At 45.3% G+C, this 92,695-nt stretch carries 93 protein-coding genes, 1 pseudogene, 1 riboswitch and 1 other annotated feature; of the genes and pseudogenes, 23 read left to right on the plus strand and 71 right to left on the minus strand.

Translation table 11 applies throughout. The annotated features are described in order from the left end of the window. Positions 1-183: 183 nt before the first annotated feature. The 5 genes from BMW43_RS13670 to BMW43_RS13690 form a co-directional block, all read right to left on the minus strand. Positions 184-1,935, minus strand: coding sequence for an ABC transporter ATP-binding protein (locus BMW43_RS13670; RefSeq protein WP_091748618.1), 1,752 nt, complete (start codon positions 1,933-1,935; stop codon positions 184-186). Between the two features lie 291 nt (positions 1,936-2,226). Next, entirely contained in the window at positions 2,227-2,895 is a 669-nt protein-coding gene (locus BMW43_RS13675) for an energy-coupling factor transporter transmembrane component T family protein (protein ID WP_091748621.1), read from the minus strand. Further along, positions 2,888-3,706 (minus strand): energy-coupling factor ABC transporter ATP-binding protein, encoded by an 819-nt coding sequence (locus tag BMW43_RS13680; RefSeq protein ID WP_245732470.1) that lies wholly within the window; start codon positions 3,704-3,706, stop codon positions 2,888-2,890. Before BMW43_RS13680 ends, BMW43_RS13675 begins: the two co-directional genes overlap by 8 nt. After that, positions 3,693-4,565 (minus strand): energy-coupling factor ABC transporter ATP-binding protein, encoded by an 873-nt coding sequence (locus BMW43_RS13685; RefSeq protein ID WP_091748627.1) that lies wholly within the window; start codon positions 4,563-4,565, stop codon positions 3,693-3,695. Before BMW43_RS13685 ends, BMW43_RS13680 begins: the two co-directional genes overlap by 14 nt. Continuing rightward, entirely contained in the window at positions 4,550-5,122 is a 573-nt protein-coding gene (locus tag BMW43_RS13690; RefSeq protein ID WP_091748629.1) for a tryptophan transporter, read from the minus strand. Before BMW43_RS13690 ends, BMW43_RS13685 begins: the two co-directional genes overlap by 16 nt. A gap of 94 nt (positions 5,123-5,216) precedes the next feature. After that, positions 5,217-5,488, minus strand: a binding site (T-box leader). A 149-nt stretch (positions 5,489-5,637) separates the two neighbouring features. Beyond that, positions 5,638-5,820: riboswitch (cobalamin riboswitch) on the plus strand. A gap of 150 nt (positions 5,821-5,970) precedes the next feature. Here BMW43_RS13690 and BMW43_RS13695 point away from each other — a divergent pair. Together BMW43_RS13695 and BMW43_RS13700 are read left to right on the plus strand one after the other, a co-directional pair. Next, a complete protein-coding gene (locus BMW43_RS13695; protein WP_091748632.1) occupies positions 5,971-8,205 on the plus strand; it encodes a TonB-dependent receptor in 2,235 nt (744 codons plus the stop codon). Between the two features lie 21 nt (positions 8,206-8,226). Beyond that, a complete protein-coding gene (locus BMW43_RS13700) occupies positions 8,227-9,564 on the plus strand; it encodes a PepSY-associated TM helix domain-containing protein (RefSeq protein ID WP_091748635.1) in 1,338 nt (445 codons plus the stop codon). Between the two features lie 124 nt (positions 9,565-9,688). Here the strand turns inward: BMW43_RS13700 and BMW43_RS13705 are convergent, their stop codons facing one another. The 4 genes from BMW43_RS13705 to BMW43_RS13720 all read right to left on the minus strand — a co-directional run bounded on the left by BMW43_RS13705 (position 9,689) and on the right by BMW43_RS13720 (position 11,379). After that, a complete protein-coding gene (locus tag BMW43_RS13705; RefSeq protein ID WP_091748638.1) occupies positions 9,689-10,267 on the minus strand; it encodes a hypothetical protein in 579 nt (192 codons plus the stop codon). A gap of 116 nt (positions 10,268-10,383) precedes the next feature. Continuing rightward, positions 10,384-10,698, minus strand: a complete 315-nt coding sequence (locus BMW43_RS13710) for a spore coat protein (protein WP_091748641.1) — start codon at positions 10,696-10,698, stop codon at positions 10,384-10,386. 11 nt (positions 10,699-10,709) lie between these two features. Then, positions 10,710-10,937, minus strand: a complete 228-nt coding sequence (locus BMW43_RS13715; protein WP_091748644.1) for a hypothetical protein — start codon at positions 10,935-10,937, stop codon at positions 10,710-10,712. Between the two features lie 106 nt (positions 10,938-11,043). Further along, complete coding sequence (locus tag BMW43_RS13720) at positions 11,044-11,379, minus strand: STIV orfB116 family protein (RefSeq protein ID WP_091748647.1); 336 nt, start codon at positions 11,377-11,379, stop codon at positions 11,044-11,046. A gap of 364 nt (positions 11,380-11,743) precedes the next feature. On the opposite strand from BMW43_RS13720, the gene BMW43_RS13725 reads away from it, so the two are divergent. Both BMW43_RS13725 and BMW43_RS13730 read left to right on the plus strand, forming a co-directional pair. After that, positions 11,744-12,898, plus strand: coding sequence for an acyltransferase family protein (locus BMW43_RS13725; protein WP_091748650.1), 1,155 nt, complete (start codon positions 11,744-11,746; stop codon positions 12,896-12,898). A gap of 233 nt (positions 12,899-13,131) precedes the next feature. After that, on the plus strand, positions 13,132-14,865 hold the full coding sequence (locus tag BMW43_RS13730; RefSeq protein WP_091748652.1) for a tetratricopeptide repeat-containing glycosyltransferase family protein: 1,734 nt from the start codon (positions 13,132-13,134) through the stop codon (positions 14,863-14,865). A 65-nt stretch (positions 14,866-14,930) separates the two neighbouring features. On the opposite strand, the gene BMW43_RS13735 is transcribed toward BMW43_RS13730, so the two are convergent. Beyond that, positions 14,931-17,420, minus strand: a complete 2,490-nt coding sequence (locus BMW43_RS13735; protein WP_245732477.1) for a sigma-54-dependent transcriptional regulator — start codon at positions 17,418-17,420, stop codon at positions 14,931-14,933. Between the two features lie 479 nt (positions 17,421-17,899). Between BMW43_RS13735 and BMW43_RS13740 the strand changes: the two genes are divergently transcribed. The 5 genes from BMW43_RS13740 (at position 17,900) to BMW43_RS13760 (ending at position 21,283) form a co-directional block, all read left to right on the plus strand. Beyond that, positions 17,900-18,322 (plus strand): PTS sugar transporter subunit IIA, encoded by a 423-nt coding sequence (locus BMW43_RS13740; protein WP_091748657.1) that lies wholly within the window; start codon positions 17,900-17,902, stop codon positions 18,320-18,322. 20 nt (positions 18,323-18,342) lie between these two features. Continuing rightward, positions 18,343-18,819 carry a PTS sugar transporter subunit IIB gene (locus BMW43_RS13745; protein ID WP_091748660.1) on the plus strand — a complete coding sequence of 159 codons (477 nt, stop codon included), beginning with the start codon at positions 18,343-18,345 and terminating at the stop codon, positions 18,817-18,819. Between the two features lie 24 nt (positions 18,820-18,843). Then, entirely contained in the window at positions 18,844-19,623 is a 780-nt protein-coding gene (locus BMW43_RS13750) for an SDR family NAD(P)-dependent oxidoreductase (protein WP_091748663.1), read from the plus strand. Between the two features lie 64 nt (positions 19,624-19,687). Next, positions 19,688-20,449 carry a PTS sugar transporter subunit IIC gene (locus tag BMW43_RS13755; RefSeq protein WP_091748667.1) on the plus strand — a complete coding sequence of 254 codons (762 nt, stop codon included), beginning with the start codon at positions 19,688-19,690 and terminating at the stop codon, positions 20,447-20,449. Then, positions 20,450-21,283, plus strand: coding sequence for a PTS system mannose/fructose/sorbose family transporter subunit IID (locus BMW43_RS13760; protein ID WP_091748670.1), 834 nt, complete (start codon positions 20,450-20,452; stop codon positions 21,281-21,283). Positions 21,284-21,428: 145 nt separating this feature from the next. Here BMW43_RS13760 and BMW43_RS13765 read toward each other — a convergent pair whose 3' ends face one another. Genes BMW43_RS13765 through BMW43_RS13780 form a run of 4 tightly spaced genes read right to left on the minus strand, consistent with a single transcriptional unit; the run spans position 21,429 to position 25,550 of the window. Next, on the minus strand, positions 21,429-22,247 hold the full coding sequence (locus tag BMW43_RS13765) for an ABC transporter ATP-binding protein (protein ID WP_218140687.1): 819 nt from the start codon (positions 22,245-22,247) through the stop codon (positions 21,429-21,431). 27 nt (positions 22,248-22,274) lie between these two features. Beyond that, complete coding sequence (locus BMW43_RS13770; RefSeq protein ID WP_091748673.1) at positions 22,275-23,321, minus strand: taurine ABC transporter substrate-binding protein; 1,047 nt, start codon at positions 23,319-23,321, stop codon at positions 22,275-22,277. A gap of 21 nt (positions 23,322-23,342) precedes the next feature. After that, positions 23,343-24,137 (minus strand): ABC transporter permease, encoded by a 795-nt coding sequence (locus BMW43_RS13775; RefSeq protein ID WP_091748676.1) that lies wholly within the window; start codon positions 24,135-24,137, stop codon positions 23,343-23,345. 30 nt (positions 24,138-24,167) lie between these two features. Further along, entirely contained in the window at positions 24,168-25,550 is a 1,383-nt protein-coding gene (locus tag BMW43_RS13780; protein ID WP_091748679.1) for an aminotransferase family protein, read from the minus strand. Positions 25,551-26,006: 456 nt separating this feature from the next. Here BMW43_RS13780 and BMW43_RS13785 point away from each other — a divergent pair, with 456 nt between their 5' ends. Then, positions 26,007-26,732, plus strand: a complete 726-nt coding sequence (locus BMW43_RS13785) for a GntR family transcriptional regulator (protein ID WP_218140688.1) — start codon at positions 26,007-26,009, stop codon at positions 26,730-26,732. A gap of 158 nt (positions 26,733-26,890) precedes the next feature. On the opposite strand, the gene BMW43_RS13790 is transcribed toward BMW43_RS13785, so the two are convergent. Both BMW43_RS13790 and BMW43_RS13795 read right to left on the minus strand, forming a co-directional pair. Continuing rightward, positions 26,891-27,436 (minus strand): glutathione peroxidase, encoded by a 546-nt coding sequence (locus tag BMW43_RS13790; protein ID WP_091748691.1) that lies wholly within the window; start codon positions 27,434-27,436, stop codon positions 26,891-26,893. Positions 27,437-27,581: 145 nt separating this feature from the next. Continuing rightward, positions 27,582-27,932: a hypothetical protein gene (locus BMW43_RS13795; RefSeq protein ID WP_091748694.1), complete on the minus strand. Its 351-nt coding sequence runs from the start codon at positions 27,930-27,932 to the stop codon at positions 27,582-27,584. 275 nt (positions 27,933-28,207) lie between these two features. Between BMW43_RS13795 and BMW43_RS13800 the strand changes: the two genes are divergently transcribed. From BMW43_RS13800 to BMW43_RS13805, 3 genes are all read left to right on the plus strand, one after another. Beyond that, positions 28,208-28,828, plus strand: a complete 621-nt coding sequence (locus BMW43_RS13800) for a TetR/AcrR family transcriptional regulator (RefSeq protein ID WP_091748697.1) — start codon at positions 28,208-28,210, stop codon at positions 28,826-28,828. A gap of 208 nt (positions 28,829-29,036) precedes the next feature. Beyond that, positions 29,037-29,195: a hypothetical protein gene (locus BMW43_RS21200; protein WP_177173602.1), complete on the plus strand. Its 159-nt coding sequence runs from the start codon at positions 29,037-29,039 to the stop codon at positions 29,193-29,195. Between the two features lie 109 nt (positions 29,196-29,304). Further along, positions 29,305-31,695, plus strand: coding sequence for a glycogen/starch/alpha-glucan phosphorylase (locus BMW43_RS13805; protein ID WP_091748700.1), 2,391 nt, complete (start codon positions 29,305-29,307; stop codon positions 31,693-31,695). 115 nt (positions 31,696-31,810) lie between these two features. Here the strand turns inward: BMW43_RS13805 and BMW43_RS13810 are convergent, their stop codons facing one another. Then, positions 31,811-35,152, minus strand: a complete 3,342-nt coding sequence (locus tag BMW43_RS13810; protein ID WP_091748703.1) for a DUF5107 domain-containing protein — start codon at positions 35,150-35,152, stop codon at positions 31,811-31,813. 243 nt (positions 35,153-35,395) lie between these two features. Here BMW43_RS13810 and BMW43_RS13815 point away from each other — a divergent pair, with 243 nt between their 5' ends. After that, positions 35,396-36,241 carry an AraC family transcriptional regulator gene (locus tag BMW43_RS13815; protein WP_091748706.1) on the plus strand — a complete coding sequence of 282 codons (846 nt, stop codon included), beginning with the start codon at positions 35,396-35,398 and terminating at the stop codon, positions 36,239-36,241. Positions 36,242-36,415: 174 nt separating this feature from the next. Here BMW43_RS13815 and BMW43_RS13820 read toward each other — a convergent pair whose 3' ends face one another. The 5 genes from BMW43_RS13820 to BMW43_RS21745 all read right to left on the minus strand — a co-directional run bounded on the left by BMW43_RS13820 (position 36,416) and on the right by BMW43_RS21745 (position 43,355). Next, complete coding sequence (locus tag BMW43_RS13820; protein ID WP_091748709.1) at positions 36,416-37,348, minus strand: aldose epimerase family protein; 933 nt, start codon at positions 37,346-37,348, stop codon at positions 36,416-36,418. 94 nt (positions 37,349-37,442) lie between these two features. Beyond that, on the minus strand, positions 37,443-38,465 hold the full coding sequence (locus tag BMW43_RS13825; protein WP_091748712.1) for an arabinose ABC transporter substrate-binding protein: 1,023 nt from the start codon (positions 38,463-38,465) through the stop codon (positions 37,443-37,445). Positions 38,466-38,563: 98 nt separating this feature from the next. Continuing rightward, on the minus strand, positions 38,564-39,586 hold the full coding sequence (locus BMW43_RS13830) for an ABC transporter permease (RefSeq protein WP_091748715.1): 1,023 nt from the start codon (positions 39,584-39,586) through the stop codon (positions 38,564-38,566). Then, on the minus strand, positions 39,579-41,090 hold the full coding sequence (locus tag BMW43_RS13835) for a sugar ABC transporter ATP-binding protein (RefSeq protein ID WP_091748718.1): 1,512 nt from the start codon (positions 41,088-41,090) through the stop codon (positions 39,579-39,581). The genes BMW43_RS13830 and BMW43_RS13835 overlap by 8 nt, the downstream gene beginning before the upstream one ends. A gap of 201 nt (positions 41,091-41,291) precedes the next feature. Beyond that, complete coding sequence (locus BMW43_RS21745) at positions 41,292-43,355, minus strand: methyl-accepting chemotaxis protein (protein WP_091748721.1); 2,064 nt, start codon at positions 43,353-43,355, stop codon at positions 41,292-41,294. Between the two features lie 375 nt (positions 43,356-43,730). On the opposite strand from BMW43_RS21745, the gene BMW43_RS13845 reads away from it, so the two are divergent. Further along, positions 43,731-44,009: a hypothetical protein gene (locus BMW43_RS13845; RefSeq protein WP_091748724.1), complete on the plus strand. Its 279-nt coding sequence runs from the start codon at positions 43,731-43,733 to the stop codon at positions 44,007-44,009. Positions 44,010-44,211: 202 nt separating this feature from the next. On the opposite strand, the gene BMW43_RS13850 is transcribed toward BMW43_RS13845, so the two are convergent. Both BMW43_RS13850 and BMW43_RS13855 read right to left on the minus strand, forming a co-directional pair. Further along, complete coding sequence (locus BMW43_RS13850) at positions 44,212-44,592, minus strand: VOC family protein (RefSeq protein WP_091748727.1); 381 nt, start codon at positions 44,590-44,592, stop codon at positions 44,212-44,214. 122 nt (positions 44,593-44,714) lie between these two features. Beyond that, positions 44,715-45,341 (minus strand): GyrI-like domain-containing protein, encoded by a 627-nt coding sequence (locus BMW43_RS13855; protein WP_091748730.1) that lies wholly within the window; start codon positions 45,339-45,341, stop codon positions 44,715-44,717. 220 nt (positions 45,342-45,561) lie between these two features. Between BMW43_RS13855 and BMW43_RS13860 the strand changes: the two genes are divergently transcribed. Together BMW43_RS13860 and BMW43_RS13865 are read left to right on the plus strand one after the other, a co-directional pair. After that, positions 45,562-46,155 (plus strand): Crp/Fnr family transcriptional regulator, encoded by a 594-nt coding sequence (locus BMW43_RS13860; protein WP_091748733.1) that lies wholly within the window; start codon positions 45,562-45,564, stop codon positions 46,153-46,155. A gap of 34 nt (positions 46,156-46,189) precedes the next feature. Continuing rightward, positions 46,190-47,173: an oxidoreductase gene (locus tag BMW43_RS13865; protein WP_091748736.1), complete on the plus strand. Its 984-nt coding sequence runs from the start codon at positions 46,190-46,192 to the stop codon at positions 47,171-47,173. Between the two features lie 234 nt (positions 47,174-47,407). Here the strand turns inward: BMW43_RS13865 and BMW43_RS13870 are convergent, their stop codons facing one another. The 9 genes from BMW43_RS13870 to srlA form a co-directional block, all read right to left on the minus strand. Further along, positions 47,408-47,797: a hypothetical protein gene (locus BMW43_RS13870; protein WP_091748739.1), complete on the minus strand. Its 390-nt coding sequence runs from the start codon at positions 47,795-47,797 to the stop codon at positions 47,408-47,410. 47 nt (positions 47,798-47,844) lie between these two features. After that, complete coding sequence (locus tag BMW43_RS13875; RefSeq protein WP_177173603.1) at positions 47,845-48,327, minus strand: DUF3887 domain-containing protein; 483 nt, start codon at positions 48,325-48,327, stop codon at positions 47,845-47,847. 430 nt (positions 48,328-48,757) lie between these two features. After that, a complete protein-coding gene (locus BMW43_RS13880) occupies positions 48,758-49,504 on the minus strand; it encodes a glucosamine-6-phosphate deaminase (protein ID WP_091748745.1) in 747 nt (248 codons plus the stop codon). Between the two features lie 81 nt (positions 49,505-49,585). Further along, entirely contained in the window at positions 49,586-50,605 is a 1,020-nt protein-coding gene (locus BMW43_RS13885) for an iron-containing alcohol dehydrogenase (RefSeq protein ID WP_091748748.1), read from the minus strand. Between the two features lie 31 nt (positions 50,606-50,636). Next, positions 50,637-51,044: a transcriptional regulator GutM gene (locus BMW43_RS13890; protein ID WP_091748751.1), complete on the minus strand. Its 408-nt coding sequence runs from the start codon at positions 51,042-51,044 to the stop codon at positions 50,637-50,639. Between the two features lie 19 nt (positions 51,045-51,063). Then, positions 51,064-51,429 carry a PTS glucitol/sorbitol transporter subunit IIA gene (locus tag BMW43_RS13895; protein WP_091748754.1) on the minus strand — a complete coding sequence of 122 codons (366 nt, stop codon included), beginning with the start codon at positions 51,427-51,429 and terminating at the stop codon, positions 51,064-51,066. A 13-nt stretch (positions 51,430-51,442) separates the two neighbouring features. Next, positions 51,443-51,976, minus strand: coding sequence for a PTS glucitol/sorbitol transporter subunit IIB (locus BMW43_RS21975; protein WP_342725646.1), 534 nt, complete (start codon positions 51,974-51,976; stop codon positions 51,443-51,445). Next, positions 51,973-52,356, minus strand: a complete 384-nt coding sequence (locus tag BMW43_RS21980; RefSeq protein WP_342725648.1) for a hypothetical protein — start codon at positions 52,354-52,356, stop codon at positions 51,973-51,975. The genes BMW43_RS21975 and BMW43_RS21980 overlap by 4 nt, the downstream gene beginning before the upstream one ends. Positions 52,357-52,389: 33 nt before the next feature. After that, positions 52,390-52,974 (minus strand): PTS glucitol/sorbitol transporter subunit IIC, encoded by a 585-nt coding sequence (gene srlA, locus BMW43_RS13905; protein ID WP_091748757.1) that lies wholly within the window; start codon positions 52,972-52,974, stop codon positions 52,390-52,392. Positions 52,975-53,303: 329 nt separating this feature from the next. On the opposite strand from srlA, the gene BMW43_RS13910 reads away from it, so the two are divergent. From BMW43_RS13910 to BMW43_RS13920, 3 genes are all read left to right on the plus strand, one after another. Beyond that, positions 53,304-53,534 carry a helix-turn-helix transcriptional regulator gene (locus tag BMW43_RS13910; protein WP_091748760.1) on the plus strand — a complete coding sequence of 77 codons (231 nt, stop codon included), beginning with the start codon at positions 53,304-53,306 and terminating at the stop codon, positions 53,532-53,534. Between the two features lie 357 nt (positions 53,535-53,891). After that, complete coding sequence (locus tag BMW43_RS13915; protein WP_091748763.1) at positions 53,892-54,719, plus strand: hypothetical protein; 828 nt, start codon at positions 53,892-53,894, stop codon at positions 54,717-54,719. A 284-nt stretch (positions 54,720-55,003) separates the two neighbouring features. Beyond that, on the plus strand, positions 55,004-56,188 hold the full coding sequence (locus BMW43_RS13920) for a tetratricopeptide repeat protein (RefSeq protein WP_091748765.1): 1,185 nt from the start codon (positions 55,004-55,006) through the stop codon (positions 56,186-56,188). Between the two features lie 408 nt (positions 56,189-56,596). Here the strand turns inward: BMW43_RS13920 and BMW43_RS13925 are convergent, their stop codons facing one another. The 33 genes and pseudogenes from BMW43_RS13925 to BMW43_RS14075 form a co-directional block, all read right to left on the minus strand. Then, positions 56,597-56,902, minus strand: coding sequence for a DUF1153 domain-containing protein (locus BMW43_RS13925; RefSeq protein ID WP_218140689.1), 306 nt, complete (start codon positions 56,900-56,902; stop codon positions 56,597-56,599). A gap of 172 nt (positions 56,903-57,074) precedes the next feature. Next, the gene (locus tag BMW43_RS13930; protein WP_091748767.1) at positions 57,075-57,656 is read right to left on the minus strand and encodes an HNH endonuclease; all 582 of its coding nucleotides are present in this window, start codon (positions 57,654-57,656) and stop codon (positions 57,075-57,077) included. Positions 57,657-57,663: 7 nt separating this feature from the next. Further along, positions 57,664-58,287 (minus strand): DNA-binding transcriptional response regulator, encoded by a 624-nt coding sequence (locus BMW43_RS13935; protein ID WP_091748770.1) that lies wholly within the window; start codon positions 58,285-58,287, stop codon positions 57,664-57,666. 11 nt (positions 58,288-58,298) lie between these two features. Further along, positions 58,299-60,560: a sensor histidine kinase gene (locus tag BMW43_RS13940; RefSeq protein ID WP_091748773.1), complete on the minus strand. Its 2,262-nt coding sequence runs from the start codon at positions 60,558-60,560 to the stop codon at positions 58,299-58,301. A gap of 25 nt (positions 60,561-60,585) precedes the next feature. Beyond that, the gene (locus BMW43_RS13945) at positions 60,586-62,031 is read right to left on the minus strand and encodes an Eco57I restriction-modification methylase domain-containing protein (RefSeq protein WP_091748776.1); all 1,446 of its coding nucleotides are present in this window, start codon (positions 62,029-62,031) and stop codon (positions 60,586-60,588) included. Positions 62,032-62,043: 12 nt separating this feature from the next. Next, complete coding sequence (locus tag BMW43_RS13950; protein WP_091748779.1) at positions 62,044-62,340, minus strand: helix-turn-helix domain-containing protein; 297 nt, start codon at positions 62,338-62,340, stop codon at positions 62,044-62,046. 275 nt (positions 62,341-62,615) lie between these two features. Continuing rightward, positions 62,616-62,989 (minus strand): annotated as a pseudogene (locus BMW43_RS21985) (transposase); the annotation flags it as partial. Between the two features lie 318 nt (positions 62,990-63,307). Continuing rightward, complete coding sequence (locus BMW43_RS13960; protein ID WP_091748782.1) at positions 63,308-64,318, minus strand: hypothetical protein; 1,011 nt, start codon at positions 64,316-64,318, stop codon at positions 63,308-63,310. A gap of 316 nt (positions 64,319-64,634) precedes the next feature. Continuing rightward, on the minus strand, positions 64,635-65,708 hold the full coding sequence (locus BMW43_RS13965; RefSeq protein WP_091748785.1) for a Fic family protein: 1,074 nt from the start codon (positions 65,706-65,708) through the stop codon (positions 64,635-64,637). A gap of 252 nt (positions 65,709-65,960) precedes the next feature. Next, positions 65,961-66,530 (minus strand): hypothetical protein, encoded by a 570-nt coding sequence (locus BMW43_RS13970; RefSeq protein ID WP_091748788.1) that lies wholly within the window; start codon positions 66,528-66,530, stop codon positions 65,961-65,963. A 127-nt stretch (positions 66,531-66,657) separates the two neighbouring features. Beyond that, the gene (locus BMW43_RS13975) at positions 66,658-67,857 is read right to left on the minus strand and encodes a DUF3800 domain-containing protein (RefSeq protein ID WP_091748791.1); all 1,200 of its coding nucleotides are present in this window, start codon (positions 67,855-67,857) and stop codon (positions 66,658-66,660) included. A gap of 320 nt (positions 67,858-68,177) precedes the next feature. After that, positions 68,178-68,360 (minus strand): 4-oxalocrotonate tautomerase DmpI, encoded by a 183-nt coding sequence (gene dmpI, locus BMW43_RS13980; RefSeq protein WP_091748794.1) that lies wholly within the window; start codon positions 68,358-68,360, stop codon positions 68,178-68,180. Positions 68,361-68,381: 21 nt separating this feature from the next. Continuing rightward, positions 68,382-69,254, minus strand: coding sequence for an NAD(P)-dependent oxidoreductase (locus BMW43_RS13985; RefSeq protein ID WP_091748795.1), 873 nt, complete (start codon positions 69,252-69,254; stop codon positions 68,382-68,384). Continuing rightward, a complete protein-coding gene (locus BMW43_RS13990) occupies positions 69,247-69,807 on the minus strand; it encodes a flavin reductase family protein (protein ID WP_091748797.1) in 561 nt (186 codons plus the stop codon). The genes BMW43_RS13985 and BMW43_RS13990 overlap by 8 nt, the downstream gene beginning before the upstream one ends. Before the next feature lie 480 nt (positions 69,808-70,287). Then, a complete protein-coding gene (locus BMW43_RS13995) occupies positions 70,288-70,611 on the minus strand; it encodes a type II toxin-antitoxin system PemK/MazF family toxin (RefSeq protein WP_091748799.1) in 324 nt (107 codons plus the stop codon). Then, complete coding sequence (locus BMW43_RS14000) at positions 70,604-70,855, minus strand: AbrB/MazE/SpoVT family DNA-binding domain-containing protein (protein ID WP_091748802.1); 252 nt, start codon at positions 70,853-70,855, stop codon at positions 70,604-70,606. The genes BMW43_RS13995 and BMW43_RS14000 overlap by 8 nt, the downstream gene beginning before the upstream one ends. A gap of 199 nt (positions 70,856-71,054) precedes the next feature. Further along, positions 71,055-71,798: a GDSL-type esterase/lipase family protein gene (locus tag BMW43_RS14005; protein ID WP_091748804.1), complete on the minus strand. Its 744-nt coding sequence runs from the start codon at positions 71,796-71,798 to the stop codon at positions 71,055-71,057. A gap of 326 nt (positions 71,799-72,124) precedes the next feature. Then, complete coding sequence (locus BMW43_RS14010) at positions 72,125-73,318, minus strand: MFS transporter (protein WP_245732483.1); 1,194 nt, start codon at positions 73,316-73,318, stop codon at positions 72,125-72,127. 56 nt (positions 73,319-73,374) lie between these two features. Next, entirely contained in the window at positions 73,375-74,403 is a 1,029-nt protein-coding gene (locus tag BMW43_RS14015; RefSeq protein WP_091748807.1) for an ROK family protein, read from the minus strand. A gap of 208 nt (positions 74,404-74,611) precedes the next feature. Continuing rightward, a complete protein-coding gene (locus tag BMW43_RS21205) occupies positions 74,612-74,764 on the minus strand; it encodes a hypothetical protein (RefSeq protein ID WP_177173604.1) in 153 nt (50 codons plus the stop codon). Positions 74,765-74,783: 19 nt separating this feature from the next. After that, entirely contained in the window at positions 74,784-75,500 is a 717-nt protein-coding gene (locus BMW43_RS14025; protein WP_091748811.1) for a metallophosphoesterase, read from the minus strand. Positions 75,501-75,618: 118 nt separating this feature from the next. Then, positions 75,619-76,290 (minus strand): ATPase, encoded by a 672-nt coding sequence (locus BMW43_RS14030; RefSeq protein WP_177173605.1) that lies wholly within the window; start codon positions 76,288-76,290, stop codon positions 75,619-75,621. Continuing rightward, positions 76,280-76,474, minus strand: a complete 195-nt coding sequence (locus BMW43_RS21210; protein WP_177173606.1) for a hypothetical protein — start codon at positions 76,472-76,474, stop codon at positions 76,280-76,282. Before BMW43_RS21210 ends, BMW43_RS14030 begins: the two co-directional genes overlap by 11 nt. Positions 76,475-76,512: 38 nt before the next feature. Beyond that, positions 76,513-77,484 (minus strand): ankyrin repeat domain-containing protein, encoded by a 972-nt coding sequence (locus BMW43_RS14035; RefSeq protein ID WP_091748814.1) that lies wholly within the window; start codon positions 77,482-77,484, stop codon positions 76,513-76,515. A 738-nt stretch (positions 77,485-78,222) separates the two neighbouring features. Continuing rightward, positions 78,223-78,780 (minus strand): 6-phospho-3-hexuloisomerase, encoded by a 558-nt coding sequence (gene hxlB, locus BMW43_RS14040; protein ID WP_091748817.1) that lies wholly within the window; start codon positions 78,778-78,780, stop codon positions 78,223-78,225. Continuing rightward, positions 78,777-79,520, minus strand: a complete 744-nt coding sequence (locus BMW43_RS14045) for a ribulose-phosphate 3-epimerase (protein WP_091748819.1) — start codon at positions 79,518-79,520, stop codon at positions 78,777-78,779. Before BMW43_RS14045 ends, hxlB begins: the two co-directional genes overlap by 4 nt. A gap of 57 nt (positions 79,521-79,577) precedes the next feature. Next, a complete protein-coding gene (locus BMW43_RS14050; protein WP_091748821.1) occupies positions 79,578-80,240 on the minus strand; it encodes an HAD family hydrolase in 663 nt (220 codons plus the stop codon). A gap of 83 nt (positions 80,241-80,323) precedes the next feature. Further along, positions 80,324-81,490 carry a mannitol dehydrogenase family protein gene (locus BMW43_RS14055; RefSeq protein WP_091748823.1) on the minus strand — a complete coding sequence of 389 codons (1,167 nt, stop codon included), beginning with the start codon at positions 81,488-81,490 and terminating at the stop codon, positions 80,324-80,326. 39 nt (positions 81,491-81,529) lie between these two features. Further along, a complete protein-coding gene (locus BMW43_RS14060) occupies positions 81,530-82,240 on the minus strand; it encodes a DeoR/GlpR family DNA-binding transcription regulator (RefSeq protein WP_218140691.1) in 711 nt (236 codons plus the stop codon). Between the two features lie 275 nt (positions 82,241-82,515). Further along, entirely contained in the window at positions 82,516-82,947 is a 432-nt protein-coding gene (locus tag BMW43_RS21380; protein ID WP_218140692.1) for a PTS mannitol transporter subunit IIA, read from the minus strand. A gap of 58 nt (positions 82,948-83,005) precedes the next feature. Continuing rightward, positions 83,006-84,424 carry a PTS transporter subunit EIIC gene (locus BMW43_RS14065; protein WP_218140693.1) on the minus strand — a complete coding sequence of 473 codons (1,419 nt, stop codon included), beginning with the start codon at positions 84,422-84,424 and terminating at the stop codon, positions 83,006-83,008. 62 nt (positions 84,425-84,486) lie between these two features. Next, positions 84,487-85,293 carry a sorbitol-6-phosphate dehydrogenase subunit gene (locus BMW43_RS14070; RefSeq protein WP_091748825.1) on the minus strand — a complete coding sequence of 269 codons (807 nt, stop codon included), beginning with the start codon at positions 85,291-85,293 and terminating at the stop codon, positions 84,487-84,489. Between the two features lie 254 nt (positions 85,294-85,547). Beyond that, entirely contained in the window at positions 85,548-85,793 is a 246-nt protein-coding gene (locus tag BMW43_RS14075; RefSeq protein WP_091748828.1) for a YciI family protein, read from the minus strand. Here BMW43_RS14075 and BMW43_RS21215 point away from each other — a divergent pair. Beyond that, positions 85,771-86,001: a hypothetical protein gene (locus tag BMW43_RS21215; protein ID WP_091748831.1), complete on the plus strand. Its 231-nt coding sequence runs from the start codon at positions 85,771-85,773 to the stop codon at positions 85,999-86,001. The two genes, BMW43_RS14075 and BMW43_RS21215, sit on opposite strands and share 23 nt — an antisense overlap. 262 nt (positions 86,002-86,263) lie before the next feature. Here BMW43_RS21215 and BMW43_RS14085 read toward each other — a convergent pair whose 3' ends face one another. Beyond that, positions 86,264-86,977 (minus strand): SDR family oxidoreductase, encoded by a 714-nt coding sequence (locus BMW43_RS14085; RefSeq protein ID WP_091748834.1) that lies wholly within the window; start codon positions 86,975-86,977, stop codon positions 86,264-86,266. A gap of 262 nt (positions 86,978-87,239) precedes the next feature. Next, positions 87,240-87,578 (minus strand): winged helix-turn-helix transcriptional regulator, encoded by a 339-nt coding sequence (locus BMW43_RS14090; protein ID WP_091748836.1) that lies wholly within the window; start codon positions 87,576-87,578, stop codon positions 87,240-87,242. A 159-nt stretch (positions 87,579-87,737) separates the two neighbouring features. On the opposite strand from BMW43_RS14090, the gene BMW43_RS14095 reads away from it, so the two are divergent. Beyond that, on the plus strand, positions 87,738-88,943 hold the full coding sequence (locus tag BMW43_RS14095) for an MFS transporter (RefSeq protein ID WP_091748839.1): 1,206 nt from the start codon (positions 87,738-87,740) through the stop codon (positions 88,941-88,943). A gap of 272 nt (positions 88,944-89,215) precedes the next feature. Here the strand turns inward: BMW43_RS14095 and BMW43_RS14100 are convergent, their stop codons facing one another. After that, positions 89,216-89,767: a macro domain-containing protein gene (locus tag BMW43_RS14100; RefSeq protein WP_091748841.1), complete on the minus strand. Its 552-nt coding sequence runs from the start codon at positions 89,765-89,767 to the stop codon at positions 89,216-89,218. A 256-nt stretch (positions 89,768-90,023) separates the two neighbouring features. Here BMW43_RS14100 and BMW43_RS14105 point away from each other — a divergent pair, with 256 nt between their 5' ends. Then, a complete protein-coding gene (locus BMW43_RS14105; protein WP_091748843.1) occupies positions 90,024-91,457 on the plus strand; it encodes a Na+/H+ antiporter NhaC family protein in 1,434 nt (477 codons plus the stop codon). A gap of 150 nt (positions 91,458-91,607) precedes the next feature. Here the strand turns inward: BMW43_RS14105 and BMW43_RS14110 are convergent, their stop codons facing one another. Then, positions 91,608-92,219 (minus strand): DNA-3-methyladenine glycosylase, encoded by a 612-nt coding sequence (locus BMW43_RS14110; RefSeq protein ID WP_091748845.1) that lies wholly within the window; start codon positions 92,217-92,219, stop codon positions 91,608-91,610. A 256-nt stretch (positions 92,220-92,475) separates the two neighbouring features. Next, the coding region (locus BMW43_RS21385; RefSeq protein WP_439331453.1) for a hypothetical protein at positions 92,476-92,695 on the minus strand (220 nt) is incomplete at its 5' end.

Genomic DNA, 92,695 nt, shown 5'->3' on the forward strand with positions numbered 1-92,695 from the left:
TGTCTATTATTACGTTTTTTCAATATTTTCTTTGTTACATAGAAAACCCATGGCTCTCGGTTTCTAAAAAGCCATGGGTTCTTCGACAGCCTGAGGACTGTTTCAATCTATATTGAAACAGTCCTCCTTTTTCCATCTTTCATTTCTTTACTTCCGTTCCGGCCTGCCAATTCCCCGGCCGTATCAATCCGGCTGCAGCTCATCCAACCCTTCAAACTGCATATTGTAATACTTGGCGTACAGTCCGTTTCTCGCCAGCAACTCCTCGTGATTGCCCCTCTCCTGAATCCCGTTCTGATTGATAACGATGATCTCGTCGGCATTGCGGATGGTGCTTAGGCGATGGGCTACCACAATCGTCGTCCGGCCCTTGGACAGTTTTTCCAACGAAGCCTGAATATAGCGCTCGCTTTCATTATCCAGGGCCGAAGTAGCTTCATCGAGAATAAGGATGGATGGATTTTTCAAAAATACCCGGGCGATCGCCAACCTTTGTTTCTGTCCACCCGACAGACGGGTGCCCCGTTCGCCCACATAGCTGTCATAGCCGTCAGGCAGGCTGATGATAAAATCGTGAATGTTGGCATGCCTGGCCGCCTCCATGATTTCCGCTTCCGTCGCCTCGGGCCGGCCATAGGCAATGTTCTCCCGGATGGAACCGGCAAACATATAGACATCCTGCTGCACGATGCCGATGGCGCTACGCAGCGATTTCAGCGTAACGTCCCGCACATCCTTGCCGTCAATCAACACGGCGCCGCCGCTGACATCGTAAAAACGCGGCAGAATGGAACAAAGCGTCGTCTTGCCGCCGCCTGACGGTCCCACCAATGCGACTGTTTTGCCGGCTTCAATGGAAATATTCACATCGTCAAGCACTTGTGAGTTTTGATTATAGTGAAACGATACGTTCTTATACTCAATATTTCCTTTCACTTCACCCAGCGGCATGGCCTGAGGCTTTTCCAAAATCTCCGGCGTGGTATGGATGACTTCCAAAAATCGTTTGAACCCGGAATAGCCCCGCTGAAACTGCTCGGTAAAGTTGATCAGCACATCAATGGGATTCATAAAAATTCCGATATATAAGGCGTACACCGCCAGGTCGGAACCCCGCAGCGCTCCTTCGGCCACAAAGAAGCCACCGCTGACTAAAACCGCCGTATACAGCAGCCCCTGAAACAGTCCGTTGCCGGCTTGAAAGGTTCCCATAATCTGATAGCTGTTGATTTTCGAATCCAGAAACTGTTCATTGCTGTCGCAGAACTTCTCCCGCTCCAAATCCTCGTTAGCAAAGGATTTAACCACCCGGATGCCGGCCAGGCTGTCCTGGACCCGTGCATTGACACCGGCAATCTTTTTCCGGTTATCCATAAACACGGCCTTCATCCGGCGATTTTTATAGATGCTGAAAACAATCATCAAACCGGTGACAACAGCCAGAATCAAAGTCATCTTGACATTGAGAAAGAGCAGCAGGGCAAAGGAACCGACAATTTTCAGACTGCAGATAAACAGGTTCTCCGGTCCATGATGGGCCAGCTCGGAAATATCAAACAGGTCGGATACCAGCTTGGACATCATCTCCCCGGTATTATTGCGGTCATAGTAGGAAAAGGACAGCCGCTGGTAGTGGTCGAATAAATCCTGCCGCATGTCGCTTTCCATATGGGCGCCCATAATATGGCCCCAGGTGGTGATATAATACTGGCAGACATACCGGATGCCATACAGAAAAAACATGACGGCAGCAATCCAGCCCAGGATCGGCAAAATTTCTGCCGCGCTGCGGACAAACACATAATGAGTCAGATAATACAAAATCTGGGGAAAGGAAATATCCACCAGCGCCACTCCAGACGCGCAAGCCAGATCGATGAAAAAAATTCGCCGGTATGGCTTATAATACTGAATAAAACTGGACCAAATCGACATAGTTACCTCCATTGTACACAAACTAAGCAGCGCCGGAAACCGGTAATGGGTTCCGCAATAAAGCGCCTTCAGGCAACATTCCGGATAGTTGAAAACACGCCCTTCCTCCATCTTACCATATTCCGCTAGGCAAGCGCAAAAAGAGACAGGATTCCCCCTCAAAACAAATAAAAACCGCCCGTCTTCCGACGAACGGTTCCTTTCCTTTATTTCCCTTGCCAACTTCGCTAAAACACTATCTTGGAGTGGCAGAAGCCGTGGGGTCCGGCATTTGGTTTTATCCGCACTGGCTTATAGCTTATAAAAAACACCGGCCGTAACAACCAGCATCACACCTAAGGCCGCATAATCGGCCGTCCTTAGCGCAACCCTCGCACTAACACTGCGCCGGCAGCTGCCAAAGCCTCTCAGTTCCATACTGAGCGCCATCGTTTCCGACCGGCTAATAGCCCGCAGCACCAACGGTTTAACGATGGCCAGATAATTGATCAACCGCTTGACCGGATTTCCCCTGGTGCTGTACCCCCGGCAAGCCTGCGCCTCTTGAATGGTCTGGCTTTCGCTGAGAAAATCCGGCACAAACCGCAAGGCCGAGGTAAACATGAACGCGTATTCATAGGGAATGCGGCACTGAGCGACCAGCGCGGCCGTAAGATCCTGTACCCGGGTCGTAGCCAGCACCAAAATAAACACCATGGCCATGGCCTGCATTTTAAGCCCGGTGACGATAGCCAGCCGCACATCCCGGACAAACACATACTGTAAGATAAACAAGAAGACGGCAAACAGCCCCAACAGGGCAACCGCCTTGTAGGTTTTGGCTTCCACCCTACCGGCCAGCAGCAATGCCAGTTGTACGGCCACCAACAGCAGTAAGGCAAACGGTGAAGCCAGCGCTACCGCCCAGACGGATACCAGCATAGTAAAAATAATTTTGGTCAAAGGCGCCAGGTTACCCATCCAAGCCACCTCTTTCCCGCATTTTTAAAGCGTTCACCAACTCATCCGTTGCCGTAGCCAAACCGATTCCGTACGGTGCAAGCTGCCGGGAAATATACACCGGCGCCGGCGGCGTCAGTCCCCACTCCGCCACCATAGGCTGCTGAAACAGCTCCGCCGTCGCGCCGTCATACACCTTGCCGCCGGCCATGACAATGGTTCTGGGCACCCGCTCCGCCAAAAGGTTCATATCATGGGTAATCAGCAAGATAGCCAGGCCTGCCTGCTGAAGTTGCTCCAGCATATCCATAAAAGCCGCCTTATCCCGCGCGTCCTGTCCGCTGGTCGGCTCATCGAGAATCAAAAGCCGCGGCTCCATAGCCAGCGCCGAAGCCACCGCCAGGCATTGTTTCTGCCCTTTGGAAAGCGCCGCCGGATAGGCTTTTTCCTGACCAGCAAGCCCTACCCGCAGCAGCGCCGCCCCGGCCCGGCCCAGTGCTTCCTGTCCGGAGAAGCCCAGTTGCAAAGGTCCATAGGCCGCTTCCGCCAACACCGTATCATGGAACATTTGCCGCGCCGGATTTTGAAACACATATCCCGCATGACGGGCCATGTCGGCAGGTGTATAAGGCCTTGTACTGCTGCCGTCAAAAGTAATCTCCCCCTGGCTTGGTTTGATCAGCGACATAATCAGGCGGGTCAGCGTGGTTTTGCCGCTGCCGTTCCGGCCGACTACCGCGACATATTCACCGGCACCGATAGTCAGCGACACATCGTCCACGGCCGGGCTCTGTTTGGGATAGGCAAAACTGACACGATTACATACAAGCACGTTTCCCGGCCTCCTGACTGTCCAGATTGTCGCGCAGTTCCCGCACGGCATCCTCGTCTGTTTTCCAATCGCTCCAGCAGACATATTTGGTTTCCAAACTCAGTTTTATCTGCCATAACGGCGGCAGACAGCAGGCGTACCGGCTGTGGCTGCCTATATAACGCAGCACCTCAGCCGGTTTCCCCTCCTGTTCGACTTTGCCGTTACCCAGCAAAATAAACTGGGATGCATACGGCAATACCTGCGCCAGGTCATGCTCCACCACCAGAATAGTCAGCCCTTGTTCCCGGTTCAGCCGGTGCAAGAGCCGGTATAAACCGGCCGTTCCTTCCGGGTCCAGCGCGGAAGCCGGTTCATCCAGCACCAGAATTTGCGGTTTAGTGGCCAGCACCGAGGCAATGGCCAGCCGCTGCTTTTGTCCGCCGGATAAATCCGCTGTCCGCCGGCTTTCCTGCCCGGTCAGCCCTACCAGAACCAGTGCCTCTTTCACCCTTACGGCAATATCCGCCTGTTTCATCCCGCGGTTCTCCAGAGCAAAGGCGACTTCCTCCTCGACCGTCAAGGCCACCAGCTGGCTTTCATAATCCTGCATAACCAGCCCCACCTTTTCGGCAATCTCGCAAATCCCCAAATCGGTGGTCTTATCCTGTCCGAGCCTTACCTGTCCCGCCATAGCGCCCCCATAGTAGAGCGGTACGGCTCCGGCCACTGCCAGGCACAGCGTCGTTTTGCCGCTGCCGTTAAAGCCGGTCAGTACCGCAAAATCCCCCGGGGCAATACGGAGCGACACATTCTCCAAGGATTGTTTAGCAGCCTTGGGATACAGATAACTCAGACCGTCAATTACGATTTCGGACATGACGCGCCTCCCTTGGCCTCGAACAGCCGTTGCGCCGGGAAATACAGCAGTTGTGTGATTAACGTATTGATGGCGGCCGTCACAAATACCACCGGCAGCATACCATACAGATAGGCCTCCAGCGGCAGCGACAGCACCACCTTCAAAATGCCGGTAAACACCAGCCCGCTCGTTACGGTGCTCAAGAAGCCGGTTACAGCCGGCCGGATGTTTAACGAACCAAGTTTGCGTTCAGCCAAGGCACTGACCAGCAGGGTGCAAACGACGGCTCCCGCCAGTTCGCTGACCAGATTTCCGTAAGGAAAGGCCGACTTGGAAAAAGGAATATTAACCGCACCGGCTACCAGCCCGATGCCGATCGCCTGCCCCAGGTTAGGGCGGATCAGGTTTATCGCAATGCAGTACATGGCAATGGTCCAGTTGGGAGTCACCCCGGCAATACCCGGTGTAACCATCTTCAAAATGGCGCCAATAGCCAATAGCAGTGAAGTGACAGCCACCCAGCGATACTTTCCTCCCTTGGCCTCATAATGGATAAGTTCCGGTTTCTGTTCCATTTCCCATTCCCCCTTCGATGTATTGTCCGGCCCGGCCGGTTAACAGTAACAGTTTGCCATAAAGAAAAAACAAAAAACCCCTCATCACTACGACTGTAGGGACGAGAGGTTGTGCTAACTCACGCGGTACCACCCTGATTGGCCATATAACTATAGCCCGCTCACGCTAAGATACGAGACAACACTGTCTGATATCCTCTTTCCTGCTATAACGGCGAAAGACTCCGGCAGCGCCTACCCCAGCCTGGCTGGATCGGGCTGCACCTCACAGGTCCATTCGACATACCGAACAGTGCCAAACTCTCACTACCATTGGCTCGCTGCAACCTTCGCATTATGTGTACTCTTCCTGATCATAGGCGATCAACATATGTGTTTTCATACAGTATACGCTGTTTACAAGAGAAATGTCAATAGCCGTTGCCCTCCCTTAGAGTATGCATTTTTTGTCGAACCAGGCATTGACAACAGGAAAAACAACTGATACGATAACCCATAGTGAATAGCCAAAAATTTCATATCGTATTGAAACAGGTGTCCGAAAGGACTTAATAGGGAAGTCTGATGTAAAGTCAGCGCGGTCCCGCCACTGTATCAGGGAGCAAATTCGCAATTATGTCACTGGGGCGACAGCCTTGGGAAGGCGCGAAGGAGCAATGAACTGGAGCCAGGAGAACTGCCTGTTTAGCAATCACCGTTTGACCTGCGAGCGATGGGAAGGGGATTTACTTATTGTGAATATGAACAATGAGCTTTTCTTTGCGTGGGAAAAGCTCATTTTTATTTGCTTCCGGTCAAAGGTATGTTTGCTTTTATTTCAAAATTAACAGAGGAATGGGAGAGAACAGATGAATTTTACTACAAAAAGATTCGGAATTATGCTGCTGACCTGTATGACAATAGCCACATCGGTGCAAGCAGCTCCTTCGGAGGCAACTTCGGCGGAACCGGTGGCAACCGAAAGCAGCCAGGAGGCGGCAGAACAAACGGCAACAACAGCATCAGACCAAGTTCCGGAATATACCTTTGACGACTTTATCGTTACAGCAACCAGAGTCGCCGAAAGACTCAAAAATGTGCCGGCCAATGTGACGGTCATCACTGCGGAAGATTTAAAGAAGCGCAATGTTTTTAGTTTACGGGAAGCTTTGCAAAATGAAGTCGGCCTGTATGTAAAACCTACGGCAGAAACAAAGGATGCCTTGTCGATACGCGGCTTCAGCAGCGGCAATATTCTTGTCCTGTACAACGGCCAACAGATAAATACCTCTTTTGACAGCAGTGTAGCCTGGGATTCTTTCCCCATCAGCGACGTGGAAAGAATTGAAATTGTCCGGGGAGCCGGCTCCTCGCTCTACGGCGGCCATGCGGTTGCCGGCGTTATCAATATTATCACCAAAAAACCGAATCCGGCCACTGGTGAAGTAAAGACCGATCTGACCCTGTCAACAGGCAGCAACAATACCTGGCAGCGGGGAATTAGAATTGGCGGCAGCGCCAACGATAAGCTTTCCTTCAGCACCGGTTATGAAAAACGCTCCACCGACGGCTATGCCGGCTATTATTCCACGGCCAGCGGCAGCGCCTCAGGTACGGCTTCTGCAAGCGTAACACTGCCCAAGCTTAGTAACGGCAGCTACATAATTGGCGGCCGCGGCGAAAAAAGCAAACTCAGTGAGAATTACTTTATCGACCTGAATTACATACTGGATACAAGTAAAACAATCTCCTACTCATATATGCATAATAACTACCAGTATTCCTACAACAATCCCTTCACCTACGCTTATGATAGCAACGGCAATCCCATCTTCGGCGGCACCGTCTTAACCCAGGACAATACATATGTGACCTTGAAACCTTCCGCTTATCTGGGATATGTTGGTGAAAGAGATCAGGATCTTCACAGACTCAAATACGAAGATACAGAAAATAAGATCACTGTCGGGCTGGGTCTGTCCGATGTGACAAAAGAAGGTTACAGTTCTGCCAGTTCTTCCGCCAACTCAATCAACTGGACAGGCAGCGGCACCCTGGCGCTGTATCCCAGCAAAAATTATAATCTGGATGCCCAAAAAACCTGGGATTTCAGCCGCCATACCATCGTCTCCGGCTTTAGTTGGATAAAGGAAAAAATGACTTACAGTTCCTACGAGCTGAGTCACTGGCGCGACTGGAGCACAACGGGGGCTTTAACCACCCAAAGCGAAGGTTCCACCAACTCCTGGGCTATTTTCACCCAGGATGAATATGCCGTATCCGACCGCTGGACCATGTATACCGGGCTTCGCCTGGATCAGTACAATAAAGAAGGCGGCTACTGCATAGTCAGCAGTACCAGACAGGATTATCCCTCCGCCGAATTTACCGAACTGAGCCCAAAAATAGCTTTTTCATATGCTCAAAATGATCGGACCAAATATTACGCCAGTTACGGTCACTCCTTCAATCCCCCGACAATCTATAAGTTATACCGCCGAGCCGGAACTTCCATGAGTTCCATACAAGCCAATCCCGATCTAAAGCCGGAGACCTCAAACACCTTTGAAATCGGCATGAAGCAACAAATGGACCAGAAAACCTCACTGGGCGTTACTGTGTTCCGGGTTAAAACTGAAGACAAAATTGCTAAGGCAACCAAAAATTCGGTTACCGCTTACTACAATATGGACAGCGGTATGGCTAAAGGCATTGAATTTGAACTGAAGAGCAAGATGACCCCAACCTGGTCCTCCTATCTTAACTATACCTTTGAAAGCGGTGAAAATACATCCAGCGGCCAAACAACCCGCAACTGGGATATTCCCAAGCATTTACTGCATGCCGGTGTGGAATATAGCAAAAACAAAATAAACTGGTTAACCGATGTACAATATGTCAGTGAACGGCAAAGCCCGGATCTGTCTACCGGCGAATATACTTCCGAAGATGCTTTCTTTGTGGTAAATACCTCGCTGAATTACAAAGTGAATGACCAGTCTACCCTGCAATTTGGTATTCAGAATCTGTTCAACCGCAAATTTTACGCTTCGGAAGCAACCAGCGGCAGAACCTATAGTCTAAGCATGAATTATTCGCTCTAACCGCATCGGAGATATGAGTTTATGAAATATGTTTACAGCATCCACCGCTGGGGCAGTCTGCTCTGCGCCTTCTTTTTCCTAATGCTTTGTCTGACAGGGCTGCCACTTTTATTCAAGGAAGAAATTAGCGAGTGGAATCAACTGCAGCCACCGGAAAAGCCGCAGTCCCTAAGCTATGGCACACTTTGGCAAGGACTGGAGCAAGGCATTCAGACAATACACTCAGCGTACCCGGAAAAAAGAATCAAGGCTGTTTCCGCTAAGGCAGACAGGGGTGATCTTCTCTTTCGTCTGCAAGACTTGAATAATAACTCGCACCTGTCGGCCTCCGGAGCAGAAACGGAACAGCAGGTTGCCTACCAGGTAGGGACACAGATGCTAACCGATCAAAGCGGCATCGCGCTTAAATATCCTGCCCTTCAGGCTTTCCTGCAGTTTATGAGCACATTACACGTACGCCTGGGCTTAGGTAAAGGAGGTATGCTATTTTTAGGCTGCTTCTGCCTCTTAAGCTGTCTTTCCCTGATATCAGGATTTTGGCTTTATGCCCCGCTGATAAAAAAACTTCCGGCGGGAATGATCAGACGCCATTCCCGCCGCACGCTCTGGTCCGACTGGCATAAATTCACAGGGCTAGCCGCCGGGATGTGGGCTCTGGTATTATGCCTGAGCGGGGTGATGATCGTCCTATTTTCCCTGGGGTACAGCTCCTACCTCATGGCGGCACGCAGTGAAGCAGCACAGCAGCTGCCGGCTTACCGTCAAAACCAGATAACAGTGCCACCCTGGACAGCACTGCAGACAGCCAACCAGGCCTTAGACAATGAAGTCGTTATCTTTCTCAAAATGCCGGAACCAAAGAGCAATCTATATACCCTCTATATCAAGCCGCTAGCGGCAGGGCCTGACGACTTTATGGGACAACCCCTGTTTGTTGCTGCGTCTGCCGGCGAAAAAAGCGGCCCTGCGGCCTGTTTTCGCAAGCCGCTTCCCTGGTATTTGCCGGTTACCGCCGTGTTTGTCAATTTGCATACTCACAATCACGCTTTACTAGTGACGAAAATCATTTGGTCAGTTTATATTCTCATTACCATGGCTATGATTATCTCCGGCATCTATGTCTGGCTGACCCGTTGGAAAAATACCGTCTATCGGCAGGAAAACCCCACCGCACCACCTAACCTGCTAAAATCCGGTTGGGTTCTCCTGTCCATGTTCGGCCTTCTCCCTTTGGGAGGACTCGTTATATCGCTATACGGCGGCTATTTTGAAATGGCCGGCACCCTGGCTCTGTTTCTGCCACTGTTACTTTTTGCCATGGTGTGGTATAAGAACAAAATCAATGCTGACTCTCCATAAGTTTATTACAAACAAATTGCTGCCTTACTGCGGCATAACAAAACTCTCATCCCTACGGAATGAGAGTCTTTGTTATGCCTGCCTGTTAATCGAGACCGCAAGCAGGCCTTTTAATTGTCATTGTCTACAAATAGGTCATAACTTTTTGGTTGGCATCATCCATTGCCTGATTCAGCGCCTTGGTGATCGGATCTTTAAAACCGGTATAACCAAGCACCGCTTTATTTTCAGACAACCCAGTCACCTGGAAGGAAGTAACTTTATCTTGCCCGGCATTATAGAATTTATAGCGCAGCTTTGTCTTGGTCACCACTTTATTCTGAAAGTAACTGAGATGTCTGGTCGTAATCAGTTCCGAAATCTCCATGGCAATGACATAATCGGCATTTGTCTGCTTAGCCACTGCCGCTAGAACGTCCTTGTCAGGCAGTTCCATGTTGGAGACATCATAGCCTGCCTCATTTAACACCTTTTGTACTTCCACTGAAGGAATCCGGTGAAAATTTTGATTGGAGTATTGTTCAGTATATTTGCCGTTAACGATTTCCTCTACATACCCCGCCTTCTCCTCGGTTGAATTAAAGTACGGCACAATCGCGATATTGTATACCTTTTGCGAATCGGGAGTTTCCTGGGCCAATACGGTGTTTCCCATAACAAGAGCGAGTAAACAAAAAACTGTTAGAAGAACGATTTTTTTCATCATAACACTCCATTCAAGATTAAAATTTGATTATATCTTGAATTTCCAGGCATATTTTGTCGAAATAGGTACCTACCATAACAAAACCTGTCCAATAGTTGGACAGGTTTTGTTGGTTATATTCTATGCTGATGCTCGGATGGCAGTACTTGCATCGAATGAGTTACTACGGTTTGCAATTGCTGATTGGTTTCATCATAAGGATTTATCCAGCCTTTATGCAGCATCAGGTTAAGCAGCTGCCCGTGTCCCGTTAACATTTCAGAACCAAACTCGCTAAATAACTGTCTGACCTCAGGAGTTATAGCCACTACAGCAGCCGAAAAATAAGCATTGGCCGTCCCGGCTGCACTTACCGCCGCCATATAGGCCATAGTCTGGTCTGATGCCGTGTCACCTACGGAAAATATCGACCCTATTAACGATGCCATGGTATTCACCTCTACTGAACAGTATTTTGTTGGATATTGGGAACCATATTGTTTTCGGCAATAAACTCCTGCAGCCTGGCTATTCGTATCTCGGTTGCCTTAATTCCTACCTGGGTTACACTTTTCAGGTCCTCATCCTTCATGTTTATTAAACTGGTTTTAGCCATGGACAGGGCATGCATTTCGCCTTCCAGACTTTTAGTTAACGCCAGGACTTCAATAGCAGCAAGTTGTCTCATCGGGCAATCTCCCTCCTTTATGGATATCCTTCCCCAAAATATAAAAATCATCCTTTAAGGTAATTTGGCAGCGGGCAATAAAAAGCCGTCTTACGACGGCCATGTACTAAGAAATGCGCGATAGCAGTTGAAATTGATAACCGATTTTTTCAATCTCAGCCTTGGTAAGGACTACGCCTTCCGGCGATCGGCGGTTCAGCTTAAACACCAGGGCATCCTGCCCCGCTGCTTGCTGAAAATTAATCCGGTTAAAACAAATCTTTCGATTAAATAATTCGGTCAATAGCTCTGCCGTAGCCTCATGTCCTACGGCCGAAACAATCTCCGGCGCATCTTGCACCAGATCCCGGGCTTCCTGCAAACTGATCGTCCGGCAGGAATATTCACCGTCTGCCGTCACGATAGCGCCATTCAAGATAGCGAGCGGTTGACAATTTTTCATGGTCATTCTCCTTACACGTTCTCCTAACCGGCCCAAATGTTCTGTCTACTTTAAAAGTATAAAAGAATTCGCAGGAATTTTTTCGCAAGGCAAGGCAACGGAAGCACACATATCGGACATGTGTAAGTCAACAACAAGGAAGCATTGTGGAAAAGTCCCGTAAAGCAATTATGATTTTAGAGTAGACAGACCATTAGAAACCGGGCATTATCATTAGTATACCATAAAAGGTCCACCAGGTATCACATGATCCAACCAGCTATTACCAGCTTAATTTTTGAATATTTCTACAATTTCAAGAAGGGTTTACCCATTAGCTGTGGAAGAAATACAGCGCAAGCAAATTTGCTCAAGGAGGAATAGCATGAAACTGCAAGCAATCAGCCGCAATCGTTTATATTTTTTTGATAATCTGAAAGCATTTATCATTTTGCTTATGGTCATCTTCCACATCGGCATGGGCTATACCACCTGGGACCTCAAATGGTGGACAGTAAATGACATTCAAAAAAGTAAATTCTTTGATTACTTTATTCTGGAAACCGATGTGTATATTATGCCGATCATGTTCTTAGCGGCTGGTTATTTTGCGCCTATGGTGCTGGTCAAAAAGGGGCTTGGCGCCTTCTGGCAGGATAAACTGCGGCGCATCGTTATTCCCTGGATCGGTGGGGTCTTGTTCATTGCCCCCTTGATAGCTTACAGCACTTTTTTCAGCCGTATGCCGGTACCACCCAACTTTTTCGATTTCTGGAGTAACGGCTTCTGGGGCCCTTTTTATCAGCAGGGGCACTTCTGGTTTCTTGGTATCCTGACTCTGTTTTTCCTGCTGCTCACCGTTTTCCATCTGGTTAAGCCGTCTTACCTGAACACACCGCGGCAAAAGGGTATGCCGCCAGTCTGGTTTTTTCCTTTTTTCGCCTTGCTTACCGCCGCCTGCTTCTTCAGTGCCAACTTATTTTATTGGAATGATACCTGGCTGAATGTAAAATATATTTTTATGATCCAGCCGGTCAGGCTCCTGCTCCATCTTTGCTACTTCAGCCTGGGCGTATATGCCTGGAAACAGTCCTGGTTCACTCCCGGCGATTACAGTCCCCGCCTTATCCCCTGGAGCGCCAGTGCCATCATTATGCTGATCGTATTTTTGCTGTACCGCGTAACCTTTACGCTCATGCCTGAAGTCCCCCTGCCGTTTAAGATTGGCCATGCTCTCACGCACGCCACCTTCGCCATGACAGCAACCTTTGGTCTGATCGCCGTATTCCAGAATTTCTTTGACAGCAGCGCTTACCTGTGGCGCCGGCTTGCTGCCAATTCCTATATTATCTATTTTATTCACCAATGTGTCGTTATTCCCATCGGCTGTCTGGTTCAAAAACTGGACATTAATATTTGGCTGAAATATACCGGCGTTTCCATCGTCACACTGCTTTTATGTTTCCTGCTGGCGGAATACATCATTCAACCGGTTTTATCATTGGGGAAAAATAAAAAGTCTCCCCCAGTCCACTCTTAAGACAGCTATAAAACTCAAAGATCGAGACGCCTTAGCCCGGTACAGCCGAGCTAAGGCGTCTTGATTTTCCTGTCCATCGCCAGACCCAAAGAGATGATCCCTTTGATTTTTTTCGTTTTTCTTTCATGAACCGACGTTCTTCACCTTGAACAACAAAATTTATAATACAATTCATAGACAACCTTTCGATCATGTAAGCATGTCTGGAACCACTAATCAGAAGGTGATATTGTATGCAACCTGAATTACGGAAAAAACTTGAAACTGCCCTGCTGGGAACCAGTGTCAGACAGCTTAAAGAGGCAAGAAAAATGTGTTTTACCACCCTGCAAACAAACCCCAAGGATGTCCTTCATCTGAGTCTGATAGGAATTATCGACTATCGCCTGGGGCATGCCACTCAGGCCTCGGAATGGTTTGAAAAAGCGCTGGTACTTAATCCTAATTCCGCCAGGCTATATTACGACTATGGTAAGGCGCTGAACCAACAGGGAAAGCAGCACGAAGCCTTTCTTGCCTTTCAACATTGTATCGAAATAAAGCCCGATTTTGCCGAGGCACATTACCGGATTGGGAGCATTTTTTTAACCTGCGGCGACAACGTGCAGGCAATCCAGGCCTTTTCTCATGCGCTTTCTTTAAAACCGAAATATACGGAGGCTTTGAATAGTCTGGGCGTAGCACTCATTCGCCAGGGAGATTTAACAGCAGCAGCCCATTGTTATGCCCAAGCGCTTGCCCTCGACCCGGCTGATCCCAAAACAGTGAATAATTATGGCATGCTGCTTTATTATCAGGGAGATTTTAACGAAAGTATCCGGCTGTTTGAAAGGGCTCTGTCTCTCAAGCCTAACTATCCGGAAGCTATCAATAATATCGGTGTCGCCTTCCGTTCCACCGGTCAGCTAAAAAAAGCCCTTCCATTTCTGGAACGCTCTATCCCGCTAGACAGAAACAATGCGGACTTCCATAAGAACTTAGCCATCGCCCTGTTATCCGACGGACAATTAAAAAGAGGCTGGCGCGAATTTGAATGGCGCTTGCAAACGCCGCAAATGGCTCATCTGCATCGGGGCACGGACAAACCACTCTGGAATGGGAAAATCGTCAAGGACGCGGTCTTGTTAATCCGGGCTGAGCAGGGCTTGGGCGATACCCTACAATTCTGCCGTTACGCCCCCCGCGCCGCATCACTCGGACTGCGTGTCATTATGGAAGTACAGCCCGGACTGGCCCGACTGATCGGCTCCCTACCCGGCATAGAGCAGACTATCACCGTCGGCGATCCTTTACCAAAGCATGATTTCTATTGTCCGATGATGAGTCTGCCTAACGCGTTTAATACATCGTTAACCACCATTCCCGCTGAAATTCCTTATCTTTCGGTAAGCGACGAAACGGTAGCCTACTGGCGAGACCGCCTGCCTAACGGCAACAGCCAGTTTCTAAAGGTTGGGTTGGTCTGGTCCGGCAATCCCCGGCTGTATTCCACCGCCTTGGCTGCCGCCAACCAGCGACGTTCCATTGCCCCCGACTTACTATTGCCACTAAAAGAAGTCGCCGGTGTCCAATTTTACAGTCTGCAAAAAGACGGCCCGTTCCCACCTCAGGAATTAGACCTGATTACGCTCATCGACGAATGTCAGGACTTTGCGGACACGGCAGGGCTGGCTGCCAATCTGGATTTAATCATTAGCGTCGACACTTCGGTGGTCCATATGGCAGGAGCACTTGGTATACCGGTCTGGGTTCTCAATCGGGTGGACAGTTGCTGGCGTTGGTTACAGCATCGCGACGACAGTCCCTGGTATCCGACGTTGCGCCTGTTTCATCAAACCACACCGGGAAACTGGGAGGATGTAGTATTGCGAATTAAGCAAGCTCTTGAGCTGATGGCTATTAATAATCAAACTACCTCCCCGCAGCTTACAAAGCTAAATGCAACGGATCCACCCTACAGCGGATAATACTTAACATGATCAGAGTCCCGAATGTCCCATCCTTTCCCCTTCAAAGACCCCCTGCCCCCATCTTACGTCAAATAAATACTTATCATTTCCACAATATACGCAAACTCACTGTCGGGAATCTTAATTCCGAATGCGTTTTCAACCACTTTATACTCCGTTTTTACAGTAAGGAATACTGCTTTCTTTTCTTTTTTCAAATCCTTTAATTTTACATAATCAAAAACTTCTTTAGAAATGATTCGCTCAATCATACTCATATTGTGAAACATAAACTTAATTTTCAAGCCTCGATCAGGAGCAATATCTAATTGCGCCAAAAGTGAAGTATACACCTGATTGAGCAATTCATAAGCTTTTACGGGATTCAAAAAAGTCAGCACCCGTCCTAATAGCATCATCATTTTTTCATGATCATGATCAAAATAATCTCCTTGAACAATTTCCGATACATTTTTCTTATCATCCGCTGACTTTCCTTCATTCACAGAAGGCACACCTGCGCCTTCCCCTATGAAAACGCTTGTATTCTTAACCTCCTCGACCAGTAATTCCAGTGTCATATTCGGCATCATCGACTTTCTGGCTGCCTCAATGACCATGGGTGTACTGACCATTTTAAGCGAACCGGTCGGAACCCCGGTTTGCTTAGTAACTGCTTCGGCAAACGCCGCCAGCGATCCCATATCTACTAAGAGGAATACCCCCTTAGAAGTCTGCAGTTCACGCACCAGTTCCACGGTCCTACGCAATGTATCATGTACCGTTTCCGTGAGGGGCATATCAATAGCTTTTACATGCTCAGTCCCTAAAAGCTTATTGGCCACACTGGCCATGCTGCTTGCCGTCGTGTCCCCATGTGTGATAACAACCACATCAATATAGTGTTGTTTATCATTATTTTGCAATGCATAGAGAAACATGGCGATAAAAGCAGCTTCTTCCCCGGGTATTTCTATATTGAGTTTCTGTTCTAGCTTTTCTCTGATACTCACAGCCATCGCATATTCATCTTTTAGATTCACTTCGTCAATGGGCCGGAACGATCTATATACATACACGCCGGCCTTTATACGTTCGATAAGCGTTTCTATATGAAGTGCCAGGCTGTAAACAATCTTGGAATCAATAAAAATATGCAGTGTTTCTGCAACTTCAATTAATATTTCCTTTACAGCACTTACTACCCGCTCTTGTACAATCTTAAATAATACAGAATTATTTTCATGATTCTTCTTATTAATATTTGCACATGGATATTTTGAGAAATATTCTTCAACCTGCTGATTGATACTCTTTTTTATATCAGTAATTGTTCTTCCTTCCTCAAAATACTTCCGTGAATTGTCCAAAATACTTTCGTAAAAATCCTCTTCCGTCTTATAATCATCATGAAACAAAATTTTTCGGATTTGATTTTCTCCTTCCGGAGTTTCATCGTTAAAAGTCAGCTCTACCACCGCATTTAGATCAAAGTTCTGGACAAGTTCTTCCCGCTTTTGTTCCATAATGAAAACACCTTCAGCAAACCGGCTGGCCATGTGCGAAAGTTTGATATAAAACTTGTTTTTGTTTTCCGTAAGATAATCTACATAAGCATTGGCGCAAGTAATTTGAATATCATTTCTCAATTGCCCGATACTGCCTTTGCAATCATATAACAAAAATAACTTTAAAACTTCTGTCGATACAGTAACCGGAAGTTTTATTTTTTTTGACTCTTCAGTGAAAAACGAACAAATAAGCTGCATCCGCTCTTTCATCGGACGTTCTGCCAGGCCGGGCAATTTAATTACACAGGGGATTCTGCGCAAAAAGGTTGTCAATATTGACTTCTCCGGGCTTTCTGTTGTGGCCAGAATGAACAGGACATTCGCCTGATGCAAATTGTCAGACTCTCCCAATCTTCGGAATCGTCCCCGGTCCATTAGTGAAAATAACATTTCCTGCCCTTCCGGTGGCAGGCGATGAACCTCATCCAAAAATAAAATACCACCATTAGCTGCATCAATTAAGCCGCTTTTTTCTCTCTCGGCGCCGGTAAAAGCTCCTTTAACATGTCCAAATAAGTATGACAGTAACAATTGAGAATTACCGGTATAATCGGCACAATTAAAAATAATGTAAGGAGCGTTTTCCTTCAATTTACCTATTTCAACAGCATAACGATACATAAGTTCGGCAAATGTGGTTTTACCAACGCCGGTAGGTCCTATCAGAAAAGTATGCAGCCCGTTAGGAGGATAAATAATGGCTCCAATTGCTTGCTTTATTTGGTTCTTAAGGCTTGAATCCGCGCCAATCATCGTATTAAAAATCCGCTTGGCGGCTTCTGCCCTGCTTTCGCCATTGGAAAAAAACGGATCGACAGCAACACTTGGCTGAACGCATCGCTCATCCGTTCTTTTCAGACAGGACTCCATCAGTTCAAAAAAACTTGTTCTGTCTTCAAAGACAGCTTGTGTAAAGCTCATACCAAAGCGATGTTCCAGGACATGCTTAGCAAAATACACGACCGGTTTACCGGCTACTTTAATTACAGCCTGTTCGCCCACTAGACGGTTCAACTCCCTGCTAACATTAGCCCGGTCAATATGAAGCTCACCGGAAATACCAACAGTATGCATGCCATAATCAAAAATATCTGCAGTCTCTATATTTTTCTCAGAATGTCTCTTCAGCAACTGATAAATGCGTTCTTTCCGGCTTGAACTCTTGTCCATATTTACATCCTCTCTCAATGACACAATTCATCTTCTATTATACTGCAAACAACACACTTCCGACACACATAAGACACAGTTCCTCTTGCAAAAAACTAAGCAGCACAAACTGCTTAACCCCCCCCTCCTATTCTGACACACATAGCTGCAATTATTAATAACAATCCCTGTTTTTTCCCACATTATCGGCATTTTGCTTGACACACATATCCAAATTTCAATTTGGCATGCTACTTGCAATAAGAATAAGCAGCAACGTAATGAAATAACAAGAAATGATCATTGCGAGTGTCGATTCAGGAGGTGGAAAAATGGTTGGAATATTAATTGCAACACACGGAAAACTTGCCGAAGGGCTTTTAGATGCCGCAGAGTTAATCATTGGAAAACAAAAAAAATGCAATATCTTAAGTGTATTGCACGGAGATGATATCAATGCCTTTGGTAAATCCATTTGCCAAAATGTCTTGGAATTGGATGACGGCGATGGAGTCCTGCTATTTACCGATTTGTTCTCTGCCAGCCCGGCTAATCAAGTGGCATTAAATTATCCGCAAATGAAAACCCACAAAATTAAAGCCATTACCGGCGTGAACTTGCCAATGCTATTAGAAGCTATCGGCAAAAGAATACTAAACGAAGATTTGGACAGCATGACGGAAGCCGCCATACTGGCAGCACATGGCGGCATCAAAGACTTGCTTGCTGAACTCAGCAAAAATAAAGCCGTGTAGGCAAAAGGAGAAAATTTGAAATGGCAAAAATCGTTCTAGCCCGTATTGATGACCGACTAATTCACGGACAGGTGATGACAGCCTGGCTGCAATTTGTCGGCGCTAACCATATTGTTATCATTGATGACGAAACAGCAGCCGATGAATTTCTCAAATCAGTTATTGCCATGGCTGTTCCCCGGGAAATTAAACTGGATATTTATCATTGTACGGAAGCCGCAGCAGCCATTCAGAAAATGAAGGATACTGAAAGAATTATGCTGCTTGCCAAAGTCCCGGAAAGTTTTTTAACGCTGTTAGAAACAGGACTGTCACTGCCCAAAATAGTCATTGGCGGTATGGGCGCCAATCCGGAACGCACGAAATTCTACAAAAACATTTCTGCCTCGCCGCAGGAAAGAAAAACCTTTAAACAAATCATCACCCATGGCACGGAGCTGGTGATTCATATTATTCCTGACCAGCAGGCAGTTGGTGTGGAAGAATATTTAAAATAAAACTTAAAAGAAAGGAGACTCAGAATGTTATTAGAAGGAAAATCGGTGGTCATAACCGGGGCCGGCAGCGGTCTTGGCGCAGCTGCAGCAAAAGCGTTTGCGCAAGAGGGAGCAGCTATTGCTGTGCTTGACCTTAATGAATCAGCCGCCGAACGTACCGCGGCAGAAATCATTGCCTGCGGAGGCAAAGCGATATATCAAAAAGTAGACGTTACCAGTAAAACCTCTGTTTGGGCTGCCGGCGATACCGCAGCAAATGAATTTGGCTGCATCGATATATGGCTGAACTGCGCTGGCATATCCAAAATACTGCCGTTTCTTGACTGCACAGAAGAAATTTGGGATTCAACATTAGCTGTTAATCTTAAAGGTGCATTTTTATGTTGCCAAAATGCCGTAACACACATGCTTCAAAACAAGAATGGCGGAGTCATTATCAATCTATCTTCCCAATCCGGAAAAAAGGCAGGAGCTCAATATCAGGCCTATTGTGCAAGCAAATTTGGCGTTATTGGCTTAACACAATCCATTGCTTTGGAATTTGCCCGCAAGGGAATCCGTGCCAACGCTATTTGTCCGGGCGTAGTGCCAACCCCTATGTGGGATAAACAAGTCACCGACTATGCACGCAAACGTAATATGACTCCTGAGGAAGTCATGCCTTATTTCTGCAAGACTATTCCGCTCGGCCGTGTTTGCAGTTATAAAAATTTTACTGATATGGCATTATTTCTAGCCAGTGAGCAATCAGAATATATGACCGGCCAAGCCTTAAATCTGACTGGCGGCAGTCTGCTATCTTAATAAACTGCAACTGTCTCCTAAGTAAGCTTTCACCTGCAAATTTTTAACGGGAGGATTATATAACATGTCGATAGATATTGTTCAGGCCATATTGATTGGTGTCGTTTACTACCTGGGATTTAACGGAACCCCCTGGCTGACCAACCTGGGAGCCACTATTGCCAACAGACCTTTGATTGCCGGTACGTTAGTAGGATTTATACTTGGTGATCCGGTAACCGGCTGCATTATCGGCGCAGCCATCAATTTACCCTATCTGGCTTATATCTCGGCAGGCGGTACTGTTCCGATGGATCCCGGCTTAGCCGGCACGATGGGAACCGCTTTAGCCATGGCCGCCGGCGCAACACCACAGGTAGCCGTGTCTTTAGCCGTTCCCATTGGACTACTGGGCACAATGTTGTTCACGCTGAGAATGACGGTGGATATCGCCTTTGTCCATATGGCTGATAAAGCCGCCGCCGAAGGAGATTATCGAAAAGTAAACTTTTTTAATGTCGTCCCGCCTCAATTATTTCTTGCCTTTATCACCATCGTGCCCGTAGCCCTAGGTGTATATTTTGGCGCAGATATCATGACCCGGATGATTCAGTCGCTCAGCGGAACACCGCTTCATGTTCTTACAGTGATTGGCGGTGTATTGCCGGCTTTGGGCATTGCCATGAATTTGCGGGCAATCGTCAACAAATATATCCTGCTGTTCTTCCTGATCGGCTTCATTCTTCAGGTGTATTTCCATGTTCCCATTATCACTATCTCCATTATTGGCTTCATCATTGCCATACTTTACACAGAACTTTCCATGAAAGATCAGGAGGCGAGATAAATGACCGGACAAGAAAAACCAGACCAAGCTTTGCTTAAAAAAAGTGATGTGGTAAAATCCTTCTGGTTATGGATGTTTTTCTATGTATCCAACTATAATTACGAACGGCTGATGGCTAATGGTTTTGTCCACGCTTTATCTCCCATTCTCAAAAAACTGTATGGTCATAACAAAGAAGAGTCAACGCTGGCCCTACAACGCCATCTGGCATTCTTCAATACCGAACCTCATTTTGGCAGCATTATTGGTGGAATTACCATTGCGCTGGAGGAACAACGGGCAAAAGGCAAACCAATCAGCGATCAAATGATAAATGGTCTAAAGACCGGCTTAATGGGACCGCTTGCCGGCATAGGCGACACCCTATGGCAAGGCACCTTAACACCGATCCTCCTTTCCTTTGCGCTCAGCATCTCCTCGCAGGGAAATTTACTCGGAGTCGGCCTGTATATTATCCTGATGCCGTTGATTATGTTCACAATCGCCTATAACCTGTGGATGAAAGGTTATTTTCTCGGCCGTGAGGGTCTTCAGAAAATCATGGCCGGCAATATGATCCAAAAAGTAATGACCGTAGCACAAACCATGGGTGGCATCGTATTAGGAGGTCTTAGCGCCAGCTTCGTCACTCTGTCCACTCCGGTTTCTTTCCAACTCGGAGAATCAGTGCTAAAATTACAGGCCGATGTATTGGATAAATTGTTATTAGGCTTTTTACCCTTAGTAACGACATTATTCACTTTATATCTATTGAACAAAAAAATGAAATCCACAACCGTTTTATGCATTATCACTATTCTGTCAGGGGTCGGAGCAGCATTCGGTATATTTTAAGATCTAACGCACTCTGGGCACACCCCAAAGTAAAGCGCTTCAGTAGGCATCTCCCTACTGAAGCGCTTTATTGCATGTATCTGTCGATTTCACTTAAAACCTAAAGTTGTTTTCACCAAAGCAGAACTCTTTTCCCTTGGAAAAGTTACACCTGATACGTTAACTCCTGCCGGTTAATTAGATTAAGGACTTCCTCGCGCAGCTCAAGGAACTGGTCCGAATACCGGGTGCGGTTGGAATTATCGCCGCTAATCTTATAGGTAAATTCCGTTTTAAGCTCCCGGAGGATTCGACCGGGCCGTTTGGACATGACGATGACTCTGGTGCCCAAGGATAGCGCTTCGTCCACATCATGAGTAATAAACAAGATGGTGCATTTGGAATCCCACCAGATATTTCGTACCAATATCTGCATTTGTTCCCGGGTTAAGGCGTCCAAAGCGCCAAAGGGCTCATCCATCAATAGCACCCGTGGCTTGTTGACCAACGACCTGGCAATGGCAACGCGCTGTTTCATGCCGCCGGACAACTCATAGGGCTTGCAATGGCGAAACTCCCTTAGTCCCACCTTATCTATATATTCCTCCGCCAGTCTGCGGCTCTCATGGACCGGGATGTTTCTCATTTTCAGGCCAAACATGACGTTTTCCATTACATTGAGCCATGGATACAGAGGGGGCTGCTGAAAAACCACCCCACGATGCCAGTCGGCTCCATTGATCGGTTCGCCATCCATAACGGCCGTACCGGCAGTGGGCGATATAAAGCCGGCTATAATCTTCAAGAGAGTGCTTTTGCCGCAACCGGAAGGGCCCAGCAGGCAGACAAACTCTCCCTCCGTCAACGTAAGATCAATATGTTCCAGAGCATTGTCATCCTTATTCGAGTTATAGCTCAGTGACACATCTTTTAAAGCGACTACTGCAGTTTTCTCTAGCCTGCCCTGACCGTCTACAGCCATCATGTTGCCGTCAACCTCCTGTTTGCCCGCCTATTTTAAAGCGCCTTCAATATATGTAGCATTAATTCCCTGATCAAACGTCTCTTGTCCCGGCGCACTTTCAATGGCTTTTTGCTCAACCAGGAAATCAGCGGTTGCTTTTAAGATTTTAGCCAAATCGCCTTTCTTGGCACTGGTCCCGAAATACTTATCGGAAAGCTGATCTTTCGCCGACAGCCAGATTAATTCCTTAGTCTGATTCAAGGCATCAGCCTTGTCAATATTGAGACCCTTAGCCAGGGCTTCGGCAGCCTCATCGGGATTGCTTTGATACAGGTCATGCGCTTTTTGCTGTACCTTGATGTATTTTGCCACAATATCAGGATACTTTTGAGCAAACTCTTTGCTTACCACACCGACATCGGCTGTTACGATGCCTTTTTCGGCCAGCTTGCCGCTATCAGTCAGCGTTTTTCCATCGGCCAGCAATTTGCCCAATACCGGGTTCCAGACATAAGCGGCGTCAATATCGCCCCGCTGCCAGGCAGCAAAGATATCAGGCGGCTGCATATCAAGAATTTTCACTTCCGAAGGATTGACGCCTTCCAGCTTCAACGCATTAAGCAAACTGTAATGAGCCGTCGAACTAAACGGTACCGCTACCTTCTTGCCTTTTAAATCCTTAATGGAATTGATATTGGCACTATTTTTTACCGCCAGCGACTCGGCCGCACCAATGACATCATGAATCCAGAAAACCTCGTAGCCAACTCCTTTGGCAATCCCTACCGCTGCAGGCGTTGTGCCCACCAGGGCAATGTCGATGCTCTTCGACGCAAAGGCATTATTGACATCGCGACCGGAATCAAACTTTTTGAAGTTTACCTTCACACCCAGTTCACTTTCATACCAATTCTTCACTTTAGCGACAATTTCATCATTAGGAATATCCTGAAAGCCGATATTCACAACTTCCGGTTTCGCCGCCTCAGTGGCAGCCGTTTTGGTGTCCGGGCTCTTGCCGCAGCCGGTTAACTGCACTGCTAAAGCAAGAATAAGTCCGCTGGCCAGTAACAGCCTCTTTAATTTTTGTTTCATACATAAATCCCCTCTTTTGTTTTATTCTTTACCTTTCCAAGGTATGACCTTGCTCTCAATAGTCCGGATCATTCCATCCAAAATAATACCGGTAATACCCATAATAAAAATGCCGACAAAAATGATATCGCTTCGCAAAAATTTGCTGGCATCAAGCACCATCCAGCCTATACCGGTCACCGCCGCCACCATTTCCGCTGCCACCAGCGTGGTATAGGCAACCCCGATGGTTGTTCTCAGGCCGATGAATATATCCGGCAGGCACGCGGGAAAAACCACATGAAAGAAAATCTGCCTGCTGCTTGCACCAAGTGTATAGGCCCCGTCAATATAGTCTTTCTTTATCTTTTGCACGCCGGCCACGCAGGAAAGATAGACCGGGGCAAAACCAGCCAGGTATAACAGTGCTATTTTAGAGGAGTTCTCAATCCCCATCCATAGCACTAGCAGCGTATAATAGGCCAGCGGTGGCAACGGCCGGTAAAACTCAATCAGAGGATCGACAATGGCCCGCGCTTTGGAGTTATAGCCGCAAATCAGCCCCAGGGGGATCGCGGTAATAACGACTAATAAGAAGGAAGTGATTAAACGTACCAGACTATCACCCAAATGAACGAGCAAACTATTATCTTTATAACCACTCCGGGCAATTTCAAAGAAACTGGCCACCACTTTATAAGGTGAAGGAACAACAATATCGGAAACAAGCTTTAACTCGGTAAGAATATACCACAGCAGTAAAAGCAAAATCACCGTACTCGCTGTCAGCAGCCGTTCTATCGTCACCTGCTTCCTGATAAAATAGGCAATATTCATAGTAACCTCCTTCCCCTACGGCAGCAGAACTCATAGCTTAACATGAGCCAGCGCTTGGGCAAACGCCCCGACAATTCGATCAATCCCCTCTTTCGTCACAATCAGCGGCGGTGCCGTGTATAACACGTTATTGTAATCGGGAACACTGCGCACCATCCTGCCAATAATCACGCCCGCCTGCTTGGCTTCCGCCACAATCCGGGCCAGGTGTGTTTCATGGAGCGGCTTCTTGGATTTCTTATCCTCAACCAGTTCGATACCGGCCAGCAAGCCTTTGCCGCGGACTTCACCCACTACAGGATATTTCTCCAGCTCTTTAAGGCCCTCCAGCAGATACGCTCCCATCTGCGCACTGTTCTCCGCCAGTTTTTCGTCTTCAATAATCCGGATGTTCTCCAGGGCTGCCGCTGAAGCGCCGGCACAGCCGCCGAAGGTGCTGATATCCCTGAAATACCCGGTCGGATCTTCCAGCTCGGTTAAGAACTGATCAAAGATACTCTTGCGGGCAACCGTTGCCGATATGGGCATATAACCGCTGGCCAGTCCCTTAGCCAGGGTGATCATATCCGGCTCAACTGCGTAATGCTGATGCCCGAACATGCGGCCAGTGCGGCCAAAACCGGTAACGACCTCATCCATAATGAGCAGCACTTCGTATTTCCGGCAAATCTCCTGGAGGACCGGATAATACTCGGCAACCGGCGGAATGATCCCGCCACCCGCGGTAACCGGCTCGACAATCACCGCCGCCACACTGTCCTCGCCTTCCCTTTGTATCACCGTCTCCAGAGCACGGGCACAGTCGATGTTGCAGGCAGGATAGCACTTGCCCAATTCGCACCGGTAACAGAGAGCATGGGGAATTGCGGCAAAGCCTTCCGGTAAGGGCCCGAATTTCACCTTTCTCTCCTGCTGACCGCTGCTGGCCAGCGCACCTAGTGTAGTGCCATGATAGTCCCGGTTGCGGTAAATAATTTTATATTTTTTCTTATCCGGATATTTCTCGCTAAAATACTGTCTGGCAATTTTATAGGACTTTTCATTCGCCTCGGAACCACTGTTGGATATATACACTTTAGGCAAGTCCGGCAACAACGAGGCCAGTTTTTGCGCCAATAAAATATAAGGAGGCGTTGCCATCGATCCGGCATAGTAAGGCAGCTTTTTCAATTGCCCGGCAATAGCCTGTATGATGGAATCCCTGCCGTAGCCGACATTGACTGCCCAGACCCCGCCTGATAAGCCGTCTACATATTCCCTGCCGTAAATGTCTTTAAGAATAAAACCGTTTCCTTCCGCCATAATCGGCGGTTCCTGACTTTCAAAGGCCCTGTGATTGGTAAGATGGAGCCATAAATGATCCCGGTGGAGTTTTACCAATTCATCGACCTCTAAACTGCCTGCTGCACTCATCCAAAAGCCTCCCTGCCTATCGCATATCCATATAATCATCATCAGGATGTCCGAACAACTAAAATTTGAAAATAAAACTACCTAGCAGAGCCATATGACTAAACCGGTGATTACAGGAATTTTTTAACTGATCGCCGCTTCCTCTTGTCTATGTATGGCCTGGAATATTCCCTTTGCGCCTTGCTCTTCAGCAAGAAATGGCATTCCAAAATAAAAAGGCTAAGAGCATACCCAAAATGGGAATGACCTTAGCCTTCAGTTTGTCTGATCAGCCTGCTAAGCATTATGTTATATCATTTATACCGTAAAAGAAGTTGTCCTGTCAATAGTTTATTTTACGAACAACTTGCTCATTTGCGGTTGTCCGTACATCCGTATGCTGTTATAATAAAACAAAAATTGATTTTACGCAACTGTTTTTTTCAATACTTTTTGCGAGGAAAGGATGTCCTCATTTTGCTGGATAAAACAAATTCGATTCCCCTGCATTTGCAGGTGCGGAATTTTTTACGCAATGAAATATTAAAAGGCACTTATACGGAAAAAATCCCTCCCGAATTTGATCTGATGGATAAATTCGGCGTAAGCCGCGCAACCATCCGCCGGGCGATTCAAACCCTGATCGAAGATGGGGTTTTGGAAACGCGCCACGGCCTGGGTACCTTCGTCGCCGTAAGACCGATCGAAGAATGGCTGGGCAACTTAAGCAGCTTCTTTGATATTGTGGAAGAAATGGGCATGAAGCCTAATATTCGAATGCTAAGCCAGGGCATTGTTCCCGCGCCGCAGGACGCCGCCAAAATATTTAAACAGGCCGAAGTTTACGAAACCAACAGGCTGCGGCTGGCCAATGCCACCCCTGTTGTACTGGAAAAACAGTACTACCCCTTAGAATACGGACTCAAATTAGCCGAATTCGATTTAAACAACGTTTCCACCTACGATATATTCGAAACCAAGCTCGGCATCAACCTTTGGGAGGCCAAGCAATCCATCGCGGCGATCATTCCCACGGCCGCCGAGAAAAAATTGCTGGGTCTCACTTCCGAACCCTGCTGCGCCCTCCTGTCCAAACGGTTGGTCACCGATGCCGACGGCAACCCCGTCGAGTATGAGAAAAGCATCTACCGGGCCGATATGTACGCGTTCCGCATTAACTTGACCCGGAAAAGAAAACTGTAAAGGTTACACATATCCACAGATTTCTGTTTTGTGTTTGAAATGAATTCCCCGGCAGCTATATCTATGCCTTCTGCGAGTCATGTTCAATAGTCTTCCCCAAAATAGACAAGACACCCTCCCCGCCTATATGTGGCGGTTCGAGAGTGTCTTGCCTGTTCTTACAGCAGTTTTTCAATATCCGGTTTCATAGCCGACGGGGAGGTCGTAGGTTCGTAGCGCCCTACGACCTTTCCTTCCCGGTTAACGAGAAACTTGGTAAAATTCCATTTGATGCCGTCGCCTTCCAACAATTCCGGAAAACGCTCCTTTAGTACCTCTTCCAGTTTACCGGCGATCGGATGCCCCGAATCAAATCCCCGGAAGGGGGCCTGCTCCGTCAGATAGACAAACAAGGGATGGGCATTTTTGCCGCGGACTTCTGTTTTCTCAAACAGGGGGAAGCTAACTCCATAAGTAAGCTGGCAGAATTGCCGTACCTCCTCATTGCTGCCCGGTTCCTGCTCCGCGAATTGGTTGCTGGGAAAACCAAGAATCTCCAGGCCCTGACCAGCATAGTCATTATAGAGTGCTTGCAGTTCCTCGTACTGAGGAGTAAAACCGCACTTGCTGGCAGTATTCACAATCAGCAGCACTTTGCCTTTAAAATCTGCCAACGAAACGGTTTTGCCATCCATGTTCTTGACTTGAAAATCATAAATATTCATGATCGTTTGCCTCCTTTAGTCCTGTCTTTTCGCCGGATTGCGCCTTCCTAACACGGTCAGGCGTTTCGGTCCTTGTCAAAAGAAATCGGCATAATACTAGGATGGCCGGTTAACAACGGGCTAATACCGCTTCCTACCGCCTCCGCTATTTCACTGCAGCCGGATACTGGTCATAGTCAATCATCGTGCCAACACCGAAGTGAACATAAATATCAGGATATCCATCCACCGGTATCCAATAGCCAATGATGGATTTACCACCTGATTCACCCTTGCAAAAAGCGGCCTGCTGAGAGGCCAGTGCCCGGTTCGCCTGGCAGCCTTTGTGCCGTTCCGGACCGCCAATGGTAGAACACTTGATGCCCGGCACGCCCCCCGCCTTGCTACAGGCCGCATTCACAGCCAGAATCTCCCGGCTTTTATGTACCAGCATAACCGGTTCAGGAAAATTCCCCCACATCATTTGAAACGCTTCAATGACTTTCGCATCGGTCATAACAATCATTCCTCCTCGATTATTTCTATCGTACTTTGTCTTTATACTTGCTGTGCTTCCTTTTGCCTCCTTTATTGTACTGCTTTCTACTCTATATAACGGCAATAGCTCCATTTTATTGCAGATGCTGCTCTACTTTTTTGCCCGGTAGCGGCGACCGATACGCCGGGATGAAGATTACTAATCCATTCCACCAGAAAAAGGAATTTATCATTGACAAAAATCCCCAGTCGGATTTATAATTTGACCAGTTCAAACTTTTTGAGGTGAAATGCATGCCCCGAACTCCCCAGGACCCCAAAATCCGGGTCGATGAAATTTTAGATACGGCCGAACCTTTATTTGCGGCAAATGGCTACCGCCAAACAACAGTCCAGGATATCACCAACAAAATGGGCGTTGCCAAGGGAATGATCTATTATTACTTTAAATCGAAGGAAGAAATACTGGAAGCAGTGATCAACCGTCAAATCTCCATCCTGCTGACAGATATGCAGAATATGGCCTGCTCCAATCTTATCCCGCCGCCCCAAAAGCTTGAATTGATGATAAATTCCATGTATCATACAGCGCAATACAAAGATGGCTTGCTCCTGGATTTTTTATATGATGAGAAACATTTGCATATCAAAAATAAAATTATCCGCCAAAGTGCGCTCTTACTTAAACCATGGCTTTTAAAAGTAATTGAAGATGGAGTTGAAAAGGGCTGTTTCCAGGCTTCTCACCCCCCTATCGCCCTCAATTTTATCATGTCGACCCTGCACTGTATTACGGACGCATTATGCGAGAAAACACCGGACGAACAAATGGCCTGCCATCTAAAAATAGCGGGATCTCTCATTGAAAAAATATTGGCATTGCCCGAAGCAACTTTGCACTTGTCGCTTAAATAAATAAACCAACAAATCATTCCAATAGAACTTTATTGGATATTTTTTTAATTATTAATTGACCCGGTCAAATTATGTCATGTTGAAAATACGCACAAATGAGGTCCAAAGTGCGGGAATAGCATCCATCTGCTCACCGGCATATCCATGATTCTTATCTATTACTAACCAGCAAAATGGGATCGGGAAAAATAAGGGGGTGTCGGTCAATATGGAATGGCTTCAAAAGCTATCGCTGTGGTGGGTTGCAGGCATAGTATTAATCGCTGGCGCACTGTTTATGACGAGGATATTTGCCCTTTTTTCCAAATGGTTTTTCCTTCCTTTTGACGATAAAGAGGAATCGGCGCGACATCATCACCATAAATAGCTGACCATGGAGAAGAGGAACTGACAGCGATCGCTAACCCTGCGGAGATCAGCCGCTTACAGGTATAAAAACAGGAATTAAGCATTATTTATTAAGGGAGGCGAATGAAGTGTTAACCAAAGAGGAGTGCAAGGCTGCCCTGCAAAAAAGAATATTAGCGCTGGCAGGTACGAGTCTGGATGAGGCCTCGGCCGCTGACAAATACGCCGCGCTGGCCAGCCTGATCCGCGATTACATCGGTCAGCGCTGGGTGGATACCACCCGTTACTATGACGACCAAAAGCAAAAACAGGTGTACTATTTCTCCATTGAATTTTTACCGGGTCGCTTACTGGACACCAATCTGCGCAATCTCGGCCTTAGGGAGGTTTGGTGCGAGGCCCTTGCCGAACTCGGCATCGACTACACCGAACTGGCAAACGCCGAACGGGACGCCGGTCTCGGTAACGGCGGACTGGGACGGCTGGCAGCCTGCTTTCTGGATTCCCTGGCATCGCTCGGCCTGCCCGGTCACGGTTGCGGTATCCGCTATACCTACGGCCTGTTTGAACAGTCCATTATCGACGGCGTACAAGTGGAAAAACCGGACACCTGGCTAAGCGATCTGGATATCTGGGAATACCGCAAAGCCGGCAAAGCCGTTACGGTAGAATTCGGGCCGCCGCTGGGCACAGTTAAGGCCGTACCCTACGATATCCCGGTTATCGGCTTTGACAACCGGACTGTCAACACCCTGCGTCTGTGGAGCGCCGAACTGCGTGACGGCTTAAATGTCAATTATTCCAGCCTCACACCGGGTGACATCCGCAAACTGTTGGAATATAAGAACTGGGTGGAGGCTATTTCACAAATTCTGTATCCTGACGACCGTTATGAAGAAGGCCGCCATTTGCGCCTCGTCCAGGAGTACTTCCTGGTTTCGGCCGGACTCAAAAGCATTATCCGCCATATTAAGCGCAAGCAGGGTTCCAATCTGTCCTATCTGGCCAACCAGATTGCCATCCATATCAATGACACCCATCCGGCGCTTGCTATTCCCGAACTCATGCGCATTCTCATGGATGAGGAAGGCATGGGCTGGGACGAAGCGTGGGACATCACCACCCATACCATCTCCTACACCAATCACACCGTCCTGCCGGAAGCACTGGAAAAATGGCCGGTCGATCAGTTGCGGAGCCTGCTGCCCCGTATCTATGAAATCATTCACGAAATAAATGAACGGTTCTGCGCCGAACTGTGGAAGCGCTATCCCGGCGAATGGGACCGCATTGCCGCCATGGCCGTCATTGCCGACGGTTTTGTCAAGATGGCCCATCTGGCAGTAGCCGGCAGTCACAGCGTCAACGGCGTGGCCGAGCTGCACAGCCGGATTCTCCAGGACGATCTCCTGCACCTGTTTTATCAGCATACGCCGCAAAAATTCAACAACAAAACCAACGGCATTACCCATCGCCGCTGGCTGCTTTCCGCCAATCCCGGCTTAGCCGGCTTAATTACCGATACCATCGGCCCCGCCTGGCTGCAGCGGCCCACTGAGTTGGAAAGGCTGCTGCCCTTTGCCGCCAGTACGGCTTTCCAGCAAAAGCTGACGGCCGTAAAACAGGACCGGAAAGAAGCCCTGGCCAAATTTATTTTTGACAACTATCACATTACCCTTGATACCCATTCACTGTTCGATGTACAGGTCAAGCGCATTCATGCCTATAAACGCCAGCTCCTGAACGCGCTGCGGATCATGGAGCTTTATCAGCGGCTAAAAGCCGATCCCGGGCTGGACATTCTGCCCCGTACCTTTATCTTCGCCGGCAAAGCGGCGCCCGGCTATTACCTGGCGAAAAAAGTAATCCAGCTTATTGTCACTCTGTCCAAACAAATCAACAACGATCCCGCCATCCAGGATAAGCTCAAAATCGTATTTTTAGAAAACTATAATGTATCGTTAGCGGAACTAATTATTCCCGCCGCCGATATCAGTGAGCAGATTTCCACTGCCGGCAAAGAAGCCTCCGGCACCAGCAATATGAAATTCATGATGAACGGCGCCATCACGATCGGTACTTTAGACGGCGCCAATGTGGAAATCCGCGAGGCTGTAGGCGATGAGAATATTGTCATTTTCGGCCTCACGGCCGAAGAAGCAACCGCCTGCTACCAGACCGGCCAGTGCGACCCAATGATCATCTACAATCAGGATGAACGGGTAAGAAATTGCGTCAACCAATTGATCGACGGCAGCCTCCCCGTTATCGGCGATGAATTCAAACCGCTTTATGAGTATTTGCTGCATCCCAACGGTGCTTTTCTGGAGCTGCAGGACTTTGCCGCCTACCTGGACGCCCAGGCCAAAATCGACCGGTTGTTCCGGAACAAACACGCCCGCTGGCAAATGGCCATCAAGAATATTGCTCATTCCGGCCGCTTTTCCAGCGACCGTACCGTCAAAGAATATGCCGATGCCATCTGGCATATCCGGCCGGCTGAAATCCCGCAACGGTAGCGGGCACCGGGCCGCAACCTATTCAATCCTCTTGTTGTCCCTCCAACAAAACAACAAAGCCAAAAATCCTGCCATCCACAGGGATCGCAGGATTTTCTTTTTCATATAGCTGTTTTTATTGGGCAAGCAGCGCCAGCATCTTCAAATGTGTGTGCACGCCCTGATGACTGACTTCCAGTGCCCGGGCCATAGTCAACTGCTCCTTGGCCGGCGCGGCCTGCCCCAGCCCCAGGTAGCCCAATCCCAGCAAATAACGGCAGTGTATTTGGTTCTTCTTATTCAGATCTTCATCAAAGATCAGAAAATCCGGTAAAGACACGGCAAAATAGTCAATCGCCACTTCATCATACAAATGGGCTTCACCATAGTTAATCAGCTTGTTGAACCGGCTTTTGGCCTGTTTATCGTTCCCCAGTGCCAGCAAGGCCAGCCCCTGATAAAAAATGGTCTCCGGTGGCTGATCGTTGTAGAACATGGCGCTGGCCGGTTCCTCCAAGCCCCAGGAGGCCTGTTGATAACAGGCTTCGGCCTTGGCGTCAAGCCCCATCGCCCGGTAGGCGAACCCCAGATAGTAATAAATATCGTTTTCCTGCGCTCCGGCCAGCTTGCCTTCACCCAGGTTTTCCGTATAGGCAAGCGCTTGTTCCAGATGCTTGACCGCTTCGGCAAACTCCTGCCGGCCGATGCTGCTCTTGGCTATTTCCACCTGGGCATACACATACTGCCGGGTCACCTTGCCCTCGCCGCCCTCCCAGGGGTGGAACTGCCTGACGCCTAATAACTGCTGCGCTTCTTCAAAGTCACCGGATAAATTGAGCAGCGTAACATATTCAATATACAGATCATCCCGCTGTTGGAGCAAATCCTGATGCTCCCGGTATAGAGCCAGCCGCGCCTGCCAGGGTCTGTTGAGCTTTTTGTACAGTTGGTCAAGCTCCAGAAACACCCGGGCATCAGCGGGATTAAGCGAAAACGCCGTTTCCAGCGCCGCCTGAGCCCGGGCCGCATCGTGCCGTTTATTATAATAGGCCAGCGCCAGGTTCCGGTGAACCGTGGCAAAGGACGACTCGCTCGCTGCAGACTCCTCCCAGCAGGCAATCGCCTGATCCGGTTGTCTTTTGTCGTACCACAGATTGCCCAGATAATAGGCCGCTCTGGCAGCCGCCGGCAGAGCTTTACCGGCGGCCTGCAGCACGGCAATATCCTCCAGACGGTTAGGGAAACAATAATCGGGACTGGCGTTTTCTGCCAGCTTATAGTAATCTGCCGCCTGCGGTGACTGCAATTGCTCATAATAATATCCCAAATAGTAATATATCATCGGTGAAATTTCACGTTCATCCCGCTCTTGCCCGGTCAGACGCACCAGTACCTGCACCGCTTCTGTCAGGAAACCTGCCGCCGCGTAATCCGCCGCCAGAGCCAGATAGTTATGCTCGCGGTCCCCCAGTATAGCTGTCAGCTTTCCATCCAGAGCGGCGGCTTTTTTTTCATCCCCGCTGCCGCCGGCCAGTAAATAGCTCTCATAATAGGCGCCAAAATCCAGCGGATCAAGCTCTATCGTCTCCTGGGCCAACCTCTCCGCCGCTTCCCGGCGGTTTAAGATCCGCAACACCGCGGTTTTCAACAGGCGGGCCCGGCAACTGTGGTAATTGCGCACCAGCGAACGCTCCACATGGGCCAGCGCGGTTTCATAGTCCCCGTTGATACAATCAAGCTGTGCCAGCGCATAATACCCTGCATCCTGCCAGGCGGCATTCCATGCCGACTTATAAAAGGCGGCATAGGCTTCCTTCAGCTTGCCCTGATACCGTAAAGCCAGGCCCAGATGATAGTAAGGCTCACCGTCATAGGGATTGGGGTTATGCCGCGTAGCCGTTTTAACAGCCGCCCGGAAATACTTCTCACTTGCCGCGAACTGGCCCCGGCGCAGCAATAAAGCGCCATAGGCATTGTTAAGCCGCAGGTCCTCCGGGTCACGCGACAAGCCTTCCCGGTAATACCTGTCCGGTTCATACGTGGCATGCCGGTATTGTTCCAGATGCAAGCCGGCAAGGTATAAGGCTTCCGTGTTCGGCAAACTCCGGGGATTGGCCGGTATGGCCCTGGCCGCAGCCGGCGGTGGCTGTAAACCTTCCTGCTCCGGGCGATAGGCGATCAGTTCCGTATGCTCGCCGGCCATGACGCGCAGCCGCAGTCCCTGTTCCGTTTCTCCCGCTATGTCGACCACTGCCGTAAAGGCTTGGGCCGGCGACAAATCGGCCCGGCAGGACAAATATAGCTTCGCCCCGCTCAGTTCAATCAGTGCAGCCGGATAACAGGCCGTGGCATATACTCCCACAAAAGCCTTACCGTCCTTTAACTCCAGACTGACAGCCGCCCGGGTATTGGCGTTTTTGACAACCCCAATTTCCTTGTAAGGCATAAAGTACTGTGTAAACGTTTTTTCTTCGTTAGGCTGCAGCCAGCTAAAATCAGGCTGATTGTCGGTGAACACCCCGGTCATCAATTCCACATACGGGCCATCCCCATCTGTCAGGTTGCGGTCCCAGGCTTTGCCGAAATCACCGCAGCCCCAGGTCCACTGCTTCTTGCCCGGTGAAATATGATGGTTGGCCACATGTAGAATGCCCGCTTTTGCCGAATGGTCATAGCCTCCGATAAAATCATAGTCCGAATGCTGTGCCATATAGGAGGTGGGGACCGGAATATTTTTGTACCAGGAGATATCCACGCCGGCCGAATAATCCATTTTGTAATACACGCCGGTGGCAATCGGAAATTTGGAAACATCCCGTTTTCCGTGATCAAAAACAGCGTGCACATCGGGTGGAAAAACCGACTGAGTATGCTCGTTGACCGCCACCGCCGGGTTCGCCCACCAGAGGAAGGTCTGCGGCTGATTCGTGCGGTTGTACAACTGGCCGGTAATCTCCAGGAATGCCTTGCCGGGATAAAGGGTAAAACCGGCCATCCCCTTGGTACCGTACATCCGGTCGATTTCACTGACCCACAGCGTCTTGCTGCCGTCATTATTCTCCCTGATCTCATATTCTACCGGTCCAAACGTATTGGGCCGGTGATGCTGCGGCCAATTAAATTCAATACCACCGGAAATCCAGGGGCCGGCCAGCCCCACCAGTGCCGGCTTAATCACCCGGTTGTAGTAGACAAAATCGTAACCGTTGGTTTTATCCAGCGCCCGTTGTATCCTACCGCCCAGTTCCGGCAGCACCATAATCTGCAAATACTGGTTTTCCAAAAAAACTGCCTTGTACCGCTTAGTCGTTATTTCGTCATATATTTTATCAATCACCGGATAAGGATACACTTTTCCCGAACTGCCCTGGTATACCCGTTTTTCCAGAAACATCGGATTCTTATCCGGTTTCCCCACCGGATAGGTAGGAATCTCCACCCATTCCTCCCGGATCTCTACGTTGCAATCCTTTTGCATGATCGCGCCTCCCGCAGCCAATTATTTTACTATTTTGCTTTCATTATAAATGCATAAAGTCCAGTAATCATTACTAATAATTGCCCATTAGTTTATAAATATTGCCCTTTATTATTTTCTTTTTTCACCAGATAAGCGCGTACAAATCCATTCAATTCACTGTCGATTTATCGTATAATAGGATTAGCTTATGATCAGTTATTTTACAGTCATCGCTGCCTCAATTACAGGAAGGGTGATACCATGCACGTCATTGAAAAGGGAGTATTAGACCACTCCCAAGCCTATTTTTACACTCCCAGCCAATTGGCCAAGTCCATTCTTTTCTATGTGATTTGCGCCGGACACTTTTATTGCGACAGTAATTATCACCTCAAGCGCCAGTCTTACAACAGCTTTTTACTTATGTATATCCGTGCCGGCGAGGGGACGGTCTGGTTTGATGATAAAGTGGTCACCGCCAGAGCGGGCGATATCGTGCTGCTCAACTGCTACCGCCCGCACGCCTATAGCACTGACGGCTGGGAAACCCTGTGGTGCCACATCGACGGCAATATCTGCACCGAATATTTTAACCTGATCTATAATCGCTCGGGCTGCGTCCTGCCGCTGCACGGTTCGCCGCTGATCCCGGACTATCTGGAGGATATTTTCAAGCTGCTGCAAAGCGGCCAGATATTAAATGAACATCTGGTTTCCTGTCAGATTCAGCGCCTGCTGGCCGAACTCTACGGTGTAGCCTCCCAATATCCTACCGGCAGCACCGATCAGGACCACCCGATGATCAAGGCAATCACCTATATCAAAGCCAATTATTCTTCGAAAATTTCCCTGAACGATTTAGCCGACCATCTTTGCATAAGCGTCTACTATTTTAGCCGGCTATTCAAAAAAACCACCGGCTATTCACCCTACGAATATGTCACCATGGTCCGCCTTAACCGCGCCAAGGATCTCTTAAAAACCACCGGTTTGTCCGTTAAGGAAATCGCCTTTACCACCGGCTTCAACAGCGAGGCTAACTTTATTACCTGCTTCAAACAGCACACCAAAAATACTCCGACCGAATTTCGCAAGGTCCCCTTTTAGCCTTGGGAACCACTGATTAATTCACACTGCACATCCTGGCGGATCTTTTTCCGTCTGGCTGCGTCAGCAAAACCTTGAAATAGGGACCGTTATTCCTGCGGTTTTACTTCCTTGCCAGCCGAAAAAATCTCTCGCCAGGCCGGCAGGCTCATTTAATCAGCGGTTCCCTTGCAGTCAGTCCAATTTCATGGCCAGTTCAAACGACAGGGTTTCGCCCGGCGCCAGGCAATACAACGCCTGATTCCGTTTGGCGATGTCAATGGCGTCGTAATACCCGTTAGCCGGTTCCAGCGCACAATTATAATCACCGCGAAAGCCTCCCTCGGTTACCCAGAAACCGACATAAGGGAGTTTTTCTTTATCAAATACAACCTGATACCGCACCTGCTGCGACGGATAGTACACCCCGCACCGCCCTTCGGCGACCCGTCCGCAGGTATAGTATTTTTTCGTGGTGCCGCTCGTTGCGGGCAATACCCGGTCCAGCCGGTATTGCCTGCCGTCACGGTTCCGTGTGACCGGATAGGAATGAAGCTGCCCGGCAGGACCTAAGCTCGCACTGTCCTGGACATTCAGCACCGTTTGCGTTCCCGGCGGAAACTCAAGCTCCATATCCTCTTCACAGCGCAGCAGGCAATGCATCGCCCAAATACAGGGAAACATCGCTTCCCCGTGATTGGTGATATGATAGTGAAGCCGCAGTGTCTTATCCTGTAAAGTCAGTTGCTTCTGATACCGGTAACCAAAAGCCGGGCTTTGATAGGTCAGGCTTACGCGATCATCGCCTTCGATAACATACGAAAAATCGGCGGTCCATATTTCACCGTGATCCGGATACTCCAGTTCCTGCTGCCCTACCCATACTTTGCCTGCGTCAATCGAAGGAAAGGCATCGTCAAAGCCGGCGGCGTCATACTCGGCAAACGCCGCGTACTTGCCGGGCTTTTGGTAAGCCTCCTCCTTATGCTGAAAAAGCAGTTCAAACTGTTTATCTTTTTTATACATCGACGCTACTTTACCGCCTAAGGCCGGGATGACAACAACCCGCAGCCATTCATTTTCCAGCCGCAGCGCGTCCATCTGCTTAAACCGTATTTTGTCGATCATAACCGCCAGCCTCCCTGTGTATCTCTTAAAAGATCACTTAAAAACCGGCGCCCATGCACTCTGGGCGCCGGTTCTCCTTTACCTGTATGTATGACTATTCCGCGTTTTTCCCCATAATCTGCTTATAATTATCCTTAGTCACAATGGCTGCATCCACAGCGGTTTCCATCGGCATTTCCTCTTTTTTCAGTATGTAATTCATCAGCACTTTTACCGAAGTGCCGCCCACCGCATCGGATGAGAAATAGGTAGCCGCTTTCATCGCCGAATATTCCTTCTTAAACTCGTCTTTCGCCAGATAGCCACCCAAGCCGATTACACAGGAGCTCTTGTCCAGGCCGGCCTGTTCGAGCGCCCGAACCGCTCCAACCGCGCCTTCTTCATTGGCCGTCATAACCATCCATTTCTTGATTTCCGGATGAGCGGTAAAGATAGCCGCCGCCCCGTTGAAGCCTTTATCCGTTTCCCCGTTATAGTCCGCTTTAAAGATCCGGTCACCGCTAAACCCGGGCAACAGTTCTTTAAACTTCTCCTCTTCCCCCTGCGTCCGCGGCACGCAACTGGACACTGTATCCATCGTCAGGATTAACAGACCTGCCTGATTGTCTTTGTCAAAACCATTGGTTTTCGCATAATTGGCCATCCATTCCCCGTTGACCTGACCAATCTTGTAAGCGTTGATGCCCACCCAGGGCGCCAGCTTCTTGCCACTTTCATCCTGCAGCGCATCATCGGCCGCTACAACAGGAATGCCGGCTTGTTTTAATTTTTCCACCGTCACTTTGGAAAGCTTCTGATCCGGAATACAGGTAACCACCCCATCCACCTTCTGAGCGATTACATTATCAATCGCTTGCAAATAGGTATCGGGATTCATCTTGGCATCAATGAACAGAAAATCGGAAGCTCCCATTTCTTTTGCCGCTTTTTCCGCCGCTTTGCCTTCATCGATAAACCAGACCTGATCACCGGCTTTATAAATACCGGCAATCACCAGCTTCTTCTTGTCGCCGCCGGCACTTTTCCCCTGATCACTCGTGCCTGAGCCGCACCCCCACAGCAAAGTACTCACCAGTAAAGTTCCCAGCAATACAGCCATCTGTTTTTTAAATTTCATCCAGCACGCTCCCCCTCTATCGCATATTCGTCCTCTCGGTTTAATACTTGCCCTATCTCCCCCTCCCTACTAAAAACCAACTATCCACCAGACTCTCCTTAGGCCGGAGTTGTTTTCACCGGCGGTTCCTTCTGCTCCAGCAGGGCCATACTCTGCTCCAGCAGCTTCTTTTCCCGGTTTTTCTTACGCAGGAAGTCAAAGGCCAGCGCAATGAACAGCAGCATGCCCCGGGCGACAAATTGCCAAAAGACAGGAACGTTCAACATAATCAGCCCGGTATTAAAGCCCTGAAGGATCAACACCCCGAGCACGGTGCCGAAGATAGTCCCCACACCACCGGTGAAGGCCGTGCCGCCCAGAACGGCAGCCGTAATTGCGTCAAACTCCAGCCCCACACTGGCCGCAGGCTGTCCCGAACTCATTCTGGCTCCCAGAATAATCCCGCCAAGGGCCGACAAGGCGCCTGTCAGCATAAACAGCACATTGGTAATCCGCTCCGGGTCCAAACCTGCCAGGCGGGCCGCGTTTTTGCTGCCGCCCACCACATAGACACTGCGCCCGAACCGGGTTTTGGCCAGAATAATACCAAATAACAGAAAGGCCAGCAAAAGGATAATGACCGGAATCGGCAGGCCCAGCATGCGCTCCTTGCCAAAATCAATGAAAGTGCTGTCCATGATATAAACCGGTTTGCCGTCGCAAATAATGTAAGCAAAGCCCCGGAAGATCGACATGGTGGCCAGGGTGGCAATAAAGGACTCCAGCTTGATCTTATTAACAGCCCAGGCATTGATATAGCCAACCAGGATACCTGCGCCAATGACCACCAGCAGCATGGGAAAGAAGCTCAGTCCCTTCTGCATCAATACCGCCGCCAGCACACTGGCAAACGCCGCCACCGACCCGGTAGACAAATCACATAAACCGGCAATAATCAGATAGGTTTCCCCGATGGCCACCAGCCCCGGCAGCGAAGCGGCTACTAAGATATTGATCAGATTAGCGCTGCTGAGATAATTGCTGTTGAAGAATGAAAATATAATGACAAGGGCCACTAAAGCAACGATCAGGCCAAGTTTGTCTGTTTCGATTTTTTGCGTGATATGGTCCCATTTAAGCATACTGTTTTTCCCCCTCGTCCAGCATGGCATAGGCCAGAAGCTTATCCTCAGCCGCTTCTTCCCGGCTTACCTCACCGGTAGTTCTGCCGTTTTTCATGATAATAATCCGGTCGCTAAGGCCGATAATTTCCGGCAACTCCGAAGAAATCAACAGCACCCCTACTCCCTGCCGGGCAATATCACAGATCAATTTATAAAATTCCGATTTAGCACCCACATCGATCCCTTTGGTTGGCTCATCCAGAATCAGGACCTTAGGTTCGGTTATCAGCCAGCGGGCTAAAATAGCCTTTTGTTGATTCCCGCCGCTTAATTCCACGATGTTCTTGCCTGCATTGGGGGTTTTTATATTCAGCAGCCTGATATTTTCCTCAATAATAAGGGCTTCCTTTTCTTCCTGAATCAGATGAAAGGAATTTAAGATATTGCCTAAAATAGAGATGCTGATGTTTGCCCCTACCGTCATGTTCGGCAGAATGCCCTGTGTCTTCCGGTCCTCCGGCACCATCACAATCCCTTTTTGAATGGCTTCGCCGGGAGACTGACTGAAAGCAGGCCTGCCTTCCAGCAGCACTTCCCCCGCTTTTATCCGGTCGGCACCGATAATGGCCCGCATGACTTCGGTCCGCCCGGCTCCCACCAGACCGGAAAACCCCAGTATTTCGCCTTTATGCAATTGAAAAGATATTTGCCTCACCCGGTCGGAGCAGAGGTTCTTCACTTCCAGCAGGACCTCGCCAATCTCCGTATTGCGGTTAAGCTCCTTAAACACATCGCCCAGATCACGGCCCACCATCAGCCGGATCATCTCCTGTTCGCTTACCTCCTGCTGCCGGACAAGCTTGACAAACCGGCCGTCTTTAAAGATAGCCACCTTATCGGCAATCTGGCGCAGTTCCTTCATCCGGTGGGATACATAAATAATGACTTTCCCTTCCTGCTTTAGCTTCTCAATGATCTTAAACAAAATATCAATTTCACTGTCACACAAACTGGCCGTAGGCTCGTCAAAGGCGATGACCTTTAATTCCCGGCTATAGGCTTTCATAATTTCAACCATCTGCTGATGGGCCACGCTGAGCTCCTTCACTTTTTTGTCCGGGGCAATGGGCAGACCAAATTCATCGATAATTTTTTTTGCGGCCTGATTCAGCCGTTTCCTGTCAACCAGTCCGAATTTCCCCACCGGCAGCCGGCCGACAAATATATTTTCGGCAACGCTTACTTCCATCAAAATTTGCCGTTCCTGATAAATCACACTGATGCCGGCTTCAATGGCCTCCTTGGGATTGGAAAAATGCCGGACTTCCCCATTTAGCAGATATTCTCCGGAAGTCGGCTGATAGTCCCCGTTCAACACCTTAAGCAAGGTCGATTTGCCGGCGCCGTTTTCACCAAGAAAAGCCAGTACCTCGCCGCCTTCCACCGAAAAACTAATGTCATCCAGCGCTTTGACTCCGGGAAAGTATTTGGTAATGGCCTTAAATTCTAAAACGTTTTTCATTCCGACCTCCTTGAGTCCTTATGGCAATTGTTTTAATATTCTAATTTATTTTATTATAGAATTATTTTCTCCGGTTTACATTACTAATCCTTGCCTACTTATTTATAAATCTTGCTCTTACCTCAACCGGGTCCCCTAAACGCAAACAAGTCTCCCGGACTTGATCTGGCAGTCAAAACCGGGAGACTTGTTTATGTACTTTTATTTGCTTTTATCCATAAACCGGACTAGCTCAACCAACTGGTTCAGCTTCCCCTGACTGGCATCGGCTATGGCGCTTAATTCATTTAACTGCTCCATCGAAAGTGCGATCAGTGATACGGTGTTCTGAATGTTGCCCGTAATCCCCTGCAACGAGCTTGTAAACGTCTCAATATCCCTGGCAAACGCCGTCTTACAGGTCTCGCTCTTTTGCATAATGCTTTTTATTTCGTCAACATCCTGCACCAACGTATTAACCGAATGATTGGAGTCTTTCAGGCTATGCTGTGTATTCTCGGCCAGCTTCCTCACCTCATCGGCCACTACGGCAAACCCTCTGCCGTGTTCGCCGGAACGGGCCGCTTCAATGGCTGCGTTCAGAGCAAGCAAGTTAGTCTGGGACGCAATATTCATAATAACCGCCAGGACCGACCCGATCTCCGCGCTGCTGTGAACCAACGCATTAAATTTTGGCGGAAGCTGCTTGTCAAATTCCGACACCTCAGCCAGCCCCTTGATATGCGAAGCGAATATCCGGGATAAATCGTCATTGTTTTTTCCGATTTCCTGGAACACTTCTTCGATTTCACGCACCTTGGCAATCAAGGAAGGAACAGCCTCCTGGGAATGCTCCAATAGCTGAATCGTCTGACTGTGCAGATGATTGATAATCTCCATCTGATTCAAACGCCGTTTTAAGAAATATTGCTCGAAACTGCTGTAATGAATCGGAAACTTATTCAAATAATCGTCGTAGAAATCATCCGCCTGGCCATCCTCGAGAGAATAAAAAAACAGGGCGGTCAGCGTTTCATTAATATTAATCCCCAAAAGCTCGCCAAAGCAGGAAAACCCGATGACCGGAATCCCCGCAAACGGATTAGTTCCGTTAAATTCCGGCATATTGACCAGCCGGCGAACCACGCAGTCATTTAAGATCCCGCCAATAGGTCTCGGTTTCTGCCGGCAAAACGTCTCCCAGTCCGCCGCAAGCGACGCCTGAGCCGATACCCGTTTAACCAGGTGTAATTTCTCCCCGGCCGACAAATCGCAAAAATAATAAACCCGGTCCTGCGCTTCATCGATATGATTGATCGTCCGGATAAAAATCTCATTGCCAACCTCGATGGCAAAGCCGAAGGGTTCCAGCGACTTAGTCAGTTCCTCGACCGTATGGCACTGAAACCGTTGTTTCAACAGATCAATAAAACTGACACTTTCCGAAGCTTCATTGATCACCTTGCTTACATAGCGCAGTGCCGAATTGGCCTCGGAAATAGTGAAATATTCCTCACGGTCTTTGATAAACGCCTGTGATTTTAGAACACCAAACCGGTAGGACGGCGCCAGCTTCATCAGGCAAATAACCGCATGATCCTGCCGGACCGTACTGCCGTCATAAATATAGGTAGCTTTAAAATCCAGCTTGCCGCCGGCCGACCCGCCTATAAACAGGCAGGGAAACTTACGGCTCTCATACACCGCCTGCATAAAAAAAGTTTCGCTATTGGACAAACCGTCGATAAACGTCAGCGCCAGCGTATCATGGCTGTTAATCTGAGTGGAAACCTTCACCCGGTCCAGCTCCCGGCCAATACGGTCAATTCTTTCCTCCACACTGCCAGACGCCTGACCGGTTTTTATATCGTCGCTGCCTAAAGAAATCGACAGGATTTCCATATGACTGACCATTCTTTTGGAGAAAGCCTGGAGCACTACTGTACTCCGGTGATCGGCGGCCGTCTGATATAAATCGCCCGTACCGGAAGGATGACTGTACAGTTCTCCCGCCGTGGAAACTAACACCAATGGAGTGCCTGGCGGCAGCAACTGTTGGAGCTTCCGTGCCACTTCGCCCACCGGATTATCCGGTGAAATAAAGCCCAGCACAAAAGCAGCCCCCTGCGCTACCTGGCATAATTCATCAATACGGTCCTGAGTCATTTCGCTAATGGCTACGTGAAAATTCTGAATGTCTGCAAGCTCCGGCTTATTTCCGGCCGGAATGACCGTCGGCGCTGTCGTCGCGCCATGTTCTTTTTTCGAGTTGAACCAAGATAACAAGTTAATCGTCTCCCTTATCAAATACGCCAGATTTTAGAAATAAGTTGCATATTATGTTGATAATACCGATATGTTTACTTACCATTCGACATAGTGCTGCCCAATCCTCCATGTCCCCGGCTGTTTAAAATAAGAAAGCGGCAAGTGATTGCCGCGCAAAACTTATCTGTGCGCCTATCACAAAACAGATTCAACCTAACTGTTTCAAACAACGAAGCCAATACACAAACACTATACCTGCCAGGGAAAACACTAGAAAACCACGGAAGTGCTTGTTGCTCAGGAACAGCGAGACAGCAGCCCATATAGTATGTTGGCATGGATTTTGCTTAATATTTATAGCAAGCAAACCAAAACTACTTCTGGAGGATGGAAATGAAACTTTATAAACTTATCATTACCGGGAACCATACCGACTTTGTTATCCAATACACAGTCTCTACCAATTTTATTGCCTACAATGATTGTCAGTTTACCGGAACAGAACAAGAAAAATACGATCAATTTTTAACCGAATTACAAAAGGTCATGGGCGAACTAACCATTAATATAAAAGTAAAAATGACCAATAAAACAGTCGACCGGGCATTTACCAAGAGTGTAATCCTGAGTATCAAGGATGTTGGAGATTTTATTCAAAAACTAAGTGCCTAAGAAATATTTGCTGTAGCAAGCACCTCTCCCTAAACAGTATTCAGTCTTATCCATTGTGAGAAAAACCAAAAGCACAAAAACCAGCGATCAAGGGTATGACTCTTGATCGCTGGTTTTTTCTAAAGTAAGCTACGAAAGTTTTTTTCGTCTAAACCGTAAAGTTCTTTATGGATCAATTACAGACTACCCTGTTGTCGGCGGATTAAGCCATATTATCTTTGGCGCAAAGGCAAAACGGGTGTCCGGCAGAATCTATCATCGTAACAAACTCACTACCGCCAAATTGGGATGTTGCCTCAATCGCGCCGAGGGATTTAGCATATTCAATTGCTGCGGCAACATCGGGCACCTGAAAATCGAAATGCATTTGTTTTTGCTGCTTCTCTTTTTCTTCCGGCCAGACAGGTGGCACATAATCCGCTTCTTCCATAAACAGAAATACAATCCCAGTTCCACTACATAATGCAGGCCGGCCAAACATCTTTCGCTTTTCCCAGCCAAGTAATTGATGGTAGAATTCGCATAGCTTTATTTCATCATCGCAGTCAACCATAATATTACCTAGGCATATCCCCTGAATCATGGAACTCCCTCCCGGCATCTCTTTTTAATTGTACTAAGCACACAACCCTCTCATCATCCCCTCGAATCCAGAGGGACGGTTCATTCGATTTGTTTGTTATTTATTTTACAGCTTTCCCTGTATCACACTATGGGCTTAACTCTATACCTTAAAACGGTTTTTAATTTAGCTGGTTCAACTTTTCGCGCGTCGGTAAGATAAATTTCTCGGTGCTTTAAAGATGCTATTTCAAGATTATTTTTTCCTATAAAGTCCCTCATCAGGCTAAAACTTTGAGGCTCATTATCGTATGAACCCAGGTGAAGCATTTGCACCGATACGCCATCCTCCATCGTATCAAATACCACATGCTCCAGTAATGGATGTGGTTTCTTTTTTCTTACAAGCTCAAAGGCCTTGCCGGCAACATCCTGGGTCACAAAATCGGGCTGTCGAATCATGATGGTGTATAGAAACTCGTCCTTGTCTAACGTTGCGGACTTTCTTCCTTCTTCCGTTAAATCCCATAATCCCTCTAATGGATAGACTGTATATTCAAAATATCCTTCGGGAGTATAGCCTTGTTTGGGCATCATTCTAACAGCATATGCCAATGAATAAAGAACACCTACTTCTTCAGCAAAGGAATCCCGATTCGGATTCCCCTTCCCTTTTAACATAAAGAATTTTTGTTTGGGAACTGTAATTAATTCCGGAAGGGTCTTAGGCAGGTATAATTGTTTTTCTTCTTTTTTCCATTCGTATTTCATTTGCCATACTCCTTTTTTTCTTAGCCCAAGAGTACCCATGCAGGCTCTCGCTATGCCTGGTCATTCTACGTAATATGCTCTTTCTCCTTTCAACTTCACCTTACCGCAAAACCTTCCCCGTGGAAAATTGAAAAAAATAATGATTTTTATGAAATCTTATCCTATGATAAGGAAAAGTACGGCGATATATATACAATAAGAGTAGGAGGATAGAGCAGCTATGAAAGAAACAGACCTTCCATATTTAAAAAACACTGTATCAGATTTGCCGCTAATGACTGATGATGCCATTAAAGATCAATTTTTATCCACAGGTCAAATAAGGAAGCATAAAAAGGGAGACCTAATTATAGTAGCGGGACAAGATAGCTATGAGCCAAGTATCTTATTGTCCGGGTTAATACGGGTTTTCTTTTTAAACGTTGAAGGTGTGGACGTAACTAATTTATTCATCTTTGAAAACACCTATTATGGTTCTGACTTTTTAACAATGAAAAAGGCCAGTGTATGCAGTTTTGAAGCATTAGAGGACTGTGTTTCCCTGGTACTCGACCGCCAAGTGTTGAACGAAACCTTGCAAAATAATATTCATGTTCTCTTGGATTACACAAGAATACTGGAACAGTCCTTAAACAATAAAATACTAAGAGAAAATGCGTTGATTACCAAAAGCGCTACCGAGCGATATCTCGATTTAAAAAAGACCTATCCCCATATCGAAAAACGGGTTAGCCAAACCCATATTGCTTCCTATTTAGGCATTACGCCAGTATCGCTCAGCCGGATACGGCGCGTTATCCGGGAAGAAAATTGATTTGCTAAATGCGAAATTAAAGGAGTAGATAACATTGAAATATACGAAACAAGCGCCGATAAACTCCGGCTTTGGCCCCCAGACAACCGCCCAAGAAATCCTCAAGGGTTGTGACCTTACAGGGAAGATAGCTATTGTGACAGGAGGGTATTCCGGTATAGGCCTCGAAACAACCCGTGCCCTGGCCAACGCAGGCGCCACCGTGATTGTGCCCGCCCGCTCGCCGGCAAAGTCCCTTAGAGCCTTAGAGGGAATCCCTCATATAGAACTTGAAAAAATTGATTTGATGGATTCTACATCCATTGATGATTTTGCTGCACGTTTTTTAGCTACCAACCGCCCGCTGCACATGCTTATTAATAGCGCCGGGGTGATGTTTACCCCGCTTAGGCGTGATTCACGCGGTTTTGAATCACAATTTTCAACAAATCATTTAGGACATTTTCAACTAACCGCAAGGCTTTGGCCAGCATTAGTAAGGGCACATGGCGCGAGAGTCGTTGCGCTTTCATCGCGCGGACACCGTCTCGGCAGTGTTGATTTTGCTGACCCCAATTTTGAAAACAAGGAATATAACAAATTCACCGCCTATGCACAGTCCAAATCAGCAAACAGCTTGTTCGCACTCGAACTCGACAAACGCGGCAGAGACTACGCTGTTCGGGCTTTTGCCGTGCATCCGGGCTTAGTGCCCGATACCGATTTAGGGCGCGATTTAGACCCCTCAGAGCTTAAACCGCAACCGGTGAAAAACTCGCAAGGACTTATCATCTCTGATGAAACTAACGCTCAATATAAGTCGGTGGAACAAGGGGCTGCGACCAGTGTCTGGTGTGCAACAAGTACGCAATTAAATGACATGGGTGGCGTCTATTGTGAGGATTGTGACATAGCCATGGCGGTTGCCGCTGACAGTACCAGCCCGGTTGGCGTACGTCCATGGGCAATTGACTCTCAACTGGCTCAACGACTATGGGCTTTGAGCGAAAAGCTCATAGGAATAAAATTTGAAATATGAGATTATAAAGAGTCTTCGCACACAACAACTTTACAGCTAACCTGTAAAGTCTCCATTGATTTATGGTTAGTCCCTTGATCAAACTCATCTAGGATTGCCAACTTTTCTTTACCTCGATATTGACTCTTTCGGGGCATGAAAATACTCCCCTTTCGGCAACAGGTTTTATATTTCTCCTGTCTACCTATCGGGGAGTCTAGGGAAGCACTGAGTGGGGATTTGATTATAGTATAGTTAATCTTTATTGGGATATATGACTGAATTATTATGGGAATCACACCATATCTGCTCTTCACTAAGACTGGTTTCAATAAGCTCGACAGGCGCTCCCTCTACTTCAATGATGGCTACCCTATAGTTATCAAAAGGATAGTACGGTTCTAACAGTACAACTTTGCCTTCTATTGCCTTTTCAATACTATCCACCTTAAACGCAATATGAGGTACACTCTGTACCAGCGGATGTAACGGGCAGCCTTCTTCAAAACGGTGCCACTGTATCCGGAATTCATTATGGCCAGCGGTCGTATACATCTTGAAAGTGGAACTATATCGTTCCCCTGCCTGTGGTTTATCGGTAGGAATTCCCATGTGATGGTATTCGTATGTAGCAGAATTTTTCATAATTGTTGTTCTCCTAGCTAAAATGAATTTCTACGATGGCTTTTCTCTTACTGCTCCCCATTATTGCCCGTATATGACAAGGGGCTTAACCAAAACCCTCCCACACGGACTTTATTGTTTTCTTTAACAAAAACGCTTCTGACCAAAACAGGTTTTTCACTTTGCGAAAAAGTAACCTTATAATAAACAGTCAGATAGGTTTCCCGGATTTCCAGGCTGACAAATTCCTTGGAAGCATAGGAACCAAATTTAGTCTGGATATCGTCCCGTATCTTCTTATATTCAGACTCCGGAATGACATCCTTCATTTTTTGCGAAAAGTCCTTGCTAAATTTGCCGTAATTATCCTGATTAATCATTTGCAGTAAATTCTCCGTCATCGGATCGGCAAACTTTCTTATCTCATCCGTGTAGCTCCATTTCCCCAAATGATCTTGCCCCGCGTCTGCCGCTAAGCAGGGTACTACCCCCATAAGCCAGATAGCCGATACAACAACAAACATCCTTGCTATATAAATTACCCGTTTCATATCTTCACTCCTCCACATTTTTCATCAGCCGGTCCTGCTTCCGCCCTGCATACCCATGGATAACCAGCTAAGCAAAACCCTAGTACCTCATCTGCGTTAAAACGATAGTTATTTTTGCGAGGATTTTTTGCAATGCGAGGCGAAGGAGCCGCACAGATCGAGAATCTGTAAGGGGACGACAACGAAGCAGTGCGGAAAAAGACCGTAAAAATAGCAGAGTTTTTAATGCAGATGAGGTACTAGTCCTACCTTCTTATCATATATTTCCCAATAACGGCCAAAATCCTGCCAATCCATCAATAGATTGGCAGGATTCTCTTTTTCATATAATACACGGCAACCTATAGCGCAATACCAACTTAGACTTGTCAACCAATGTCCTTTGGCTAATGTTTCATTCAAACTTCCAGCGTTTCCACTTTCCCGCCGCTTACTCAGTAAACCGGGAGCTTACCCCCACCTGCCGGGCCAACTCCCTGTCCAGGATCACCGTCACATCCCGGTGCAGCTTCAAGAGCGTGCAGGGTACCTGCGTGGTGACCTCGTCGCTGGTTAGCAGCTTCTGCAATACAGCGGCCTTCTGGCTGCCGGTGGCCAGCAGTACGATCTTCCCGGCCTGCAGAATATTGCCCACGCCCATGGTGATGGCCGTCTTTGGCACCTCGGCCTCACTGGCAAAGAACCGGGCGTTCGCCTTAATCGTGGCCTCATCCAGCGTAGCCACATGCACCCCCGCCTGCAACACCTCGCCCGGCTCGTTAAACCCGATATGCCCGTTCACCCCAACACCCAATAGCTGCACATCCCGTGGCCAGATCTCCAGGATACGGCTAAAGTTGGTGATCTCCGGCTGCACCAGTTGGCTGCCGGAAGGAATATAGGTATTCAGCGGATTGATATCCACATGGTCGAAGAAATATGTATCCATATAGTGACGGTAACTCTGGGGATGATCAGGCTTCAAGCCGATATATTCATCCAGATTGACCGTCCGCACTTCTTTAAAGCTAACTAGTTGCTGCTTATACGCCTCCACCAAATGCGGATACACCCCTTGCGCTGTCCCGCCGGTTGCCAAGCCCAGACAAGCGTGCGGATTGGACTTAACGACGCTCAACAGTAGGTTAGCCGCTTCCCGGCAGGATGCTGCATACGAATCGGTGATAATAATCTTCACTGACGGTAGTCCCTCCTTATACCGGGCAGGCAATCCGCCTGCCCGGTGATTTATTGGTTAATGATTTTGTAATTTAATGGCCTAACTTATTCGAAAATCCCGCTGATATTTCTCTAAGATAGCCTCTACCCACTCCGCTGTAACCTCTTTGGCATTGCAGATCGAATAGCGGATATGCTGCACTCGGACAAACTGGTTCAGCGTTAAGAGCGCCTGCCGGATATCGTCGATCGTAACCTGCAGTGCCTGGGGCCGGATATCAATCTCCGATCGTTGAATCAGCGACACCGCCCGTTCGTGCTGGTTATCCTGGAAAGCCGACATAAAGTAGACGCCCAGGCAGACCGCCTGACCGTGCAGGAACTGTTTGCCGGTGATCCGTTCCAGGTTCATAAAGACGTTATGCTCCGAACCGTCTTCCCACATGGTATGCCGCATCCGGTAGCTGTGTTCGGCGATGCCTTTATAGGCCCGGACGATATAGCGCAGGCCCGGTTCTTGGTTCTTCACAATCTCACCCATATACTCGGCTAACAGCGCCAACATCTCCTGCGTCTCGTCATAGATTCGCTGGTCAAAAGCATGGGATTTGGTGATCAAAGCATTGATCTTCCAGTCGTAACTGGCCGTCAGGCAGCTTAATAAATCGCCGACACCGGACAAATTCAAATGCCTCGGTGCCTGCTCCAGGATATCAAAATCAATCAAAATCTCCTTCGGCAGGATATCGCCTTCGTATTTAACCACATGGTCATAGCGGACGGCTGTCTTGTAGCAGAGAAAGGCGTTCACTGACAAGGCGGTGGGCATTTGATAGAGCGGTACTTTATGAGCCGTAGCCCACAGCTTAGCCGCATCGGCAGCCATGCCGCCGCCCAGGCCCAATACCTGGTTAAAGCCTGATAAGGTTTTGACTTCTTCGTCCATGACCTTTTTCTCCATGGTAGTAACGAAATAGAGCTGAATCGCGTCTTGCCTAACCTGTCCTTTCAGCTTCTCCCAGATAACCGGATCGGTGACAATCAGCCAGTTTTCTTTACTGTCAGTTAAGGTTGTTAGCAGATTCCGGCCATAGGTGACCGGATATTTCTCCTGGTTCATAAGCGTTTTATTCGTCTCCTTTATGTTGGTGTTAGACCGCCTGAGCGGCTTGCCGTGCCGCCAGTTTTCGTTCTACCTCTTCGGCGGCGCGAAGCTGGGCGGTCTCTTGTAAGTTCAGGCGTTCCCGCTGGCTATAATAAACCATCAGTTCCGAAATCTCACTAAAGGTAAACTTCTTATCCGGTACAAAATCGGTACCAAGGCTGATGCCTTTCAAGCTATAGGCACTGCGGATACGTCCGCTGGAGTCGGCCAGGATCAGATAGTAAACCCGCCACCCCGTCCAGTGACGGGCTATTCCACAGCCGCAGATACCTAACTTTTGTAGTCGCCCTAACGTGCGGGTAATCTTTTTCAGTTGGTAAATGCCGAGCAGTCCCTGCAGCAGGATAAGGAGAAAGAGATAGACCAGCAGGGCTTCCAGGCTTAGGCTGTCCATACGGCCTTACCTCCCTCCCCTACGCTTCCCGCTCAATAGCCAGAGTCTCGCCTACCCTCGCGGCCCTAGGTTTGCCGCCTGCCAGATGGATGCTGCCGGCCCAGGGAGTGGTAATGGCTCCGTCAAAGCGCAGCGAAATATGACCGAGATGGCGCAGGTTCTCACTGGCAACAGGACCTACGGCGGTAATGAAATACCGCTTCTCACCCAATACCAGATAATCCCCTACTTGAATGTCCGCTACCAAACCCGCCTGGGTTAATATCAGGCAATAATCCTTTAAGCCATCCGGGGCCTGGGGGTAAAAGGTGATTAGTACGTCGGTTTCGAGAAAGTCCAAGGCATAGGAACCGATAGCTTGAATTACGGTGCGGTAGATATCCATAGTCTACTCCCTCCTACTGATAGATAAAGAAGCTGACAGCCAGGGCGGCCCCTACTTCAATCGGCGCGACCAGGAACTTGGCATACAGCACCGCCGGAACACCGACCTCGGCGGTTTCCGGTTCGGCTTCGGTCAGGCTTAGGCCCACCGGGATAAAATCGGCTCCCACCGGCTGGTGAATGGCAAACAGCGCCGGTAAGGCCAGATGCGGCGGAATTTTGCCGCTGGCGATCAGGGTACCCACTAAGACACCAATGGTCTGGGGAATAACTGCCCCCGGCCCTAAGATCGGTGACAAGACTGGAATGGCCGATACCATGCCCAAAGCCAGTAGGCCCCAGGGGTTACCCGCCAGAGCAGCCAGTCCGTCGGCAATGCGCTGCCCTAAACCGCTGCCCATAATGATGCCGACAATAGCGCTGACAAAGACCATGAACGGCAGTACCGTACTAAGCATGAGTTTGACTGACTCCCGCCCGGCCTGGACGAAGGTACTGACCACCCGGCCAATTACGGACGAGAGCGACAAAACGAAGTTCTGACTCATGGGGTTTCCTCCTTTTTGACTTGTATCTGGTTCAGTCCGACTGCCGATACATAGATACCGGGTTTAATATAGGCGGCAAACGGTCCCGACGGGCTGACCGGATTGATATTGACTGTCTTTAATCCCTTCTTCGGGAAAATCCCCAACCGTAACGTGCCACCGCAGTTGACGACCACACAAGCCGTCTCGGCATCGGGCACAATGGTACTAAATCCATCCACCGCCTCCCCGCCGGACAGTTCGGCAATCCGCTGCGCCACCGGATGAATCCCGCCGCCGGTAATGCAGACAATTTTGCGGCGCTTGTCCTGCAGCTGAACTTCCAGGGGTACACCCCAGCCCCGTGGACCGGGAGAAATAGATACAATTGGTTGATTCACAATTTGAACCCCCTCTATTGTTTTATGTTTACTTTACAGTAAAGGTTCCTCTATCGCCCCACCTAACTTCCTAGCCTCCAGCTTGTCCCAGTCGAGGCCCTTCTTACGGGCTAAGGCATGGGCGATCTTTTCCACGACAAACGCTTTTAAGGTCGTAGTAAACATGGCTAGAAAAAAGACACTGACCGCCAGCGGTCCGATGGGCAGGCCCAACTTCATTATCCCGTCGGCCACACCCAGCCAGGCGTATAGCTCGGCCGGATTGACATGAGGAAAGAAGCACATGAGCGGTGCCATGGTACTGCAGTTGACCGCTTCATAGTAGCCGGGCTTATAGCGCTCCGGCAAAAACCGCCCCATCAGAAAGGCGGTGGGATTGGAAAAGAAAAACGCCGACAGGTACGGCAGGAATAAGTAACGGACTAAAATCCGTTTCCCGGCCAGCCGCTGGGCCAGTCCCTCAATCCGGTCCTGGCCGACTAAGGCAATGATGGTGTTCATAATGGTCAGGGCAATCAACGCCGCCGGTAAAATCCCGGTGATCATGCCAACCAGTGTCTCCCCACCGGTGTTAATAAGCTTGATAAAACTCTCGCCGGTGGCAACTAAAAAATCCATGGAAACTCCTCCTTTATTTCAAGGTTGGATTTACGAACGAGTGCGAAGGATACCGAGAGAATATGACAGAATAGTTTACGAAATTTGGTAGGTAGGTTATAATGAGAATGTGTTTTGTACTTTTTGTGCCTCCTTTTGGGCACAACGAACCAGGCAGTATCCTGCTTGCCGGCTGACGATACCGCTTGCTTGTTTGATCACCTCGCTTTCGGGGTTTAGTTTTTTGGGTCCATATTTTGCTAATCACCTCCTTTATTTTCTGTCACCTTTTTGGTGACCCAATGATTATATTATACGTCACCAAAAAGGTGACAGTCAAGAGGGATATTATGTTTTCACAAGAAATTTTTTGTCAACGACTGCGAGACTTGCGACTCTCTCATAAACTAACTGCTGAACAATTAGGAAACGAATTCAACGTTTCTAAACAAACCGTTAGCCGTTGGGAATTAGGCGATAGGCTTCCCCCTCTTGATGTTGCTACTTCCTTAGCAGAGTATTTTGATGTTTCACTGGATTATTTAGCCGGGTTAAGTAATAATCCGAAAAGTAATAAATAATATATTACTAAAAATTAAAGCCCAAACCACTGCAACCTTTGCACGTGATTTGAGCTTTACTACTATGTTTCTTAAACTATTTTCTATATAAAACAGAAACAGATTCCCTGTCCCCTGTTATATATATCGCAAAGCCATGTATTGGGTGATAAAGCCTATGGAACCAAGGAAATTCTGGATTATATCCAATGTCAGGATAGCGAATATACGATTCCACCAAAAGCGAATAGTGTGAATCCATTTTAGCATTCATTTACTTGACTTCCATTGCTATTTTGCTCAAGTAGGAGGCCCTTCTCGATTTTATAAACAAGCCTTAGTAAAAAGCGGAATTATATATTAAAAGGGGGAAGGAAAATGAAGAATAGCTTTTCAGGGAAAATAAGCGAATATACCAAAGGTCATATTAAAAAGAATCCCAGATATTTTTTATGCGCAATAGTACTATTATTATTATTAATTAGTGGTTCAGCAATTAACAATCATATTAAAGAATCCAAAATGAAGCAATTATACCAAGAGATTTTTTTATTATACTCGGACAAAGACTATGACAAAGCAAAGAATGCTATTAACCATTACAAAGAGATGTACTCCTATGGAAATAATAGTATTCAATTGAATGAAATAAATGAAATGTCTAAAAAAATAAAGGAGATAGAAGACCAACATGAGCTTTTTCTAAAAGCTAAAGGATATTTAAGCAATAATCAGCTTAAAGAGGCCGAAACCGCCATGTCGCAATACATAAACAGTTATCCAGGCGGTGCAGATATTAATGAAGCTAAAGAAATATATCTAAAACAATTAGCCCAAGTAAAAAAAGAGAAGGAAGAAGAGCAAGCTAAACATCAAGAGAAACTAGCTAAAGAAAAAGCTGAAAAGGAAGCCGCACTCCGTGATTATTCGGCCACTATTGTCGATAATAGGCCTGGTAATCAGTTCATTTCATTAGCAATCTACATTCCTAATCCAAGCAATGAAAAATACAAAATCGCAATCGACCAGTTTAGAAAACAATCTAGTGGATGGATGTTTATGATTCGATTTGTAAATAATCAAAGTTATAAATTTTCTCGTGAAAAAGAACTAGAAGATATGGTTGATGCAGTATATGCATCAACCACCCATAAACTGCAAATTTTTGATTCAAAAGGAAATGAAATCGAAACTATATCATACTAAATTATGCAAGGGGGACCGCTTGCGTATTCTACGCGAACAATCAGGTATTTCTGGTAAGGCACATAGCATGTGGTATTCGGCTTACGCAAAAAAAACCAGCGTTCAAAATAAAGCTTTATTTGATCGCTGGTTTTTCAGTTTTTCTTCTTTATATACAGGAAATAAATACCACAATAGTTAATACAATAAAAATTAGAAAAATGAGGAAAATAACTTTATTTTGACTAATAAATCTCAATTCCAATAGAATCAATACACTATTGGAATGTGGAAGGATTGGTTGTATGAGGCATTTAAATGACAGGTTTAGAAGCAGAACTTACGTAGGTTTATTATTTATTGCTACAGTCTTGATTTTATCATTCTCCTCCGTAACAGAGGCCGAAGAATTTACGGCTAAAAATTTCTTAGACCGTGGAGTTATACAGCGAAAGGCGCAGCAATATGACCAAGCCATCATTGAATTTAACCAATCTATTTCCATTGATCCAAACTACGCTGAGGCCTATTTTAATCGTGGGCTCGCTTACTATGAACTAAAACAATATGTTCAGGCTATTGCTGATTTCAACAAAGCAGCCACTTTGGAGCCAAAAAAACTATCTATATATTATGATCGTGCCTTGGCCTATGGACAATTGAACCAATATGAGCAAGCTCTGGCTGACTATGATCAGTGTATTACGATTAGCCCTACAAATGAATTGATATATAATGCTCGTGGTAATGCTTATTCCCATTTGAATAAATACGACCAAGCCATTGCCGATTTCGATAAAACCCTCACTATTGCCCCCAATTATTATTATGCCTACAATAACAGAGGCACAATTTATCTTAAGTTAAAACAATATGAGAAAGCGATCCTAGATTTTAACAACGCAATAATGCTCGCCCCACAGGATTCAATGGCGTATTTTAAACGTGGCAATACTTATGTCCAACTAAACCAATACGAGCAAGCCATTTCTGACTATGATAAAGCCATTACACTTTCCCCTCAGTTTCTAGAGGCTTATTTAAACCGCGCTCTTACCTATGACCAACTGCACCAATACGAGCAAGCTATTGCTGACTGTGATAAAGTTATTGCTATTAATCCACAGTATGCAGATGCTTACATCGAAAAGGGAGTTGCCTATGTCTATTTAAATCGATACGAAGAGGCTATAGCCGAATATAATAAAGCCCTTGTTCTAAATCCACAGTCTGCACTTGCATATTATAACCGCGGCCAGGCCTACTGCGTTTTAAAAAAATACGAACAATCTATTACCGATTTTGATAAGGCTATCTCTTTAGATCCTCAATATGCAAAAGCTTATTATATGAAAGGCATTGCATTAGCTGATCTCAATCGTATATCAGAAGCAATTACAGCCTTTCGGCAAAGCATCCAGTCTACTACTGACAATGACATAATCCAAAAAGCTAGTGAACTAATCAGACGATTTGGCGGGACGCCTTGATTAAGCCATATACAGATTTAACTATGGATTTATCAGTCTCAAATGAACATATTGGGCATTTCTAAAGAGTCAATTTTTATGATACTGTTAACCATGTTAACCTTATGAAACAATTCAACACTGCTAAAATAGAATCATCGGTGGTATCAAAAGGGACGATTCATTTGATTCGTTTATTATTTATTTTACTCCATCAATTCAAAAGAACCGTCCCTGAGATTTTTTCCGACTTTGGGATATGCCAAAAACGAACCTTCTTCGAAAAACAGTCCAAACCGCCGTAATTCCGACTGCAGAGCTTTTACTCTTTCGACTCCGATCCCGGCAGGCGTGGGAGCTTTTTTAAAACATCGTTTTGTAGTACTAATTCACCGACTTTTGCCATAGATCTTTAATTTCGCTTTCATATTATTGTTGAGCAGCATCTTTAGGCTTGGATCGCAATTGATTTTCCATGCCGGCCATGGCATCGGAAACCCATTCTTCAATTTCAACAATGGTTAAATCATAACTGTGCGCAACCTGGGCTGCAGTAGTTGTCCCACGAATAATGTCAAACACTAATGATGCTCTTCTTTTGGCGGTCCAACGACGATTTTCTAAGGTTTCTTGCCCATTTTTATTCTCTCCCTTATACACTATTATGTGTGCAGTTCCGGAGGGGGCAATACATTCTACCCTTGCAGAAAAACTTATTTCAAAAGAAAAAAACATCTCTTTAGATGCCCAAATGTATCAGGGATAGAATTTATGCTAAAACTATTGATGCTGTACCAAGCTATTGTAACGTGGCTTCATCATTTGTTCGATGCTGTGCAGAATGAATGCTCAACAGGACCGAAATATCACACTCAATTCAACCTACCAACTAGACTTCAGACAATGATTATTCTTTCTTTGAAAATAAGAGTTGGTATAATTCCTTCAATTGTTTATTAATATTTATGTATTCCACACTCTCTTCTGGAGACATTGTAGCAATTTTACACTCTAACAACTCTTGGCGCGAAAGTATTTCAGAACATAGCCAAAGTTCTCTTATTGGCCGCATATCAAATTTAAAAGCTTTACTACACATATATTTACCGATATCAGTCAGTCCTTCAATACTTCCATCAGGCCTTCTGTGTAAATGCAAATCAAACTCTTCTGTCGCTGGATCAATAAATCCAACTTTTCCATCATTCATAATGTTTTTGTCATTTGTCGGCCACTTCTTTGATTTTTTTCTATTACAAGTAAAACATGAATATACTAAATTATAATAGTCAGTTTCTCTTTCAGGTGCAAGAGTTTCCGGAACAAAATGATCTATTTCAAATCCTTTTGTTGTTACTATTTCCTTTTTTCCACAATATCCGCATCTATGATGAAAATCTTCACTTAAGTAATTTTGATATTTTTGATAGTTTGCTTGTGTAGCAATACCATCTCTCCTTGTAATTTTAACCTCTCCATGTATTCTCATAAGGCACCTACTCTGTTTTATCTATTAGTTTATCTAATAAATGTAATATATCGGACATTTTCTTTGACGCATTTGTTGTCAATAACTCTGCTGGTAAATCATCTACTTCGTCATATGCTCTCAAAATTTTAAATAATTCTATTAAACGTTCTTCTTCATTTGAATTGATGTCATTATTATCTTTTTTCAATTTTAAACTTTCAAATTCAGTCTGATGATATTTTAGGCGATTATCAAAAACCTCAACCGCTTGTTTGAAAATATTTATCATCTCTTCAAAATCAGGTGAGTCAATATCAGCATCTAACTTTTCTCTTTCCATAAAGAGATTTTTAATCACTAAATTTTCGCTAATCCCCTCGTCGCAGTAGTTAGTCAGAATAATACATGGCAAATCAGGTATCTGACTATTGATATACGCAACCAGTTCTGTTCCGTTAAAATCATACATTTCTGTTAACTTGTAATCTACAAGCATACATTTTACACCATTGCCAAGAATCCATTTTACGACATCCTCTTTATTGAGGGCTACTTCGACAAAAAGTAATTCAATACCCTTTCGCTTTAAACGAATTTTGTAATCATCAATTAGGCTTTTGTCATCATCAATAAAACCTATCTTATACATGTAAACACCGCCTATTGCTTTTCTTTTAATACCATAGTGATATAGAAACCATTCTCATGATTTTTATTTTCAGATAAGTCAATAGAACCATTATATTCATTAACAATCCTATTAACGATCCACATTCCCATACCAGTTCCAATAACATCTCCAGTAGTGGACCGTTTATCACTTTCAAATGGTTCCAATATCAGCCGGGGATTTTTTTTGTATGCATTCGACAACCCTACACCACTATCATAATATTGTATTATTATTCCATCCTCAATAGAACTTATACTTATATTTATTATTTTTTCTGCCGCCCGAGAACCATCAAAAGATGAAGTACTATTAGCAATTAAGTTGTTTAAAATACTTTCAATTTCATATGGAAAGCACTTAAATACAATATCGTCGATGGTTTTATTAATTTTAATATTCTTAGGAGATAAAGCAGACTCCCAGTCTAAAATAAACTTCGACAAAAGTTGATTAAGATCTGTATTTCGCATAGTGCGTTTATCTCTTCTAACTGACTCGACTGTTACTTTAAACCAAGAAGTAAAAAAGTGCCTAATCTCATTTGCCTCTAGTACATATTTTAACCCTTCATCAATATTGGCATCGATATGAAGAGCATCCTTAGCCATAGAAATCTTCATCCCTAATTTGTGAGTAATTGCTTTGATTTCATGAATATATGTATTCGTCACAATACCAGTAGTCGCCAAAACTCGTAACATTTGTAACTCATTTTCAAGTTGCTTAATAGTAGAATCTTTTTTTTCGACCAAGACAGAAACTTTTTTCACGTCAATAAATTCAGGCCTATAAATTTTATTTTCTTGTTTTGCTTGTTGTTCTTTTTGAGCATCCTGTTTCAGCTTTTGTTCTAACTCTTTCTCTATCTCTTCGGTTGGATGCAATCGATCATAATAATCATTTAATGTTCTGCAGACAAACTGTCTGTCCCGTTCAAAAAACCTAATGATATTTTGTATAAATTCCTGTAAGAGTAAAAATTCCTTTGTTTCAACAATACCTTGTCTATTAGCTTGGTCAGGTAATGTAATATTTGTTCTTGATATATAAATACTCCCATGAATTTGATCTGAATTTACACGCCAAGCTCCTGTTTTATGAGATACAGCTGCTGGCGATTTATTTTTTCGTAAAGCTAACATAAGCCAATCTACCGATGTAGATTTAGGATCACCATAAGGCCTAACTCTGAACCCATCTCTATAAATTCTAACTCCACCAAAAGAATCTCGAATATCTGGGCGGCCTGTTATATCTTTGTAATAATATTTTTCACGTTCTACTCTAGGTGCTGTAAGTTTTGCATAATACAATGTGCCTTCAAAATTTCCGATTGTATTCTCTATATGCGTCTTTCGCCCCAGGACTTCGGTAAAACTAGTATTCTCAATAATTGGTGCACCTTTAAAGTAATTTTTCTGATCCGTCACAAATCCTGCTTCACTTGTTACTTTTTCAAAATCATCCCCAAAATCAAATTCATCACGATTTATTGTAATGGTAACATTACCATTACTAAGTGCTTGAAATTTTATTTTATAATCATAAGAAAAACCATCCGTATCTTGTAAAAGCATAGCGTCTTTTAAAGATGTATTGCTTTCAAAAAAATAAATATTAAATACTTCTTTAAACTCTGGCGGTATCAACGTTTTCAAATTTGATTTTATACTCTCGATAGTTGCAGTATCCCAACTATCGCTTAAATTAGTAAGACGAAAAATTGAACCTGTAGTTGCAAATTTATCTGCAACTAATTTTATAACATCTTTATTTGTAACTTGACCCAAAAAGTCCAAAAAAGAAATATTTACTTTATTAAGCTCAGCTGTAATATCTGTGATTTTCTGTCCAAATTGAAAGACAGACCAATCTACCTTCCATAGCAAATGTTCCTCTTCAGAGATTGTTACCAAATTACAATTATCTGCAATTCTGTCTAACGCGAATCTCCCAATCCCTTTTGCACCTGTTTGTACGCGGCCTTTCTTTGTTTTAAACTCTATTTTCTTTGATGAACTCCCTATAGTCATCCAATGCTTGAGAATTACAGCTTCTGTCATCCCCGTTCCATTATCTCCTATATATAAGGTACTGGTTTCCTTTTCAAAATACAGCAAACAAACTGAAGCATCAGCATCATAGGTATTCTTAACAAGTTCTAATACTGCACCATCTAATTTTGATACATTTTCACGACCTATTAATTTAGCAGTATACGCATCTACGTTAAACGGGATATTTGACATAACCCTTCCTCCTGCTCCTCAATTTTCATTTCAATAGACTTACTGGAAAAGTAAAATTATTTACATCTTTAGGAGATATTCTAAATGATTTTCCATTTGAAATTACGCCTACATTTTTTGCATATTCCAAAAACAAATCACTACGCAAAATATTCACAGCAGTTGAAAGATCATATATTGGTTGATTATTCTTAGGAACAATATATAATCCCGATGTTGGAATAACCAATTCATTAAGCAGAGTAACTTTTACATGTCCGGTAATCAATGTTGAAATTAGTATTTTTTTTTGATTCAAGTGTGCTAACGCTTGTACACGTCCATATTCAAACCAGTTAATCCCTTCATCGTTGTTCCGTTCGCTTAAAATTTTTTTAAATTGAAGTAAATATCTTACCGCACATGGAAACTTTTTACGAAACTCAACGTCTGAATATTTTTGCAAACCTTCTTTAGTATAATAGTAAGGAAAAATTATGTATTCTTTTTTCTCATAATTTAAAGACCTAGGACTTACAGCTTCTCTTAATAACTCTTTTTCTATTTGTTGACCTTTGACAGTGATATAATTATCACCTTCAATAAAATCAGAAATAATATATACTTTATTTAATAAAGTAGCAACGCTACTAGCAGCATGAAAGTAATCTCCAAAACGCACAAATTCTACGCCTTCTGGATTTGCGATATTTTCCTTTAATACCCATTTTCCTTCAAGTAATTCCTTATTTAGAATATATTTTTTATCTTCGCTAAGATTGTGGTATGTAATACTTTTACTAGAGTTATCTAGATCACAGATAATTATAGCTGAAGCCGTAAGTTTGCCTGCGAAAAGCTTTTGATTTTTATAGTCATAGATATCAGTCAAGTACGGTAAAATATAATTCCTTAAATTTGATGCAAATTGATTTTTAAATATATTACTAGGAATTAAATAAGCTAACTTCCCTGTTTTTTTTAACGATTTAATACTCGCCTCAATAAAAGCATAACAATAATCAAACTTGCCAATTACACAGGTTTCAAAATTTTCACGTACAAAAACTCTATTACTTGGATCAATTTCTTTATATGTTATGTAAGGTGGATTCCCCACAACAAAATCAAATTTATTAGTAATTTTCTGTTTAAGAAAATCCCCGTGAAATATATTCCATTCCACATCAACCAGACCATATTCACCAGCGATTTCATCCAGCTTAGCCTTACAATTGATGATATGCGCAATATCTATCTCTGCTGCCCAAATATCTTTTTCAAGGCCTTTTTTTATTTTGTCCACCGACACTTTTTTATCCATGCTATCAATAATATATCGTTTAACAATTTCCACCAAAATGCTACCATCACCACATGAATTTTCGGCAACCTTTTTCCCATATAGTCCTTGGGTATAACCAATGTAGTCCAACAATTCTTGAACATTTCTATTTGGGGTGAAAACTTGACATTTGGTATTAACAGACATTTTTTCACCCCTTCATTTCAATAATTTTAACAATGCACTCTTCTGCTCGGAAGAAAGAGTTGACCATTTTTCTAGCATTTCTACTTGTTCCTTATTAAGTGCAACTAATTCGCCCTCGTCTGCAAAAAATTGTGATAGTGTTATACCAAAAGCACCGCAAATATCTTCGAGAGTGCTAATACTAGGATCATTATTTCTATTAAACATATTCGAAAGAGTTGACTGAGACACTCCTGATAACTTTGATAATTTATATACACTCCATCTGCGTTCATATAGAAGTTGTTTGATTCGTTCTAAGGTATTCAAAGATACACCCCCACAATTGTATAGTATCCATTCTACTATACAATTGGGTTGTAATCAATAACTCATAAGTGTATTGAAACATAATTTGATAACTCTATTTTCCCATAATTAAATCGAAAGTGTCCATATGGACACCTTCGATACATCATCGTGCTAATTCAGCCCTTTTAGAATGCTGTTCATTTAGCTAAAGAAATTTAATATACTAAAAAAACAATGGCAATTGAAAAGAACATTTACTGAGGGTCTGTAAATAGTTTTGTGCTATTTCCTCATCAGGATAAATCCGATTTGACCTTATCAAGAAAGAAAACAGAGAGTTCCAAAAGAATTTTTTCCCAATTCTGAACCCGTCCCGTCCATTTACGTAATACATCCATCGTGGCCAGATACAGCATTTTGGGCAGGGATTCGTCATTAGGGAAGATGCTCTTACCCTTCGTTACTTTGCGTAATTGCCGATGGTAGCTTTCAATCATATTGGTGTGGTATAAATGAGTTTACGAATTTCCGGTGGGTATTCAAAGAAGGTAGATAGCTCCGCCCAATTGGTTCGCCAGGAATTAAGGATCAACGGATATTTGTCGCCCAAGATATTTTCAAATTCTTCCAGCGCTCCCAGAGCCAGACTTTCTGAGGCTGCCGTATACTTGGAAGTATTTCATATCGTTACTGTCAGATGCATGCTGGAACCATCCTACAATAACCCATGACCCGTTTTCCAAATCCAAATGGATATCAGCGCTTATAGTAACAATGTTTCTGCCAATCGTACCTGGTTTTTCGATTTCAAAAAAGTAAATTGCTACCAAAAATCCTCAGGGACGGTTCTATAGAACCAAAAATTGATATTAGAATTCTAATCCTTTACTAAATCTTTCTCTACCTATAAAAAATATCTAATAAGTCTCCCTGTCAAAACCCATCCTAGCCGCTAACGATCAAGTCATATACAACTTTACTATCGTTATAGCCCATCCCATTTAGCTAGGTTAGCAGTCCCATATCTTTTTTCAGCTTTTTCCTGCCGAGAGAAGATGTCTTGGAAGTATTCCATATCGCTACTGTCAGAACCACGCTGGAACCATCCTACAATAACCCATGACCCGTTTTCCAAAGCTAAATGGATATCAGCGCTTATAGTAGCAATGTTTCTGCCAATTGTACCTGGTTTTTCGATTTCAAAAGAGTAAATTGCCACTGCACGCAGCCTGCTGCCATCGTAGGTTACATCTTCCAAGCCATGGAGAGTATAATTCTTTACCGGAAGTGAGCGAAGCCGGTCATCAGGTACGCTTCGTAAATCGGGGAAAATTCTCTTCATAGCGGCTGTATCTTTCTCACTTATAGCTGTAAAATATGGCACAAGGGTACGTATTATCTCCCGCTCCGCACCAGAAACCGTCTGTCCGTCCTTAGCAGCAATAGGGAGCGATTTAATAGGCGAGCCACGTTTACCGGCGTCATAGTCAGTTAAAACAACGCGCCGTAAATGCCGATAGAAAGTTACTTTCCCGCCACTATCCAGCGACATAATTAAGTCTCCGGGTAGATGCTCTACTTTAGCAAGTAAGACTTTTTTTGTTATGACATTTACACCCCAGAGTTCCGGGGTAGCCGAACCTTGCTCAGATATTGTTATAAACCCATTTTTAAAGCTAAAAGCTGCTACCTGATCCGGGGATTTCTTTAAGACGTTATCTAAATCCTTAGGCGTTACCTTACGGAGGGGATCATCAGTTTTTATCGAAACCATTTGCCCACTATCGTAAAAGGCAAACCATTGGTAGGGCAATGGTCCTGGATCAAACTTAGAGACTTTTGCCATATCAGGATTCGTAGGAACCAGTTCCCAGTATCCGATCAGTTGCGGTCTTTGGGCAAACTGTCCAATAGAAGCCTCTTCAGCCATTACAGGAACAGCAACTAGGTTTATGACCAATAATACTAATAGGAATAGCCTTCTTAAACTTAGCATGTAAAATCCTCCTGTTAAATACTTTGCTTACAGGTTCCAGCCTCTCAGCCTCTCGGTCAATCTCCCGGTTTTAACCCTACAGACTAACCATTTCGTTAACCTCTATCCTTCATAAACAAAAGGTTTTTAGATTTTTCCCTAGTCACCAAAATACCGTTTAAGCTTAACCAATGCCGGGGCATCCAGTATATCCAACGCACCGTCTGTCTGTTTTTCTATCAGTTTGAGGCATTTTTCAATCCGGCTAAGCATGGGGCCAACAATACCGCTCGTTTGGTTTATATAGGCGTATATGTCCTTGACTCAAGTGGGAATTTTAGGTCCCCGCCGCCTGAACCACCTCAAATAATTGTTTGTTGAAATAAATTCGCTCCTTGCCAATTTTCTGCGATACAAGGAAACCAGCTTCTTCTAGCGCCGACAAATAACCGGCCGCTGTCTTGCGCGAAACACCGAGACCTGCTTCAACGTAAGCTGTTTTGGTATAAAACTCATAAAATAACAGCTCCACCAGTTCTTTTGAATAAACTCGCGGCAGCGTATTTTTTATGTCTTCCGCAGTCTTGTCCACCACTGCATTAATTTTTTTCACCAATAGCAATGTCTCTTCGGCGGTTTGCTCAATGCCATCTAGGATAAAAAGAACCCATTCCTCCCAAGCTTCTTTCGTCCGAACTTCCTGTAGCAGCCGATAATAGGCGCTTTTGTTGCGTATGATGTATTTACTAAGATATAGGATGGGACTGTCTAACAGTTCTTTAAGAACCAGGTATAAAACGTTTATAATTCTCCCGGTGCGTCCATTCCCATCATAAAATGGGTGGATCGATTCAAACTGGTAATGAATGACTGCCAATTTGATCAACGGGTCAATCGCATCATAATCATCATTGATATATCTTTCCAGGTTTGACATAAGTGCAAGAATTTCTTGTTCATTACTGGGTGGCGTATAAATCACTTCACCCGTCGTCTGGTTTTGCAAGACTGTTCCTGGTAACTTTCTGATACCGGCCCGATTTTTCTCAATGTCTTGTTGGATTTCAACAATCATATTCGTGGTCATCATCTTTTTTGCTTTGACGAGTTCATACCCTTTCCAGAGAGCCGTCCTGTAATTTACAACTTCCTTGGCTGCGGGATTATGATAATTTGCTTGAGACATAGCCTTAAACAATTCATCATGGGTGGTTATTATATTTTCTATTTCGGAACTATCCTTCGCCTCATTGATGGTCACTGCATTGAGCAAAATGTTCTTATTTGGCATCGTATCGGCAAAGCCTTTTAACTCCGCCAGTGCTCTGTGGGATCTGGCCAACTGTTTTAAAACTTTCTTAGTCTCAAGGTCAATATCAGGTGGTAAATATTTTAACGTGCTATCTTGCATCGTATCGCTCCCTTTTATTCCATTATATGGGTAATCACTTCCTATATCAATATAACGTGAGTAAAAAACAAGAAAAATTACCCACGTTTTAAAAACATGAGTAAGCGTTACCTATATAATTAATACAAATTGTCTCTTACTCCGGGAATTTTTCTAACCCCACTCCTTCCTGCAGCAAAAAACGAGCTGTGATTTCGATTAGTATTTCGGCACACCCAATAAATGATATAAGTTGATTTTTCACTTCTAATATCATTTGCTTGTTAACGGCTGAAAATTATTAAGCATTTCGGTAAGGTCTGCAAAAAGCTCCTCATACCTTTCCACACGGCTATCAGTAACAATTTTATAATAGGTATCTTCTAATACGAATTGCACGAAGATTATATTTCTAAGAATCACGCTATCATCAGGTCGTTGTACAACCGCGAAAAGAGCTTTGTGTCCCTTGACATATATTATTTTATTTTCAAGCAGTGTATAAGTTTTTTCAGAATCAAACGCAGACTTAATTCGTTTACAAAGTTCTTCCTCACTAAATTCATCCAATGAAAAACCCGTTTCTTTATTCAGCATACTTATCGGGAAAGACTTTATAGTAATATTACCGATAATATAATTTGCATCATTGATACGTTTCATTTTCCAAAACAACGCGCCATTCTCTTTCGTTGAATTAGATATAAAGAACCACTCTTCAGGTAAACTAATCTTGAAGTTTTGGTCTTGATTCTCATATTCACGAGCACTACAAATTCCTTGTAAAATAATAAGAAGTACAAATGTGAATATAAATATATAACGTTTTTTATAAAACCGCATGATATTTCTCCCTATGTTCAGAGGTTCGGTTCAGCAACCCTTTATTTAAAATTACAGTCCTTATTTCTCGTGCTCACTTCCCTCTCCCACTGGCCGCTGTCTAAAACAAAAAGGTTATTTAGATTTTTCAAGAGTCACCAAAATACCGCTTAAGCTTAACTAATGCCGGGTCATCCAGTATATCCAGCGCACCGTCTGTCTGTTTTTCTATCAGCTTGAGGCATTTTTCAATCCGGCTAAGCATGGGGCCGACGATACCGCTTGTTTGGTTGATATAGGCGTATATATCTTTGACGCAAGTGGGAATCTTATAGCCCTGTGCGCTGCTGGCAATCAGCACACCTGCGTCTCTCAGTGGCGCTACGATCCGGCGATACAGATACTCCCGCGTAACCTTCACTTCTGAAAGGCCTGACAGCATCCTAATTAGTTCACTGGAATGGATATACAGGGAATCGCTGATATTGTGGGCTGTAAACAGCAATCTTTTTAAGAACAAAATACGCAGGCGAATTTCTTCCTCGTCAGCATGTTTATTGCGATCAATATAGGTTGCCGCACATTGATCGGCCAGTGCATAGATCTGCTGATCAAACGAAGGGTTGGCATTTGCGCCCGCCGTATAAGGTACGATTTGCTTAGGAAACCTGATGATTTCTCGAATCTTGCTGCCGCATATTTTAAGTGCGTCCGGTGCTTTATTATCCGTCACATGCTGCATAATAGTCCCGGCGATAAAGTCCGCAATTTGTACGATATGACTATTACGACTGTCTACATAATCGAAATCATATTCATTAAACAGATTCGGGGCCGGTCTGTTTCTACGGACATAGGTCCGGAACTCTGCCTGAAACTCGGAGGTTCCATAGTCTTCTTCTACGATTTTCAGTTTCGGATAAAACGCATACATCGACTCGTACAACTGCTGATGTAGAAACTTTATAAAAGTTCCTTTATACTCCGTAAGCGGTGAGTCTTTATAAAATGCCTGCTTGTCCGCCATAAGGATAATAAGCGAAAAATCCAGGTTCAACAATTCGGCTACTATCTTTGCCCGTTGGGAATGCTTATTGCCAAGCGAGTTCGACTTGATTTCACCTTTTCCGAAATACTTTCGGCGCAATTCGTCAGCTTTTTGCTCGATTTCAAGCAGGTTCTCATTGTTGACCACCACGGCGCAAACAATATAATGTGTGGAAACACCGTCTTTTTCAAAATCAAAACCGAAGTTGCCGCATTCAGCAATATATGCCGTGCGTCCGGGCTGTGTGGTAAAATGATTCAAACGCTCAATATCCTCAAACGTTAACTGATATCCTTCCATACGTAGTCCTCCTCACGGCATGTATTTCACTTTGCTGTAAAAACCAGAATAGCCTTACTAGCCTTTCAAGTTTTATAGAAGCATTATCTTTGAATTTCCTATGAATATTCTACCAATTCTCCAGTTCAGGACCATAGTCCTGCAGTTTTGGCCCTTAAATAACCAAAACTTACAAAATATTCATCGCAACCAATGACAAAAAAAGCCAGGCATTCAAACCATTTTCTGATTTGACTGCCTGACTTTTTTATCCGGCTATAGCTTGCTCAAGGCAAGCTCTGTATAGGATTCTTTGAGGATAACGGTAGGACTTCCCGCTTTTATCTATCAGATAAAAGCTGTCCGGCTACACCGATATTGTCTTTCTCGTTTTCTTTTATCAAAACGGTAATGCTCTGTTTCGGTACATTCAGAATGTTCAAGGTTGATTCGGTAAACTCCTGTACTAACTTGACCTTCTGTTCCCTGCTCATTTTGGATGCTTCTAAGGTAATAACCGGCATGCTAATCTCTCCTTTTCATTATTAGTTATTTTTCTCTTTTAATTCCAAATATATAGCCGCCACATCCAGCTTGGCTTTTCCATTCTGCTTGGCTTCTTTATACCCCCTTTCCGCAGCGCTGGCAAGCGGCAAGGTCATGGCGTTTTCCTCGACGGCCTCTTTAATGAGGCCCAGATCTTTGGCCATAAGCTCCAGCATAAACTGGGAAGGGAATTCTTCCCGCGCATACATATCTTTCTTTAGCTGGAAGAAGGCATTGGAAAATGCTGACTGGGAAATCAGCTCCAGGATCTGTTCTTTGGCAACACCTAATTTTTCAGCAAAGAGTACTGTCTCAGCAAAGCCTTCGCCTATAATGGCAAGCAATAAATTGATCGCAAGCTTGGCCGCACTGCCCTTTCCATTTTCACCAAAATAAATAGTTGCCTTTCCCAGGATATCGAAATAGGGCTGGCAGGTGGCTTTGGCTGTTTCATCGCCGCCTACCAGGACAACCAGTTGGCTGTTTTGGGCGGCGCCAACAGATCCCGATACAGGTGCGTCCAGGTACACGCCGCCTTTAGCCGCAACCAATTGGGAAAATGCTAGGGAGTCCTTGGGCGAAATGGTACTCATATCAACAATAATCTTGCCGGCGGTTACGGCTTCCAGCACGCCGTCCGGCTGGGTCAGTACGGCTTTTACCGCGGCAGCATCGGTCAACATGATAAAGGTAATATCCGACTGGGCCACCACCTCTTTCGGCGAATTGCTCCGGTTTGCTCCAGCCTGGACAAGTTCTTCCGTTTTCGCCACAGTACGATTGTAGACAGTGACTGTATTTCCCTGTTTCACAAGATTTCCGGCCATGGGAGTTCCCATATGACCCAGGCCAATCCAGCCTAACCTATTCATCTTTATAATCCCTTCCTAAACTCCAGCATTTCGCTATGGTGTCACCTGTCCTTAGATAAGTTCTGGTTGGCATCTCAAATAAAACCGGTCTGATTTTTTCATAGTTAATGTTGCCCGATTCATCCAGCATGTTTTCTTCCACATAGGTATTCACTACCTTCAAAATGAAATTGTCATAATTGCCATGGTCATAGATATCAACCACTTCGCATTCCATCGAGAGATAGGCTTTATCGATAAGCGGTGCACTCTTTAATTCACCCATACGATAGGCAAATACCTTTGATTTATCCGTCCTGCTCCCCGTCGCAGTACCGACATAATCGGCCTCGACAAGCATAGCTTCGTTCACCAGATTGATTGATACTGTTTTGTTCTCTTTGATGCCCCGGTTGCTGTAATGCTCTTTCCGGCTGCTGATCATAACCCGGTCTAGTCCGATAAGGCCAATATGAGCAATGTTCAGCCAGTTTACTCTGCCCTCAACTACGGTGCCAACGATCGTAGCCGGTGTAGGGTATAGTCCGATTACGGAGCCAATGTTTTTCTTCATAGTATGTAGTCCTTTCTATCCCGATATTTTTATAGTTCCGCCAATAGAAAGATCCCGTTGACATGTATCTTTATAGGAGTTCTATCCGCATCTATCATGGTCTGAACAACCGGTTTCCTGCGGGTCAAAACTCTCGATACCTGTCATTTCATTAGTATTAAACTATGTTATCATTCTAGTCATCCTACCTCATTTTGGCAAGAATGCACTTTTTTGTAACATAGTATCCAAACGGAAAGTAAGGGCATAGTGGATGGTAAAGAAACCAGATACTTTTAAACTCCCAAGTCAAGCTAACTAAAGTTAAGCAAGAAAAACCAAGCGATCAAACCGGATATGATTTAATCGCTTGGTTTCTTATAAGGCAAACCGGAAAGGACGCTCCCCTAGAAACTCGCATCAGGCTAGGCCTGGTAATAAACCATAGCTGTCGTCTTTACGCTACATCTTGGTCAAAACTCAAGGAAATGACGCGCCGGCTCAATCCACCAACATTTCTCTAATGATCTCTTTTACTAAAGCTATCTCCTCCTCACTAAGCCGGCCTACCCGATCACAAAGCCGATTCTTATCAATAGCCCGAATTTGGTCTAACACGATCCAGCCTGTGACGCTGCCAACCTGCATTTTCGTTCGGGTAGGATAGCCTTCTCGCCCCTGACTTGTAACCGGTGCAATAATAATCGTTCTAAGATGATCATTCATTTCCGGAGGAGATATGACTACACACGGTCTAACTTTGTTAAGCTCCGCCCCTCCGGTAGGATTCAGATCTACCCAATAAACAGCATATTGGTCAATCATCCTTCCATTCCTCCAGTAAATCTGCATCCGAATCATCGGGGATTAAGATTTGATTATCCCCCTGCTTTGCTATTTTCTTAAATGCCGCTCCCCATCCCTCACGCGGACTTTTAATCGGTTTTAAGATAATATTATTAAACCGCACTTCAATCTCAACCTTTTTATCAATGCCACATTGCTTCAAAAGTGACGCCGGTATTCTTACTCCCTTAGAATTGCCAATCTTAATAATATCCGCTTTCATATAAGCCTCCGCTAAGTAATTACTTTGTAATTACATTATATAGGATATTTCGATATTATTCAAGATGACTGCTCATTATTATTAAGACCGTTCCCGGGAGCCATAGCCACTGTAACCGAAAGGCTTTCTCTCAAGAACGGTCTTAGACCTGCAGTTTATTCATTTAAAAGTGATCATCACCGAAACTGCTAGAGCAAGCTCAAGTAAGATTTACCTGATTGGCAATCTGGTCTCGCCAAACATGATAGCCAAGCTCATTCAGATGCAGTCCATCGGTTGTATAAATAGCAGGAAGCCGTCCGTTGGAATCGCTAAAGGCAGGTACGAGATTAAGATAGCGGCAGCCGGTATTCTTAGCCAATTGCTCAATCTGGCGGTTAAGCTGCTTAATGTTGGCGTTGGTCCGTTTATTCCTGGCCGGAAACAGCTCATCATTAAATGGCAGGACACTTTCCACATAAATTTTAGTCTCCGGCGATTTTTGTTTTAGCTGATCAATGATGCGTTGATAGTTTTCCATAATATCAGGAATGGCACGGTTATAGCAAAGGTCGTTGGTACCGATCATAATAAACACCTTGGCCGGTTTCAGGTCTGTCACTTGTTGCAGCCGTTGCAAGACACCTAACGTGCTGTCACCGCCAATCCCCCGGTTTAGTACGGGGTATTGCGGAAATAGTTGAGACCAGTTCCCTTCATCGGTCATGCTGTCACCCAGGAAAACAATCGGATGAACCGAGTGAGGTTCCAGCGAAAAGTAAAGACTGCGCACCCGGTAATGGAGTGTAAGATACGGCGGATCCTGCGGTGTACGGCCCAACTGATTGCTCCAGTCCCAGAAACGCGCCTCATCTTCCTGGGCAATGGCTGCCAGGGGAGAGTAGAAATGGGTAAGACCGATAAATAAAGCGAGTAAGGCAATCGTGATGTAGCGAATTTTCATAGTAATTCCTCCAATAATGTAGCTGTCGCTTGGGCAAAAAGTAGTACTGCAGCTTGCCTCCGGAGGCCAGTTCAGTCCCCTTATATATATAAATCACCTAGTAACTTGTGAACCAAAAGGATACTTCGCTGAAACACCTAACAACTCCTTCAAATTAATAAGTTTTTAGTTGCCAGTATGTTAATTTTTAATGCTTCTGTCTATAACGGGAGCATTTATTTTGGCTATAAGAAAAACCTCCAAGTCCGGTGCGTTACTTACACCAGCTTGGAGGTTTAGTTCTCCGGATCTCCATAGCAGATCTTTTACCCTTTTATTTATCGGATTTACGGTGTACTGTTTTTGGCAACAATGACTGAGCTGGCTGCCACCATCAGCATTGTTGCAGCAACAACAACAAAGGCAAACGGAAGACTGATTGAATGAGCCATAAAACCGATAAGCGCCGGCCCGGCCAAAATACCTGAATAGCCCAGGGTAGAAACGGCTGATACGGCCAGGTTTGCCGGCATGACTTTCTGGCGGCCCAGTACGGAATACAACACCGGAACGATATTGGAAGATCCCAGTCCCAGCAAGGCAAAACCAAACAGCGCGGCCGTCCAGGTTGGAACGAATACGGCAATGGCAATCCCTGCTGCCGCACCAATCCCGCCAAACAGGATCACATTCTTGCCGCCGAATTTGGCAACAATCCGGTCCCCCGTTAATCTGCCGATCGTCATGGTAACGGAGAATAAAGAATAGCCCAGCCCCGCCTGCGACAGTTCAACACCGCGCAGTGAAGTTAAAAATACGGCACTCCAATCCAGCATGGACCCTTCGGCCAGAAAGACTATGAAACATAAAATCCCGATGAAAAGGACAATGCCCTTAGGCAAAACAAATAAGGGCCCCTGCTTTTCCTCACTTCCGTAGGGCAGCAAGTACCTGCCAAACATCACTAACAGGCCAAGGATTATCACTACAACACCTAGCATTGCCGCCACTGGCGATACACCGGCTTCCAGCAAGCCGCTCACACTGCCGGCCCCAACAAAACCGCCGACACTCCAGAGTCCATGAAAACCGGACATCATGGGCCGGCCACTGGCTTTTTCAACAATCACAGCCTGGATATTGACGACCACATCGATCATACCAACTGCGGCGCCAAAGACCAGCAAGGCAACTACGGCTGCCGGTATGCTTGCCACCGTAGCAAGAAAGGGTAAAGTAATACACAGGAACAGACTGGCAAGCCCAATAATCAGCCGGCAGCCAAAGCGTGCCGCAAGCAACCCGGCAAAAGGCATGATACTGATCGAGCCAGCTCCCAGGCACAATAAAAGGAAACCAAGCGCAGCCTCATCAACACCGAGGCGCGCCTTGGCATAGGGAACCAGCGGAGCCCAGGCCGAGATGCCAAAACCGGCAATAAAAAAAGCAACCCGGGTGGATACTTGTTCCCAAAACCCCGGTACCTGTTGTTTAGAAAGCGTGCCCTCAGCAAAGGGCAATGCATTACCCATTTTAGCCATGTTATCCCCTGCCCATCCTACGAATTATAACGAGAATTCTCTACTAGCGGAACAGACTACAATCTTTTTTCGATCAGTTGAACATCACAGGCCAGGCTTTCCAGGGTAATGGCAATCAAGCCATTGATATAATCACCCTGGATATTCTCCTCAATCAGGAGCTGTGGCATATGTTCCTGCGGTATGATCGCTTCGCAGTCAGTATAAAACTGTTCCAGCATATCTAGCCGGACCAGGTTGCCTGTCAGCACAATGGTTTCCGGATTAATGACGGCAATGATCGATACAATCGTCTTTACCATTAAAAGGGAAACCGAATTGGCCCGGTTGAGCTGTTGAATTTGTTCCTCCCGTGAAATATCAAAGGGTAAATACGAGACTTCCCCGGCAAAGTTAGTATTGCCTCGAACAATGTGACCATCGACCATAATGCCCGCCCCGGAACAATTATCGCGGGGAAAAATGACCACCGCTATGGTCTTGTCTTCGTCATATTTTTGTTTTTGGTAAAAGCCATAGGCGATTAGATTGACATCATTCTCCACAGTAACCGCTACATTATATTTTTCCTTTAATCTGGCTGCCAGGGCGATATCTGCCAGTTCCTTGATGTCACAGGAAACAATAAAGCCTTTGTTCACAAGCCCGGGTACACCGATTCCAAGGGCCGTAATATTTTCGTAGCGGTCAATGAGTTCTTCCACCAGATTATCTATAACTTCATAAGTTATGAGGGGAACCTCAACCGTCTGCTGCGCAATCATCTCACCGATCAAATTAGCAACTGCATAAATGATCCGCTGCCTTCCGCCTTCATTACTTACATAAATACAGGCAATATAAGAATAATTTGCGTTGTACATAAACCGCCGGGCCGGACGTCCGCCGCTGGACTGTTCTAAGTCAGTCTCGATGACTTCGCCCCGTTCCAATAGCTCGTTTAAAATATTGCCGCAGGTTGCGACACTTAAGCCAGTTGCATTGGCCAACGTGATTTTGGTGCCGCCTTTTAAAGCTTTCAATGCGGTCTTAACCAATTCAACATTGACCTGTTTAACCCGGATAGTATTATTAACTATTGGCATCTTACACGTCTCCTTATCTATCTAACTCATTTTACAGTTTGCTTAGCTTAGCAAAAGTCAATCCGCGCTAAGAGCCGAGAACATAATGCCTTTTTTAATTCATTCAGCGTTAACAAAAGGTATAGTTATATACCTGCTACATTCCAGCCGCTCTTTCAACAATACTTTAAATAACTCTTATTAAAAGTATTATATTAATAATATAGTATTAATGCTCTTCTTTGTCAATTACTAAAAACACTATCTCTATCTCATCAATTCGCCATAAAAAAACCTCCAAGCCCGGTGCTTTTACTTTACACCAGCTTGGAGGTTTACACAGTTCCATGCTCTCTATATCATCCTTTTCATCATCAGACAAACGCTGTCCGCCTGCACCGCTATACATAAAACTCCCGATACGTTGGTATTTCCAGTGCTGCCAGCCGCCCGCCGAAGCAACTGCCGCAGTCAATCCCAATTTTGTCCTTATAGACTTTATCGTACCAGATTTTTGCCTGCTTCCTCTTATTAAATTTCGGATTGTAAGGAGACAAGTTCCAGGTGGGAACATGCCCAAATATCAGCATTTTATCATGATAAGCCGGACAAAACGGAAACGATTCGTCCATCCAGATTGTGTCATTTTCCTCATTGTTTTCAATAGATTTCGTCGTATTGGCTCCGGCATGGGCAAAAATATACCGGCCTGTCGTGTAATAAAAGGGTAAGGAACTGATGAACTGCAAAATATGCTCGAGGCCTTCGGGCGGTAAGTTTTTAATTTCCTGAAACGTGGAATATCCACCATGATACATATACCAATTATACAGATCTTCACTTGGCTGGGTACGCCAGTTTTCCGTTGTCAGCATTTCCACAATACTGTCCTGAGCAAATCTTTCGTGATTTCCCTTGAGTACAATCGCTCCTTGCTGTTGAAGCTTTTGGCAAATCGCCAGGGTTTCCAGGTTCTCGCGGCCCCGGTCCAACAAATCACCGACAATGACCAGCAAATCATTGTTGGGATCGTAATCGCATACTTTTAATAAAGCCAACAGGCTTCTGCTTTCCCCATGAATATCGGAAATGGCTAGTATCCTGTCTACTACACGCATAAACTCACCTGCTTATTTATTTTTGATTAATATCCCCCCAACCATTAAGCCTCTATCAAGATAGAAAAAATATAAGCGGAAGGATTCCTTTACCCTATCCATCCGCTTATGTCTGCCTTTACTCACTGATTTTATTATTTATCGCTTCATTAAGAATATTTCGTTTAAGTTGTTCCAGCGTTGCCTGATTCCACTGGTATTGCTCTCCTGATTCACTAAGCGGGTATGCCTTCAATTCATTCTTACCCGTTTTTTCAAAGACCAGTGCCGGCCGTTCAGAAGAATTATCATAGACTCTAGCCATATCCGCAACTTGAATCGCCATAGGCAAAAGCCCCATAGCCCTGGTATATCTGGCCGCTATCTTTTCTTCAGGTACATTATGCCCGCCTTTTGCTACCCTGTCCCGCACCCGCTGGACATTGATCGCCGGGTCTTGCGTTGTTACATAGATTAGGCAAACTTCATAGCCGGCAGCCTTAGCCTGGCTCATAAGATGGATTTTAGCCGGTGTAGACATAACCGTTTCGGTAATAAACGAAATCCGCCCGTCGATAGCTTGCTGACGCAATTGATCCGCCTGATTTGCCGCATCACGATTTATAGCATCCATTTGCGCTTGACTGACAGTTTTTACATCCACATCGCCCAGCTTCTCTCTGGTCATGTCATCAGCATTAATATAAGGACCGTCCAATGTGCCTCTCTGGATAGCTATTTTATTCATCGTACTTTTACCGGAACCATTGGGCCCGGCAAACACTACCAGTACCGGCTTATCATTTCTCATTCTGTTCATCCTCATACAGCGTACTATACTCTTTACGGCCATCCTGATATACATAGTATATGCCACTCTCATCCCCATGAGTACTTGGCCTACCCGCAGCATGGGTCTCTTCTATCGCCTGCCGCGCCGCATCGGCGAACAGGGCTTCACTTTCTTCTTTAGTTAGCTCCCATAGTTTTTTCATTTATATATCACCGCCCCAACGTCTATTGCAAAAGTCATTTAAAAATTATAGCCAATACGGTTTGCATCATAAAACGTACGATCGGCTCCGTTTTTCTGGTCAAAAGTAAAGACCATGTCTTTGCTCGCCTTCGTAACAACTCTAAGTTCAACAGGTTGCAAAGGATTAATATCATATGCATTAAAATAGGCAGTTACTCCCATATGAGCCCATGATCCGTCGAATTGTGGAAAAGAGTACATCACACTATAGGGGAATATATTATTTCCGTTTTGAATTGCAACAAGCCTTATGCTGCCAAGGTTATTTGCATTATATTGATTAAAAGTAAAAACGACCCTTGCCTGATAAGAATTAGCCAGTATAGTCAATCTATCGACTTTAATTGGTTCAAAAGTTTTCTCCGATAGAATACTTTCTGTTGCAATCCCCGCAAACGGTGTTAACCAATACGCATCGCCTGAAGCTTCTACCGCGGAGAAGAAACCGCCCTTAGATACTTTTGCTGAGTTATTACTGACAAATGCAATATTTTTTTGTTGCGCTAAGGTTCGACCTGCAGACAAAGCCTTTTGTTTATCAATATCTGATAATACCGGCTCTCTAGTTACAGCAGGTTCTATCCCCTTTTCCCTAAATAGTTTAACAATTTCTGTATTGCCAAACAGTTCAGCTATATCAGCTGCCCCTCTGCCTTTATTATCTTTCCAGTTTAAGTCTATATTAGGCTTTTCCATTAATATTTTTACAGCCTCATAGTTGTTAGAATAGGCCGCTGTTGTAAGCGGTGTCGTATTATTGGAACTAATGTAATTCGGATCCATACCCGCATCTAAAAATAAAGACAAAGCCGCATTATCTTTTTGTTGTATCACTCTAAGAAAAGCATTTTCGTTATAGGAAATTTTCAATTGGGCTAATCCAACTCTTGCTTCTTCCGGCGTTGCAGCTAAACAGATGCCACTCAATAGAATTAGAATTGCAAAAACAAATAACAATATTTTTTTCATAAATATCCTCCCTGATTTTTATAGGAATCTGTTACCAATTCTCTAAGACGGGACCATAGTCCTTCACATTTCGTCCTGAAATAACCAAAACTTACAAATAATTCATCAAGAACCAGCTTTATAAAAAACAAGCGATCAAACCGGAAGGGTCTGTGATCATTTAACTTTTTGTTAAAGTGGGTTACTATATAGTTTACAACTAATTTTTTAAGCTTCTGGCACCAAATTTTCCCTTGATTAGTTGCATATTTTCTCATCATGGGTATAATATAATAAAAGGACTGGCGTGCTCGACACACGCCAGCCCTACAGGCTGTCTAACCGGAAAACGGCTAGCCCAAATTGCATGTTATTAGGAAATAACCGCCATCTGAGCAGGGGCGGTTATTTCTTTTGGGTCATGACCAATACCATGAGCGTGGCAAATGCGACCGCAAATGTCAATGCCTCATAAACAGTCATCTTACCATCCCCTTCCTGGAAAGGAAGGAGCTAACCGTCCCCCGAGCAGCCTACAAACCTATTATAGCATATTTTCCCAGGAGAGTAAGAAAATACTTTTCTTGTGAATGTTTCCCCGCATTGGGGGTAACTGTCTCACTATTCCTCTACCGTTATTGTTTAATCAAGCCTTCCCGTCCGGCGGCGTATTTAGACGGTAAAAATCATATTCCTTCCTAATAAAGAAAACCTCCATCTAAGGCAGCATGACGCCCCAGATGGAGTAACTTTTTAAGTTTATTCAAGATTAGCATGAAACTTCCATAAATTTTTTAGCTGAATTTCTTTTTTCTCCACAATCATTTTAGCAATAGTATCTCCCAGAAGTAATAAGCTTTGTTCAAACAGGCTGGACATGGGTTGCTCCGATTGGACTTCATCCTGTAAGTAAAGTTTCGTTTGCACCGGTATTCTCACCATTAAATCCGTTATCGGTGCTAGGCTGCTATGTGGATTGGAGCCAAAGTGTATTATTTTCCCGCCTATTGTTTTTGCTTTCTGCGCTATGGCCACCGGTATCAGGGATTCTCCACTTCCCGATGCAACAATCAAGATATCTCTGTCGGTCATGGCCGGTTCGGTAATTTGTCCCACAATAACCGTGTAAATTCCTAAATGGGAAAGTCTTTTGGCAAAGGCCTCAATCTCCAGCTTAACCCGGCCAACACCAATAAAGAATACCTTATCCGCTTGTAGGATCAATTCAATGCATTGTTTGATATCTTCCTCCCGTACTTTTGCCAATGCAATATTGCATTCCGCTAAAATAGATTGATAAGTTTGTTGATAGTTCATTTGCCTCCGCCGCCTCCATGATTTCTGGCTGCCAAACCAAGTTGAATCTCTTTATTCATTTGCGTGAAATTATCCCGTAAGGAAGCCCCCTTCCAAAAAAAGCTGGTACTTCCCGCAACCAGGCAATCTGCTCCCGCGGCTACGACATCGGCTATAACGTTCAGAGAAACCCGCCCATCTACAATAATTTTAGACTGCAGTCCCTGCTTTTCTATATATTCTCTGCATTCTCTAATTTTTCTCAACGCGTAAGGCACCATGGTTTCCCCTTTGTGTCCGGCATAGCCGGGACTAATCAGCATCAGCAGGACATAATCACAGCTTTCAAGTAAATAATGCATGACCTGCAAAGGAGTTGCCGGATTCAGAGCAATACCGGCTTTAATGCCGGCTGCTTTAATTAATCGTAGCATTCTCTCTCCATGAAGAGCCGCTTCATAATGAAAGGTAATACTCTGTACGCCGATGTTTATCAGTTCCTTAATAAAAAACTCGTTATCTTCAGCCATAATATGAACATCAAAGTCCAGGCTGGATTTAGAGCGTAATTGTTCAATGACCGTTAATCCCAGCGGCATACTTGGACTAAAGTGCCCGTCGATCAGATCCACATGCAGCGAAGTAACACCTATTTTTTCTATTTCTTTTATCTGGTCCAGCAAGTTACAAAAGTCTGCACAAATAAGCGATGGCGAAATAACAATCTCGCTACCGTTTTTTAATAAGAAGTTATTTTCCATTCAGCTTCCCCTCCTAACAATAGTTCCGGTGGCCACCTCTTCCCGCATTGATCCAAGCTATAACAAAGATAATTCAGCTTCGACAAACTGCGGAATGAATGTCAAATCCGGTATTTGCCGATAAATCAGTTTTTTACCTTCATCGGGAACGATGGCTATATCCGGTATCCAAACAACTTTAATCCCCGCGCGATTTGCAGCCAAGATGCCATTATATGAATCTTCCAATACCAGGGTCTGCCCGGCTTCTACTCCACAATTGGCACAGCATGTCTGAAAAATTTCCGGATGTGGTTTCCCTGCTTCAACTTGATCGCCACTCACAACCAGATTAAAGGCATCGCTTAAGTTTGTTTTGTCTAAATAAAAGTCAATGGAGTCACGGCAACTGGAAGAAGCAAGTGCAAGGTACATACCTTTTTCCTTTGCCCATTCCAGACACGAGGCTAACCCTCTCTTTTGGGGAACACCGTACTTTTTTATGTAATTACGCATACGGTCTGCTTTCTTTTGATAAAGTTCATTAAAGGGAAATTCTTCTCCAAAAAAACCGTTATATTTTTCCCGGGCAAACTGCACGGTTGCTCCTTTGGTTTCATTCAGTAAAGCTTCCGGCACGTTATAGTCATAAGAATGACAGACTTCTAACCAGCATGTGTTGGATAAACGTTCTGTATCAAACATGAGTCCATCCATATCAAAGATAATAAGCTTGATCATCCACCGTCCTCCTTTCGCCGGTCTGATAAAAAAGATTGAATTTCACTATCTTTACGTAAAATTCAATCTTTCTCTGATTTTTTCTATTGCTTCGGCTGTATCTGCAGATCATTTATTATTTTGTCATAGCATGTTTCTATTCTGGAGACCAAGGAATGATTGTTTTCCAATCCGCAATATTTCATAATGCAATAACGAATTCCTTGCTCTTTTATTTCCTCCTGAAGTTTTACCGCCATGGGATCCTGGGGATTCGTATACGCAAAGCCATTGGCAATGGACTGTATAATGGCGACCGGATCTATATCATTCTTTAAACAAATCATAGCCATCCCTGTCAAACGGTCATTTCTCCCTAACTTGCGGATTGGATCATAGGCCACCCGATAAATTTGGTCTTCCATTTCTCCCTTTGCCACAGGAAACACAGATAGCCGATCCAGATCAGTTTTAGTTATCGGATATTCCCGTAAAATACCTTCATAAGCTTCTCCGTGAACCGCCTTTACCAAAGCAGCGCATTCCGGATCGGCCCGGACTTCATTAATTGTCCGGTAACCTTTTAAATATCCGGCAAATGCGGCGGTGACATGCGGACCATTTACAATAAATACTTTGATGTCTTTTAAAAGCTCCAGATTATCGCATGGTTCCATCCATTCCACATCATCCAGGCCAACTAAAAGCGGCGACTGGATCAATAAGGACAATACGGCGGTAGTACGTACCTGCAAGGCTGCATTGGACTGTGCATCCGTACCCCGTCTAATGATCGTATCTCGCAACGCCACATGTTCTTTAAACCAGGCTTTTGCCGCATCTGTCCCAAGGGCGTTTAAAAAACAGGTCTCAATTCCTGGCATTAAATAATTTTTATTGGTCAAACAAAGTATATCCAGATCTTTTGTCGGGTTCAAAAGCGCCCGTTTGGCTAAACAGGGCCCTAAGTAGTTCGCTGCATCTGCAAAATCTTCCGGATAAATCACCAGCGCAATAACATCTGCAGAAAGAACAGCCTCCATACAAGGATAATCTGTTGAACAGCCAAACACCTCAAACCCCTTTACTTCGTGTTGATCGATCCTGTCTTCCCGGTGTACGGTCACATGATAGGCCTTGCTTTGCTTTAAATTTTCAACAACCTCTTCGTTTTTATCCAAAAAAGAAATTTTCCAGCCTGCATTGTCGAAGGTTTCACCAATAAAACCTTTTCCTAATCTCCCGGCGCCTACAATTAAAATACTTTTCATACATTCTCCTCCATAAGCCGGCGACCTTACCTTCTATCGTTAATCATCCGTAATAAGATAAGTAATATCGCCAACTTTTCCTATGATGTAATTTGAAACGGTTCCTAACTTTTCCTTAGTAACCAGCGCAATCGTTTTAGCTGCCACATGCAGCATTTTTTGTTTTGTCTGGCATTCTTCCAATGTCACTACGGTAATCCCAATTTCTTCGTCGATATTAGCTACGCCCATAAAGTATATATCGGCATGGATTGACTCCAATTGTCTGATTACTTCATACCCAACGGAAACCATTGACTGCTTGAATAAAGTTCCTCCTAACATGACAACCGTCACATTGGGATACTCATTTAGCAGCGTCAATATTGGCAAACTATTGGAAATGACTGTACAGCGTATATCTTTAGGAAGCTGTTTGACTAATTGATAATTTGTCGTTCCGCCATCAATAATCACAACATCATCTGTTTTAATATAATGTACCGCTTTTTTTGCCAAACGAATCTTTTCTTCCAAATTCAAGTCTTCTCTGGTATTAAAGTCAACAACGGCCGGGCCAATTTTTATAGCACCGCTATGCACTCTTTTTAATAAACCTTTCTCATCCAACTCATTTAAATCTCTCCGTATGGTGTCTTCCGACACGTTAAGCCGAATGCTTAAATCACTGGCAATAATCTTTTTTTCTTTATTCATAATGTTTAAAATCAAATTTTGCCGTTCCGCTTTTATCATTTTTGTCGCTTTCACGTTTTAAAGCCTCCTATGTTTTACACTTTTCCTTTTACTATATTATAAATAATTAGGAAAATTTTCTAGTTTTTTTTCAACAAAAAGCAGGCTCCGTTCGTGAATGTGATTGCTAAAAGCTAAACTTTAAAATAATTCTATCTTCATAAACAGGTTTAGCCAAATTGGGGGTTCCCTGCTGTCAGCTTTCTCCGCGACAGCAGGGAACTCTTTCTTATTTTGTAAAATAGACCCAAATAATCTTTATGAGTCTGTCATGGCCGCCCGGCAGCCCGTCACGAGAAATCACCTAGAACAGCCAGAATTTCTTCTTTTGTTGTGGCCCGTCGCATTTTTTCAACGTTTTCTTCTTCCATGCAAACCAAGGCTATTTTTTCTAAAATTTCAATATGAGTATCCTGTTTGCCCGCAATACCGATAACAATATAGGCTATATCATCACCGAAACGAACACCCCCGGCAACCTGGACAACTGTTATCCCTGATTTGATGATATAAGGTGCGCTATCCGGCATTCCATGTGGTATCGCTAAATGATTTCCGATATACACAGAGACATCTTGCTCTCTCTCCAGCATAGACTGAATATACTCTGCCGTAACGTATCCATTCTCAACCAGTACATTACCGGCATAAGCGATAGCTTCGTTTTTATCAGCGAAATGTTGATGTAATCTGATATTATTTACGTTCAAAATTTCAGACATAGTAACCTTCCTTGTTTATCTTTATAAGCCGATCTCTTCAAGTAATAAATGTGCAATCTTACATGTTATTACGTTGTTTAATTACCCGTATGGCTTCATCATAATTTTCATTTTTCAAGAAATTATCCAATGGTAAAAACGTGGCTTTCGTGCTGTTCAAACTGATCTTCGCCCGTTCTATTAAGGAAGCCAGCGTCAATACCAAATCGGCATCGGGACTGATAGCACCGGTTGCGGCATGCTCGACAACGATGTGGTTAATGCCTTCTTTTTTCAATCTGTTTTTAAATACAGATGCCCCCATTGCCGAAGACCCCATTCCGGAATCACAAGCTACAACCACCATTTTTATCTGGCCACCTGACGCTTCGGCAGAAGCAGAAGAGGCCAACTCCGGCTGTGCGTCCAGATTGCCTCTGCTGAGCCCGTCAACCATAGACAAAGTAGCATCTGCCTCCTCATCATCCGGAGAACCAAAAACTTTCAGCAACAGAGTACCTACACAAAAAGCTACAATAAAGCCGCAAGCAATTGCAACAAAGTTAGCAACGATAGAATCTTTGGGTGTCATCATGGCAATCATGATCAAGGAACCGGGAGACGGCATGCCCACCAATCCACCGCCCAGCGCTACCAGCAAGAATAGCGATACGGCCAACCCGCTCATGGTTGCCAATATCATAATCGGATTAGCAAGAATAAAGGGGAAATACACTTCACCAATCCCGGCAATACCGGCGATAAACATCGCTAACGGTGCTGTTTTCTTTGCTTTTCCTTTGCCCCAGACAGCAATAGAAAGCAAAGTACCTAACAGGGGACCGCAGTTGCTGTCAATCATAAACACAATAGATTTTCCAATTTCCGATGCTTGTTGATACGCAATCGGCGACAGTATGCCATGATTAATCGCATTGTTAAGAAAAAGCACTTGCCCCGGGCACATTAGTATCGACACCAACGGCAACAGGCCATTGTTCATCAAATAATTGATCCCCTGGGAGAACACCATGACCACTGTATTAAAAGCCGGGCCTATGGTAATAAATCCAATCAGACTTAACATGGCCCCAAGAATTCCCAGACTTAGATTATTAATCAGCATTTCAAACCCTGGTTTTACTTTACTGCCAATATTTCCATCAAATTTCTTTAACAGCCATGCTGATAACGGCCCCATAATCATAGCACCGCTAAACATCGGAACTTCAGAACCTATAATAACTCCCATTGTCGTAAATAAACCAATAACTCCGCCTCTTTGTCCATAAATATTATAGCCAGCCGTATAACCAATCAGTGTCGGCAACATAAACCGCAGGCCCGGACCAACCAATTTATTGAATTCCGCATTAGGCATCCAGCCTGTGGGAATGAATAATGCCGCTAACAGTCCCCAGCCAACAAATGCACCCAGATTAGGCATTACCATGTTACTCATATAGCCGCCGAATTTTCTAATTTTAGCAAGTACCATTTACCACACCTCACTCTATTAATAAACCGGACTATTGAAATGAACCAGGTAATCTTTTTAAGCTACATGGAGATTTTGCCACCGGAAATATCAATGGTTGTACCGGTAATATAACTGGAGTGATCCGACACCAGGTACGAAATTAAATCCGCAACCTCGTCCAGTTTTCCCGGCCTCCCTAAAGGAATGCTTTTGGTATAGTCTGAGACGGTGTTTTTAGGATCTGTGCCGCGAGTATACGCAAGCGCCGCCCATGCAGCATCGTTATTCATGGGAGTCCGTTCGTTTACATCCGGCGCAACACCGATAACTCTGATATTGTAAGGGCCAAGTTCTTTCGCCCATGCCTTGGCGAAGCAATGAACCGCCGCTTTCGTGCCGGAATATGCCGACTGTCCCTTGGAGCCCTTCAAACCCGCTCCGGATGACATATTGATAATCACTCCGGAACGTTGCTTAATCATCTGTCTGGCCGCCGCCTGGGCACATAAAAACACGCCTTTTTGATTGACCCGGTATGTAAAATCAAAATCATCTTCCGTCATTTCATATTCAGGCTTTTCACCATAATAATCTACCAGCATCCTTGGCCGGCTGACACCGGCATTATTAACAATCGCATCAAACCTGCCGTATTTTTCGACAACAGCCTCCACCATATTAACAACACTTTTCTTTTGCGATACATCGCATTCCACAAAGGAAACATTGGGAATCCCCGCAAACTTTTCATTAAATTTTAAATCCGCAATAACTGCATACGCTCCGTTAACACTTAAATTTTCAATCATGTGTTCCCCAATCCCAGAACTCCCGCCTGTTACAACAACAACCTTGCCCGTAAGATCCAACCACTTCGCAACTGCCATTCTTTTTCCTCCCTTTTAATTCCATAGATCCAACCCGAACAAAAGCACTTATATGCGTTTATATGCTTTTTTATCAAGTTCATCTTCGATTATAAACGCATAAAAACGCATAGTCAATACTTTTTTTATTTTTCCGATAATTCTGTCAAGGGATGATTATATAAAAAGCTCATCGTCAACCAATTAAAAAACCAGGCAGCTAAATCATTTCTGATTTGGCTGCCTGGCTTTTATCCGGCTATATTTCCCTATTGTTATTGCTTAATCAAGCTTTCCAGTCCCGCAGCACATTTAGACGGTAAAAACTCAATCACCGTATATTCCGCCGCCTGGTTCGTATAGAATGGGTCCTGTTGAATGATTTCATCAATCTCAGTCCGGCTATTGGCCTGTGCAAGGATAATACCTTCCTCACGGGGATTCTGCCGGCCGGACATCAGAAATACTAAGCCGATATTATCAAAGGAGAGATCAATCTTGCTGGATTCTTGCAGTATCATACCGCCGTTAGCAGCCATTATTGGCGCGGCGATTACCAAACGGATTATCCCGTCGCTAGTGCTGTCCGATACCTTATTGCAGTCGTGTGGCAACCTCTTGGGATCCGTCCTGCTGGCCGGCCAAGCCCTTGCCGGCGTAGTATCCGAAGAAAACCACACCTATATTATCCTGTTCCTATTCAGCTTCGGAGCACTGCCAGAAAATTAGTTCGCTTGCTCTTTCATCTGCTGAAAGAAAATCGACTGTATATACCCATTACAGCCCTGACAGTGCTATCCAAGCACATCATACCTAAAAGAAAATCGACTGTATATACCCATTACGGCATAGCCGTAATTGACCTTGGGTGCCCCGTTTTTAAAAAAATTCAGAAGCGGGGCTTGTCAGGCAGTTCCTTTTTTTGCGGTAATCTTCTCGCGTTTTGCAAACTTCTCTCGTTTTAACTGTTTGACATATCACCGCCGGACTTTTAGATTAACGTGTGCCCTCCATCTACATGCAGCACAGTACCAGTCACAAAATCATTATCCAGTAAATAGACAATCCCTTTAGCAACATCCTCCGGGTTTCCTACTCTTTTTAACGGAAGCTTACCGGCTATGTCCGAATAAAATTGTTTTCGAGCGGCTTCCGGCATTTTACTTCTGGATGGAGTATCAATAATCCCCGGTGATATCACATTAACCCGGATGGGGGCCAGTTCCAATGCGAGGGTCCGGCCTAAAGTGGCTACCGCCGCATTAATTGCACTGAGAGCAGCCGAGCCAATCATAGCTTTATAAGCTACAACTCCGGAGAACAAAGTAATAGATCCGCCATGGGACATTAGCGGTGCCCCATATTTTACCGCGTAATACTGCCCCCAGAATTTATTCTCAAACATCTTATGATCCGCCACAGAGTCCGAGGTAAGAAACGCTCCGCCGGAGGTTTCAGCAGCCGTAACTACTAAATGGTCTATACGGCCCACCGTTTCAAAAAAAGCTTTGACCTGCACTTCATTACTAATATCCACTGCATAAGATATTACTTTTCCTCCCAGTTCCGCTTTAGCCTTTTCAAGTTTTTCCGAAGAACGACTGGCTATGATAACCTCAGCCCCCTGCGTTAGTATGAGCTTCGCTGCCGCCAATCCAATTCCTGAACTCCCGCCAATTATGACAACCCGTTTATTTTGCAACATCTTAAAATCCTCCTTCATGCCTGTTCCGGCTTTTGAGGTTATTATAATTCCATAACTTCATATTGTGAAGTAGTGTATTTAAATTCATATAGTTTCCCAAATGGAATTTTTGAGTTTTTATTACACCAATGCCTGTAAAAAATTTACCACATATATATTTACACCCTTTCGTCTCAAGGGAGCCCAGCCGAAAACATAAAAATTCGCAAAAACCTGGCCGCAATGCATGCAGCCAGGTTAGTAATGAGACAATGTAATCCTTCTATAAAGTCAATCCAAAACGTTTCATTTCGACCAAAATTCCTTGCAGTTGCTTTCCTTTTTCGGTAAGAGAATATTCCACCCGCGGCGGCACTTCCGGATATACCTTCCGGTTAATGATCTGATGCTCTTCCAATTCACGCAGACGAAGTGAAAGCGTCTTAGGACTAATTCCCGTCATGGATCTTTGTAAATCACTAAATCTCATCACGCCCTCCAGCATTAAATCCCTTATGATCAGAAATGTCCACTTCGTGCCAATTACATCCAGAGTTTTAGCAATGGGGCAGACTTCTCCCGGTATCCCTTTACTCAAAACAACAATTTCCCTATTTTCCATATCAAGTACCCCCTCGCAATTTTCTTCTTCGTCTACCCTATTGTATCATAAAACTTCCCTTCAGGAAATTATGTGAAATTAATATCACTACTTCCACAAATACACAAAGCAATCTATAATAACAGCAAATGAACCATGTGTAAGAAAGGAGTTCTTCTTATGAAGGAAAATAAACCCGAAAGAAAAATCCCGTATGCAATTCTTGCGTTATTAATCAGTGCATTTTCTATTGGCACTACTGAATTTGTCATTATGGGCCTCTTATTAGAGGTTGCCAATGATTTGAATGTATCTATCAGTGCGGCGGGTCTGTTAATCACCGGCTATGCCCTGGGAGTGGCTATTGGAGGACCAATTATCACCACGCTAACACGGCAGTTACCTCAAAAAAACTTACTCTTTCGCTTGATGTTAGTTTTCATTGCCGGAAACCTGTTAGCTGCCGTCGCTCCCAACTACTCGATTCTGATGGCAGCTCGAGTTATCGCATCTTTTACTCATGGAACCTTTTTCGGAGTAGGCTCCGTCCTTGCCACACGATTAGTACCGCCAGAGCAGCAGTCCCGTGCAGTGGCCATGATGTTTGCCGGGCTGACTTTGGCTAATATTCTGGGTGTACCCTTGGGTACGTTTATCGGTCACAACTGGGGTTGGCGGACAACCTTCGGCTTTGTTAGCTTATTAGGCGGCATTTCTCTGGCTGGTATTGCCCTATTGATTCCCAAGTTGGAGTTAACCCCTCCAGCAAAGTTACAGCAGGAGCTGCAGGTATTATTTGACAAGCAGGTCATACTCGCTTTGCTGATGACGGTTCTGGGTTTTGGCGGGGTTTTTACCGCCTTCACATATATTGCCCCAATTTTAACTGATATTACCGGCTTCAGCAAGGAGACAATCACCCCCATTTTGCTTTTGTTTGGCTTGGGAATGACTATTGGAAATATAGCCGGCGGGAAACTATCAGACTGGAAGCTCATGCCGTCCTTAATCGGGATATTAATAGCCCTATCCGCTATTCTTGCTGCCTTCACATTCACTAGCCAAGAAAAGTGGACAGCACTGGTTACTATTTTTTTGTGGGGCTTTGCGGCCTTTGCTATTGTACCGGCATTACAAATGCGGGTACTGGCAATGGCCAAGACCGCCCCCAGCATTGCAGCATCATTGAATATCAGTGCATTTAATCTCGGTAATGCCGGCGGCGCGTTCCTTGGCGGCCTTGTTATTGATATTTACGGACTGAACGCAATCCCAATGGCAGCTGCAGCCGTTACGGCAGTCGGCCTAATTATCACTCTAATAAGCTGGTCATTTGATCGAAAAACGGAAGAAACAGCTTTCAAAATTCCTTGCTCCCGTTGTTGAAAATTTGGAATTCAAATACAAAAAGCGATTGAGAAAGAGGTGCCTCTCTGATTTTGTATAAACTCCACACAGCATAAAAAGAACAATCTTTTTTAGGAGGCAAAACAGTCAGATAGGCTGATTGCCCCTTTGTTAGCATTATACGGAAAGCAGCCTGGCTATCAAGCTAGCCCAGTCGGTCGTCAAAGAATATTTTCCAACTCTCGGGGACGGTTCATTTGACCTAAACTATGATTCACTTTACTACCGTTCGCAATGCGCAGCTCTTAGAATCACAGTTTTAACCCTTCACTGAACCTTTTTTCTTCCCGTAAAAATATTTGATAAGTCTCCTCATCAAAATTGCACATGACGATATGCTCAAGCCCTACTCCGTCTTGCTGCAAAAACTGATATGCAGTTTCGATCAGTATCTTGGCGCAATCTGTTTTGGGAAAGCCAAAAATACCGCTGGATATGGCAGGCATAGAGACAGATTTTAAGTTATACAGTTCAGTCAAGGTAAGTACACTTATAATGACCTTCCTCAATTTCTCGTGTTCATTTCCCTCGCCCCACTGGGGGCCGACTGTATGAATCACAAATTTGCAGGGCAAATTTCCGGCATCGGTGAGCACGGCTTTGCCGACGGGCACTAATCCGATTCTTTTAATAATATCGTTGCTTTGTTTTTGTATCTCCGGTCCGCCTTTGACCGCTATCGCCCGCGCCGCGCCTCCGCCATGCTGCAGCCTGGAGTTGGCGGGATTGACAATTGCGTCGGTATTTTCCGCCGTTATATCGCCCTGTTTAATACCAATAGCCTTCTTACCCACACTTATCATTATTTATCACCATTCTCCCTGCATCATTCTGGTTGCCGTTTGATCTTCAATTTCCTATGAATATTTTACCAATTCTCCAACACAAACTGTAGTCCTGCAACTTCCCCCTTTAGTACCCAAAACTCATTGAAATTCATTGGCAACCAATTAAAAACCAGACAGCCAAAATAACACGGCTCCTTTACTCTAGCCGCTGTTCATAACCGACAGCTTTTCGGCTAATACTAAGCCGATATTACCAAAGGAGAGATCAATCTTGCCGAATTTTTACAGTATCATACCGCCGTTAGCGGCTATTATGGGCGCGGCGATTACCAAGCGAATTATCCCGTCGCTGGTACTGGGACTGCTGGCCGGGACCTTCTTGCAGTCGGGTGGCAGCCTCTTGGGGTCCGTCCTGCTGGCCGGTCAGACCCTGGCCGGCGTGGTATCCGAGGAAAGCCACGCCTATATTATCCTGTTCCTGTTCAGCTTTGGTGCGCTGGCCGAAATATTTAAGGTAGGCGGCGGTATCTCAGGCTTCGCCAAACTTACGGAACCGTATATCAAAACCGAACGCGGCGCCCTGCTCAGCGTACTGTGGGCTTCGCCGGTCACCTTCCTTGACTGTTGTTTTCACACTATTGCCACAGGGGCTATCAGTAAACCTTTACTGGAAAAGGTGGACGGCTCCAAGGATAAACTGGCTCTTATCGTCAATACCACCTCTTCTCAGCTCATCGCACTCATCCCCTTTGCGACCACCTATGTCGGCTATATCCTGGGGGTTATCGGTTCGTCCATGGCCCAAGTCGGCCTTACCGGCAATCCGTACCGCCTCTATTTGTCGGCCATCGCCCTAAACTTTTACTCTATCAGTATGCTAGGGATCAGCTTCCTTGCTATCTTTTACTCCTTCCAGTTTAACTGGCTGAAGCTGGCCCAGCCTGCCTATAAGCCGGAAGTGGGTACCGGCGACCATGATTCCCATGAGGCTCACGATGAACATCATTATCAGGAAAAGGTACCTCCCCGGATCGCCAACTTGCTCCTGCCGCTGATTTTCTTACTGGCGTTAATTACATATCTGTTATGGTGGACCGGCCAAGCTAAAGGAGCGGCCTCCTTAGTCGAAGCGCTGCTCAATGCTGATTATGAAAAAGCCATTTTTGTCGCTACTTTCGCCACACTGGTAGGCACCACTCTGCTCTATGCGCTGCAAAAAATCCCCATGAAAGAATTGCAAAGCCATTTTTTGAGCGGTGGAACCGAAATGCTGCCTCCCATCGTTATTTTGACCCTGGCCTGGGCGCTTACCGGCATAACCCAGCAACTGGGCTTCAGTCCTTTTATCGGCAGTTTGCTGGGAAATACCCTGCCACCACAGTTGGTCCCCGTTATTGTATTTGCCCTGGGCGGACTGGCTTCTTATTTTATGGGTTCTTCCTGGGGGACCTGGGCTCTGATTATGCCGCTAGCCTTGTCCTTAGCGGTAACTACCGGCGCCAATGTTCCGCTCGTAGTCGGTGCGGTATTGGCCGGCGGCTCAATTGGCGACAATCTGTCCCCTTTGGGTGAAACACCGGTCTTAACAGCGGCGGTTATGGACATTCCGGTAACCAGTCATATCAGCTATGTCCTGCCTTACGGGCTGGTTGCCATCGGGACCGCAGCCCTGCTCTATCTGGCACTAGGTTATGCCTTGCTTTAACAAGGAAACCTGCTAACTTAAAGTCAGGAACAGCAAAAAATGCATAACAAAATAAGCCGAGTGTGAGAGCGCTCGGTTTTTGCCTATATTTTTATTTTGCTTATTGCTGTCAGGCCCCTGCCGTTTCTCGCCTGAAGGTTTTAAGCCTTCTTACTTTACAGACACGTATTCATTTCCTTCTATATAGAATCGCCAGGGGTACTCCCTGGCCTCTCCGGCATAATCAATCCCCACACGGGTTGTTGTGATGATGTTAAACTCCTGCGGTTCCCCTTCCTCAATATATAGTTCATCGCCGCACAAATCCATTCCATTGAAGTTCTTATTTATGGACAGGGCCTTGCATAATTTGCCGGGACCATTGGTTAGACCTTTTCTTTGACTTTTCGTCAACTGCCCGTAGGGCTTCTTGTATCTTGTTTGCGCCATTTGTTCGATTCCTTGTAGCGGTTCAGCCGCTCTGAGTAAAACTGCCTGAGGAGTTCCCTTTTCCCTAGTTACGATATTGAAACAATAGTGCATTCCATAGATGATAAAGATATAGGAAAATCCGGGATCCCCATACATCACCTCTACACGCGGGGTTCGCTTTCCGCCGTAAGAATGAGCCGCCCTGTCTTCGATCCCCATATACGCCTCTGCCTCCACAATCTTAGCGGCTACTTTCTGTCCCTCAACTTCGTGGACAAGGACTTTGCCCAGAAGCTCTCTGGCTACGATGACGGAATCCCTGTTATAAAATTCTCTGGTCAGCTTTTTCATCCCATAAATCTTCCTTTCTTGCCCCATCTTGCCCCAAGGCTTTTCTGTACCGTTCTTTTGAATTAATTATGCTCATTTTACTCTTACTTAGCAAAACTTACAATCAATTACGTTTAATAAATGTTCCCTCCGGCACAAGATCACCAAGGACCGATTGTCAGTCGAGTAGAGGCGGAACTCACATTCCAGCCCCCCTCACGGAACCGGACTTGCCCTATTAAGGCATCCGGCTCTTCATAGCAGCATTTACTTACGTTTAGCCATAGATATTCACATAGATTCTCGCTTTTGCTAGCGGGAATCTATCTGTTAGTTTTGCAAATCCTTCCCACGTCAAGCTCTTCTTTTGGCTTCTGCGATTGAGTATTTCAAACAATTTACGCCGTACGCAGTATCCAAAGGTATGGATTCCATTGCTGTTGTCGGTTACCCCATAGTAGCGAAAGTGCCCAACCAGCTTGGCATTTATCTGTTTG

It is taken from the genome of Propionispora vibrioides, assembly GCF_900110485.1.
Lineage (GTDB): Bacteria > Bacillota > Negativicutes > Propionisporales > Propionisporaceae > Propionispora > Propionispora vibrioides.

Coding starts and splice junctions, on each gene's coding strand:
- BMW43_RS13670 (WP_091748618.1), bottom strand. CDS start 1,935: ATGTCGATTTGGTCCAGTTTTATTCAGTATTATAAGCCATACCGGCGA.
- BMW43_RS13675 (WP_091748621.1), bottom strand. CDS start 2,895: ATGGGTAACCTGGCGCCTTTGACCAAAATTATTTTTACTATGCTGGTA.
- BMW43_RS13685 (WP_091748627.1), bottom strand. CDS start 4,565: ATGTCCGAAATCGTAATTGACGGTCTGAGTTATCTGTATCCCAAGGCT.
- BMW43_RS13690 (WP_091748629.1), bottom strand. CDS start 5,122: ATGGAACAGAAACCGGAACTTATCCATTATGAGGCCAAGGGAGGAAAG.
- BMW43_RS13695 (WP_091748632.1), top strand. CDS start 5,971: ATGAATTTTACTACAAAAAGATTCGGAATTATGCTGCTGACCTGTATG.
- BMW43_RS13700 (WP_091748635.1), top strand. CDS start 8,227: ATGAAATATGTTTACAGCATCCACCGCTGGGGCAGTCTGCTCTGCGCC.
- BMW43_RS13705 (WP_091748638.1), bottom strand. CDS start 10,267: ATGAAAAAAATCGTTCTTCTAACAGTTTTTTGTTTACTCGCTCTTGTT.
- BMW43_RS13710 (WP_091748641.1), bottom strand. CDS start 10,698: ATGGCATCGTTAATAGGGTCGATATTTTCCGTAGGTGACACGGCATCA.
- BMW43_RS13715 (WP_091748644.1), bottom strand. CDS start 10,937: ATGAGACAACTTGCTGCTATTGAAGTCCTGGCGTTAACTAAAAGTCTG.
- BMW43_RS13720 (WP_091748647.1), bottom strand. CDS start 11,379: ATGAAAAATTGTCAACCGCTCGCTATCTTGAATGGCGCTATCGTGACG.
- BMW43_RS13725 (WP_091748650.1), top strand. CDS start 11,744: ATGAAACTGCAAGCAATCAGCCGCAATCGTTTATATTTTTTTGATAAT.
- BMW43_RS13730 (WP_091748652.1), top strand. CDS start 13,132: ATGCAACCTGAATTACGGAAAAAACTTGAAACTGCCCTGCTGGGAACC.
- BMW43_RS13740 (WP_091748657.1), top strand. CDS start 17,900: ATGGTTGGAATATTAATTGCAACACACGGAAAACTTGCCGAAGGGCTT.
- BMW43_RS13745 (WP_091748660.1), top strand. CDS start 18,343: ATGGCAAAAATCGTTCTAGCCCGTATTGATGACCGACTAATTCACGGA.
- BMW43_RS13750 (WP_091748663.1), top strand. CDS start 18,844: ATGTTATTAGAAGGAAAATCGGTGGTCATAACCGGGGCCGGCAGCGGT.
- BMW43_RS13755 (WP_091748667.1), top strand. CDS start 19,688: ATGTCGATAGATATTGTTCAGGCCATATTGATTGGTGTCGTTTACTAC.
- BMW43_RS13760 (WP_091748670.1), top strand. CDS start 20,450: ATGACCGGACAAGAAAAACCAGACCAAGCTTTGCTTAAAAAAAGTGAT.
- BMW43_RS13765 (WP_218140687.1), bottom strand. CDS start 22,247: ATGATGGCTGTAGACGGTCAGGGCAGGCTAGAGAAAACTGCAGTAGTC.
- BMW43_RS13770 (WP_091748673.1), bottom strand. CDS start 23,321: ATGAAACAAAAATTAAAGAGGCTGTTACTGGCCAGCGGACTTATTCTT.
- BMW43_RS13775 (WP_091748676.1), bottom strand. CDS start 24,137: ATGAATATTGCCTATTTTATCAGGAAGCAGGTGACGATAGAACGGCTG.
- BMW43_RS13780 (WP_091748679.1), bottom strand. CDS start 25,550: ATGAGTGCAGCAGGCAGTTTAGAGGTCGATGAATTGGTAAAACTCCAC.
- BMW43_RS13790 (WP_091748691.1), bottom strand. CDS start 27,436: ATGAATATTTATGATTTTCAAGTCAAGAACATGGATGGCAAAACCGTT.
- BMW43_RS13795 (WP_091748694.1), bottom strand. CDS start 27,932: ATGACCGATGCGAAAGTCATTGAAGCGTTTCAAATGATGTGGGGGAAT.
- BMW43_RS13800 (WP_091748697.1), top strand. CDS start 28,208: ATGCCCCGAACTCCCCAGGACCCCAAAATCCGGGTCGATGAAATTTTA.
- BMW43_RS21200 (WP_177173602.1), top strand. CDS start 29,037: ATGGAATGGCTTCAAAAGCTATCGCTGTGGTGGGTTGCAGGCATAGTA.
- BMW43_RS13810 (WP_091748703.1), bottom strand. CDS start 35,152: ATGCAAAAGGATTGCAACGTAGAGATCCGGGAGGAATGGGTGGAGATT.
- BMW43_RS13815 (WP_091748706.1), top strand. CDS start 35,396: ATGCACGTCATTGAAAAGGGAGTATTAGACCACTCCCAAGCCTATTTT.
- BMW43_RS13820 (WP_091748709.1), bottom strand. CDS start 37,348: ATGATCGACAAAATACGGTTTAAGCAGATGGACGCGCTGCGGCTGGAA.
- BMW43_RS13825 (WP_091748712.1), bottom strand. CDS start 38,465: ATGAAATTTAAAAAACAGATGGCTGTATTGCTGGGAACTTTACTGGTG.
- BMW43_RS13830 (WP_091748715.1), bottom strand. CDS start 39,586: ATGCTTAAATGGGACCATATCACGCAAAAAATCGAAACAGACAAACTT.
- BMW43_RS13835 (WP_091748718.1), bottom strand. CDS start 41,090: ATGAAAAACGTTTTAGAATTTAAGGCCATTACCAAATACTTTCCCGGA.
- BMW43_RS13845 (WP_091748724.1), top strand. CDS start 43,731: ATGAAACTTTATAAACTTATCATTACCGGGAACCATACCGACTTTGTT.
- BMW43_RS13850 (WP_091748727.1), bottom strand. CDS start 44,592: ATGATTCAGGGGATATGCCTAGGTAATATTATGGTTGACTGCGATGAT.
- BMW43_RS13855 (WP_091748730.1), bottom strand. CDS start 45,341: ATGAAATACGAATGGAAAAAAGAAGAAAAACAATTATACCTGCCTAAG.
- BMW43_RS13860 (WP_091748733.1), top strand. CDS start 45,562: ATGAAAGAAACAGACCTTCCATATTTAAAAAACACTGTATCAGATTTG.
- BMW43_RS13870 (WP_091748739.1), bottom strand. CDS start 47,797: ATGAAAAATTCTGCTACATACGAATACCATCACATGGGAATTCCTACC.
- BMW43_RS13875 (WP_177173603.1), bottom strand. CDS start 48,327: ATGAAACGGGTAATTTATATAGCAAGGATGTTTGTTGTTGTATCGGCT.
- BMW43_RS13885 (WP_091748748.1), bottom strand. CDS start 50,605: ATGAACCAGGAGAAATATCCGGTCACCTATGGCCGGAATCTGCTAACA.
- BMW43_RS13890 (WP_091748751.1), bottom strand. CDS start 51,044: ATGGACAGCCTAAGCCTGGAAGCCCTGCTGGTCTATCTCTTTCTCCTT.
- BMW43_RS13895 (WP_091748754.1), bottom strand. CDS start 51,429: ATGGATATCTACCGCACCGTAATTCAAGCTATCGGTTCCTATGCCTTG.
- BMW43_RS21975 (WP_342725646.1), bottom strand. CDS start 51,976: ATGAGTCAGAACTTCGTTTTGTCGCTCTCGTCCGTAATTGGCCGGGTG.
- srlA (WP_091748757.1), bottom strand. CDS start 52,974: ATGGATTTTTTAGTTGCCACCGGCGAGAGTTTTATCAAGCTTATTAAC.
- BMW43_RS13910 (WP_091748760.1), top strand. CDS start 53,304: ATGTTTTCACAAGAAATTTTTTGTCAACGACTGCGAGACTTGCGACTC.
- BMW43_RS13915 (WP_091748763.1), top strand. CDS start 53,892: ATGAAGAATAGCTTTTCAGGGAAAATAAGCGAATATACCAAAGGTCAT.
- BMW43_RS13920 (WP_091748765.1), top strand. CDS start 55,004: ATGAGGCATTTAAATGACAGGTTTAGAAGCAGAACTTACGTAGGTTTA.
- BMW43_RS13925 (WP_218140689.1), bottom strand. CDS start 56,902: ATGTTTTTTTCTTTTGAAATAAGTTTTTCTGCAAGGGTAGAATGTATT.
- BMW43_RS13930 (WP_091748767.1), bottom strand. CDS start 57,656: ATGAGAATACATGGAGAGGTTAAAATTACAAGGAGAGATGGTATTGCT.
- BMW43_RS13935 (WP_091748770.1), bottom strand. CDS start 58,287: ATGTATAAGATAGGTTTTATTGATGATGACAAAAGCCTAATTGATGAT.
- BMW43_RS13940 (WP_091748773.1), bottom strand. CDS start 60,560: ATGTCAAATATCCCGTTTAACGTAGATGCGTATACTGCTAAATTAATA.
- BMW43_RS13945 (WP_091748776.1), bottom strand. CDS start 62,031: ATGTCTGTTAATACCAAATGTCAAGTTTTCACCCCAAATAGAAATGTT.
- BMW43_RS13960 (WP_091748782.1), bottom strand. CDS start 64,318: ATGCTAAGTTTAAGAAGGCTATTCCTATTAGTATTATTGGTCATAAAC.
- BMW43_RS13965 (WP_091748785.1), bottom strand. CDS start 65,708: ATGCAAGATAGCACGTTAAAATATTTACCACCTGATATTGACCTTGAG.
- BMW43_RS13970 (WP_091748788.1), bottom strand. CDS start 66,530: ATGCGGTTTTATAAAAAACGTTATATATTTATATTCACATTTGTACTT.
- BMW43_RS13975 (WP_091748791.1), bottom strand. CDS start 67,857: ATGGAAGGATATCAGTTAACGTTTGAGGATATTGAGCGTTTGAATCAT.
- dmpI (WP_091748794.1), bottom strand. CDS start 68,360: ATGCCGGTTATTACCTTAGAAGCATCCAAAATGAGCAGGGAACAGAAG.
- BMW43_RS13985 (WP_091748795.1), bottom strand. CDS start 69,254: ATGAATAGGTTAGGCTGGATTGGCCTGGGTCATATGGGAACTCCCATG.
- BMW43_RS13990 (WP_091748797.1), bottom strand. CDS start 69,807: ATGAAGAAAAACATTGGCTCCGTAATCGGACTATACCCTACACCGGCT.
- BMW43_RS13995 (WP_091748799.1), bottom strand. CDS start 70,611: ATGATTGACCAATATGCTGTTTATTGGGTAGATCTGAATCCTACCGGA.
- BMW43_RS14000 (WP_091748802.1), bottom strand. CDS start 70,855: ATGAAAGCGGATATTATTAAGATTGGCAATTCTAAGGGAGTAAGAATA.
- BMW43_RS14005 (WP_091748804.1), bottom strand. CDS start 71,798: ATGAAAATTCGCTACATCACGATTGCCTTACTCGCTTTATTTATCGGT.
- BMW43_RS14010 (WP_245732483.1), bottom strand. CDS start 73,318: ATGGCTAAAATGGGTAATGCATTGCCCTTTGCTGAGGGCACGCTTTCT.
- BMW43_RS14015 (WP_091748807.1), bottom strand. CDS start 74,403: ATGCCAATAGTTAATAATACTATCCGGGTTAAACAGGTCAATGTTGAA.
- BMW43_RS14025 (WP_091748811.1), bottom strand. CDS start 75,500: ATGCGTGTAGTAGACAGGATACTAGCCATTTCCGATATTCATGGGGAA.
- BMW43_RS14030 (WP_177173605.1), bottom strand. CDS start 76,290: ATGAGAAATGATAAGCCGGTACTGGTAGTGTTTGCCGGGCCCAATGGT.
- BMW43_RS21210 (WP_177173606.1), bottom strand. CDS start 76,474: ATGAAAAAACTATGGGAGCTAACTAAAGAAGAAAGTGAAGCCCTGTTC.
- BMW43_RS14035 (WP_091748814.1), bottom strand. CDS start 77,484: ATGAAAAAAATATTGTTATTTGTTTTTGCAATTCTAATTCTATTGAGT.
- hxlB (WP_091748817.1), bottom strand. CDS start 78,780: ATGAACTATCAACAAACTTATCAATCTATTTTAGCGGAATGCAATATT.
- BMW43_RS14045 (WP_091748819.1), bottom strand. CDS start 79,520: ATGGAAAATAACTTCTTATTAAAAAACGGTAGCGAGATTGTTATTTCG.
- BMW43_RS14050 (WP_091748821.1), bottom strand. CDS start 80,240: ATGATCAAGCTTATTATCTTTGATATGGATGGACTCATGTTTGATACA.
- BMW43_RS14055 (WP_091748823.1), bottom strand. CDS start 81,490: ATGAAAAGTATTTTAATTGTAGGCGCCGGGAGATTAGGAAAAGGTTTT.
- BMW43_RS21380 (WP_218140692.1), bottom strand. CDS start 82,947: ATGTCTGAAATTTTGAACGTAAATAATATCAGATTACATCAACATTTC.
- BMW43_RS14065 (WP_218140693.1), bottom strand. CDS start 84,424: ATGGTACTTGCTAAAATTAGAAAATTCGGCGGCTATATGAGTAACATG.
- BMW43_RS14070 (WP_091748825.1), bottom strand. CDS start 85,293: ATGGCAGTTGCGAAGTGGTTGGATCTTACGGGCAAGGTTGTTGTTGTA.
- BMW43_RS14075 (WP_091748828.1), bottom strand. CDS start 85,793: ATGATACTGCAAGAATCCAGCAAGATTGATCTCTCCTTTGATAATATC.
- BMW43_RS14085 (WP_091748834.1), bottom strand. CDS start 86,977: ATGTTGCAAAATAAACGGGTTGTCATAATTGGCGGGAGTTCAGGAATT.
- BMW43_RS14090 (WP_091748836.1), bottom strand. CDS start 87,578: ATGGAAAATAGGGAAATTGTTGTTTTGAGTAAAGGGATACCGGGAGAA.
- BMW43_RS14095 (WP_091748839.1), top strand. CDS start 87,738: ATGAAGGAAAATAAACCCGAAAGAAAAATCCCGTATGCAATTCTTGCG.
- BMW43_RS14100 (WP_091748841.1), bottom strand. CDS start 89,767: ATGATAAGTGTGGGTAAGAAGGCTATTGGTATTAAACAGGGCGATATA.
- BMW43_RS14110 (WP_091748845.1), bottom strand. CDS start 92,219: ATGAAAAAGCTGACCAGAGAATTTTATAACAGGGATTCCGTCATCGTA.